The sequence below is a fragment of the Pseudoalteromonas sp. PAR1 genome (genome assembly GCF_947311895.1).
Lineage (GTDB): Bacteria > Pseudomonadota > Gammaproteobacteria > Enterobacterales > Alteromonadaceae > Pseudoalteromonas > Pseudoalteromonas lipolytica_C.
Genome location: NZ_CAMZMY010000005.1, coordinates 115,344 through 230,686, shown reverse-complemented (window position 1 = coordinate 230,686; position 115,343 = coordinate 115,344). Strand labels below are relative to the sequence as shown.

Sequence of the window (115,343 nt, the reverse complement as noted above, 5' to 3'; positions counted from 1 at the left end):
AGATTGCGGCTCAACGTAGTCAACCACTTCTAAGTGGAAACCTGATAGTGCATGGTATTTTTTCGGACGGCTCATTAAGCGCATTTTTTCAATACCTAAATCAGCCAAAATCTGCGAGCCCACACCGACAGTACGCGATGTCCCTTGGAATTTACGATGATTTACATTTTCACCCGCATCTTCGGCAGCAAATGCTTTTACCATTGCTTCAAGGTCTTCAGTTGATTCTTGCTTACCCAAAATAACCAGCACGCCATTGTGTTCTGCAATGTAAGCCATCGCATCCGATAAGCCCCAACTGCGATCAGCACTACGATCAGATAATAAAATATCATTGAAGGTACTTTGTAAGTGAACACGAACAAGCGTTGGCTCTTCTTTCGATACTTCACCTTTTTGTAAAACATAGTGAAGTTGACCATCAATGGTGTCTTTGTAGGTAACTAAATCAAACTCACCGTGATCAGTTGGCAGTTTACATTTAGCAACACGCTCAATGGTGGTTTCGTTTAGGTTTCTGTATTCGATTAAATCTGCAATAGTGCCAATCTTTAAGCCATGCTCTTTTGCAAAAACTTCAAGATCTGGACGACGTGCCATGGTGCCATCGGCATTTAAGATTTCAACGATCACAGATGAAGGCTCAAGACCCGCTAAACGAGCTAAATCACAACCGGCTTCGGTATGACCTGCACGTGTTAACACGCCACCTGGTTGCGCCATAATTGGGAAAATATGCCCAGGTTGTACGATATCGCTCGGCACGGCACCTTTGGCAATAGCTGCTTGAACTGTACGTGCTCGGTCAGCTGCTGAAATACCTGTCGTTACGCCTTTCGCTGCTTCAATCGACATAGTGAAGTTAGTTGAAAAAGCAGCACCGTTATTTTTAACCATTAACGGCAAATCTAACTGCTGGCAACGCTCTTGCGTCATCGTTAAACAAATTAAACCACGGCCGTGTGTTGCCATAAAATTGATAGCATCAGCACTTATATGCTCTGCTGCGATGATTAAATCGCCTTCATTTTCTCTGTCTTCATCGTCCATTAAAATAACCATTTTACCGGCTTTAATGTCATCGATAATTTCTTGCGCGCTGTGTAGATTCATAATGTGCCCATGAGAGTATGATTAATAGTGACGTATCTTTGCTTATTTAATAAAACCAGCTTGTGCTAGCAAGCTCATTGATATGTCTGAACGGGAAGGTTGTTCGGCCCCTTTTATTAGGCGCTCTAAATAGCGAGCAATCTGGTCAACTTCTAGGTTCACCTGAGTACCCACTTGAAATTCTGCAATCGTTGTTTGCTCTGCGGTATGCGGAACAATAGTCAACTTGAAGCGGTTTTGCTCGACCTCGTTGACCGTTAAACTAATACCATCAATACATACCGAACCTTTGTAAGGAATGTACTTCATTAAATCATTGTCAGTACTTAGCCAGTACTCTGTTGCACGGGCATTAGGACTGATACTTTCTACAGTCGCAATACCATCAACATGACCAGATACTAAATGCCCACCTAAGCGAGAAAGTGGTTGCATGGCTTTTTCAAGGTTAACTGTTTGACCTTTTTTATAGTGAGCAAAGCCCGTTAAGCTGATTGTTTCGTTTGATAAGTCAGCACTAAAACCATCGCTATGTTTAGCGACAACCGTCAAACACACACCATTGGTGGCAATACTGTCACCGAGCTTAACGTCTTTCATATCCAAATTAGTGCTTTGAATACGAATAGCTAGGTCACCTTGCTTTTGTGTTAGTTCAACAATTTTACCTGTTGCTTCAATAATTCCAGTAAACATAGTGCTACTCTTTATTTTCAATGTGTGTGGCTTGCTTTGCTTTTGTCGCTGTTAAGCGAATATCGTCGCCAATCATCACTGTATCAGTAAAGGTCAGTTCAGTGATATCACTCATCATGGTAACTTCTGCAAAGTTTAGTAAGCTTTTGCCCATATCACCTATTAACTTAGGGGCAATATAAACAATGTATTCATCAATTAAATCTTGCTCAGCAAATGCACCGGCAAGGGTCGCACCTGCTTCGAGCCAAATATGGTTAAATTGCAGCTCAGCAAGACGCTTTAAAACCGCTGATAAATCAACTTTATTATTAACTGCTGGTACAACTTCGTGTTTAACAAAGTGAGGCCATTGATGCTGTTTATCAAGCGATGTAGTGAAAATAATCACCGGACTTTCAATGCTAAATAATGCAAGTTCAGGCCTTAACCTATTTTGTGAATCAATAATCACACGAGCAGGTTGACGCAAAGGCAGTGACGTTGGCATATCAAATGGCAGCTCATCAATGCGTACATTAAGTTTGGCATTATCGGTCATAACCGTATCTGCACCAGTGAGTACCACGCAACTTTGGGCACGAAATGCTTGCACATCTTGGCGCGCTTTAGGCCCTGTGATCCATTTACTTTGGCCATTATTTAGCGCAGTTTTACCGTCTAAACTGCAAGCCATTTTACAAATCACATATGGCAACCCAGTTTCCATGCGCTTTAAAAAGCCTTTGTTTAAATCGCGAGCTTGTTGTTCAAGTAAACCTGATGCTACAGCGATACCTGCATCAGCTAAAATCTGTAGACCGCGACCACTCACCGCTGGGTTTGGGTCGACCATGGCAGCTATAACTTTGCTAACACCCGCTGCTTTTAAACCTTCGGCACAAGGCGGTGTGCGTCCATAATGACTACAAGGTTCTAAAGTCACATATGCGGTGGCACCTTTTGCATTGTCGCCAGCCACTGCCAGAGCATTAACTTCAGCATGGCCCTGCCCTGCTAGTTGATGAAATCCTTCACCGACTATTTCGCCATCTTTAACCAGTACACAGCCAACATTAGGGTTTGGTGTTGTAGTAAAACGACCTTGTTTAGCAAGCTCTATGGCGCGTGCCATATAAGCCGTATCAAGTTCTGTGAATGACATAGTTAATCACCTAAACGAGCGATTTCTTCACCAAACTCGCGAATATCTTCAAAAGAACGGTAAACTGATGCAAAGCGAACATAAGCCACTTTATCTAGTTTTTTTAGTGACTCCATAATGCACTCACCAATTAAATGGCTAGAAATTTCACGTTCACCCGTGGCACGAAGCTGAGATTTAATAATGTTGACCACTTCATCGACCTGCTCGGTGCTGACAGGGCGTTTTTCTAGCGCACGATGCAAGCCATTGAGTAATTTGTCTTCATTAAATGGTTCACGACTACCGTCTTGCTTTATGACTCTTGGCATCACAAGTTCTGCGCCTTCAAAGGTGGTAAAACGTTCGTGACATTCGTTACATTCACGTCGACGCCTAACCTGGTGGCCGCCGCCAACAAGTCGAGAATCAATTACTTTAGTATCTTTTGCGGTGCAAAAAGGACAATGCATAGAGTTCAGCTTCCGTTTATTAAAAACAAAAAAGGCCGCTTATTAAGCGGCCTTTATAATAGCAAAAAACAACGCTATTGTTATCTTAATTACGGTTCAACCAATAATTAAGCGTAAACTGGTAATTTTTTACAGATAGCTTTAACTTTCTCTTTTACTTCAGCTTGTACAGACTCATCATTGATGTTGTCTAATACGTCACAGATCCAGCCAGCAAGCTCTTTTGACTCAGCTTCTTTGAAACCACGGCGAGTAATAGCCGGAGAACCAATACGAAGACCAGACGTTACGAACGGTGAACGTGGGTCGTTAGGAACTGAGTTCTTGTTTACAGTGATGTTAGCGTTACCTAGTGCAGCGTCAGCATCTTTACCAGTGATATCTTTATCGATTAGGTCAAGAAGGAATAAGTGGTTGTCTGTTTTACCAGAAACAACTTTGTAGCCACGCTCTTGAAGAACTTCAACCATAGCTTGAGCGTTCTTTACCACTTGAGCTTGGTACGCTTTAAATTCTGGTTGTAATGCTTCTTTGAAAGCAACTGCTTTAGCAGCGATGATGTGGCATAAAGGACCACCTTGACCGCCAGGGAATACTGCGCTGTTTAGCTTTTTGTAGATTTCTTCATCACCACATGCAGAAACGATTAGACCGCCACGAGGGCCCGCTAATGTTTTGTGAGTTGTCGTAGTAACAACGTGTGCGTGAGGGATTGGGCTTGGGTATACACCCGCTGCGATAAGACCAGCAACGTGAGCCATATCTACGAATAAGTATGCACCAACTTTGTCAGCAATTTCACGGAATTTAGCCCAATCAACGATACCTGAGTATGCTGAGAAACCAGCGATGATCATTTTTGGTTTGTGCTCTAATGCTAGCGCTTCAACTTGAGCGTAATCAATTTCGCCTGTTTCGTCATTTAGGCCGTATTGAATTGCATTATACGTTTTACCAGAAAAGTTAACGTGTGAACCGTGAGTTAAGTGACCACCATGAGCTAAGCTCATACCTAGTACTGTATCATGTGGCTGAAGAAGAGCTTGGAAAACAGCTGCGTTTGCTTGTGAACCCGCATGCGGTTGAACGTTAGCGTAATCAGTACCGAATAATTCATTAGCACGGTCAATTGCTAGCTGCTCAACAACATCAACATGTTCACAACCGCCATAGTAACGTTTGCCTGGGTAACCTTCAGCATATTTGTTGGTAAGCTGAGAACCCTGCGCTTCAAGTACGCGTGGGCTACAGTAGTTTTCAGACGCGATCAGTTCGATGTGCTCTTCTTGACGAGCCGTCTCTTTAGTGATGGCTGCAAATAACTCTGGATCGAAATCCGAAATATTCATGCTACGTTCTAACATGGGGTCTCCTAAGGCAACGTGTATGGTATTTTTTGAAGGCTATATTGTACGCTTAAAACGCACTTTTGCCTATCTTGTAAAGATGAACATATTTAAACAGGGATTGAATTTATTTCACAGTGTTTTAATAATGATATTTTTTTATTGATACATAATAAAAATTTATAAATTTAAAACATTACATATATTTTTAAAATATGATTTAGCGTAAAAAGTTCATCATGCGTTTGCATATGGGCACAATGAAACTAAGCTTGTAATACAAACCCAGATCAAGGATGTTTTGAGTCAATGTTAGCCAAGCCCATTTATGAACTTGTTCCCTACTGCTATTTGTTTTTAGGTATTGCCTGTATCGTCATACCTCATGAGCTGCTCTACACACTCATTGGTATTGTGTCATTTTTGCTGGGTGCAAACATATGGCGAATGCGCTCAGAAGCGCGAAGACGAGATCAAAAAAGTCAGCGAATTAAACAAAGAAGAGCGCGCTATTACTATGAATTTAAACCCTTTATTTTATTCATTAGTGCTCTGACTTTAACACAGTGGACGCAAAACGAGATCATCTTATTAAGCTGCGCTTTGCTATGTTTTAGTGCGTTAGTGATAATTGCAATGAGATTATTGAACCGCCACAGCCATTCATTATCACATTAAAAAAGAGCGGCAATGCCGCTCTTTTAATTACTTTAAGCTAGTTTATTTAAAAGCTCTGTTCTCAATAGTTGATAATCATGCTTGATGTCTTCTGCTAAACAAGGCTTAGCAAGAGCATCTGCTAGAGGCTTAGGCATTGCTAACTCAATACCTAAAATATCTTCAACACTTTCTTTAAATTTAGCAGGATGTGCCGTTGCTAAAAATATACCGGCACTGCCATCTGCTAAATTTTCTTTTAAGCCTTGATAAGCAATCGCTGTATGAGGTTCTGCGATATAACCCGTTTGATGAATTTTTTTCATCACTTCTTTGGTTTCTTCTTCGCCAACACAACTTGAGTAAAAGTCATCATAGCTAAACCAATTATTATCCAACATAAATTGAACACGTGGCCAGTTATTCGGTTTACTCACATCCATTGCGTTTGATAATGACTCAAGCGTGTCATTCGGTGCCCACTCTTTGCTTTGTAAGAAACGTGGCACAGTATCGTTTTGGTTGGTTGTTGCACTCAATTTTGCGACAGGCATACCAAGTACAGCACCGATCATCGCAGCGCACACATTACCAAAGTTACCACTTGGTACTGAGATATGTGCCTTGCTACGCTTTTCTTTTGGCAACTGGGCTATTGCTTCAAAGTAATAACACACTTGAGCGACCAAGCGACTGATATTGATCGAGTTAGCTGAGTTAAGGCCAAGTTTTTGTTTTACTTCATCGTCTAAAAACGCATTTTTGACCATGCTTTGACAGTCATCAAAACTACCATCAACTGCATAGCAGTGAATGTTATTGCCAAGTGTGGTGAACAGTTTTTGCTGCGCTAATGAAATTTTACCTTTCGGATACAGAATAACTACATCAATATTTGGCTTGTTATAAAACGCATGAGCAACGGCGGCTCCTGTATCACCCGATGTTGCCGTTAAAATCGTTACTTTTTCGTCTTGGTTAAATTGTGCCAAACACTCAGCCATAAAACGACCACCAAAGTCCTTAAAGGCAAGCGTTGGACCATGAAAAAGCTCTAAGCAATACATGTCTTTTTCAACTTCAACCAATTTCACATCAAAGTTAAACGCATTTTGCACCATCTGTGCAACAGTATCGGCAGGCAGCTCATCACCAATCAGGTGCGATAAAATCTTACTGCTACGGCTAACAAAGTCCAAATCAAGTAGCGCATCAATGTCTTGAATTGGCGTTAAGCTATCAGGAAAAAAGACCCCCTGATTACGCCCTAAACCCGTTTTTACCGCTTCAACAAACGACACCTGTTGTGATTCATCTTTTAAATTATGTAATTGCATGTTGTTTCCTTAAATTCTTTAAAGCTCTCGTGTGCCAAGCTGATCGATTTGACAGATGTGGCTGAAACCCTGCTCATTAATGTAATTATCGTTCAGCCAAGCTGCGCATTTTTCTGCAGCATCTAAACTTTTACACACGGTAAATAATGTTGGGCCTGCACCCGAAATACTGACGATTTCGGCACCAAGCTCTGGTAATGCTTGTTTCGCTTCGGCAAAACCTTGGATAAGGGGTGCTCGATGCGGCTCGGCTATTTCATCAGTCATGATTGATAGCGCAGCATCAAAGCGTCCCGTTAGCAGTAAACTGCTAAAAGCCGAAAGACGTTGTGCAAATTCAACACTGTCATGCATTGACAATTGTTTTGGCAGTACTGAGCGTGCTTTTGCGGTATTTAGCGAAAAGCCAGGAAAAGCCGCCACGTAATACCATTGATTATCAACAGGTAACGAAATTGATTTATTGGGAATGAGTTCGCCAGTTAATTGCAAACCACCTAAATAGCATGGTGTGATGTTATCGTAATGACGGCCGCCACTAACCATAGCTTCAAAATCAGCCATCAATTCGATGAGTTGCTCTTGTGATAAATTGGTTTGTGCAAATTTATCAAGGGCTGCAAAGGCTGCCACCACAGAGCAAGCACTTGAACCTAGCCCAGAGCCAATAGGTAGATTCTTTTTAAGTTCAAGTTTTACCGCTGGCATAGCAGGCGCAACGTGTTCTTTAAAGTGAATTAAACATTGATATGCTAGGTTTTCTTCTGCATTGGCAGGCAGTTTATGGGCATAGTCGCCAGAGCATACAAAAGTGTCTTGCTCAGCTGGACTTACTTCAACTACATCACCCAATAAAGTGCCATCGATGGGCGCTAAAGCAGCGCCTAATGCGTCAAACCCAACTGCAAAATTGCCGATAGAAGCAGGTGCATATACACGGATCATAACCTGCTCCTATCGTGTTAATGTTTTGAGGATGTCAGCAAATACACCTGCTGCTGTTACTTCAGCACCAGCACCATAGCCACGAATCACGAACGGACGTGGTTGATAGTATTGACTTAAAATTGCTAATGCATTTTCACCATCGCGAATATCATAAAGTGCGTGACTGCTATCGACAGCCTCAATACCGACTTTACAATGACCATTTTCAATTGTGCCTACATAACGTAGAACTTTACCTTCACTGGCTGCACTTTGAATGCGGTCGTTAAATTCAGCATCTAGACTAGGTAGCTTCGCCATAAACTCGTCAACAGAGTCGCCTTCTGCAAACCCTTTTGGCAATACAGACTCTACTTCGATATCGCTAAGTTCTAACTCAAGACCCGACTCACGAGCAATGATCAGAAGCTTTCGGGCTACATCTGTGCCCGATAAGTCATCACGCGGATCTGGCTCAGTAAAACCACTTTCTTTCGCTTTTAATGTTGCTTCGCTAAGTGATAAACCATCCTGAAGCGCACCAAACATATACGATAATGAGCCCGATAAAATACCGCTGAACTTAATTAGTTCGTCACCTGCACCAAATAATGATTTGAGATTATCAAGTACCGGTAAGCCTGCACCTACGTTTGTTTCGTATAAAAACTTACGGTTATTCTTTTGTGTCGCTGCAACTAAATCTTGGTAGTACGCATACGAGCTAGTATTGGCTTTTTTGTTTGCCGCAACCACATGGAAACCTGCATTTAAGAAATCAACATATTGCGCAGCAAGTTTATCGGCTGAGCTACAATCAACAATTACAGGATTAATAAGGTGGTTTTGTTTTACAAATTGCTCAACTAAATTAAGGTCGAAGCCTTGTTCAGAGGCTGCGAGTTTATCCTGCCAACCATCAAAAGCGATACCTTCACTGTCTAGGTATAACTGTTTTGAATTCGCAACACCGTATAAATTAAGCTTGATATTACGCTTTTCGAGCCACGCTTGTTGACGCTCTAATTGCTGGATAAGCTCTTGCCCAACTAAACCACAACCGAGTAAAAACACGTCGATTGATGGGATGTGAGTAAAGAAGTTCTCGTGACACACTTTTACTGCGTCGTTGCATAGCTCACCGTCAATCACTGCTGAAATAGCACTTTCAGTTGAATCTTGTGCAATAGCTACAATATTCACTTGTGCTTGAGCTAATGAAGCAAAGAACTTGGCCGCTAAACCTTTGTGAGCACGCATGTTATCACCCACTAAAGTGACAATTGCAAGGTTACGTTGTACTTGTACAGGCTCGATTAAACCAGCTTGAGATTCTAATTCAAAGGCTGTTTGCAGTGCTTCTAAAGCAAGTGATAGGTCACTCTCATGCACACAAAAGCTGATACTAAATTCACACGAAGATTGAGTAATTAATACGATTGAGACATTGTCATGAGCCAAGGCATTAAATACTTTTGATGCCATCCCCACTTTACCCTTCATACCAGGCCCTGACACCGTCAACATAGCGAGGTTTTGTAAACTTGATAACGCTTTCACTGGCTCGTCCGACACACTGTCGTTACTGATCACAGAACCTTCGGCACGTGGGTTATGAGTATTTTTAATCTCGCACGGTACACCCGCTTTGGCACAAGGTAAAATCGTTTTCGGGTGCAACACTTTCGCACCAAAATAAGAAAGCTCCATCGCTTCTTTATACGATAGCGAATCAACTTTAGAGGCTTTTTTAATATAACGCGGATCTGCGTTGTAAACACCATCAACGTCAGTCCAGATTTGGCATACATCAGCGTCTAAACACGCCGCAGCTATTGCAGCAGAATAATCAGAGCCATTACGACCAAGAGTAGTCAATTCACCTTGCTCATTCGCAGCAGTAAAGCCCGGCATAATATAAATAGTGCTTGGGGCAGCTTTTAACGCTTCTTGAAAACGTAATTTGCTTACATTAAGGTCAGCCTCTGCATCAATGTAGCCACCCACTGAAGCAATACATTCTGTTGCTTCTAAATAACGTGCATTACTTTGTTTGAGCATACATTCCATTAGAGCAACACTAATACGCTCACCAAAGCTAATTACATAAGCGCGTACTTGATCTGGACAACATTTTAATAGCGCCACTCCATCAAGCTTATTTTTTAACTCACTTAAGTCTGGCCAGTTTGCTACTTGATCATAGTCTGCTTCTACCGCCGATTTTAGCTGCTCACAGCGATTGATTAAATTCTGCCACTGCTCACTAAAGTCTTGACCTTGTTCGGCTGTACTTGCCAATGCAACCAAAGAGTCTGTCATGCCACCCGGTGCAGATAGCACTAATAACATTTCATCTTTCAGTTCTTCTTTGACTAACTGAGCTACCTGTTGCAAACATGCGTAGTCGGCCAAGGACGACCCACCAAATTTTAATACTCGCATTATTTATGTTTCCTCATTCCATAAACGAAAAAGGCCTGTGTTCTAGTGAACACAGGCCTATAATTTTGTTGCACCGACCTATGCCACTATCCCGTAAGGATGATGGTTGTAATAATAATGGTCGTTGCGTGATTAAATGTTTTCATAGTCTGTAGACTGCCTTAAAAACAGCCAAGATGTCAACCCTTAAAAAAAGATAAATTATGCATTTAAATAATTTTAAAAGTTAACGAATACCAAATTTATGCAAAGTAGCTTTTAAGCGCACAATATCTATCGGTTTATCAATGAAGTCAATTGCACCCAACTTTACTACTCTTTGCTTCATTTCTGCTTGAATATCAGCCGAAATAACGATAACAAAGCATTCTATTTTTTCCGCCTTGATTGATTCGAGCACTTCGATCCCATCGATTTCTGGCATTGTCAAATCTAGGCACAGCAAGTCAAAACTTTGCTCTCTTAACAAGGCAAGCGCTTCTCGACCATTTGAGGCTTGTTGAATATCAGCACTGAGACAATCATCTAAACAGCGCACAACCTGTTTTCTGGCTATTGTAGAGTCATCACAGACCAGCACGGTAAAATTAAGATTATCCATGAAATAAAATCTTCGTTGTCACAATTACAACGTAAAAAAAGTCTAAAATTAAATACGGTACAAATTTATAACACACTTTTATTAGTGCAGTAAGGCTAAGTTTATTAAGAAATTAGTAACAATTAATAAACTTCCAGTAAAAAAGGATATATTTATTTATTTTTAAGCATTTATTAGCTAACTTTAGAACTAGCTGAATGTATTAATCATGTCACCAAGGAGCTATGGATATTCCATGCTACAAAAAAGCCTGTCAAAAGAGTTATTAACAAATGTACTATCGGTCTACTTTCTACTTACTTTTGTAGTGACATGTGGACAGGTTATTGCTGAATACGTTAACACCAAAGATTACATTCGCGATGAACTAACAACACTGCAAAAAACCTTTAGTCGCAGTTTAACCCGAGCTATTTGGGAACTTAATGATAAACAGACTATTACGACCGCTGAAGGTTTATTAGCAATCCCCATGATTGAAGGCATTATTGTTCGTGACGATAGTGGTGAAGTTCTTTCGCAACTTGGCCGTTCTTTAGATATACATGAACTTTACAGCCAACAGTTAGTGCAAGAAGAAGCCATTATTGAGGACACGCCTTCAGGTTTGTTCGGTTATACATTTCCACTGATTTTTGAGTTTTCAGGTAAAACGACTCAAGTTGGTGATGTCACATTGTTCTCAAGTCGAGAAGTCGTTTTTAGTCGAATCATGATTTCTATCTACTTCTTGATTGGTAATGCAATGATCAAAACCACCTTTTTGATCTTTTTATTCTTACTTGCCTTTAGAAAAAGACTCACAGAGCCTCTTTCACAATTTACAGAACAAATCGAAGATTTAGAGCTCAATGACTTAGAAGGTCGTCATATTGAAGTGAAAACCACCGAGCGTAATGAGCTCAAAGTAATGGAAGAGTCATTCAATCGCCTTATCGACAAAGTTGTACTTTATCGTGAAGAGCTCGAGCACACACAAAAAGAGTTGTTAATCAGTAATGAAAAACTCGATCAACACAATTTGCAGTTAGAACAAGAAGTAGCTCGTAAAACGTCTAATTTGAGTCAAGCGATGATGGACTTACAAGAACAAAAATACGAGCTTGAAAAGCAAAAGCTTACGCTGACCGAAGAAATCGATTTACGTAAACAGACCGAACAAGAGCTGATTGCTAAACAAAACGAGCTGCAGCGTTACCTTGATGAACTCAACATGGCACAAGAGCGTTTAGTCGGCTCTGAGAAAATGGCTGCACTGGGTGGTCTAGTTGCTGGTATCACTCATGATGTAAACACGCCAATTGGCATTGGCGTGACTGCGACTTCATTTTTACAAGAGCGCCTTGATCAAATAGAAGCTGCATATAAAGACAAAACACTCTCGCCAAAAGCGTTAGAAGAATTTATTAATGATGCTAAACAAAGCACCAGCCTATTGACGAGTAACTTAGATAGAGCCTCGGAACTGGTTGCGAGTTTTAAACAAATCGCAGTAGACCAAGCTAGTGAAGCTGTGCGCACTATCAACTTTAAAGAGTACTTAGGTGAAGTCATTCGCTCTCTTCACCCTAAACTTAAGAAAACATCTCATCATATCAATTTAGATTGCCCTAGCGATTTGACCTTAAATTTACCAGCCGGTGCGATTAGTCAGATCTTTACGAATTTGATTATGAACTCTCTGATCCATGGTTTTGAAGGCATCGAAAGTGGCGTGATTGACATAATCATCAAAGATGAAGACGACGAAGTAGTTATCGACTTTAAAGACAACGGTAATGGCGTTTCGAAAGATCAGCTCGAAAAACTGTTTGACCCGTTCTTTACCACTAAACGTGACCAAGGCGGTAGTGGCTTGGGCACGCATATTACCTTTAACCTCGTTAAGCAGACGCTCAGTGGCGATATTGAAGTATCAAGCGAAGTAGGCAAAGGCTTGCATTACCATATTAGTTTTCCGAAAAACATGCCAAAACCACTTTCAATGTTTAACTCATAAGCAATTAGAGCTAATGCCGAAATGATTCATTTCGGCATCAGTTTTTTATTGTTATGATTGGGCAAATTTATTGAAAGGATTAGCCTAATTATGTGGTTTAGTAACCTTATATGTTACCGTTTTAAACAAGACGTTTCATACTCTCAAGAAGACTTCGACAAAGCCCTAGAGCAAGACCTATTCCGCTCATGTACAGGTCAAGAGCTTTCAACTTTCGGTTGGACAAAAGCGTTCGGTAAGCATGGTCAAACTCTGTCTCATTTCTCTCAAGACAGCATTTTAGTATGCGCTAAGCGTGAAGAAAAAGTTCTGCCAGCCGCTGTTATCAATGAAATGGTGGCAGAAAAAGTTGAGCAAATCGAAGCCGAAGAAAACCGCCCAGTAAAGAAAAAAGAAAAAGACGAACTAAAAGAAAATATTCTGCATACTTTACTGCCTCAAGCGTTCAAAAAGTCGAGCCTACAGTTTGCATTTATTGACCAAAAGAATGGCTGGGTTGTGGTTAACAGCGCAAGCTTTAATAAAGCAGAAGAGCTTTTAGCCTTATTACGTAAATCACTTGGCACACTGCCTGTGGTACCCGCATTTGCCAACTACGATTTAGATGTATTTTTAACTGACTGGTTAACTAATTTCAGTACCCCTGAGGGCTTTTCTATCGGTAACGATGCAGAGCTTGAAGAAGCCGATGACAGTGGCGCTCAGGTAAAATTAAAAGGCCATGACCTATCTTGTGATGAAGTTAAATCTCACCTAGAAAATGGTAAGCGCGTAACTAAGCTTGCTCTTGATTGGCAAGAGCGCGTTAAGTTCATGCTGCAAAACGATGGCTCTATTAAGCGCTTAAGCTATTCAGAAACATTAAAAGAAGAAAACGCCGACATTCCAAAAGAAGATATGGCGGTAAAACTTGATGCAGACTTTATCTTAGCATCAGAAGAAATTAAGCAGTTGCTAGAAGATCTGACCCAAGGCTTAGGTGACGCAGAAGATTTATAAAATTAACTCAGATAATGGTTAATATTAAAAGCGCGACTTGGTCGCGCTTTTTTGTTGTAGTTATTCAGTAAAAATTGCTTTTACTTCATTAAGCATGTCGTGATACTCATCCTCGTTGAACATATCAAGAGATTCAATCACGCCTTTGTCCATGTAGGTTTGTAATGCTGCTGACTTATCAGAAACCTGTAAGATCCCTTCTAATATCGCGCCAATACGAATGAAGTCGACATAACATATATGCTCTGGACGATAGTTTGGATTTGCCCAACTTTCAGCAACTTCGACAAACTCATCAGTAAAGCCCCAAGCACGCATAATTGCACCACCTACTTTACCGCCCAACTTTTGGATAGCATGAGCAAGGAAACTTGGGTTTGCGAATACTTCAGGATGCTTTTCAGCTTCAGTTAAAATTGGCAATACACCAATGTTATAAACTAGTGCCGCCAAAGTAATTGTGTCGCGATTAAGCGAGGTTTGCTTATTTCTGCGTAAGAAGAAGTCCATTAAAGTAATTGAGTGACACGCGACTTTAAGGGTTTTTTGCCACGCCTTATCCATATAGCCTTTGATCAACTCATTGTGCGACACAAACAGCTGCTCCATCGCCATTGCTGTGGCGATGTTTTTTATTTGTCGTAAGCCTATTCGTGTTACCGCTTGATGCAAATTGGTCACTTTTACTGAGCGCCCCATAAATGCACTATTAGCTACCTTTATCATTCGCGCAGATAATGCAGGGTCGTGTGAAATAACATCAGCCATGTCCATTAGGTTTACGTTTGGATTATCTGCAGCCTGCCTCACCTTCACTGCAACTTCAGGCAATGTAGGTAGTACTAATGTATCGTTATTAATTCTATCGACCAATATGGTCAGTAATGCATTTTCTGTTGACATATGTGTGCCATCCTCTTGGGGTAGCTCACTTTACAGGTAAGCTACTGACTGACATTATTAAATTAATTATAGTTTTAGTATTGACTAACTTAGCGCTAAAGTTAAGAAAATCACAGCAATAATCTATTTTTTATTATTAACTAATAATTTTAGGCTAAATACACCCCTAAATAGAGTAAACTTGTCAGGTACGCATCAGTTTTGCTTTAATGCGTGCACGTTTTGTTTTCTAAACAATCACTCTCACCAAAAAATCGGGAACGGGCAAAAATGACATTAAATAAAATTAGCCAAGCACTTATCTTATCTGGCGCTGTTTTTCTTGGCGCATGTTCTGAACAACCAGCAACATCATCAGAAGCGAAACCTTCAACTGAGCAAAGTGCTAAAGAAAATAACCCGCAACTTATTAATATCGATCGCAATCGTTTAGATATTTACACTGACTTTACCCTTACATCAGATTTAAGCCATCTAAGCGACAACCAAAAACAAATGATCGGTAAGTTAATTGATGCATCAAAAATCATGGATGAGCTATTCTGGCGCCAAGCATTTGGCGAGAATAAAGATGCTTTCCTTGCGAAAATTAATGATCAGAAAATACAAAAATTTGCTGATATCAACTATGGCCCTTGGGATCGCTTAAATGGCGATGAAGTCTTTTTATCTGGCTATGAAGAAAAAGCAGCTGGCGCTGAGTTTTATCCTCGTGATATGAGCAAAGAAGAGCTAAACAAAGCAATTTTAGATGATAAAACAGGGCTTTACTCTGTCATTAAGCGTGACGAAAAAGGTTTACTTTATAGCGTTGCTTATTCTGTAGAATACGCACAAGAGCTTGAAAAAGCGGCCAACTTACTGCGCGAAGCAAGCCAGCTTGCTGATGATAAAGAATTTGCAAATTACTTAAGCATGCGCGCAGATGCGCTTGTGACTGATGACTTTAGAGCTTCTGATTTTGCATGGATGGATATGAAAAATAACCCAATCGATGTGGTTATTGGTCCGATTGAAACTTACGAAGATCAGCTATTCGGTTATCGTGCAGCCTATGAGTCGTATGTGCTTGTTAAAGATCTTGCCTGGAGTGAACGACTAGCTAAGTTTGCGGCGTTTCTACCTGAACTGCAAAAAGGCTTACCTGTTGACGACAAGTACAAACAAGAGGTCCCTGGCTCTGATGCAGATTTGAACGCGTATGATGTAGTTTACTATGCTGGTCACTCTAATGCAGGTAGTAAAACAATTGCTATCAACCTACCAAATGATGAGCAAGTTCAACTAGAAAAAGGCACCCGTCGTCTGCAACTTAAAAACGCTATGCGTGCTAAATTCGATAAAATCTTAGTGCCTATCTCTGAGCAGTTGATTGTCCCTGAACAACGTAAACACATTACCTTTGATGCGTTCTTTGCCAACACCATGTTCCATGAAGTAGCGCATGGTTTAGGTATCAAAAACACGATTACCGATAAAGGTACTGTTCGCCAATCATTGCAAGAGCATGCAAGCGCACTTGAAGAAGGTAAAGCCGATATCTTAGGTCTTTACATGGTTGAGCAATTACTTAAGAAAGGCGAAATCACTGACGGTACATTAGAAGATTACTACATCACCTTTATGGCAGGTATCTTCCGCTCTGTACGTTTTGGTGCATCAAGCGCACACGGTAAAGCGAACATGATCCGCTTTAACTTCTTTGCTGAAGAAGGTGCTTTCTCTAAAAATGCTGACGGCCTATACAGCGTTAACATGGAGAAAATGAGCCTTGCAATGGAAAAACTGTCTCGCTTAATTCTTACCATTCAAGGTGACGGCGATTATCAAAAAGTGGATCAATTAATCGCCACTCATGGTGAAATTAAAGCAGAACTTGCAAAAGACTTAGAAAAACTAAGTAAAGCAAATATTCCTGTTGATGTTACCTTTAAACAAGGTAAAGAAGTATTGGGTCTATAAGTTTATTGCAGGCGCTCGCTTGCAGTAATTAATAGCAAAACTCAAATAAAAAACGCTGCCATGATGCAGCGTTTTTTAATAATGAGCGACAAAGCTAAGTTCATACTTTTTGTTCAAACGAACAATATCCCCGTTGATCAACATTTTTTGAAACTCAGCATTAAAAGCATTAATAAATTCATCGAGTTCACGACGCTTACTAAAACCAAAATAGCCTTGATTGACTGTCACGATTGGCGATAGCATAACCACTTTATCTTTAATATTTAAACTATCTATAACAGGTTTCGCAGCACGAGGGTGAGTCAGGATAACATCGACCCTGTCATACATTAATTGCAAAAAGCTAGCCCTGACACTGGAGACCTCAGACAGCGACAAACTCGATGCATTGCGTTTAAACTCATCACCATAGTTCCAACCGCGAATAACCCCAATAGTATCTTTTCGTAAACTGGCAAAATTACCTACCCACGTAACCTCACTATCCGGTTTGGTGTAAAAAACTATCGGGTCTTCGTAAAATGGTAAAGCACTATAATGCATGTACTGTTCACGCAAATGGGATTTGTATGGGCCAATAATGGCATCAGCATGGCCTTGTTCAACCATCTTCAAGGCACGTTTCAACGGCATAATATCAATAACTAGCGTATGACCCAGCCGACGACATATTTCGTGAGCAATATCGGCACCAAGGCCAACCACCTGGCCTTGTTCATTATGTTCTAAAATCGATGGAAAATGGCTGCCAACAAAATAATAACTTTTCGCAACGCTAGGTGCTGAACTCAAAGCAAAGAGCACGACAAAAATATACATTTTCATTACGAGGTGCTCTTATATTCTTTCATTTATTTATCCTAGTTCATCCTAGCTATTTTACATCAATTAGAAGTGTGCTTTTAGCTGTTTAATTTGCTCATCAGTATAAGGGATGGCTGGGAGCTTGCCCCACACAGGCGCAGGCCATGCTGGGTCAGATTTAAAGCGCGCGATATGGTGAATGTGTAATTGTGGCACCATGTTGCCAAGTGCAGCCACATTCAATTTATCTGGTGTGAATACCTGTTGAATCAACTTACTAAGCTTAGCTGACTCTTGTAAAAAAACGATTTGCAGCTCTTCGGATAGATCAATGATTTCTCTTAACTCTGCCTGCCTAGGAACTAAAATGAACCACGGATACTGGCTGTCATTCATCAATAACACTTTGCATAACGGCCAATCAGCAAGTTCGATACAGTCTCGTGCTAGTTCTGGGGCCAAAGAAAACAGCATATCGGCATTTTTCATCAATAAATCCTTTGATAATGGGTAAACATCTCCTACTTTATAGCATTTTGTTGCAGTTGCCTAAGCTTACCATTACCATCGTGGCAGTTTTTATTCGAGCGAAGGTACCCTTGTGCTAAAAAAAATTAAATCTCTCTCACTCGCCTTGCCAGTCATTGCAACGGCACTCAATGTAAACGCTGAACCACTGTCTCTTGAGCGAATTTTTGACGACCCTAGCCTTGCAGGCAAAGCCCCAGTACAACTTAAATTCTCTCCTGACGGTAGCCGAGTTACTTACTTGCAGGGGAAAGCGGATGACTATAACCGCTACGACCTATGGGAATACAATTTAAAAGATAACAAAAATCGCTTATTAGTTGACTCTGCAGCACTATTTTCTGGCCCAGAAAACTTATCTGACGAAGAAAAAGCCCGCCGTGAACGCCAGCGTATTTTTGGTAAAGGGATTTTAGAATATAAATGGTCAAAAGATGGTAAAGCGCTTTTATTTCCACTAAATGGTGATCTTTACTACTATGATCTTGCCTCTGCAAAAAGTCGAAAACTTACTGACACAGAAGCATTCGAAACCGATGCACGTTTCTCACCTAAAGGCCACTATGTGTCGTTTATTCGTGAGCAAAACCTATATGCACTTAACTTAAAAACGGGTCAAGAAATCCAATTAAGTAAAGATGGCGGCGGCGTAATTAAAAACGGCATGGCCGAGTTTGTTGCGCAAGAAGAAATGGGCCGTATGACTGGTTACTGGTGGTCTGGTGATGAGTCTAAAATCGCTTATACCCGTGTTGATGAAAGCCCAGTAAAAGAAGCGATCCGTAATGAAATTTACGCGGATGAAGTAAAGCTTTTTAACCAACGCTACCCGTTTACAGGTACCGACAACGTTAAAATTCAGTTAGGTGTTGTGAGCATTAACAACCAAAAAACTGACTGGGTTGATTTAGGCGACGATCAAGACATCTATATCGCTCGTGCAAAATGGTTAAAAGATAACAAAACGCTCTCTTACCAGTGGCAAGATCGTTCGCAACATAACTTAGAGTTACGTTTTTATAATAGCGACACTAAAAAACAAACCGTTGCCCTAACAGAAACCAGTGATACTTGGATTAACCTGCACTTTGATTTGCAGTTCTTAAACGATAAGAAACATTTCGTTTGGGCATCTGAGCGCGACGGTTTTAAACACCTTTATTTATACCGCACAAACGGTGAAATGATCCGTCAAATCACCCAAGGTGAATGGGTTGTTGATAGCTTAAAAGGTATCGATGAGAAAAAAGGCATCGTTTATTTTGCAGGTCGCAAAGATACAGCACTTGAGAGCCACCTTTACAGCGTACCGCTATTCAAAAAAGGTGAAATTAAGCGCGTAACTGAGCTAGGTGCTTACCATAATGTGGTGATTGCTAAAGATAACAAAACCTTTATCGATAACAGCTCATCAGTGAATAAGCCTGGCTCAGCAGCATTACGTAAAATTAATGGCGAATTTATCACTTGGCTTGAAGAAAACAAGTTAGATAAGTCACACCCATTAACGCCTTACCTAGCTGATTTGATCACGCCTGAATACGGCACGTTAAAGGCTGAAGACGGACAAATCATGCATTACCGTTTATTCAAGCCAACTAATTACCAAGATGGTAAAAAGCACCCAGTTATTGTTAACGTGTATGGCGGCCCTCATGCTCAGCGCGTAACGAACAGCTGGCGTAGTAAAAACTTATACTTCCAGTACATGGCACAACAAGGCTATGTTATTTTCCAACTTGATAACCGTGGTTCATACAACCGTGGTAAAAAGTTTGAAGACGTGATTTATAAGCACTTAGGTGTTGCTGAAGTGGCAGACCAAATCAAGGGTGTTGAGTTCTTACGTACCCTTGATTACGTTGACCCTGAACGTATCGGTATTTATGGCCACAGCTACGGTGGTTATATGGCGCTTATGACTATGTTTAAAGCGGGCGACTACTTCAAAGCTGGTGTTTCTGGTGCGCCAGTCACTGATTGGGCACTTTACGACACTCACTACACTGAGCGTTATGTAGGCCACCCTGCAACTAACGCGAAAGGTTACGAAGCAAGTGCAGTTTTCCCATATGCCGAAGGCTTAAAAGGCCCACTGATGATTTACCACGGTATGGCAGATGATAACGTGTTATTCACTCACGCCACTAAGTTATTCAAACAACTGCAAGATCAAGAAAAGCAGTTCGAAATGATGACTTATCCGGGCTCAAAACACAGTTTACGTGGTAAGAGCGTACAAACGCACTTACACCAAACCATCACCAGTTTCTTCAACCGACACTTTAACGTTGAGTAATCACGTTTTATTTCGGTAACTTAGACTAAAGGCTGATTGTTAAATCAGCCTTTTTTTTGTCTCAATGTATTCTACTATTTAACTAGATTTTCGACCTATTTTGGCTACGCTTAATACATTGCTCCTATGAGCATGACGAAGGAACACACATGAATTTACGCCGTTTTACAATTTTTCAGCGCCTCGCCATGTTAGTGAGTGTGGTCGTGATAGGGCTGATATTTTTAAGCGTCTCGAGTTTAACGCAGCAATACAGCTCGCTAAAACATGAGCAATACATTAAAACCCAAAACCTTGTTGAATCTGCTTACTCTATCATTGAGCATAACTATGCGTTGTTTGAGCAAGGTAAGCTGAGTGAGCAACAAGCAAAACAAGCAGCCCTCGAAACAATTTCAGCACTTCGTTACGACAACAACAATTACTTTTGGATCAACGATTATCAACCCGTTATGGTCATGCACCCGTTTAAGCCCGAATTAAATTGTAAATCGCTAGCGGGCAGTAAAGATCCAGATGGCGTGTTGTTATTTGTCGATATGGTTAATATCGTCAAAAAACAAGGTGAAGGTTTTATTCCTTATAAGTGGCCAAAGCCAGGTAAAGACGAGCCGGTTGATAAAATTGCCTACGTAAAAGGCTTTGATAAATGGCAATGGATTGTAGGCTCTGGTGTCTATATTGATACTATTGAAGAAGCATTCTCTTCGCTACGTAACCATGTGATTATTATCGCGGTAGTGATCATTGCCCTACTGGTTGCGCTAAGCTACCTAATTGCCAATAGCATCTTGCGCCCGACACAACTTGCCGCCGACATGATGAAAGACATCTCGCAAGGTGAAGGCGACTTAACCCAAAAGCTTGATGAAAATGGCAATGATGAAGTGTCTCGTTTATCGCGCTACTTTAATTTGTACACCGCAAAAATGCGTGAGTCACTGAAACATGTTGCCCACAATGCCGAGCAAGTAAATCAGTTTGCCCATAGTGTTGATGATGCCAGTAAAACAAATCACTCTTTTATTGAGCTACAAAACGACAGCTCGACTCAGGTAGCAACCGCAATGGAACAAATGACTCATCAAATTCACGATGTCAGTCAAAATGCCGATCAAGCTGAGCATGCCGCTAATGAAGCCGCACAAAATGCCGAAGCGGGCAAGCAGGTTCTTAACAAGACCATTACCGCCATTGAGACACTGTCGCATAATATTGAACAAGTGAGTAAGGTAACGGCGGATCTTGCTGCAGAGAGTAACAACATTGGCTCAGTACTTGATGTTATCCGCAGCATTGCTGAGCAGACCAACTTACTGGCACTCAATGCTGCCATTGAAGCAGCTCGTGCTGGTGAACAAGGGCGAGGCTTTGCCGTAGTAGCTGACGAAGTACGTACATTAGCAAGTCGCACAGGTAAAAGTACCGACGAAATTCAAGCCATGATCAGTAAACTACAAACAGGCGCACAAGCTGCTGTTGATGCTGTATCGGCAAGCCAACAGTTATCAACCGAAACGGTTTCACAAGCAGGTGAAGCAAATAGTTCGCTGAGTGAGATTGAGCGACTTGTCACCATTATCAAAGATATGAACAGCCAAATCGCCCGCGCTACCGAGCAACAAACCAGCGCCGCAGATGAGGTTAATTTACGGATTAATGAGCTTTCGCAATCAACTGAGCAATCACTGTCGAATACCGAAGGACTTTCGAACGCCAGTGAAAACTTAAAACAAAGCTCGCAAGCGTTAAGTGATGTGGTTAACCGCTTCAAGCTCGACTAACGCCACAAAAAAAGCCCCGCACTACTGTGCGAGGCTTTTACAATGAATTAGCTTGCTGCTAATTGAATAAATAGTACTACCTTAATTAAAAGGCCCTTATAGGATTAGGCTTATATTTATCATGCTCATTTAGTATTTCGTAAGGCACATTCAACCGTTCAGAAATCATTTGCACATCACGTTTAATACTCGAATAGCTACTATGATCCATTAACACATACCCTTTATTTTCCTTGCAATAAAAGCCAAACTGAAAAGCTGTATAAGGCGAACCACTACTACTTGAACAATAGTGAGAAATAACTAAAAACTGGCTGATATCTTCAATACGCACAAGCTTTTTGCCACCCTCTTTGTAATAGCCAGACTCAAAGTCGAACTCTTTTTTTACTCGAGATTTTCTAAAAATAAAAATAAAAAAGCTAGCAAGAAAGGAGTAAAAAACAAAACATACAACAATAAGTTTATATTCCTCCATAATAAAAAATTCATATGATATTTTACAAAAAGTAAGGATAAGTGGAATATAAAAAAAATAAGGAAAAATACTACCTAGAAAAGTTTTTTTCACATATACCTTCTCATTACAAGCAAGCAAAAAAGCGGCTTTAAAATTAGCTCCCCCCCCATTCTAAAAGTTAAAACCTCTTCACCTTCTTTGAACATAAATCCCTCTAAAACTTTGTTATACCTAACTTGTTATAAAATTCGTGGCTAGTAAGTACAGAGCTAAATAAAGGCTCATCATATGAATGTTTTAATTTATGGCTTTGCTTGTCTATCGGAAAAATAAAAAACAACTAATTCAAGAGCTAAAATCATTTTAAAATTTTATCAATCTCTGATGAAAATATATCATTATAAAAAAACAAATAAGCATCCTCCCAATTACTTCCATAGTATAATTTGTCACTAACCTTATCTATAGAGACAACTTGAATAGGAAACTCCTTCCCATCTACATCGATAGGTCTAAAAAATACAAACTCAGTTAATTCGGAATCTAACACACCCAAAAAATCTATTTTACACCACGACTTAATAAAGCCAACAGCCGAGTAGCCAGAGTAAAAATGTGACTTAACACTTCCATCAAAATAATCATTTACAAAGAAACCACCATCACCTGTTTTATTTGTTATCAAGTCCAAAAACTCAAAATCAACTATTCCAATAGTATCTGCGTTTAAATTTTTAGCACTTATGTATAAACTACAAAACTTACTTTCAATTCTATGCTCTTTTTTACTGTTACACTCTGAAAAATCTAAATTACCATTAAAATCATCTAAAACTAAATTAAAAACCAAACTATTCTTAACATTCACCTTACTGAAAGGGTTAGGCATATAAATAGACAACGGTTTACTTTTAAACTTAAATGCAGCACTTCCATTTACTTTCTTACTCTCTAGCAGAGTCATAAAGCTCAGATCAACCAAATCATTGGTTTCGTTAACACCAAAATAATCATATATTATTTTACATTCTGAATAACATACAACTTCATGCCTTAAAGACGCCCACTTACCTGAAATAAAAACAGATATATCAACAACATAGTACCCTGCCCACTTTTTAATATAATCAATGGTCAAACTGTCTACCCCTGCCAAACGTTTAATCTTTAAGTTATTTCCAAAAAAGTCAGCCCTAAATCGTTCCCTCCCTCCATCTCGGTCATATATAATCGAGTAAGCACCTTCAAAATCTTCATTTTTTAATTTTTTATAATAGAGCCTAACCACATTTTCAGGTGAGGATAAATCTCCATTAGAGTCATTAATATCGAGACTTCTTTTATTTAGATCAAAAGCAGCATTAACAGAGAAAGTAACTCCTTCATCTGTAGAAAGAACGCTCCAAGATTGTCGTTCATTGGCAGAAACAAATAGTGAGCAATTAAGCAACATAAAAATTAAAAAAAATATTATAATAAACCATAAACCTCTCATTAAATCATTAAATCCAAACCACGAAAAAAACAACCAAAAAAAACATTATAAATCCCAATAAAAATAAATTAGTAACGTAGCTTTAATTTTGAATTTAAATAAAAATAAGCGAATGAATAGAAAAGAAAATCTTATTTAAGAGCAAGGCCACATCCATATATTAAAATTCCATTTGCAAATTTAGCGTACAAGATAAAACTAACTAAAACAAAAGATAAAAATTAAAAAACCATAAAAACAGATTAATTTATTGCGTTATATTTACCTGGCAATAAAAAACAACTAACTCACTAAAACTAAGCACCACAAAAAAGCCCCGCACTGCTGTGCGGGGCCTTTAAAACTAAAAACTTATAGCTTTTAGCTTATAAACAATAACGAGCGAATAAGCTGCTTACTGTTGCTGCGGTAGGCTTACCATGTTGCCAATCACCACCTTCTACCCCGCTACCTGCGATATCCATATGAACATACGGTAATGGTTGCGCTGATTCAGTGCCATGTTTATCTAAACCACCAACAATCGCTAAGAATGCCATTGGGAACTGGTGACCACGAGCTGTCACTGCAGAAGCTGCATTGTTACTTGATAATACATCGTCAGCTAACGTGCGAGGACGAATGAAGTCATAATCTTCACGGCGGCTACGAGATACTTCGGCGCCATCTGCCCATAAATCACCTAAATCAGCAATTTGGCGCGAAATTTTCTCTGCGCGAGCTGGACCATTTTCAACATACGCACTATAAGGACCCATCGCACGTGCTGCGTGGCCTGTTAATGTTGCAACAGTGAATAACTCTGGATTTACTTCGTTTAAAGCGCGATCTTTCATTTCGCTTAGTAAGTCACCCATTGCTAAACGGCCTTCTGCATCTGTGTTACCGATACGAACGCGAACGCCTTCACGGCTGGTAATGATTTCATCAGGAACAAAACAATCAGAACCAATTGAGTTACGAACTACGGCTAAATAAGCAATCACTTTTACGCCTTTTGGTGCAAAGTCAGCCACTGATTTCATAAAGCCAGCAACCGAAGCTGCACCGCCTTTATCGCGGCTCATACCTGCCATAAAGCCACCCACTTTAAGGTCAGCACCACCGGTATCGTAAACTAAACCTTTACCAACAAACATTAGGGTGCGCTCAACGTCGCCTTCAGGAACATACTCTAGTTTTACAACACGCGGATGATGACGCTCAACAGCGTAGGATGCGCGCGCTACTGTGCTCATCATTGGATAATCTTTATCGATAGTGTTGATATCTGAAATCACTTCTACAGACACTTTGCTACCGGCAAATAACTCAACGCAATAATCAGCAAAGCGAGGTGGTGCCATACGCTCAGGCTCGGTACCACATAAGTCACGTGCAGCATATTGACCCGCAGCAATGGCATTCACTGCTTTAACCATCGCTGCATCTGCGCCCACTAGGCTAATTTGGCTAATTGGTTCAATCGCCTGACCGTGGAACTCACGTGCTTCAAGTGGTTGCCACAGTGCTTGGCAAGCACCTAAATACGCCACTTCAAGGGCATGCTTGTAACGGCTGTCTTGATTTATATTAGCAAGTAAAATAGCAGGCTGAGTGCTACCCGATGCTTTGGCTTCTAGTACACCTTGCTTTGCCGCGTCAAAGTAACGGCGTACATCATCATAATCACGGTTTAGAGGGCCTGTAGGGGCTAAAATAACGCGTTTAGAGTCAATGACAAGTAATGTCACTTGTTTGCCAATACGTGCGTCTACAGCTTGTTGAGCGCTAATAGCTTGGCTTAAGCTTGCGTCTGCTAAAGAAGAAAAATCATCACCGATAATAATCAATGCATCGTGATTTGCATCCGCTAATTGCGGGGCTGCAACTGCATGAGGGTATGCCATAAAAAAGGTCCTGCTGTTAGAAACATAGGACCTTATTATCATTGATTTAGAGCGCTATTGCCAGCCAAGTAAGATAGCTAACTATAAGGCTGGCAAGCTAAGTTTACTGCTCTGTAATGTGTGCTGAGTCTTTACGATGCTTAACAATCACAGACCAAGCTTCAAGCATAACCAAAACACTCACAACCAGTACTAACAAATCAAGTGTCACCAGTAACCAGTTACCTTGTTGGTAGTATTCGCCAAGTTTGATAACCCCAGCAAAGAACGCCATAACTAATACGAAGCTCATTGGGATCAAGGTGTATTTTGCCGGGCGATTCGCTTTAATAAGCATTACCGATATAACCAGTAAGGTTAAGCTTGCAAGGATTTGGTTAGTCGAACCGAATAATGGCCAAATGATCATACCGCCGCTACCGTCAGCGCCACCAGCACCAAAGGCAAGCAATAAACAGCTAAGTACTGCAATGAGTGTAGCAACAATACCGTTACGAATAATGCTGATATTATAAATATCGCCCCACTCTTGGATGATATAACGCTGCAGGCGCACGCCAGAGTCCATCGTAGTGCCCGCAAACAATACCACCATTACGGCAAGTAATGTCGAGGCAACTTCTTGCGAAATACCCCAGCCGTTTTCAATTAGATTAGCGCCACCATTAATGAAGGCGCTCACACTACCGGCACCTAAGTGGCTATAAATTTCGTGCCATTCTTCTGGTGATACCGCAAGTGCAACACCACTTACTGCAACCAATGTAATAAGCGCAAGCATACCTTCGCCTACCGCACCTAAGTAACCAACAAAGCGACCATCGGTTTCTTTGTTAAGCTGCTTAGAACTGGTACCTGAAGACACAATACCGTGGAAACCAGATACCGCACCACAAGCTATAGTCACAAATAGCAATGGAATAATACTTGGTGTATCAACCGCCGTTTGAGTATTGAAAGCAGGCGCTGTGATATCAGGCATTGAAATAAATACCGCACCATAAAGCAGTACTAATCCCACTAATAGCTGCATACCGTTGATGAAGTCACGTGGCTGTAACAGCATCCATACAGGGAGTAATGAAGCAATTGCCGCATAAATAAATAAGATGATGATCCAGTTCGCATTAGCACTTAAGCCAAACATTTCATCAGGTAATGCAATTGGCATGCTACTACCAAGGTAAATAGTGTAATAAAGGATCCCCACACCAATTAAACAAAGTGGAATTAACGACACTTTACGGCGTAGCAACTGACCAATGACTAACGCCACGACAATCGCTGACCAAGCAGGAAATACCGCGTTAGGTTGAGATACAAATGATTTGGCAATTACCACACCAAATACCGCATTCACCATCAGCAGTACTAAGAACACAACAATCATAAATAACGCACGGGTGCGTTTACCAATTACGCTTTCAGATAAAGCGCCCATTGATTTGCCTTTGTTACGCGCACTGGCCCATAGAGCCCCCATGTCGTGAACACCAGCAAAAAAGATAGTACCAAATACCACCCAAAGTACCGCAGGCACCCAGCCCCAATATACGGCAATCGCAGGGCCAACAATTGGCGCTGCACCTGCAACAGAAGTGAAATGGTGACCCCATAACACAACTTTGTTGGTTGGCACATAATCCACACCATCCTCAAGTTCATGAGCAGGTGTGACAAAATTATCATCCATTTTAAATATTTTTTCGGCGATGAATTTCGAATAAAAGAACCATCCGAACAACATACCGACTATTCCGAGCAGCACGATTACGACCGATTGCATAGTCATCTCTCTTATTAAGTTATAATGTTGTCTAAGGTGTTGAACTAGATAGGCCTAGCACCCCAACTAGACACTAACAAACTTTCAAGCACCAAGGTGTTAACCTTTAGTCTAATATACTCAGCTGAAAATGCTCGTGAGCTTGACTCTTTATTCCGACACCTATCCCTAACAGGCGTACTGGCTGGTTGTTACCTCGCTCATAGGCTTTACTCATTAACTCAGAAAAAATGCGTTCGTCTAATTGGTGATGGCTTTGATCGGCACTGGTAACAACAAAGTTGGCAAACTTTACTTTTACCGATAATTTATTGATGCGGTTACTTAATTGCTGTTTATCAAGACGGCGAGTTAATTCCTCCATTAAACGGGGTAACTGGCTTAAACATTCGTCTAAATTATTTTTGTTGTATTCATAGGTATGCTCAACACTAAGTGACTTACGTACTCGCTCAGTTGACACTTTGCCAACGTATTCACCTGCACATTTTTGGTATAAAGACACGCCAAAATTACCAATGTGTTGCTGCATCCAATTAACCCCTTTCTCGCGCACATCAGCCCCAGTGTAAAGCCCTTTCAGTTGCAGCTTTTCTAATGTCACCTTACCTACACCAGGAATTTTACCAAGCGGTAAACTCGCCAAAAAGTCATCAACCTCCTCTGGCAATACAACAAACTGTCCATTTGGCTTGTTTTCATCACTGGCAATTTTGGCAATAAATTTAATCGGAGCAACACCTGCGGAGGCTGTCAGCCCGGTGGTGTTATAGATTTCTTGGCGAATTTGCTGCGCCATCAGTGTTGCGCTGCCTTTGCATGCGGTACTGTCGGTTACATCTAGGTAGGCTTCATCTAACGATAACGGCTCAATAAGATCAGTGTACTTTGCAAAAATAGCGCGAATTTGTGTAGAAATTTCTTTATAGACCTGCATTCGTCCGGGCACGATAACCAGATCGGGGCACAATTGTTTGGCGTGGTAGTTCGACATCGCCGAACGCACACCGTATTTACGGGCAATATAATTGGCTGTAGAAAGAACCCCGCGACGACTATTTCCGCCTATAGCCAGTGGCACATTGGCAAGGGCTGGGTTATCACGCATTTCAACGGCCGCATAAAAGCAATCCATATCAATATGAATGAATTTTTTCATCTAACATACAACAACTGTTTATTTATACAGTTATTATTATTTAAACGACCCGAATGTGCAAGCTAGGTAATTTAACTTGTTTGCTCGTTTGTTTGCTGTGATGATTTTTTCCGGCTAACAAGCCGTGCTCCAAACAGCCAGAATGCCGCCTCAAGTAGCAACCCTACACCAATTAAGACGATGAATCCTGACATTGTGCCCATGCTGTAACACAGCAGAGCGAGCGCAAGGAGGATGAAAAGAGCGATCCACTTAGCCGCTTTCAAAGTGAGTTGCTGCATAATTAAGATCCTTCAATGTGTGTTAAACCAGTGCACACTTTACGTAAGCGTGAACTTATAAATCTAGCACAATATACTGAGCTTTCTAATTACCTTGAGCTAAAAGCTGCATATTGCTAACCTAAGTTATCTCACAATCAATGAAGATTTAATATGCAATCGTTTATAGAACAACACCCTATCAGAACAAAAATCAATGTTGCATGGGGTGAAATGGATGCCCTGCAACACGTCAACAATGTAGTGTATTTTCGCTACTTCGAAACAGCCCGTATCGATTTTTTTACTCAATTAGGTTTTCTTAAAGATTTACAAGTAACAGGTGTTGGCCCGGTGATCAGCGAAAACAATGCTCGCTATAAACGCCCGGTAACATTTCCTGATACGGTGCATGTTGGTGTTAAGATTAGTGACATTGAACAAGATCGTTTTATGATGCATTACACTGTATTTAGTGAAAGCCAAGATGCTGTAACAACCATTGGTTCATCACAAGTGGTAATGTTTAATTTTAAAACGGGTAAAAAAGCGCAGTTAAATGATGAGTTATTAGCTGCACTTAAAGCCCATTCTAGCGATTAACAAGGATCTATTATGCTTTATAGCCCACTTGGTCGAAGTGGTATTGATGTATCTCGTGTTTGCTTAGGTAGCATGACATGGGGTATGCAAAACAACCAAGCCGATGCCGATGAACAAATCGCCTATGCATTAGATAAAGGCGTTAACTTTATCGATACTGCAGAAATGTATGCAGTGCCACCTTCTCCTGACACCTATGGTAAAACAGAACAGATCATCGGTAACTGGTTAGCTCGTAACAAAGACAAACGCGATAACCTTGTTATTGCCACTAAAATTGCAGGTAACGGTTTGCCTTGGGTACGCGATGCGGGCGACATTACTCGCCAGGCAGTAGTTGAAGCTGTTGATGCTTCACTCAAACGCTTACAAACTGATGTTATCGATTTATACCAGTTACATTGGCCTAATCGTACTTCGCCACACTTTGGTAAACAGTGGCCAGGTAAAGTGCGCTTCTCGGAGGCTGACACCGAGCAAAATATCGCTGGCATGTTAGATATCCTCGAAGGTCTGAATGATTGTGTAAAAGCAGGTAAAATTAAACACTGTGGTTTATCTGATGATACTCCGTGGGGCATTAGCCAGTACCTGCGTTTAAGCGAACAACATAACCTTCCGCGTATGGTATCAATTCAAAACGAGTTTAGTTTGTTGCATGCCAAAGATTGGCCGTATTTGATTGAGCAATGTATTCATGAAGATATTGCTTACCTACCATGGTCACCGCTGGGTGGTGGCATGTTAAGTGGTAAGTACTTAAATGGTGCGCGCCCAGAAGGTAGCCGCTGGACGCTAGTACAACGTAATGGCCTATTTAGAGACACAGCACAATCGCAAGCTGCAATTGCTGAATATGTTGAAATTGCTAACGCCTTTAATTTAACGCCTTCACAGCTCGCGCTTGCTTGGTGTAATCAAGTAGATGGTGTGAGTTCAACGATTATTGGTGCAACATCGATGGCGCAGTTAAAAGAAAATATCGATGCTTTCTCGGTGCCATTAAGCGATGAAGCTAACGATAAAATCGCTGACGTATTTAACCGCTATCCGATGCCATTCTAAGCTATCTTCTAAAATATTAGTGAGTCTACCTTCAGTAGACTCACTAGCACTTATTTATTGTTTTAAAGTTTTATCTACAAATTTATCCATACTTTAGTGTATAGTTATTAACAGTACTTTAGTATTTGGGTTATCGATGAGTAAATACGTAAAACAAGTATTATGCATTGTTACTGGTATATTGCTTACCCCAATCACTTGTGCCTCAGAACAACTTTCAATTACTTGGCTTGAAAATGATGGTAAACCATTCTATATAGAGAAAAGCCAAGCTAACCCGTATGGCGGCTTGTGCAACGAAATCACCGATATGTTGATTGAAGCCTTACCAGAGATTAAACACACCAAGGTGATGTTGCCGCAAAAAAGAGGCAGTAAATACCTCGATGAAGGCCATATGGCGTGTTATGCCTGTATGATCCACCGTGAGGAAAAGACCAATCGCGCAACCTACTCGATTCCAACGACGGTCTATCCTCCATTTAGTGTTTTAAGTACCCCTGACACCGCAGTAAAGATTACGCAAAAACACGGCAACCCAGTCTCATTAATTTCTTTACTGACCGATGCCAACTTCATTTATGGTCAAAATGATGCTCGTAAGTTCGGTAACCTGATAGACACTATTGCAATTAATACAAAGCTCTACGAGAGTGCTGCACTAAGTAGTACTGGTAGTAATGCTAATTACGCACTGCTTTCCCAGCTTGAGCATGGCTATATTGATTACACCATTGAATACCCTTTTGTTGCTGATTACTACAATCAGAAAAACCAAAAGAATATTCAAAAATTGGCCGTAAATATCCCTGAAAAAAATAAGATATTCGGTGCAATAGGTTGCTCATCTAGTGCACCAAACAATTACGCCGAAAAAGTTTTAGCAAAAATAAACACTGTACTAAAAAATAAGATTTTGGCTGATGAAAAATATCAACTTAGCCAACGCATTTGGCTAGAGCAAAGCTTTCCTGAGTTTTCGTCACATTATCAGCGTTATATTTTAGAGCCGCTTAACGTGATTGCCACTGATGGCTCAAAAGAGTCTGCTCAGCCGCCTGCAAAGTCACCTTAAATATAGCGCCTGAGGTTACCTTACCTACACCTTTAGGGGTGCCGGTCATGATGATGTCACCATCTTCTAAATCCATGAACTCACTAATTTCGGATAAAATTTGCTGTGCATCATGCAGCATTAGCTGAGTATCACCAAACTGCACTTCCTTACCATCTATTTGCAAATTAAATTGATACGCCAAAGCTTCATCACAACTAACAAACTCAGTAAATAGCGCTGCGCCATTAAAGGCTTTTGCACGCTCCCAAGGTAATCCCTTTTCTTTTAATGCGCTTTGTAACGAGCGCTTAGTTAAATCGAGACCTAATCCAACTCCAGCCAACTGTTTATTTTTTATCAGAAAGCAAAGCTCAGTTTCATAATGTAGAGCTTCACCATTATGCTCGGCATGGAGCTGTTGCGAAATTGCACTATTAGGTTTCACAAACAATACCATGCTGGTAGGAGTTTCATTATTTAGCTCGGCAATATGCTCGGCGTAATTGCGTCCAACGCAGACAATCTTACTCGGTGTAAATTCTTCAGAGGCTAATTTTACTGAATGCATAACCAGATCCTTTTTAGTAAAACTTAGGCAAACACGTATATCATTGAGTAATTCTAACTGAAGATGAAAGACAACAGTACTAAACTATCTAGCAGAGTAAAGCTCTTGATAAAGAGAAAGTGGTTAACAGGCAGTATGTTACCTGTTAACCAAAAGGACGTAAGGGAGGAGTTGTTACTTACAAGTATTCGTCAATTCTTGGTTATCGGTCACACCAACGCTTAAATGAGCAATCGACACCTGCCATGCTCCGTCGGTTGCCAACTGCCAAGGCGAAAATACCTGCGCTAGATTGACACCTTTATCTGCAAAACAAGCTAAATTTACAGAAATAGTTTGCCATTCGGCCGTGTCTGCTAGTCGCTCGCGAATATCAAACTGGCCTTCACAGTTTTCACCACATTGCATACCTAACATTAAAGGAGCATCAGCCGCTTTATCCACTTTAATTAACATCTCAAGTTGACCATTTTTCTCAACGTACGAGCGTAAATCTGACGGAAACGCAGCCACTAAACGCACTGATGCAGGCTCTTTACCGTTAAAACTAATGGCACGAGCATCTTCTTGTACGTCTTTATCAAAGGTTTTTACACTTACTGCATTTACAGCAGCTCGACTACTCGTCATTGCTTGCAATTCACTGCCACTTTGCAACTGAAGTGACCAAGGCGACTTAATTGCTCGCTCAAACATTACTAGATCTTCAAGTTCACTTGTCACCTGAGAAGTTTCATCAAGATTGTCAGCTAGGGTATTCTCATCTTCATATGTTAAACCAAAGCCGTATGGCAGAAGTGGTGCGTAATCTTTATCGCCACGGTTTTGATTGCCGATTGGATCATTTGGCCATGAGAATGACAGCTTACCTTTAAAGTCATGATTGATTGAACCATCTGCATTTTTAAAAAGCACATCGCTTATGGCGTCACCTTCACTACCTGGCAGCCAAGTTGCAACAAACGCATCACTGGCATTTAGCTCTGCATTCACCCACATTGGGCGACCACTAATAAATAGCGATACCACAGGAATACCCGCTTCTTTTAGCTTTTTAAGTAGGGCTAGATCTGTTTTATTACCACGCTGATATTCAAGGTTATCTAAATCACCATTACCTTCAGCATATGGCTGCTCACCAAACACGACAATCGCTACATCTGGCTTAGTTTCAAATTCGCCATTTAGATCATACTGAACTTGGCCACCGGCTTGCTCAACGGTCTTTTTAATACCATCAAAAATTGAAGTACCACCAGGGAAGTCACTATTGTCATTGCCTGTCCCCTGCCATGTGATAGTCCAACCACCTGACTGCATACCAATATTATCTGCACCTAAACCAGCAACTAGTACATTGGCTTTTGGTGATAATGGTAACAGCTGCTGTTTATTTTTCAGAAGAACCAGTGATTCACGTACCGCTTGTTTTGCAACTTCGCGATGCTCTGCACTGCCAATGATCTCTGTTTTACCAGAAAGCGGGCGCTTAGCAGGGCTTGGCTTATCAAATAAGCCTGCACGCATTTTTACACGAAGAATACGGGTAACCGCATCATCAATACGACTTTGCGCAATTTCGCCGTTCTTAACCTGCTTAATTAAGTTTTCATATAATGGTTTCCATGCATCTGTTGGAACCATATACACATCAAGGCCTGCATTTGCAGCTTGCGCACAATCTGCATTGTTACAACCAGGAATTTGACCGTGACCATTCCAATCGCCGACGACAAAGCCATCAAAGCCCATTTTACCTTTTAGCACATCAGTAAGTAGGTATTTACTACCGTGAATTTTCTCGCCATTCCAGCTGTTAAATGACGCCATCACGGTTTGTGCACCTGCACCTAAACCACCAACATAGCCTTGTGCATGAATTTCGAATAACTCTTGTTCAGACGCGGTGTTATTACCTTGGTCATCGCCCCCTTCTGTACCGCCATCACCTAAAAAGTGTTTAACAGTACTGATCACGCGTTTATCAGACAGAAAATCTTTATCAACAGCTCCTTGTAAGCCTTTTACGATGGCTGCTGAATAAGCTTTAACGATTTCAGGGTCTTCAGAGTAGCCTTCGTAAGTACGGCCCCAACGATCGTCACGAACAACGGCGACTGTTGGTGCAAACACCCAATCAATGCCCGTCACCATTACTTCTTGTGCTGTAGCGGCTGCAATTTTCTCAATTAGCTCAGGGTTATTTGTTGCCCCTAAACCAATGTTATGAGGGAATAATGTAGCGCCAATCACATTGTTGTGACCATGTACTGCATCGGTGCCCCACATAGTTGGAATTTTGCTGCCATCTAATGAGTCATCAATTGAGGCTTGATACATTTTTTCAGCCAAATCAATCCAATCAGAAGCCTTGGCATGTTTGTCGTTATTAGGGAATGCACCACCACCATTAAGGTAAGAACCAAACCCGTATTTACGCATATCTTCAACGGTAATATCGCGAATTTCAGGTTGGATCATTTGTGCAATTTTTTGCTCAAGCGTCATACCGGCTAACATCTTCGCAATCTTAGCTTCAAGCTCAGGGTCTTCAGCGATCCCGGTTTCAATATGTGGCCAGATTTCTTGCTTCACTTTTTCTTTAACTGTTACTTCTTGCTCAGCACAACCTAACAGCCCCATACTTGCAATCATTAAAGAGCCGAGGGTGAATGTATTTTTCAATTTCATATTTACACCTTTGAAGTCTGAGTTGATACTTTTGAGCCAACTAGCGCAAAATAAGTAATGTATAGGTAGCATGCGATAGGTAGAAAGAGCGCCAGTTGCACGCCAATAGCATCAGCCATAACACCTTGCAATAATGGAATAATTGCGCCACCAACAATCGCTAAGCACAAAATACCAGAACCTTTTGAGGTGTATTTACCTAGGCCATGAAGCGCAAGGCTAAAAATAGTTGGGAACATAATTGAGTTACAAAGCCCAACTAAAAGAATCGCCCACATAGCCAGGCTGCCTTCACCTGTCATTGCGATCACAATTAACACCACAGCAAGTAAGCCATGACACGCAAGCACTTTGCCCGCATCAAATTTTTGCATCACAGCAGCGCCAATAAAACGGCCAACCATCGCACCGGCAAAATAATAACTAATATAGTGAGCGGCTTCTTTTTCAGCTAAACCAGCAATATTATCTAAAGTTAAAAAACCAACTAAAAAACTACCAATAGCAACTTCAGCACCCACATAAACAAAAATACCTACTGCACCTAAAATTAAATGGCGGTATTTCCACACACTGCCTAAGTCAACAAAATCTTCTAAGTCTTGATGTGCAGCTTCATTATCACTTTCTCTACCTAGTTTAGGCAGCTTTAAAAAAGCAAAAATAACGGCAAGAACTAATAAGCTTAATGACAGTAACAAATAAGGTAACTTTACTTGCTCTGCGGTTGCATGACTGACTTCAGATAAAATTAGCCAACCACCAAAGATAGGAGCGACGGTAGTACCAAGTGAGTTGAAAGCTTGTGTCATCGTTAATCGAGATGACGCGGTTTTTTGTGGGCCAAGGACACTCACGTAAGGGTTTGCAGATACTTGTAAAATAGTAATACCCGATGCAAGCACGAATAATGCTAGTAAAAATAATTCGTAAACATGTGCTACTGCAGCAGGATAAAACAAGGCACAACCAATGGCGGCAACCACCAAGCCCACAACAATACCAAACTGGTAACCAATACGGCTGACCAATTTACCCGCGGGGATAGACATCACAAAATAAGCACCAAAAAAGCAAAACTGCACCAACATGGCTTGCGTGTAGTTAAGCGAAAACATACCTTTTAAGTAAGGGATTAAAATATCATTCAAACACGTTATGAACCCCCACATGAAAAATAACGTGGTCAATGATGCCAGTGCAAAGTGTTGCTTAGGCATATCAGCTTGGCTAGCTGAAGCCGCAACAGGCGTTGATACATGAGCCATAATTTTATCTCTAGTTAATTATATTTATCAGTTTGTTACAGCATATCCAGAACTAAACTACTAACAACAAATAGCGAAAAATGTTGCAACATCAAATGTAAGCGCTTACATTTATATCATATTAAATATAATTAGCAATTTATTTACAATAAAAATGTAAGCGCTTACAGATAGACTGTCTATGCCTTTGGCAGCCTTACATTATCAATGCGAAGGATGACTCTTCAGTGTATAAATCTATTTCTCTTTTGCCTGATTCGTTTTTGCTTAAACCTGAATTCACTTTTGGTGTAGCGACAGCGTCATTTCAAATCGAAGGCGCCCGCGACACTCGACTTGATTGTATTTGGGACACATTTTGTGAAAAACCAGGAGCTATTGCAGATCAAAGTAATGGCGACAACGCTTGTGAACACATAGCTCACTGGCAAAAAGACGTCGAAATGATTGCCGATTTAGCCGTCGATGCTTACCGTTTATCAATTTCTTGGCCAAGAGTCATGAATCAAGATGGGACTGCAAACAAACAAGGTATGGCATTTTATCTTGAGTTGCTAACGGCTTTAAAAGCGCGCAACATCAAAACCTACGTCACTTTATATCACTGGGATTTACCTCAGTATCTTGAAGATCAAGGTGGTTGGTTAAACCGTGATACAGCTTACAAATTTAGAGAATATACTGAGCTAGTTACTGAACATCTCGGTCATCTTGTAGACTCATTTGCAACTTTAAACGAGCCATTCTGTAGTGCTTATTTAGGTTACGAAGTAGGTGTGCATGCACCAGGTGTAAAATCACAACTGGCAGGCCGACAAGCAGCTCATCACCTATTACTTGCCCATGGCCTAGCTATGCAGGTTTTACGTGAAAACTGCCCAAATACAGAAGCCGGTATCGTGCTAAACTTCAGCCCTACTTATCCGCTAACTGCTGCCGATAGCAAAGCCGCAGAGCTTGCTGATCAGTATCATAATCAATGGTATATAAAAGCCGTACTAGACGGATGCTATCCTCCGCTATTTGATCAGTTAGCAGACGAAGTTAAACCTACAATACTTGCTGACGACATGGCGATTATTAGCCAAGCAGTCGACTTTATTGGTGTTAATTATTATACCCGCATACACTACAAAAACACCCCAGATGGCTGGTTTGAAGAAGCAAGTTTAGCCAATGTACGTGTAACCGATATGGGCTGGGAGGTTTATCCGCAAGGCTTAACTGAACTGCTTGTATCACTGCACCAGCAATACGATTTGCCTAAAATGTACATAACTGAGAATGGGGCAGCTATGGCTGATACACTCAACAATGGTGAAGTGTATGATGTTGAGCGAGTCGATTATTATCACACTCATTTAAATGCAGTTTGTGCAGCAATTCGTCAAGGCGTTAATATTCAAGGTTACTTTGCTTGGAGCTTAATGGACAACTTTGAGTGGGCGTATGGCTACGAGAAACGCTTTGGGTTAGTGTATATTGACTATGATAGCCAGCAGCGTATTTTGAAAGAAAGCGCAAAACAATATCGTGAATTATTAAGACAACGATAAAAATAACAACACACGAGAGCACACATGCTGACAAAAAAAGAAAAGATAGCCTACGGATTAGGCGATACAGCAAGTAACATTATCTTTCAAACAGTGATGTTATTCTTAACGTTTTTCTATACAGATATTTTTGGTATATCGCCTGCTGTTGTCGGCACCTTATTTTTGGTGGTGAGAGTTGTCGATGCTATTACCGATCCATTAATGGGGGCTCTAACCGATGCGACCCGCACTAAGTGGGGAAGCTACCGCCCTTACTTGCTTTGGCTTGCCTTACCATTTGGGGTGATCAGTATGATCACCTTTACCACCCCTGACCTACCTGAATCAGGCAAAGTAGTTTATGCGTTTGTTACTTACACTTTGTTGATGCTGGTCTACACCGCTATTAATATTCCCTATTCAGCGTTAGGTGGCGTGTTAAGTAGCGATCCGAAAGAGCGAGTATCAATTCAATCATACCGTTTTGTCTTTGGTATGCTGGGTGGGTTAATTGTGAGTGCATGTACTTTGCCCCTAGTTAACTGGCTAGGCAAAGGTGATAACGCGACGGGCTATCAGCTAACAATGGCACTGATGAGCGGCTTAGGTGTGGTGCTATTTTTAATTTGTTTTCGCTACACTACAGAACGAGTTTCAGCACACAACAATGCTTCGCTTAGTTGGAAAAATCGTTTCAATACATTATGGCAAAATAGTCCTTTTAAAGTACTGTGTTTTGCCGCAGTAATGCTACTAACCAGTATGGTTTTGCGTACTACCTTAGCAATTTACTATGTTAAGTATGTACTTGGCGAGGCTGATTTGGTGACCTACTTTGTAACCATTGGCATGATAGGCAATATCCTTGGATGTGCATGTGCTAACCCTCTAAGCAAGCGAGTAGACAAGAAAACAGCATACATACGCTTACAATATATTTCTGCTGTTATCAGCTGTATTGCATTTTGGTTGCCTAGCGAGCAGATTGTGTTGGCATTTGTTATCTATTTCTTTTGGTGCTTTTTCACCCAAATGGCAACCCCGCTACTTTGGGCTAAAATGGCTGATACCATCGATTACGGGCAATGGAAAACTGGCGAGCGCTTAACAGGATTAGTATATGCTAGTGTGGTGTTTTTCATTAAGTTAGGGTTGGCGCTAGGTGGAGCAATTGCGGGCTGGCTATTGGCTTTTTATGGCTATGAGGCTAACGCAGAGCTTAGCGAGACAACATTATCAGGTATTTTGATTTCATTTACCCTTTACCCAGCAATAGGTAGTATGCTTGTCGCATTTATCATGAAAATGTATATTCTTGATAATCAAACTGTTGAGCAGATTAGTGCAGACTTATCATCGCAACATAAACAATAACTTGGTTTTTTAAAAGGACAAACATGGCCACCATTTACGAGGTGTCGAAACTTGCAGGAGTCTCACTTGCTACAGTTTCAAGAGTAATGAATAACAATGCCAATGTCAGTGACGCTACTCGTAAAAAAGTGACAGCTGCAATGAGTGAGTTAGGCTATCGCCCCAACTCAATTGCACAGTCATTGGCATCAAATTGCTCAAACAGTGTTGGCTTACTGGTCTCTGAATTACAAGGTCCATTTTATGGCCCAATGATGAGTGGTATTGAAAACATTTTTCGAAATCAAGGCAAACACCTCATTATTGCAGCTGGCCATAGTGATGAAGAACGCGAAAAACAAGGTATTGAGTTTTTAATAAGCCGCAATTGTGATGGGCTTATTTTACACGTAGAAGCTGTTAGTGATGAGTACCTAATTAAACTTAGTAAAGGCCGTATTCCATTTGTTCTGATCAACCGCTACATTAGTCAGCTAAGTGATCGTTGTATACTACTTAACAATATAAAAGGCGGTTACCTTGCTGCCAAATATGTATTAGAAAAAGGCCACAAGCAGATAGCATATATTAGTGGCCCATTATGGAAGCAAGACGCCAAAGACCGTTTAGAAGGTCACAAGCAAGCGCTTGCTGAGTTTGGTGTTCCTTTTGATGAAGAGTTGCTATATCAAGGTGACTTCATGGAATCGAGTGGCTTTGAAGGGCTTGCGGCATTGCATCAACATGGCAAACCATTTAGTGCTTTAATTTGTGCCAACGATGAAATGGCTGTTGGCGCTATGGCAAGTGCAAGAAAATTAGGGCTTACACTCCCTAAACAGTTATCTATTATGGGATACGATAATGTGTTTTTTACTCGCCATGTTTACCCTCAACTGAGTACCATAAACTACCCGATTGAAGAAATGGGCAGAATGGCGGCTAACTGGATCCTGAATCAGGTTTATCAAAAGCAAACCCCGTCATTACAGACTTTATTTGAACCAGAGCTTATAGTTAGGCACTCTATCAGTGCGTTATAAGCTCGCTGAGTATCCCTAAATTAATAGGTTTTAATAGCACTTGTTCAATATCAAGCTGTTTCATTTTTTCAGGATCAGGCTCAGCACCACTCACTACCACTAAAGCTAACCCCGCATACTCTTGGTTAATTTTAGCTGCCAAATCAAGACCTTCACCGTCTGGCAAGTGCATGTCTAACAGCACTTTATCAAAGCGTTGATCATCGTGAAGAATATCCATACAAGCAGCACAACTATCGGCAATGACGGTTTCAACCCCCAAACTTTCAAGTAATAGCTGGGTTATTTGTGCGGCATCACCATCATCTTCAACCAATAAATAACGTGTACTTTGCTGAGTCAATGCGAGGGAATCCTCCCGAGCAACAACAGGTTCTATTTTACCTTGGCAAATATAATGATTGAGCACTTGATAAAGTAATCCAGTATCAACAGGTTTGGCTATCATGTCATTAAAACCAAGCGCACTAAGCTCACTTTTTACACCTTTCATTGTTGCGGCAGTAAGCGCGATGATAGGCCCCTGATAGTCCATTTTCCTAAGCTCAATGGTGGCTTCTTTGCCACCCATAACCGGCATATGTAAATCAATAAACACAATATCGAAAGGTTTGCCTGCTTGCTCTGCACTGGCCACTTTCTCGATAGCCTGCTTACCATTTTCAGCAAACTCTACATCTGCCCCAGTGCTAGTGATCATGTGTCCAACGAGAACTCGTAGGTCTTTTAAATCATCAACAACCAACACTCTCCCTGAAGTTGAAAGTGTACTTAACTTTTGCTGACAATCAGGGCTTGAATCGAAACTCAATACCTGTCGTTCAACCTCACGAATATTGCCAGGGTATATAGATAAGATAAATTCAGACCCTTCCCCTAAGGTTGATTCAAGCTCAATTGAGCCTTGCATACGAGCTAATAATTCGGCGCAAATCGCAAGACCAAGGCCTGCACCACCTACATCCCTCGACTCAACATCGGCAATCTGTTCAAAGGGTTTAAAAATCAGTGCCTGCTTTTCATGAGGAATACCAAGGCCTGTGTCCTTGATACTGAAAAATAGCATTTCTCGCTCATTGACCCAAGCAGTCCATGCGCGCACGACTATCTCGCCTTGATTGGTAAACTTAATCGCATTATTGATAATATTGATTAAAATTTGTCTTAGCCGTGTGGCATCTGTATTTATAATCAATGGCAAGGCTTGCTGTGACTCAAATTTGAGTTTTAAGCCTTTATCCAAGGCTGAGACGCGCATTAAGGTATACACATCAGCCATAAGGCTATCAAAATTAACATCACTGCAATTTAGTTCAAGTTTATCGGCGGCAATTTTCGATAAGTCGAGCACATCATTAAGTAAACTTAGCAAGTGTTTGCCATTTCTATAAATGACCCCAAGTTCATTATTTAAATGCCGATTCTTTTCGCTCTGCATTAGCAGCTCGGTGTAACCCAAAATGGATGAAAGCGGTGTACGTAACTCATGGCTCAAATGTGCCAAGAAGCGGTCTTTAGAACGATTTTCTGCTTCCGCTTTTAATCGTTCAACTCGCTCATCTTCAACATCTCGGCGAGCTAAGGCGTAACGAATAGCACGGGCAAAGCGGCTTGAATTCATCTCGCTTTTTACGAGGTAATCAACCGCACCAGCATCAAGTGCCGCAGAATCAAGGGCTTCATCTGATTGCCCCGTAAGCATGATAATCGGCCCACGAAAACCGTTTGCAACAGCCCGTTTGAGCACTTCTAAGCCATCAGAGGCACCTAAACGATAATCTAACAAACAAATATCATGTTTGTTTTCGCTCAGTACACTAATGGCTTGTTCGGGGCAGCTTAACCATTCTACATCAAAGGTATGGGAACCCAATTGCTCCAAGTAATCACAAGTGAGAATATAATCATCTTCATCGTCTTCAACCAAGAGTAAGCGGGTTACCTTATCTAACATGTATTATCCTTTAATCATTGAGTGGTGTTGGCAGCTCTACAAATTCAACCCAATACTTACCAAGCGTCTTCATCAGCTCAACTAATCCCTCAAAAGTGACCGGTTTTGTAATGTAAGAAGCCGCCCCTAAATCGTAACCTTTAACCATATCTTCTTCTTGCTTTGATGTAGTTAAAATCACAACCGGAATGCCTTTTAAATTAGGGTTTGTCTTGATTGCTTGTAACGCCTCACGGCCATCCATTCGTGGCATATTTAAATCTAGTAAGATCAAGCCAGGCCTTGGTGAACTTTCTTTTTCGCTAAACTTACCTTTGCGTTCAAGGTACTCAAGTAGTTCCACGCCATCTTCAACAAAATATAACTCGTTTAAAACACGGCTCTCAGCTAGAGCATCTTGTGTTAATAAACGATCATCTTCATCATCATCGGCCATTAAAATGGTAATTGGTTTAACTTTATTAAATGGCATTATGCCTCTCCTTGTAATGTGAAAAGGGATGTTTCCACAGGTAATTTAATAGTAAAGCTTGCACCTTCACCTACGCGACTACTCGCAAAAATTTCGCCACCGTGACGCTCTACAATTCGTCGACAAACCGATAGGCCAATACCTGTGCCTTTATATTGTGAACGCCCGTGTAAACGCTGAAACGGAACAAATATTTTTTCTAGGTACTCTTCAGAAAAACCAATACCGTTATCCGAAATAGTAATGATCTCCCACTCGACCTCGCTATTATGAGCTTGGCTAAACTCTTGAGTTCGCTGGTAATTAATGTTTATGACTGGCGGCACATTCTCGCGTCTAAATTTAATGGCATTCGAAAGAATATTTAAAAATAGCTGCAACATTTGGCTCGGATCAGCCTGAATATGAGGAAGTGGCTCTAAATTAACAGTTGATTCTGACTCTTTAATAGCGATCTCAAGGTCATCTAATACCTCATTTACAACGTTATTTAAATCGGTATCTACAAAGTCTTTGCCACGCGTAGTAACTCGAGAAAACTCAAGTAAGTCATTAATAAGGTTAGACATACGCTGCGCCGCATTTTTCATACGGTTAATATAATCAATGCCTTTTTCGCCGAGATCATCCTTAAACATTTTTTCTAGACGGTCGCTAAATGCTTGAATTTTTCTCAGCGGCTCTTGTAAGTCGTGGCTTGCTACAAAGGCAAACTCTTCCAACTCTCTGTTAGAACGACTTAATTCATCTGAATAGATGGTTAGCTCTTGAGTACGCTCTGCTACTTTTACAGCTAAATTTTCATTCTGTTCTTCTAGATCAGCTCTATATTTTGCTGCATTACGAGCGTTAATGCGTGTTAAAACAAACATACCGATCAGCAATAAGGTACTTGTAACAGCAGTAATTGCAAAAGTTAACTTTGCTTCGTTCTTAATTTCTAAAAGCTCAGAAAATAACTCTATTTTAAAATTAAGCTCCCGCATCTGGATTTCATCAACGGCTGTGCGTATCTCTTTGTATAAATCGCGTCCTTTATCTGTAAGTAACAATTGGCGGGCTTTTATATCTTTATTAGCCAATGCAAGATCTGTGGTTTTGGTCATCACAGCAACTTTATCATTGACTAAATAAATCATCCTTGCGATACGATCAGCTTGTCCCGGTATTTCCGAATGAAGACTTTTCACCAGCATTATTTGTGCTTGCATTGAGGCAATTGCATCATTGTATGGCATTAAGTAATCCTCACGATCAGTAAGCAAATAGCCACGCTGCCCTGACTCAGCTTGAACAACAGACAAGTGTAATCGTTCAATAGCTGTATTTAGAGAGTTGGTATTATCTAGACTGCTCTGGATCTCAGTTAATGAGCGAATACTATTAATAGCTAATATAGCGTTTGCAACCACAATGCACAGCACGACAGCGATAAAGCTCGCCCAGCTAATGGTGATTTTTCCCTTCTGTTTTTTTCTTTGCATTTGCTTTCCGTTACTCACTAGCGTGGGTATCACTAATTAATTGTAATTGCTCACTACACTGTTGGCAGTTAGCAATTATTTTATCAAGTGCATCAAGTGCTTTTTGCTTTGGCATATCATTTTCTAATACAAGCTTAACTAGCTCTGCATTCATTGAAATACGATTCAATGGTGCGCGTGCATCATGGACTAACTTACGTAAAGACTCGTCATTATTCATAGCTATCCTTTATTATTTGTATTCGCCAATGCCTCCGTAAGCATTTAAACGGTTGTAGAGTGTTTTTGTGCTGATCCCTAACATCTGGGCAGCAATTGTTTTATTTCCTTGTACTTTATCCAATGTCGCGTGGATCAGTTCTTTTTCCACCTCTTCAATGGTTTGTCCTGCCATTACTTGGTTGTTTTGTGTTTCTTTATTTACTTTCGAGAATGGAGACTCTAATGACTCAGGTAAAACAATTGCCGTACCTTTAGGATCGCTCATAATAAAAGCGCGATGTATTGCATGGCGAAGCTCACGCACGTTACCAGGCCAATCATGAGCCTCAAGCTCTTTTAACTGGCTTGCTTGCCACTTAAAGTCAGTGCCATTTTCTTCATTGAGTTGTTCTAAAAAGGCATTCGCAAGCAGTGGAATATCTTCTTTGCGCTCACGTAGCGGTGGAATATCAATAGGGAATACCGCTAAACGAAAGTAAATATCTTCACGAATAACATTGTTTTGCGCAAGATCTGTTAAAGTACGGTTGGTCGCAGAAATAACCCTACAATTCACCGCTTGCTCTTTTGTACCGCCCACTCGGGTTACTTTTTTGCTCTCAAGCACACGTAATAAGTTTGGCTGCATATCAATCGGCATTTCGGTGACTTCATCTAAAAACAACGTACCACCAGCAGCTTGTTCAAACACACCCTCTTTACGCGCTATCGCACCTGTAAACGCGCCTTTTTCATGACCGAAAAGTTCGCTACCAATCAGCTCTTTTGAAAATGCGCCGCAGTTGGTAGCCACGAGTGGACCATCGCACTCGGTTGCGTTATGAATAGCCTGCGCAACAACCTCTTTACCGGCACCACTTTCGCCCATTAACATCACATTGGCTGATGTTGCTGCCACACGCTCAATCATAGTATAGAGTTTTTTCATCACTTCTGACTCACCGATTAAGGTGCCAAAATGACGCTTAATTGAAGGTGCTGACTTTTTCTTATCAGACGCTTTTTTAGGGTTTAAAACACGCTCAATGTCTTCGCGTTGTAGCGGCTTTACCAAATGCCCCACATTAGCTTCACACATCTCGGCTAATTTACCTTTTACTGATGGGTGACCAGAAATAAGCGTAACTCGCGGAGATTGACCTATTTTTTTTAGGTGTTCGAGTAAGTGTAAACCACTGCCGTCTGGTAACATAAAATCTAAAAAGACGTGGTCAAACGTATTATTTTCAAACCATTGCTCAGCTTCGGCAAGATTGGCAGCAGTATTAATGTTATGCCCAAGGAATTCAACGATGTGACAAACAACATCACTAAATTCACTGTCATCATCAACCAAAAGTACATTCAACATATTAATTCCCTAAGCTTTTTTCATCATTCTACGCAAAGTTTTTCTGAAAAGAAAATACTACACATAGAGTGCATATGCAGTTATTTATTCCGGCATTTTACCCCAACAAGTTCCATTTTGGGGTAAAAAAATAAATCTAATATCATTTACACGCTATAGTAACAACTCAAATATTAAATTAAGCTGTATTTGATTAAATACAAGAAGTTTTATGGCACATGAAGTTATTAAAAAAAGTACTCCACCCAAGTTTAAGTGAACAGTATGGTAGTGTGTTTATTCGCAACACAGCACGAGCTATTGTATTGAAAGGTGAACAAGTACTACTTTTATATACCGCCCGTTATGATGACTACAGCTTACCTGGCGGTGGTATCGATGACGGTGAATCTATCGAGCAAGGGCTACTCAGAGAGCTTCATGAAGAAACTGGCGCGCAACAAATAAAGATTAAACATCCCCTTGGTTTATACGAAGAGATCAGGCCTTGGTACAAAGATGATTTTGATTGTGTGCATATAAAATCTTACTGTTATTTTTGTGAAATAAGTGATGAATTTGCAGATCCAAAAATGGAACACTACGAAGTTCAAAACGGTATGCAACCCAAATGGGTAAACATATTTGATGCCATAGCACACAATGAAACAACTATGGCAATGAGTGATAAACAGGGATTATCGATACAGCGCGAAACTTATTTACTCAAGCTGATTGCCAACACGCTTTAAGCTTATTTTGCTATAAAAGCACGGTATATTTTACTATACCGTGCTAACGCCTTTTAATACTTATACAGCCTTAGGCGAAGCGTAGTAGCGCCATATTCCTAATAAATTACTCAATAGAAATACCGTTTCCATTACCACTGCGACTGGGGAATACATGATCGCATTATGTGTTATCCAACACAGTGTACCAAGAACCATCATAAGCCTTAATGATAGGTCTTTGCCTTGGAACGACGCGTAGGTTTGAATTAAAGTTGCAACTAAGGCAATAAAACTTACCCAGTTATACCAAGTTAGGCTCACAGCGGTAATACTTACCAACATAAAAGTAACCATCACCCAGGTTTTACGAGCAAAAATACAATATGCATAGCGCACTGCCGCTATTAGCATTAAGCTTGCGGCACTTAAATTATCAAGTAGCAAAAAGTGAACTGATGTGAGTAATACCGAACTAAACAAACAGGCTAAAATAACGTGCCTTTGCCTAAATTGAAAAGATGCTAAATCGAGTAATGTAGCGATTGCAACTAAGCACTGGGATAAAATAAACATAACGACTCCTGAAAAACCAGCAGTGTAATGTTCACCGTTTTGCCACACCTTAACTTAAGTTAAGACGCCCTCTAATTCGTGATAAAGAAATAGCTGAGATCCCTAAATACATAGCAACCTCACTTAAACTCAATTGCGAAAGCCAATGCGGTTTATTATCCAGCAGATACTGATACCTTTGCTCTGGCGTATTAAGTAGTAAAAAGGCTTCTTTTGCCTCCTTAAATAATAACTGCTGAGTAATTAACCTATGTTTTAATTCTTGCCAATCAGGGCCATCAAGTAAAGCCAAAGGTACTTTAATAAGCTCAGCATCTCGTATCACTTTAAGCTGGTAAAACGCATTAGTTTTGGTCAACCAGTTGCCATAGAGCAGTGCAAACTCATCTTGAAAATAAAACTCTTTGCACTTTTCTGAGCCCAGCTCTGATGCATGTATTGCCGCAAGTACGCCAGAAACAATCAAATAACCCGCATCTTGTTGATTGCCTTGTTGCAATAGAACATCACCTTTAGCATAACGCTTAATTATGCATTGCCCAGCAAGCTTATGACGAAACTCACTGGCAAGCTGATGATAACTATCACCTAGCGGAAGTAATTGGGTATCACTCAAGATTGCCAACCTTGCATTAATAATTCAGTAATTTGCTTAGCGTTAATGCCTTCTCTGGCAATAAAGCGCTCACCACACCAAAGCGGCGTAAAGCCACTGTCGCCATTTGCTTCCGCTTTTGAGCGCAATGCCGTCATCGCAATTGACGCATAAGGAAAAGGTGGCGCTTGCTCTGGCATCGCTCCTAACTGTTGCATCACTCGATTACGTATTCCTCGCGCCGGACGACCAGAAAACAAAGTCGTCAATTCAGTTGAATCTGGCGAAACTGTTTTTAATGCTTCACGATGTAATGTGCTTGTCGTAGCTTCTTCACACAGTAAGTAAGCGCTCCCAACCTGCACCGCAGTAACACCTAATGCTTGGTACTGGGCTACATCTTCAGCTGTGCAAATTCCACCCGCAGCAATAACGGGTATATCAAGCTCTACACACTCTCGCACTAATTGTACTGTGGTTGGTTGCAGCGATAAGTCCATTGATAAAAAATGACCGCGGTGGCCGCCCGCCTCAATCCCTTGTGCAATAACTGCATCGGCACCGTTTGCTTGTAACCAATGTGCTTCATCAAGGGTTGTGGCGGATGAAAGAACGACCCCGCCCCACGCTTTAATTTGAGAAAGAATATCTTTACTTGGCAACCCAAAATGAAAGCTCACAACTGGCGGCTTATAAGGCGCAATTACATCAATAACCTGCTGATTAATAGGCTGGCGTGAAGCGTTACGGGTAAATTGTGAGGCATCAACAGTAAACTCCTCAAAATAAGGTGCAAGCACATTATGCCAAGCAGTCTGCTGCTCCAGTGTATAGTCAGGTGTATGATGACAAAAGAAATTAAGATTATAGGGTTTGTCTGTATGCTGACTAATATAATCAAGCTCTGACTTTAATTGCTCAGTCGAAAGCATAGCGCAAGGTAACGAACCAAGCCCCCCAGCTTCACATACAGCCACTGTCAATTTGGCATTTTGCACACCCGCCATCGGCGCTTGAATAATTGCCAGCTCGGTATTTAACACAGAATTTATCATTACGTATTCCTTGTAAGTTTTGCAGCCTATTGCAGTTTTTACATATCAAAGCAAATAAAACACTAAAGAAAAAAATAACTAAAACATTAAAAAACAATAAGATAAAAACAAATGCAAGTCGGTATTACCTTTGCAGGTTACACATTACATTTTAAAGGAGGTAATAATGACTGATACTGTAACTACAATCAATCCAACCAATGAACAACCCCTAGAAACCTATAGTTTAATGTCATTGCAAGAAGCCAATGCAGAAGTCGACAAGTGTCATCAGGCATTTTTATCATGGCGTGATACCACACTCGAACAACGTGCAACACTCCTCAATCAACTTGCTGAGGTTATTGAGTCTAATAAACAAGAATTAGCTCAATTGATGACCGATGAAATGGGCAAGTTATATCAACAAGGCCTTCAAGAAGTTGAGCTGTGTGCTGCAATTTGTCGCTACACTGCTGAACAAGGACCTACAGTTCTTGCTGATGAAAGCCGCGATATGCAAAATGGCCGCGCAATTATCAGCTATCAGCCAATTGGTGTTATTTTAGGTATTCAACCTTGGAATTTCCCACTTTACCAAGTCATTCGCTATGCTAGCGCTAACATTATGGCGGGCAATACCACGGTTCTTAAACACGCAGGTAATGTATTTGGCATGGCCGAAAAGATTGAGCAACTGTTTTCGCAAGCAGGTTTTCCAGACTATTGCTTTAAGAACCTACTTATCGGTGGCAGTACAGCAAGTGAATTGATTGAGCATAAAGCTATTCGCGGTGTCACATTTACTGGCAGTGACGAAACCGGTAAAAAGGTCGCTGAGCGTGCGGGTAAACAGGTCAAGAAAACCGTATTGGAACTTGGCAGTAATGATGCCTACGTCGTGCTTGATGATGCAGACTTAAACACAGCGATCACGGCATGTACTCAAGGACGTTTAATTAATAACGGCCAAACCTGTGTTGCCGCAAAACGCTTTATTGTGGTTGATGCCTTATACAATGATTTTAAAGCTTTAATTAAAGAGCAATTTGAGCAAGTCGTTCTTGGCGATCCGAATGATGAAAAAACCACGCTTGGTCCAATGGCTCGTAAAGATCTACGCGATAAACTACATCAACAAGTAACTGAATCGGTAGAAGCCGGCGCAAAAGTGCTTACTGGTGGCTATATTCCAGAACACTCGGGGTGCTATTACAGCCCAACGCTACTTGAGAATATCAAACCGGGCATGCCCGCCTATGATGATGAATTATTTGGCCCTGTAGCATCGCTTATCAGAGCAAAAGATAATGATGAGGCAATGCAAATTGCTAATGACTCGCGCTATGGTCTTGGCGGCGGTATTTTCTCAAAAGACGAGCAAGCTGCCATTGAGCTTGCAAAGCACCACTTTGATACCGGCATGGTGAATATCAACGGCTATGGGCTAGCCCAGCCAAACCTGCCATTTGGTGGTGTAAAAGACAGTGGCTATGGCCGTGAACATGGCGGCTTTGGGCTACGAGAATTTGTTAATATCAAAACCATTATGGTCAACGACTAAACACAAAAAAGGGCTCTACGGAGCCCTTTTAAATACCTAATCATTATCATTCTTCAAACATTGGCACCTGTTGCTTTGACACTGTTGGCATTTTTAACTCATCCACCGCTTTTTCTTTATCTATTTGCTCTTGCTGTTTTTGATTGTCAGAATCTGGGTTATAAACAAGCTCAGTAAGAAGCGCAAAATGATCAGAACCATATTTTGCCAACCGCTCAATGCGTTTCACACTAAACTCATTACTATGAAAAAGGTGATCTAGTGGCCAGCGCATAAAGAAATAACTGGCATGAAAGGTATTAAAAAAACCTCTCCCTTTACGTGGGTCTAACAAACCACTGATACGCATAAACAAGCGGGTACTACGCGACCATGCAACATCATTTAGATCACCGGCAACGATACAAGGTCGCAGCCTGTTTTTAAGTGCTTTCGCTAAAATAATCAGCTCAGTATCACGGGGTCGTGAACTGTCTTCTTCTGTGGGACTCGGAGGAGCAGGATGAATAAAGTGTCCTTGCATTTCAACACCATCAGCGTCTTCAAAGAAAATATGAATTGAGGGAATTTCGCTTTCGATAAGCTCACACACTTGTTGTTGTTTAATTTTAAACTTACTGTATAAGTGCATGCCATAGCGATTATCTTTAGGGCAGTACACTCGATATGGGTACTCTTGTTCTAAACTGCTCAGTTTATTTTGCCAAGTTTGATCAGACTCTAAGGTTATGAATAGGTCTGGTTGGTGCGTTTTAACTAAACCTATGAGTTTGTCATATTCAGTGTTCGACATCAGTACATTTGCCGACATAATACGAATACTGTGCTTATCATCTTTATTGCTCGAGGCAACTTCTTTATTAGCCAACCTTGTGTAAGGGTAAATCCAACCAACTTGCAGTAGTAGAACTAGGATACTAGCCAGAGCAAAACCAATAAAAAGCAATGACTCCGTTCGACTGATTAAATAACATGATGCAACTAAACACATTCCTGCAAGGTAAACCACTTGCAAACGTACAAAGTCACAACTACGAATTAAATAATGTTGGGAGTATGAAAATGGCAGGATTGAGACCACCAGCAGCAGAGCTAGCAGTATACTCAATCCATAAGTCATACAGCTTTGTAGCAAAACTAGCGACTCAATATTGATACAATTTCGCGAGTGTCTTCAACTAAACGAACAACAGTATTGTCTACCTCAATAGAAATTAATCCATCGCGATCACGCGAGTTAATTATTTTACCGCGGCGGTAAATATCACGATCGAGAATGTCGCCCTTACGAAGTTTTTTCTGCCAACCTGGAGGTAAATCACCACCGTTATCTAGCTTTTTCTCTAGACCCGGTGGAAGACTCTTTCCTTTGTCTTTGTCCTTATCTTTTGCCAATACACCTGTTGTGGCTAGACTTAATCCCAACACAGCAAACGTTAATAATGCTTTCATGCAAATACTCCTTTTTTATATACACTTTTAAGCGTAGCAAGTTTTCCTGAACAAGGTATGAAATAACCAAAAAAAGCCGCATTAGCGGCTTCTTACAGGATTAACGATGACGAGTAACGATTGATAATATCTCTCGCGTATCATGTACTAAATGAATCAGGCGGTCATCGATTTCGATGGCAATAATACCATTTCGATCACGGCGCTTAATTACACGCCCATGTCGATAAATATCACGGTCCAGGATGTCACCGTGGTGAAGACGTTTATACCAACCTGGTGGTAAACCACCACCATGTCCTACTTTTTTGTATAAACCGGGTGGTAAATCACGGTAGCTATAACGGTCATACCTATCGTGGCGATCATATCTGTCATGATGATGGTGATGCTTGTGATGCTTCTTATGTTTATGATGCTTTTTACGCTCATGTTTGCGCTCATATCTATCATGGTCACGGTCATGTTTTGCGTATGCTTCCATCGGAATAAAGCTTAGACCCAAAACAGCAACAGAGATAGTTAGTAATTTATTCATAATTGAGACCCTCAACTTTGCTCATATTGAAAGCCTAACGTTTGTGGCTGAATCATAGATGAAGGGTTACAATTTAAAAACATAATTGTTTACATATCAAAATATTAGAAAGCCAATCTTTACATTTCTTTAAACTTCTTTGGTCATCATAGCCAATTTTATGACTCGATTTTGACTTTTTACAACGCTAATTACCGAAAATAGGGCAGTACTTTTCATGCTGATTTAAAGTGCGAATTTTTAGCGTCATAAACACAACGTAAAAAGTTATTAATCGCGAAAGCTTTTACCCATCCTAAAAAGCAGTTACCCTTTGATTTTTGTTGTACCTAACCAAAGGCTTTTCATGAAGTTGTCGATACTCTCAGTGCTTGTGAGCACCTCATTAATTAATCAGCAAGCGATTGCTAATAATGAGCTAGAACATATTACAACAACCGCCTCGCGCAGCGAGGTATTGGCAGATCCACTGCCTGTTGTGGTTAGTAGTATTTCACAAAAGCAACTGACGCTTATCGCTCCAACCCATATTGAACAAGCCCTAAAGCAAGTTGCCGGTGCTAATCTTCAACATGGTAACGGCCAAGAGTATTTACCCGCCTTACGTTCGCCTGTGCTATCAGGTGCCGGTGCTTGCGGTGGTTTACTTACTGCTGAAGATGGTATTCCACTTCGCGCAGCTGGCTTTTGCAACATCAATGAATTATTCGAAGCCCACACTGAAATGGCTGAACGTATCGAAGTACTGAAAGGTCCGGGCTCTGCTCTTTATGGTTCAAACGCAGTGCATGGTGTGGTCAACGTGATCACCCCAGATACAACCTATGACCACAACCAACTTGGTTTTGATTACGGTTCGTTTGGCTATACCCGCTATAAACTAGGTACGGGTCGTGACTTTGGCAAGCAAGGTTTAGGCATTAATGCCACGATCACCCGAGATACGGGTTATCGCGATGACGAAAGTGTTGATCAAGAAAAGCTCTCGCTACGTCACCGTTTTGATGGCGAAAAACTAAGTGTAAGTACAGGCCTTACTTATACCCATTTAGATCAGCAAACGGCTGGCTACATCGAGGGCTTTGAAAGCTATAAGGATGAGCAAATAGCACAGTCTAACTTTGATCCTGATGCATTTCGTAAGGCCCGCTCTTTGCGTGTTTGGACAAAGCTAGATTGGACACAAGATGAGGCTAACAGCTTTACCCTAACGCCTTATATCCGCGACCAAAGCATGACCTTCTTTAAGCATTTTTTACCGGGTACTCCCCTTGAAGAAAATGCTCAGCAAGGTATTGGCCTACAATCAAGCTGGCAGCATAAGTTGACCGCTTCTAGCCTGTTAACTGTTGGTTTTGATGGTGAGCTTACTGATGCTGATTTTTTACAATATCAAGACGGCCCCACTCAAGGCTCAGCGTTTTTAGTCGCCACCGTGCCACAAGGCAAACATTATGACTATCAAGTAACAAGTACCCTATTGGCACCATTTGTTAACCTTGATTGGCAACTTGATGAGTTACTCATCAGTCTTGGTGGTCGATACGAGCGTATCCGTTATGACTACGACAACCAAATGTTGGCTGGTCGCACAAAAGACGATGGCACAGCATGCGCAATGGGTGGGTGTCGCTATTCTCGACCAGAAAGCGGCGTAAATAGCTTTACTAACTTCTCGCCTAAGCTTGGTTTAAGCTATCAATATGCTGATAATCAGTTTATCTATGCCAATGCTTCTGAAGGTTATCGAGCACCGCAAGCGGCAGAGCTTTATCAGTTACAGCGCGAACAGAATGTCGCAGATCTTAAATCCGAAATAGCTAAAAACCTAGAGCTTGGTTTAAAAGGTCAACAAGCACAGCTGCATTATGTAGTTAGCATTTATGCAATGAATAAAGAGAATACTATTTTCCGCGACAGTGACTTTTATTACGTCAATGATGGTCAAACCCAGCATCGCGGTGTTGAGCTTGAGTTGGCCTATGCCATTACACCAAGCTTATCGATGCAGTTAGCAGCGAGCCACGCCAAACACACTTACAGTTACGATCAATTACTTGGCGGGGTTAATATTAATGGCAATCTCATCGATACTGCACCACGTAACATCGCAAACTTACAGCTACTTTGGCAAGCAAACGACATAACGCGTGTTGGTCTTGAGCTACATACCACCAGCAGTTACTTTACTGATCCTGAAAACCTGCATAGTTACGAAGGCCACTCGTTAGTTAACTTAAGAGCGGCGTGGCAATTAACAGCTAACTTTACGGTCACTGCACGAGTGAACAATTTAACCGATGAGCATTATGCTGAGCGTGCTGACTACACCACATTTAGTGGCGACCGCTACTTTCCGGGTAGACCGCGCAATGCCATGTTATCAGTAAGTTATCAGTTTTAAGTAACCGCATTTTTTGGTGAGCTATCTCATAGTTCACCCACGCTGTTTAGTGTTTTGGTATGATAAATGTACCTCTTGCTATGATTTCTAAACAGCGTGACATCATCTCAAAACTTATTTCGTAACCTTGTTTTAGTGCTGGGCATTTTTCTTATTGCAGCCAGTTTAAGAGCACCGATCACTGGCATCGCACCAGTACTTGAACAGATCATTGAACAATTTAAGTTAAATGCATCGCAAGCCGGTATGTTGACGACTCTACCTTTAATCGCGTTTGCTATTGCCTCGCCTATGGCGGCAAGTCTTGCTAAAAAGTGCGGCCTTGAAGTATCGCTATTTATTGCTCTTGTACTAATAGGCATAGGGGTTGTATCTCGTGTTATTGATTCTGCCACTGTGCTATTTATTGGCACCGCAGTGATTGGCGTAGGTATCGCGATTGGTAATGTGCTATTGCCAAGCCTGATAAAAAGAGACTTTCCACATAAAGTGGCAGTGATGACATCTAGTTATGTTTTAGCAATGGGCATATTTGGTGGCAGCTATTCAGCACTCATCATTCCGCTGGCAGAATATAAAGAACTTGGCTGGCAATTGGCACTCGCAAGTTATGGCTTATTGGTTGTACTGGCAATAGTGGTGTGGTTACCGCAACTTAAGCAACATACCATGCCAAAACAGTCTCATGTACCTGGTAGCACACAAAGCAAAATTTGGCACTCAGCACTTGCTTGGCAAATCACTTTGCTGCTCGGTTTCAACTCATTTTTCACTTATATCATGCTAGGTTGGCTACCCAGTATACTTATAGAAGGTGGCCATAGCGCTCAGCATGCAGGTGCTTTGCAAGGCGCCTTTCAAGTTGCCTCGGCACTGCCGGGTATTGTGCTTATTCCACTACTTGCCAAATTAAAAGATCAACGCATCTTAACCCTAAGCCTGGCGTTACTTGGTGCGCTTTGTTCAGTCGGGTTATTAGTTGCACCTAGTTTTGCGACACTCTGGTCGATCACGCTAGGTTTTTGCTCAGGTGCGTGTTTTATCTTAGGCTTATCATTTGTAAGTTTGCGAACTCATGACTCAATGCAAGCCGCGGCATTATCAGGTATGGCACAATGCATCGGGTATTTACTAGCTGCAACGGGCCCTATTATTGCGGGGTCCTTACATAGCTATTTTAATAACTGGGCAGGAGCACTTTGGCTGTGTATTGCATCAAGCCTACTGTGTGCATTGTTTGGTTACTTAAGTGGCCGAAATATCACTATCGAGCAACAATAAAAATGAAACCGCACTTATTTAGGTGCGGTTTCAAAGGCACTCATATCACTTAGGTTATCGAGCCAAGGTTTATGTGAACGATACCAAATATGGGCTTTAGGGATAAGCTCATCAGCTTGCTCTACAGCGCCAATTCGTAAGCCATAAATACGCTCACCAGCCCCTACAGAAGTAGCATACAAGGCTGTACCACAGTTACCACAAAATCCTTGCGCACGTTGATTACCACTCTCAGCGATTTTTATATATTCTTTTGGTGGAGCACCTGTGAAGGTAACCCCATCTGGCACAGACACCACAACCGTGCGAAAAGGCGCACCCGAGATAATTTGGCAGTCAGTGCAGTGACAGTTAATCACTTTATTTTCATCAACTTCTGCATGGTAAGTTACCTCACCACAATGACAACGACCGGTAACCTTCATATTAAACTCCTTGTTGAGATGACTGCTCTTTTACTGGGTAGTGATTGGCATGTTTTAAGCTTTGTAAGTCATTAAAACGTACCCCATGCTGGGCCATAATAGGATGTATTTTTTTGCTGATCAATTGCCTAATGTAAAAGGGCTGATTCGGCACAAAATGATGGATTGTATGCGTGCGGCCAAAATCAAAACAAAATAACTGAAATGGTAAAAACCAGCGACTGGTGACCACATGCGTTTGCTCAAGCAAGTTATTTACACCGCCATAATAATGCATGGAAGATGTCACTAAGTTAAGAGAGCTCGAACGAATCATATTAGGCACAATAAGTACCACCATTAAAAACTCTGCCATCGCCAGTAATTCAGCTCCCCATGTTGGCAATGTAAATGGCTGTACAAACTGCACAGCGTAATAAGCAATTACCCCATAAAGAATCGCAAAGTACGCGGTTGTAATCGGAAAGCCCGCATTAAACACGCGTAAAAACTTAAAACCACTAATTTCTTTATTAAATCGCTTGGTATTGATTAATAAACCTAGCAGACCATCAGTAATGACCAAGGCTCTTAAAAATGGCGATTTAATGCCATTGCCCACTAAGCGCTCTTCTAAATCTTGTGAGGTGCCGGATACTTTATGGTGATGTAAATGAATTTTTCTGCGATACCAAGGGTTAACCGTATTGGGTCGCATAAGCCACACGGTTAACATCATTAGGTTATGAATATAAGGGCGATTACTAAAATACTGCTTGTGGATCAGGTCATGCTCTAGCTCATGGGATATCGAGGTAATAAAAGCAGCCAGAATGATACACAGCCATGCAGGTATAATAGCTAGGTAATAAAGTGTCGCAACGCCAATCAGTGCGCTTAACGACATTAGTAAAATAACCATCGCAATGGTGTTTTGCTGGTTAAGAATAGGGTAATGCGATCTAAGCGATTGCTCTTCGGCCTTAATGGCTGTAACAATCGCCTTTATGTTTTGCTTTGCGGTTAATTCTGACATCACAAGCTTTGCTAACTGTTTGATGTCAAAATCATACAGTAATTACCTATTGCTCTCGAGAAAATTGCGTTAAAAATGGAATTACATCATTTGCTGGCAATGGTTTAGAAAAGTAATAGCCTTGTATATAGTCACAACCGGCTTCGGTTAGCACAGCCAATTGCTCGCGCTCTTCAACTCCTTCTGCAACGACTTTAATACCTAATACACGACTCATTTGAATAATCGATTTAACCAGCGCTTCGTCACCTAAATCAACATGCACTTCATCAATAAATGACTTATCAAGCTTAAGTACATCAACCGGGAAGCGGCGCAAATAACTAAGAGACGAGTAACCGGTACCAAAATCATCTAATGAAATTAAACACCCTGCTTGCTTCAACTGCTTTAATACATCGAGATGGTTTGTATTTTCTGGCGCTAGCACACTTTCAGTTAACTCAAATGAAATTTTTGATGGTTTAACACCCTGTTTTTTAATGATTTCAAGCCATGTATTACGCTCAGGGTTAAACTCAGTAAACTCAAATAAAGAGCGATTCACGTTAAAAACAAAGTTTTCATAACCTTCTGCTTCTAACGCTTTTATTTGCTGACAGGTTTTAATCAACACAAGTTCACCGAGAGGTATAATCACTCGAGACTCTTCAGCTAACGGAATAAACTCAACAGGTGATACCCATTGCCCTTGATTATTCCAACGCACCAAACTTTCGAATTTAGCAACCGTGTTATTTTCAACATCAATAATCGGCTGAAAATACACCTCTAACTCGTTATTTTTAACCGCTTGCGTTAATTGCTCAACTAATAGGTTATGCTTTTTAACCTTAATATCCATATCTTTACAGAAAAATAAGTACTCTTCTGCAACTTGCTTTGCATTTAATGTAGCCAGCTCTGCTTGCCTTATTAAACGACGAGCAATTTTTTCTATTTTATGTTGCGATGTTGTATCACTGGTTTGTTCTAATCTGCTAATACCCAATGTAACTGATATTTGTTGATTGATACCACCAATTGAAAAAGGCTCAAGCAATAACGTAGTAACCTGTTTACATACATGTTCAAGTTCACTCGTGTGCTGATAGGTCTGCAAGATAGCAAAACTATCGCCATCTATTCGCGAAAAGGCACATTCTTTAAAATGGCGTTCAAGTCGCTCTGCTAACTTACATAAAACCCTATCACCAAATGTTAAGCCGTATACCGTGTTAATATCTTGGAACTTGTCGATATCAAAGTAAATTACAGCTAAATTGGTATCCGCATCGTCTTGATAGGACAGCGACGACACAAGCTGGCACAAGTACTCTTTAAAATAAAAGCGATTGGTTAAACCGGTAAGTTGGTCATGATTCGCATGAAAGTAGATTTTCTGTTCTGCTTCTTTCTTCTCAGTGATATCAAGAATAAACGCCACATAACAATCTTCACCATTATTTTGCATTTTGGTTATAGATAAAAATTGTGTATACAGCGTACCTTGTTTAGTCTTGTTAGTGATTTCACCGGACCACTTACCCTCAGTATTAATTTGGTGCCACATTGCTTTGTAAAAGTGAGGATCATATTTGTTTGAGCTTAAAATTTTTGGGTTTTGCCCTAAAACTTCATCCAACGAGTAGCCCGTCATTTTCGTAAATGCGGTATTCGCGTAGGTAATATGTACATTGTGGTCGCAAATAAAAATTGCTTCGTGGCTTTGTTCTATAAGTTGATTTGCAAAATCGAGTTTAGCAATAAAGCGGTCTTTCTCAATTTCACGTTGAATAAGGCCGGTAAATAATGAGAAAAACGATTCTATTTGCATCGCGTCGTTTATTTCATGCTGAAATAGCGCGACAAGAATAGTATTAGTTTTGCCAGACACGCTTTGTAGAGGTACCCCTACATAAGCTTCAACTCCCATGTCAACGAGCATCTGATCGTTTGGAAATAGCTGCTGAACACCAGCACTATAACTAGAAATACTGCCGCATTTTACATCGTTACAGGGGGTATAGCGGATATCGTAGCTGATGTTTTCAACAATTTCGTCATGCGCAGCCAAAGCAATGGTCGTCGCATGTAACGTTGACTCATCAACTTGAGCTAAAAAAACATAAGAGGCACCAAGTACTTCAGACAAGGAAAGGCATATTGCATTATAAAAGTTTTCACTTTTAAGATTAGATATACTTTCAACAATACGTTTTAAGTCGTATGTACCCACGCGATGCCACCCTACCGATTCAATGCACTAAGTGATTGACTTCACTTATACTTAGACCACAAATTGTATTATAAGATTGTTCTAAACACCATCGGACACTAGTCTAAAATGGTGACATTGCGAGCAAAAAAGCACACATTTTTCGGGGTTATTTAATAATTAAGCATAGTTCGAACTTGACCGCTTATAAATAGAACAAAAGTTGCTTTAATAGTGGCTGAATGGATACTTTATAACGAATTGCAAGCACTAGACAAAGTTCCCCGAAGGAATAGCTTTAGCCTTGATTGTTTTGTGTATGGTTAGGTATTGCTTGGTTAGGCACAAAAGTACCTTTTCGAACTGGATTGCTGAAGATAGCTTGCCCCACATGACGCTCAAGTCCGCTAACTACTTTTCAGGCATAAAAAAACCCCAGCAAAACTGCTGGGGTCATAAAAGTGGTACCAGTAGGCGGACTTTTACTTACTCCAGTGCCACGCCCCGCGTGGCGCTCAAGTCCGATAAAGACTTTTTCAGACATAAAAAAACCCTAACCAATTGGCTAGGGTTAAAAAGTGGTACCAGTAGGCGGACTTTTACTTACTTCAGTGCCACGCCCCGCGTGGCGCTCAAGTCCGCTAACTACTTTTCAGGCATAAAAAAACCCTAACCAATTGGCTAGGGTTCAAAAGTGGTACCAGTAGGCGGACTTGAACCGCCACGCCCGAAGGCAACGGATTTTGAATCCGTCATGTCTACCAATTCCATCATACTGGCTTCATTTTTCTTTAACCTTCTAAACACGAGAAGATAAAGAAAAACCACTTTAGAGCAAAAACTTTTTAAACTGCTTTTGTCTCTATGCCAAGCATTATACAAAGAATGGGTAAGGCAGCAAGCCTTTTGTGCGCAGCGGCTACTCAACCGAACAATTATTAAACAAGTTGTTAACTTTAGAGTTTTGGCATCATTCTCGAAACAATGGCCTGACAATCAATATCACAACTAAGGCAACCATATTGACTAAACCCCACACCGGTTAATCGGCTTTTCACAAACGCATCTGCTATAAACGGTTCGCCAAATTGCAATAGCGTTGCTGCTTGCCAAAGCTGTGCCAGCCTTTCAATTATGCGCCGAGCATGCATTTCGAAGTTTGCGGTATCTGTGAGTATTTCTTTAAGTTCATCGAGTTTTATCGCAATAATCAGGGTGCAAACTGCGCGCTTTTTCAAGCTCATTGATAAGCACCTCAAGTGATTCAGGTTCACGGCTAAACACGCGCAAAAGATCAAGGCACTGCACATTACCAGAGCCTTCCCAAATAGAGTTAACTGGTGCTTCTTTATAAAGTCGGCTGGTAATGTTGTCTTGAACATAACCCACACCACCAATACATTCCATAGCCTCATAAGTGTGCTGCACTGCCCGCTTACAAATCCAATATTTACCGATTGCCGTGGCACTGCGTATCAATGCCACTTCATTGCTATCATCTTGATTATCAAGGGCATGAGCAATACGCATTGAAATCGCAAGTGCAGCTTCTGCTTCAATAGCTAAATCAGCCAGCACATTGAGCATCAGTGGCTGTTGATGCAGATTTTTCCCAAATACACTGCGCCCAGATGTATGCCATATTGCTTCTTTTACTGCTTGTAACATCAACGAACTTGAGCCTAGTATGCAGTCGTAACGAGTTAGAGCAACCATTTGAATGATTGTAGCAATACCTCTTCCTGGCTCCCCGAGTAACCAGCCATGCGCACCTCTAAATTCAATTTCAGAACTCGCATTTGATTGATTACCTAACTTATTTTTTAAGCGCTGAATATACATGGCATTTTTCTCGCCAGTTTCGAGCCAGCGAGGCACTAAAAAGCAAGATAATTGCTTGTTATCGGTATTAGCGAGCACTAAGAATGCATCACTCATGGGCGCTGAGCAAAACCATTTATGCCCAGTTAAAGCATATAATTGCCCAGCACCACTCTCATTGATGGCGTCGGCTTTGGTGGTATTAGCTCTAACATCAGAGCCACCTTGTTTTTCGGTCATCGCCATACCTATGGTGACACCCTTTTTTTCGTACCAAGGTTTATTATCTGAATCGTAATGATTTGCCAGTATTTTAGGTAGCCACATAGCCGCTACATTTTTTTGACTGGCTATTGCAGGCACACTGGCAAAGGTCATGGTTAATGGGCAGCCGGAGCCCGGATCAGCATGATTGTGGAGCACCGCCATCGCTGCTCTTACAACATGACTACCAGCCTTTTTTTGTTGCCAAGGCAATGCGCAGTGCCCTTGCTCTATGGCATGCTGCATCAGCTGATGATAACTTGGATGATAATCAACTTGGTCTATGCGATCGCCAAAGCGGCTATGTGTATTTAGTTCTGGCAAGTGTTTATTTGCTAAGAACCCAGCACGCAATAATGTGCCGCCCACTTGCTCTCCAAACGCCGTTAAATGTGCAGCCCCCCATTGCCCTGCAAAACAGTTTTGCCAATACTGAAGCACGCTGTCAGCCTCATAGGCGTTGTAGTTTTCAAGCGGTTTAGGTTGATTAAATACCTGATGGGTTTCACTTTGAGAAACAGCCATAGTTGTGTACTCATTTTTATTATTTTCTTTACTTTAGCAGGTCAGACCTGTTTGTCGACGCGCTAAAGCTTCGCTAAGTATTTCTTGTTTGCTAAGTACTTTGCTAAACTACTGCGCAATTTAATTGGATGAGATAGTTTATGTCAGCTGAGTTTCCACGTGCCGGTTTCTGGCGCCGTTTTGCCTCTTTAATTTACGATACCTTAGTTGTAATTGCTTTTGCGATGCTGACAACTGTACTGTATTTATTAGCTGTTCAGGGGCTAATTTCATTAGACGTACTTAGCATTGGCAACGCCGAAGATGTATCGGCATTCATTCAAAATTCGCCATTACTGTATGGGATTCGTAGTGCGTTATTGGTAGTGGTGAGTATTAGTTTCTTTAGCTATTTTTGGGCTAAAAGTGGCCAAACTATTGGTATGCGTGCATGGCGTTTGAAGGTGCAAACCCTCGATGGTCGCTTAATTAGTTGGCATCAAGGTGCTATCAGAGCGATTACTGCGCTATTAGGTTTAGGGAATCTAGTGGTGTTGGTTGATTTTAAAAATAAGCGCGCTTTGCAAGATTACATCGCAAAAACAGAAGTTATCACCTTAACCAAAGAAGAAAATAAACGTATTTATCGCTCACTTGATTAAGCAACAAATCAAGCACAAAAAAAGCGTGGCTCAAAACCACGCTTTTTTTGTGTCTTAAAACGAGCATTACACCCGTTTATTCAATAAGTAAGTAGCAAAGCCAATAAATAAAACACTTGGCAATACAGCCCCTACCACGGCTGGAATTTGATACACCATAACCACAGGACCAAAAATCTCATTGGTTAGGTGAAAAGTGATACCTGTGATCACGCCCATAATAATACGTGCGCCCATTGTCACGGTACGAAGTGGTCCAAATATGAATGATAATGCCACTAATAACATCACGGCTATCGATATAGGCTGCATAATCTTACGCCACAATGCTAATTCATAGGTGCTCGTATCTTGCTCATTCTGTTTCAAATAGCTTAAATAAGACCATAATCCAGTGAACGATAAAGCCTCAGGTTTTACTGATACAACCCCTAGCTTTTCGGCGGTAAGTTGGGAGCTGTAAAACTCTTCACCTTGTTGCTCGGTAGTGATCTGTTCAGGTGTAATCATTACCTTATTAACATCGCGAAGTAACCAGCCATCCTTGCGGTTGAGTGCTTCTTCAGCTTTCGTAATTTGTGTTAATTGCAGTGACTTATCAAAATGATACATGTGTACACCGCGAAGTATGCCTTGTTGATCAACATCTTCGATATTTATGAAGTTGTTACCATCTTTTGCCCACACCCCTTGTTTGGCATTAAAAACATCCCCGCCATAAATCGCTTGGTTACGGATATCTTTTGCCTTGAGCTGTGCTTCTGGTGCACCCCACTCACCTAGTGCCATCATACAAATAGCCATAAACATAGCGGTTTTCATTACTGAAACAATAATTTGCAGCCTTGACATCCCCGCCGCTTGCATGACTACCAGCTCACTGTTTGAGGCCAGCGCACCAAGTCCCGTTAAGCCACCAATTAGCGCAGCCATAGGAAAGAAAATAACTAAATCGCCTGGCATACTATACAGTGTGTAAATGAGGGCTGTTGCAATATCATAGCTACCACGACCAACCGATTTTAACTGCTCAATAAACTTTATTAGGGTGCTAATACCCACCAATACCATTAAGGCAAAACCGGTTGTTTGAATTATGCTGCGACCTAAATACCAGTCGAGTGTTTTCATCATGCGCTTAACTCCCGCTTAGTCACTACTGCTTTTAACCACGCACCGAGCGGACGACCTTTAATAATCAAGAACCCACCAATAAACAAGGCTGATAAATGGATCCACCACAAGCCAATTGAAGGCGGAATTTTGCCATCTTCAACAGCAAACTTAGCGGCATTCAGTAATATGAAATACCCTAAATATAAGCTGATTGCAGGCACTAATTTAGCAAATTTACCTTGGCGCGGATTTACCACACTTAAAGGCACTGCTAATAAAGTTAATAATGGAATTGAAAGCGGAATAGCTAAACGCCATTGCAACTGCGCAATTGCTTCAGTGGTTTTCATTTTAAACAGATCAAATGTTGGTACAGCTTCTAATTTACGGCGCTGATGCTCAATTTCTTGATCTTGGATTTGCACACTATAGCCATCGAATTCGGTTAAGTTAAGGGCAGCTGTTTCGCCATCGGTTTCGTAACGTTTACCGTCGTTTAAAACAAGTTGTTGCTCACCATTTTCTTGTTCAATCACCACCCCACGCTCAGCATATACTAAACGGGCTAAGTCACCTTTCTCTTGGTCTAGCAACTGGGCAACAAATACTTTGTGAAGCTCTTTGCCGCCATTTTCAATATTATGAATAAACACAACCGCTTTTTCGTTCCCGGTTTGCTGAAAACGTCCGGCACGTAAAGCCGACAAGCCAGCGTCAGCTTTAGCTTGCTCTTTTAATTGATATTCTTGCTCACTGGCCCATGGCGCGATATAGAGTGTAAGCGCCCCTGCTAATACGGCCATCGCAGTGCTTGAAATAAGCGTCACTCGAACCACGTACCACTCACTCACACCACACGCTCTGAAAACTGTCATTTCGCTGTCAGCATAAATGCGACTGTACGCCAAGATAATACCCAAGAAGATACTTAAAGGCAGAATAAGTGAAGCAAGTTGAGGTAGTTTTAGTGCAATCATCGAAAGCACAAGCTTAGCAGGAAGCCCCCCTTCAGAGGCGTCTCCTAAAATAACAACAAACTTTTGAGACACGAAAATAGTCATCAAAGTTAAAAATACGGCGACCTGCGACTTTAAGACTTCAGTGGTCAAATAACGAAAAATTAGCAATGCTCGCCCCTGTTAAACATCGAGTTTCACTGGAATAGTAAGGAATTTTGAGTAAACTAGTTATTTTACTCACTTTATTATATGCCATCAAAGTTAAATATCATACCTAGCAAGAACATATAATCTTGCTTAAATGGTACAGATGGCCTCTATTATGTGATATTGATATTCACATTAAGATAAAGTTCAAAAACACATAAATAGAGTCACAGTTTATGTACTAACATTAGTGCTTATAAACTAAAAAATGTAAGAAACAGCTCAAAAAGAATTTCTTACCCTTATTTTACGAAGGTATTTAGACTCAACATCAGGAGTAACAATGGAATTTAGCGTAAAAAGTGGTAGTCCAGAAAAACAACGTAGCGCATGTATTGTAGTTGGCGTTTATGAGCCACGTCGTTTATCGCCCATTGGTGAACAGCTAGATAAAATAAGTGACGGTTATATCTCAAACTTACTTCGCCGCGGTGATCTTGAAGGAAAACCTGGTCAAGTATTGTTATTACACCACGTTCCCAATGTACTGAGCGAGCGCGTACTGTTAGTTGGTTGTGGTAAAGAGCGTGAGCTTGATGACAAACAATACAAACAAATCATCTCAAAAACGATTAACACGCTAAACGAAACTGGTTCAATGGAAGCTGTGTGCTTTTTAACTGAGCAACATGTTAAAAGTCGTGACACCTACTGGAAAGTCCGCCAAGCAGTCGAAACGACACAAGACTGTTTATACACATTTAATCAGCTTAAAAGCAAAAAGAGCGATCCACGTCGCCCGCTTCGTAAAATTGTTTTCAACGTACCAACACGTCGCGAGCTAACGATTGGCGAAAGTGCAATTGAGCATGGTTTAGCCATCGCTGCGGGTAGCAAGTTATGTAAAGATGTTGCCAATATGCCACCAAACATCTGTAACCCTGCTTACTTAGGTGAGCAAGCAAAGGAGCTTGCAGAAAACTTTGACAACGTAACTGTTGAAATTATTGGCGAAGAAAAAATGGCTGAGCTGGGCATGAATTCATACCTAGCGGTTGGCCGAGGTAGTGCTAATGAGTCAGTAATGTCTGTGATCAACTATCAAGGTGGCGACAAAGATCAAGCGCCAATCGTCTTGGTTGGTAAAGGTTTGACCTTTGACTCAGGCGGTATTTCAATCAAGCCAGGCGAAGCCATGGATGAAATGAAGTACGACATGGGTGGTGCTGCAGGTGTTATCGGTGCTATGCGCGCCTTGGTACAAATGCAGTTACCTATTAATGTGGTTGGTGTACTTGCCGGATGTGAAAATATGCCTGGCTCAAACGCTTATCGCCCGGGTGATATTTTAACAACCATGTCAGGTCAAACTGTTGAAGTGTTAAATACCGATGCAGAAGGCCGGTTAGTATTGTGTGATGCATTAACGTATGTTGAGCGTTTTGAACCAGATACTGTTGTCGACGTAGCGACACTAACTGGTGCGTGTATTATTGCGCTGGGCTCTCATGCTACGGGTTTACTATCAAACCATAACCCACTTGCTCATGATTTACTTAAAGCGTCTGAGCAAAGTGGTGACCGCGCATGGCAATTGCCACTGTGGGATGACTACCAAGAGCAACTTGAAAGCCCATTTGCTGATTTCACCAACTTAGGTGGCCGTGCAGCAGGTACGATTACTGCAGCGTGCTTCTTGTCTAAATTTACCAAAAAATATAATTGGGCTCATTTAGATATTGCAGGCACAGCGTGGCGTAGTGGCGGTAAAAATAAAGGCGCTACAGGCCGTCCGGTCCCAATGCTGACACAATATTTACTTAACCGTGCAGGCGTAAACGAAGCCAATCACGACTAACAAGCTAAACATAGCTAAATAAGGCGCCAAATGGCGCCTTATTAATTGAAGCAATACGCGTTCTATGTCAAAATCCCTGCTTTGATCTGTGTATCTGTGGGGACGCCCGTCACAATGAGTATGAACGCACAATTTTACGTTCTAAAACAAGATGATAATGCCCAGCAATTAACTGACGCACGTTTCGATCTCGCGGCAAAAATTGCTGCTGAACAGTATCGTCTTGGTCATCGCGTATTTATTTACGCCGATAACACTGACATGGCCCACACAATCGACGACATCATTTGGTCATTTGAACCAGATAGTTTTGTACCACACAACCTACAAGGTGAAGGCCCTAAAGGTGGCGCACCGGTTGAAATTGGTATGACTCCGCCCGTCGGCAACAGAAAAATATTAATCAACTTAGCTGAACACCTGCCGGATTTTATTCGCCGTTTTCAGCAAGTTTTTGACTTTGTACCCATTGAGCCAAACGCTAAGCAAGCCGCCCGTGAGCGGTTTAAAAAGCTTCGCCAACTGGGCGCTCATATTGCAACGCAAGAAATTGACATTTAAGCATTTATTTAAGGTTCTGTGTAATGGATAAAACCTATAATCCGCAAGATATTGAACAGTCTTTATACCAAGACTGGGAAGAAAATGGCTACTTTAAACCGTCTGGCCAAGGTGACGCATACTCAATTATGATCCCGCCACCAAACGTCACGGGTAGCTTACACATGGGCCACGCGTTCCAAGACACCATCATGGATACGCTAACGCGTTTAAAGCGTATGCAAGGCAATAATACATTATGGCAAGTAGGTACTGACCACGCGGGTATCGCAACACAAATGCTTGTTGAGCGTAAGCTTGCTGCTGAAGAAGGTAAAACACGCCACGATCTAGGCCGTGATGCATTTATCGAAAAAATCTGGGAGTGGAAAAATCACTCTGGCGGCACTATCACTAAACAATTACGTCGTTTAGGTGCTTCTGTAGATTGGGACCGTGAACGTTTCACTATGGACGAAGGTCTTTCTGAGGCGGTTAAAGAAGTATTCGTACGTCTTCACAAAGAAGATCTAATCTACCGTGGTAAGCGCCTAGTAAACTGGGACCCTAAACTACACACCGCTATTTCTGATCTTGAAGTTGAAAACAAAGACAAACAAGGTCACATGTGGAACTTACGTTACCCACTTGCTGATGGCGTAACAACACAAGATGGTAAAGACTATATCGTTGTTGCCACAACGCGTCCTGAAACAATGCTAGGTGATTCAGGTGTTGCGGTTAACCCTGACGATGAGCGTTACCAAGATCTGATCGGTAAAGAAATTTTACTACCTATCGTAAACCGTCGTATTCCAATTGTTGCCGATGAGCATGCAGACATGGAAAAAGGCACTGGTTGTGTAAAAATTACTCCTGCTCACGACTTTAACGATAACGAAGTAGGTAAACGTCACCAACTACCAATGATCAACATCTTCAACAAAGATGCTGCGGTATTAAGCGAAGGCGAGAGCTACACATTCGACGGTAAAGAGCTTGAATTAGATGCGCCAATTCCTGAGCGCCTACACGGCCTTGACCGCTTTGATGCACGTAAAGCGATTGTGAGCGAATTTGAAGAACTTGGCCTATTAGAAAAAATTGAAGATCACAGCTTAACAGTCCCTTACGGTGACCGTTCTGGCGTAGTGATTGAGCCACTTCTTACTGACCAGTGGTACGTGCGCGTAGCACCTCTTGCTGAACCAGCAAAAGAAGCGGTTAAAAATGGCGACATTAAATTTGTACCTCAGCAATACGAGAACATGTACTTCTCGTGGATGAACGACGTACAAGATTGGTGTATTTCACGTCAGCTTTGGTGGGGTCACCGCATCCCTGCTTGGTACGACAACGAAGGTAACGTATATGTTGGTTGTGACGAAGCTGAAGTACGCCGCGATAACAACCTTGCTGATGATGTTGCACTTAAGCAAGACGAAGACGTTTTAGATACCTGGTTCTCATCTGCGCTTTGGACTTTCTCAACGCAAGGCTGGCCTGCAAACACTGATGATTTAAAAACTTTCCACCCGTCTGACGTGCTGGTAACAGGTTTCGACATCATCTTCTTCTGGGTTGCTCGTATGATCATGATGACCATGCACTTCATCAAAGATGAAGACGGCAAGCCACAAGTACCATTTAAAACCGTTTACGTAACAGGCCTTATCCGTGATGAAAACGGCGATAAGATGTCTAAATCGAAAGGTAACGTTCTTGATCCTATCGACATGATTGACGGTATCGACCTTGAAAGCCTAGTTGAAAAGCGCACTGGCAACATGATGCAACCACAACTAGCGAAGAAGATTGAGAAAAATACTCGCAAAACATTCGAAAACGGTATCGAAGCACACGGTACAGACGCGCTACGTTTCACCCTTGCAGCAATGGCTTCAACGGGCCGTGATATCAACTGGGATATGAACCGCCTAGAAGGTTACCGTAACTTCTGTAACAAACTATGGAACGCGAGCCGTTACGTATTAATGAATACAGAAGAGCAAGATTGTGGCTTCGCTACAGATGCTGAAAAACAGTACTCACTTGCTGATCGTTGGATTTTAGGCCAATTTGAAGCAACCGTTAAAACCTATACTGAGCATCTAGAAAACTACCGTTTTGACTTAGCAGCAAACACCATTTATGAGTTCACTTGGAACCAATTCTGTGACTGGTACCTAGAACTGACTAAACCAGTATTGTTTAAAGGTAACGAAGCACAGCAACGTGGTACTCGTCATACTTTGATCACGGTATTAGAAAGCCTACTACGCTTAATGCACCCGTTAATGCCTTACATCACAGAAACGATTTGGCAACGTGTAGCACCACTTGCAGGCATTGAAACTGCGGGCACTAGCATCATGGTTCAAGGTTTCCCTGTTTACAATGAAGCAAATGTTGATAGCCAAGCAATGGCTGACCTTGAGTGGGTTAAGCAATTCATTCTTGCTATTCGTAACATCCGTGGTGAAATGGATATCAGCCCAAGCAAGCCATTATCGGTATTGCTTGCTAATGCGTCTGACGAAGACAAGCGCCGCTTAACGGATAACGAAGCATTCTTAGCGTCTCTTGCTAAGCTTGAAGAGTTCACGCTTCTTGATAACAAAGACGAAGCACCTGCATGTGCAACATCATATGTTGGCAACCTTGAGATCATGATCCCAATGGCTGGCCTAATCGATGTTGAAGCTGAATTAGCCCGTATCGCGAAGCAGCTTGAAAAAGCAGAAAAAGGCTTAGCACAGGTTCAAAACAAGTTAGCTAACGAGAAGTTCGTAAATAATGCACCAGAAGCTGTGCTTGCTAAAGAGCATGCTAAACTGGCTGAATTTACAGATGCGAAAGACAAACTATTAGCGCAAAAAGCGAAAATCGAAAGTCTATAACAGCATATATCAAGCGCGATTTATTCGCGCTTACAAAAAAGCCGCGCTATAACATTGTTATAGCGCGGCTTTTTAATGCTCTGTAGCGCAACTTTACGTCGCGCCAGTATTAAAACGTGTAGTTATACTGAGCACCAACTAGTACTGCGTGACCTTTTGATTCATATTCCCATGAAACATTTTGACCTAAAGAAGCTGCTAGGCTGTCTTTTTCAGAGAAGTTTTGTGTTTTACCACGAAGGATACTTACACCTAAGTCAACATTTGAGTTTTCGCTGAATGCGTAGTTACCACCAAACGAGAACCAGAAACGATCTGTATCAGGGATAGAGATTGATAAGTGTGATTTATCAGCTGGTGATTCGTCGTATGCAATACCTGCACGAAGTAATAATGCATCGCTGTATTGGTAGTCAGTACCGATAGAGTAACGCATTGAATCAGAGAAGTTCTCTTCTTTAGAGAATACAGGCGTTTCAAGGCTTGGTGTATATGCTTCTAATTTTTGGAAGCTGTCCCAACCTGTCCATAAAATGCTGTAGTGTACGCCTAGCTTCTTATCAACTTGATGTGAACCAGAAAACTCAGCAATTGCTGGTAGTGTTAGTTTTAACTCACCAGGTACTACAGTGCCCGCTAAACCGCCAACAGCAGCTGGAAGTTGGTTTGAGTACTCACCTTCAAAATCGATATCTGTTTCGCTGCGGTAGTTAAAACCAAAACGGCTATTCTCATCTAGTTGATACATTACACCAACGTTCCAACCAAAGCCGTAGTCGTCACCTTCAAGGTGAGCGATTTGCGTGCTAGCTGGTAAACCAAACGGGTTAGTACCTGCATTACGAACAACTTTAGCATCAGCATAAACATAGTTTAAACCAAGACCTAGGCTGAACTGTTCGTTGATTTTATATGAAGCGCTTGCATTCATATTTACAGTAACGATTTCAGTTTCACCTGCAATAGAGCCCGCAGCGTAGTCATCATTAAATTCAGTAGAAAGACCAAAGTTTGAGAAAGCACCAAAGCCTAGTGATACTTTGTCGTTTAATGGCATTGTGAAGTAGCCAGCAGGAATAAATGCAGATGGTGCGATGCTGTCATCATCAATAACATTCTCATCTAAACCATATGCCGCACCTTCTCCATTTAGACTTACGTCTGGAATTACAGCAATGCCTGCAACTGAAATTTGCTTGTCTTTGAATAAAGACATAAGTGCAGGGTTGCGAGCAACAACAGAGGCATCATCAGCTACGGCTGCTTCACCAGCGTATGCACGACCTAAACCTGATACGTTTTGCTCTGCTAATTGAAAGGCTGCAGCAAAGCTGTCAGCAGAAACAACAGCAAGTGATGCTGCAATTAGTGTTTTAGTGAACTTCATAAATCTGTGTCCTCTTGCAAACTTGTGCGTTAGCTAATCCAACATCGAGGGCAACCCATTAGTTAAGCATAAAAGATTAGCACTGTATGTTGGTATTAGATGTTTTATTCTAATGATTACAAACTTTCGAACATTACCTTAATTAAGATCAAAAAACTGTAATTTTTCGTTAGAAATAGGTAAAAAACCCGCATTTTAACAACAAGATAACAACTTATTAAAACTCATCAGATCTCTGGTTACAAACCTTACAAACAACAATAGTTATCATTTGCATTGACATGTATTTGTTGTCCCTTTAGACTTAAATAAAGGTTTTTCAGTTAGGATCGGGCCATGGAAATCGCACTTATTGTTGTTGCGCTGATGTTATGCGGTGTGAGTGTTCATTATTTTTGTAAAGCTAACTACTGTGCGTGTACTAAAGCAGGTGATTGCGATAACCCTGTGAATCACTTTTGGTTAAAAGCGATGTTTAGTGCGGTATTGTCACTCATGTTATGCTGCATAGCCTTGCATGTCGAAAAAGGGACGTTGTTGTGGTTGGTTTTAATGACGAGTTGTTTTAGTGGTGCATTTATATCAGCAAAACGCAGCGCTAGAAAACGCTGCGTTAAGTCTAAACAAGCAGATGCTCTTTTAACAAACGAGCCAAATTAAGCTGATAATCTAGCGGTTTTATACTTGCAACAATCTTAAGATCTTGCTCTTCATTCAAATTAACATCTTTCGCAGTAATGTGGTGCTTGTGTTTCGCGTTATAAAATATTTTAACTTTAGGCTTAATTGGATTTTGATGATTTCCTTCCATTACCAGCGCCAAACGCTCATTGTTTAACTTCACAATCGTGCCAACAGGATGTACACCTAAGCATTTAATAAAGCGTTGCACCAACTCTGAATCAAACATCTGTTTGTTAGCAAGTAAATAGCGAAGTGCCGAAATGGGTTCTTCACCCATTTGGTGAGGTCTGTCCGCCGTCATTGCATCATACACATCAACAATAGCCATAATGCGCGCTGGTCGGCTTAACTTTTCTCCGGTGATGCCCCGAGGATAACCGCTGCCATCTAAACGTTCATGATGATTAACTATCATCTCTAACATTAAGGGCGTAATGCCTTTTTCACCTTTCACTAAACCTAAACTTTGTGCCACATGTTTTTTTACTACCTGCATTTCATTATTATTTAATGCGCTTGGCTTAGAAAGAACCCCCTGTGGCATCTTGGCTTGCCCAATATCATGCAGCAATGCACCCATTGCTAATTCTTTAATGGTTTTTTCTTTATAGCCTAAGTACTTGGCAAACACACTAACCAAAATGGCGGTGTTGATCATATGTCGCCAATTATAAATATGTTTATCTCTGAGCCGAGTTAAGATAGTCAACGCATTGTGATTACGAAATACCGAGCTGACTATATCAACGGCGATATCATCGAGTACCGACACATTCATTTTTAAACCCGAGGTAATATCAGAGTAGAAGCCTTGCAGTTTTCGACTATGTTGTTCGTAATGCACACTGGCTTTTAGAAACTCTTGCTGAACAGTGATCCCTTGCGGTACTTCGTTAGCCGCAGGCTTTTGTTCTACTTTGGCTTGAGTAGTCTCAGGTTTTGGTTGATATTTTTTAGGAAGTGCAACATCACTTTGGGTGAAGTCGATAAGAAGCTCTTCAACACCTTCAGATATTAAGCGCTGAATAATGGTTTTATCGCGGACCAGGCCACGCGTCTTAATTTTTATGCTATTTACGTGCTCTTGCTGCTTACTGACACTGTCAACAAACATCCCTGGTACTAGTTCGGCAATGGGTAAAGTTATAAGCATAAACGCGCTTGGTGTATAAAAAGATTGAGTTTTTAATTATCACCAATTAATCAAAAATGTCTATATATTATTCTTAGAATACGAAATAGGTATGGGTTAGAAAGTTGAAAAGAGGAAAGTTAAAAAAGGGAAAGTTAGAAAGTAGCAACTCGCTAACTTTACTCTTTCCCCTAGAAGCTCACAAACTATTAAGTTTCAATCTGAGAGCTGACAGCTGTTTACTCCTGAAAGTAAGTGCCCCAGCCGTCGTATTCAACATCAGTTTGCTGAGCAAGCGCTTCTAGCTTGTCTACGTCTTCCATAATCGCTTCTACGTCAAGTTCACACTCAACAACCACATCAAAGCTCCACACTTTCTCGCCGTCTTCTAGCTCAAGTTCAGCAGGCTCTTCAACATCATAACCTAGTTTAAAAGCGGCTAAAGCTGCTTGCTCTAATTTTTCAAAATTTTCGCTAACAAAGTGGTGTTCCACTTCATAAAGTACTTCAGGATCTGAGCCATCTTCAAGTAATGAAGTTACGATGTCTTCAGTAATTTCGCGCCAATTTTCCATTATTTATTTCTCACTTGAGCATCTAATTCAGTTATTTTAGCAGCCATAACCTGATGAACATGGGATGCATGATCACGAGCAGATACGTCTTTATCAAGATAGATTGGCGCTAACATTTCGAGATAAATTGTACCATTATCCCAGCGATTTAGCTTAATAGTTTTATGTGTTGTACTCATACAAACAGGCACTACTGGCACATCGGCACTCATAGCAGTATGAAAAGCACCAGTTTTAAAAGGCAATAAACCTCGGCCATAGCTACGCGTCCCCTCAGGGAACATCCATACCGATAACCCTTTACGCTTAATTTTTTCGGCTGATTTAGAAATTGTACCAGCTGCTTTTGAGCGATTAGCTCGGTCAATTAATATATTGCCTGATAGCCAATAAAGCTGGCCAAAAAATGGGATCCACTTAAGGCTTTTTTTACCAAGGCTTACACAGTTCTCAGGCACCATCGCTGGCAAAGTAAATAAATCATAATTATTTTGATGGTTGGCTACATACACTGCAGGACCAATATTTTTAGGATCTTCGTGGTACTTAAGCTCAAGCTTTACACCCAATACTTTAGCAACTTTGCAAAACCACCCAGAGATAATGTGAACGTTATTGGCATGAAACGGCTTCACAATACATAAAAGCAAACCAACAAGGCAGCTTAAAACTATAAATAAAGCCATGAAAATAATGCGAAAAACAGCTAACAAACGAATTCTCCTCGTACTAATCAGCGCGCATTATACCGTGATTAATTGCATTTCCATAGTATTAAGCGAACACATGTAAGCTAAAGATTATTACAAAATAGCTTACCGGCATTACCATTACGGCTATCTGAAATAGCCAATTGGTAACCGTGTTCAGAGTTTTCTCTTGTTCATTTATGAAGCATCTTAAAAGGTGCTAGGCCTATGAATGATAGTATTTTCGATAGCTTTATTCCTACTTATGACGCAATTGGTTGAACGTTTATGAAAAACACATCTTTATCTCTAGCTGTACTGTGCGCATTAACGCTAAGTAACTACAGTGTGGCAAATAACACAGATACTCACTACTTTAACCAAAATGCCCTTAATAGTGATACCGAAGGAAACTTTCCTGCAACCGTACTTTTTGCTCAAAATTCAATAACGCCTTCTCTAAATAAGATCGAAGAGGATATTCAACCTCATTTAGTAGCGCAAAGAAAAACCATGCTGATGTTCAAGCCACATCAAGAATTAGCAAATGACTCTCAAATTATCTTAAGTGTGCTTGATAGCAACGATACCCTCGTGTATCAAACGTTTATGCGCTCGCCTGATGCCTTTACTAAACCCTTTGGTTATGATGATAATTCTGTTAACTATTCTGATAACACTTTTTCGAGCATTCTGCCGGCATCAGTTATTCAGCCGAACATTCACTTTGCGTTTGAGCTAGGCGATAAGTCAAGTAAACTAAATAACGTCAAAGTTGGTGCAAGCACAAGTCTTATAATTAATACTATTGATGTAGGCTTGCTTACTCCTTATCGAGACAAGTTCACTTTTCAACACGATGCTGATTTACATCGCCAGTACTTTCAGCAAGTCCCTATTACTAAGCTATCTGTAAATAATTTTGAACCGCTGCATTTAACCGAAGTGATGATGCCTGACGGCCGCCTGTTGACTGACTCAGATCCAAGTAAAGGGGGGATATACTCTGGCGATATGCGCCATTTAATTGCTAAAAACCTGCTGTCGCATGGTATCAATAATGCTAACTATGGTATCAATGCGTCTGGTATCGGAGGCCCAACAGCACACCCGTATAGTGCAGCACAAGTAACCGCCCATAATGCTATTGGTAAGTACGATAATGGTATCTTTGTTCACGGTTTATCAGGTGGTGCGGGCATGGTGACACTGTATAAATCTGTTGGTAATGAATTTAGTCACGAGTTAGGACATAACTTCGGTTTAGGCCATTACCCTGGCGGCGAAAATGGAGTATTAAATCGCCCCGCCGATGAACGTAATTCAACTTGGGGTTGGGATGGCGACTTAGATAAATTTATACCAAACTTTTCACCTAAGTTATCGTATAAAGACCGCTGTTATAAACAGACCTGTATTGCTGCATTTAATGGTCATCAATATGGCACAGGCTCTATGTCTGGTGGTGGGCCAATGTACAGCGAGTACAACAAATACACGCTACATACTCCATACGAGTTGCAACATATACAACGCTTTTTAGAAAGCAAAGCACATTTTGATAGCAGCAGCAAAACTGGGTTTAGTAAATGGGATCCGCTGACTCAATCAATGCAACCTTGGAACAATACAGTCTTAGATACCAATACACTGCGCTTGGTTAATCGCACTCCTTATAAGCAAGATGTTCCAATCACAACAATCATCGGTTTTTACGATCCTGAACAACAGCTACAAAGCTTTATTTACCCTGCACTTCACGGTGCTTCGGGCGCCGTCTATAAAGACAGCTTTTCTTCATCAAGCTGTAAGTTAATTGTCAAAACCCAAAAAGCAGGGAATAAAACCTTCAACCTACCTGCAACACGATTAACAACAGGTAAAATGAATAAGATCCACATCAATCTAGAGGCAGCTTCAGTACCAACTAGCGCTTCTGTGTACTGCGACTCAAACCTACTGGTATGGCAAGAGCTAGAACCTGCAAAACAAAACTTACCAGCCTCAGTTATCACTACTCAAGAGAAGCCAAAAGCCTGTATTGTAAACATAGAAACAAACGAAGAGTTTTGTCTACAGGATGGACAAAAAGCAAGCTCTCTTCCCGCTTTTGTAAGTCGAAAGCCTGTTTATGTGAGAGCACCACAAGGTTTACAGGTCATGTTATCTGACTATGGAAACTTATCTTATAACCGCATTGCGACTTTTAATGGCACCGTTGAAAATAATAAACTGAAAAATGTTTTAGCAAAAAATGGACAATATTTAGATTTCTCTAAGCCGCGCTCTATGCGCGTATTTAGCTCTGAGGAGCCTTTAGGTTGCATTGTAAGCTTGCTAGATCAAAGTGAATACTGCTTAAAAGCAAATGAACGCTCAAACTACAGGCTACCTGCTTATATCAATAAACATCCTGTATACGTTAAAGCAGCGCCAGGAGTAGCAGTGACTCTTTCTGATTAGCCGAATCTATCTTATCGCCATACAGCTACGTTCACTGAAAATACCAGCCATCAAGATTTGCAAAATGTAAAAGCCGATAACGGTCAATACCTTAACTTTTCTAGGCCGGCTTCAATGAGAGTCGTTGCAAACTAAAGCAACAAAAAGGCCTGCAATTGCAGGCCTTGTATTTTACTCTATTACTTCAGTTGGCGACTCATCACTATCATCAGTCTGAGTCATCTCAACCACAGCTTCATCAACCCGCTGTAGACCGCGTGGTAATTTGTTACCTCGTCTACCCCGTTCACCATGATAATGCTCAAGATCAGACGGTTTAAGTGTCAGTTTTCGTTTACCTGCATGCAGGGTTACGCTACTGCCCTCTGGCACCACAGCAAGTACTTTTACAAACTCTTCACGAGCTTGTACTTTCGCACTTGGGATAGAAATAATCTTATTCCCTTTACCTTTACTTAACTTAGGTAAGTCACGCAGTGGGAATAACAACATTCGGCCTTCGTTAGAAATTGCCATACAGTAGTCTGTCGCTACATCAGTCACTCTAATTGGCGCGAGTAATTCACCGCCTTTAGGAACACTAACAAGCGCTTTACCGTTTTTGTTCTTACTCACTAAATCTTTAAAGTCGCTAATAAAGCCATAACCTGCATCTGAAGCCATTAACAACACTTGGTTGTCTTCTGCCATCACCACATGCTCAAAGTTGGCACCAGAACTTAGGTTAAAGCGCCCTGTCATTGGTTCACCTTGACTACGAGCTGAAGGTAAACTGTGTGCATCGGTAGCAAAAGCGCGACCACTTGAGTCTAAAAACACTGCTGGCTGATTACTCTTACCTCGCGCCGAGGCTTTATAGCTGTCGCCAGACTTATAACTTAGCCCTTCAACATCTAAATCATGGCCTTTACCAACACGTGCCCAGCCTTTTTCAGATAACACAACTGTAACTGACTCAGAAGGAATAAGATCTTTTTCGCTTAGTGCTTTTGCTTCTACACGTTCAACGACTGGTGAGCGGCGATCATCACCGTACATTTCAGCGGCTTCTTGGATTTCTTTTTTCATCAACGTCGACATACGACGCTCAGAACCCAGAATTTGCTCTAACTTGTCACGTTCAAGCGCAAGCTCATCTTGCTCACCTTTAATCTTAAATTCTTCAAGTTTTGCTAAATGACGTAGCTTTAATTCTAAAATTGCTTCGGCTTGAATATCGGTAATACCAAAGCGCTCCATTAATACGGGCTTTGGTTTATCTTCAGTGCGAATAATTTCGATGACTTCGTCGATATTTAAAAAGGCAGTTAATAAACCTTCTAAAATATGCAAGCGTGCTAACACTTTATCTAAGCGGTATTGTAAACGGCGACGAACAGTTTCACGACGGAACGTTAACCACTCAGTTAAGATACTACGTAAGTCTTTAACTTGCGGACGACCATCAAGGCCAAGCATGTTTAAGTTTACGCGGTAGTTCTTTTCTAAATCGGTGGTTGCAAACAGGTGTGCCATTAATGGCTCAGCCTTGATGCGGTTCGAACGCGGTACAATCACGATACGAGTTGGATTTTCGTGATCTGATTCGTCACGTAAATCGGCAACCATCGGTAACTTTTTAGCGTTCATTTGTGCAGCTATTTGCTCAAGTACTTTTGCACCTGAACACTGATGAGGTAGCGCTGTAATTACAATATCACCGTGCTCTTCAGTGTAAATTGCACGCATCTTGATAGAGCCACGTCCGGTTTGATAAATCTTACGAATATCATCCTTCGGAGTGATTATCTCAGCTTCTGTTGGATAGTCAGGGGCATGCACTAACTCAAGCAGCTCTTCGATTTCAGCTTTTGGTTTATCAAGCAGTAAACAACAGGCACTGGCAACTTCTCGCACGTTGTGTGGTGGAATATCCGTTGCCATACCAACCGCGATACCAGTCACACCATTGAGCAAAATGTGCGGTAAGCGCGCTGGCAATACCATTGGCTCATCCAGTGTGCCATCAAAATTTGCGGTCCAATCAACAGTACCTTGGCCGAGCTCTTTTAATAAAACTTCAGAGAACTTAGATAAACGCGCTTCGGTATAACGCATCGCCGCAAATGACTTAGGATCGTCCGCGGCACCCCAGTTACCTTGGCCGTCCACCAGCGGGTAACGATAAGAAAACGGCTGAGCCATCAACACCATGGCTTCATAACAAGCACTATCACCATGGGGATGGTATTTACCAAGTACATCACCAACAGTACGCGCAGATTTTTTATACTTAGCTTGCGCCGATAACCCAAGCTCGCTCATTGCATAAATGATACGACGCTGTACAGGCTTTAGACCATCACCCACATGCGGTAAGGCGCGGTCCATAATGACGTACATTGAGTAGTTTAAGTAGGCGTCTTCAGTAAAACGCCCCATTGTTTGTTGTTCTATGCCCTGCATCAGCAAGGTATCAGTATCACTCATTAACGCTTACCTATTTTTTCTTTGCGCTAACACGATAAATCACGTTAGCAAAGTCGTCTGAGATCAATAAGCTGCCATCTGCAAGTTCTGCAAAGGCAACTGGGCGACCAAATGTTTCTTCATTTTGCATAAACCCTGTAACGAACGGAGTGTATTGGGTAATACGACCTTGTTCAACGTTCGCTAACATCACTCTGTAACCCGATTTTTTACTGCGGTTCCAAGAGCCATGCTCAGCAACAAATAGTTGCTCTTTGTATTTCGCAGGGAACTGTTTGCCGTTATAAAAATGAATACCAAGAGGTGCCACGTGCGCACCAAGTGCAAGCGCAGGTGACTTGTAATCAGCAATGCTCTTACCTTGACCAAACTCAGGGTCTAAAATGGCACCTGCATGTACATAAGGGAAACCATAATGTGCCCCTTCTTCACCTTCACCTACACGGTTGATTTCGCAAGGAGGCATATCATCGCCCATCATGTCACGGCCATTATCACTAAACCAAAATGCATTGGTAGTTGGGTGATAATCAAAACCAACTGAGTTACGAACGCCTTTGGCGATTGTTTTAATTTCTTTTGTATCAACATCTAACGAAAAGATACGACCATATTTGTCGTCTTCCGCACAAATGTTACATGGCACACCCACAGGCACAATTAGCTCACCGGTTGGCGCAAAGCTAATGAACTTCCAGCCATGATGACGATCGGTTGGGAATTTATCGTAAACGACTTCAAATTTAGGGTCTTTTAGGTTTTTATCGATATCTTTAAAACGGATGATACGCGACACTTCTGCCACATATAAATCACCATCTTTAACAGCTAATCCCGAAGGCATTTCAAGGCCTGTGGCGATAACCATTTTTCTATCGGCAACGCCATCACTATTATGATCTATTAATGCATATACATTGCCCGCTTTTCGTGAACCAGCATACACGATGCCTCTTTTTGACACGGCAATCTGGCGCGCATTTTCAACGTCATCAGCAAACAAGCTGATAGTAAATCCATCAGCTACAGTGAGTTTATCAAGAATATCTTTGGCCATTACCGGCGCTGACAACAAGCTCAGCGATAATAATGAGGTCAGTATTTTTTTCATTTTTCTTGCCCTTTCATTCGTTCAACTACCTTAACTAAACTTGTGCGCGGTTACCGTGATCTTCCAACCACTGGCGACGGTCTGATGAACGTTTCTTTGCAAGTAACATATCCATCATCTCCATCGTTTGCTCCTCTTCGTCCAGCGTTAATTGCACTAGACGACGCGTATTTGGATCCATAGTGGTTTCACGTAATTGTAGTGGGTTCATTTCACCCAACCCTTTAAAGCGTTGAACATTGACCTTACCACGTTTCTTCTCGGCCTCAATGCGCGCTAAAATGCCGTTCTTTTCATCTTCATCAAGGGCATAGTACACCTCTTTACCAATGTCGATACGGAATAATGGCGGCATTGCTACATACACGTGACCTTCTTTAATAAGTGCAGGGAAATGACGCACGAACAAAGCACACAATAGAGTCGCAATGTGTAATCCATCCGAGTCAGCATCGGCCAAGATACAAATTTTGTTATAACGCAAACCAGATAAATCACTCGAATCTGGGTCTATACCTAGTGCCACAGAGATATCATGCACCTCTTGCGACGCTAAAATCTGACCCGACTCCACTTCCCAGGTATTTAAGATTTTACCGCGCAGCGGCATGATTGCTTGGAATTCACGGTCACGCGCTTGTTTTGCTGAACCACCCGCAGAGTCACCCTCTACTAAAAACAGTTCAGTGCGGTCATTATCTTGCGCGCTACAATCGGTTAATTTACCTGGTAATGCGGGGCCAGAAGTAATGCGCTTACGCACAACTTTTTTGGCGGCACGTAAACGGCGCTGTGCATTTGAGATACATAGCTCAGCTAATAATTCTGCCGTTTCTGTGTGCTCGTTTAGCCATAAGCTAAATGAATCTTTTACTACACCAGAAACAAATGCTGCACATGAACGTGAAGATAGCTTTTCTTTGGTTTGACCAGCGAACTGTGGGTCTTGCATTTTTACCGACAACACATAGCTACAGCGCTCCCAGATATCATCTGGCGTTAGCTTTACGCCACGCGGTAATAGGTTTCTGAATTCACAGAATTCACGCATTGCTTCAAGTAAGCCTTGGCGTAAGCCATTGACGTGTGTACCGCCTTGGGCAGTAGGGATTAAGTTTACATAACTTTCAGCGATTGACTCACCGCCTTCAGGTAACCATACCACAGCCCAATCAGCGCCTTCTGTAGAGCTAGAAAATTCACCTATAAATGGGTCTTTTGGCAGTACTTCAAAACCTTTAACAGCTTCATTTAAGTAATCTTTTAAACCTGTTTCGTAATACCACTCTTGGCTTTCTTTGGTTTGCTTATTGGTAAACTTAATACGCAGGCCTGGGCATAATACTGCTTTGGCTTTTAGCAAATGATTAAGCTTAGTAATAGAGAAGTTAGCTGAGTCAAAATAGCTGGCATCAGGCCAAAAACGCACAGTTGTACCTGTATTACGCTTACCCACAGTACCAATGACGTTAAGGTCTTCAACCTTGTCACCGTTCTCAAAAGCCATACGAAATTGCTGTGCATCACGGCGCACGGTTACTTCAACACGAGTCGATAGCGCATTTACAACCGAAATACCTACCCCGTGTAGACCACCCGAAAACTGATAGTTTTTATTTGAGAACTTACCACCGGCATGTAGCTTGGTAAAAATAAGTTCCACACCCGGAATACCTTCTTCTGGGTGAATATCAATTGGCATACCACGGCCATCATCAATAACTTCAAGTGAGTTATCTTCATGAAGAATAACATCAATTTTTGTTGCATGACCTGCCATTGCTTCGTCGACACTGTTATCGATAACCTCTTGACCTAAGTGGTTAGGACGAACCGTGTCGGTATACATACCTGGGCGGCGTTTTACGGGCTCTAACCCGTTTAAGACTTCAATTGCTTCGGCGTTATAATTTTGCTGACTCATAGTTTTTATATCTTTTATGCGCTTAGCTATGTTTTACGTGATTTTAAGAAAATCTACAATACTTGCAAAGGTTTGTTCGAAGCCGATAAAACTATGATCGCCTCCAAATTCAACGTGTTGCTTACACTGAGAATAATAGTTAACCGCCTGCTGAAAAGGCAGTACTTCATCGCCCGTTTGCTGTAGCAAATAAAGCAATGAAGGAGTGTCTAATTGCGGCAAATATAAACTGCGCAATGCATCCATGTGACGAGTACCAAGTTCGTAATGACTATCTTGATACGGGTTATAATTTTGCCCTAAATAGTTATTGAGTAACTCAAATGGGCGAACCGCAGGGTTAATCACCACCGCAGGTATCGAATAACGTTGCGACAGATAGGTCGCATAAAAACCGCCTAATGAACTACCTAGTAATACAGTATCATCATTTAGCAATTGTTCTAATTGTATAATTGCATGTAATGGCTCATGGGTTAATCGCGGCACCTGATAATCAACATCGAATTGCGCCATATGTTCACCAAAGCGCACGGCTTTGTAAGACTGTTCAGAACTATTAAAGCCATGAATATAAATTACCCGTTTAGCCATACTACATCCGTGCTTAACTGCAATTTTTGCTGTGCATCAACATTTAAGTTGATGACACGAAATGCGGGGCCTAAATCGTCTTGCTGCCATGCCATCGTGTGCTTGGTAAATTGTATCGAGCTGGCTGGTGTAGCAAACACGCTAAGATCTCGGTAGGTTTGCGTGTATTCATGATGCACATGACCATGAAACACACCAATACACTGCTCACTATTAACACACATGTTTAAAAACTGTGGGCCATTTTCTAGCATATGTTTATCTAAATAAGCTTGAATTGGCAACGGATTATGATGACAAAACACCACGCTTGGAACTTGCCCTATTGCTTGGCTTAATTCATTCAAATGCGTGTGAGTTACCCAACCTGCTGGCGTCGGACCTTTTGAGTTTGCTAAAAGCAGTTGCCCACCTAAAAACGTAATGCGTTTAATGTTTAAAATTTGCGGGCTTGTAAGCTTTTCATATTCAGCGAGTTCATCATGATTGCCAGGCAACCAAAATACCGGGCAGCTGAGCGCTGAATCTGTAATTAATTTAGCAAAAAGTTGATAAGACTCGCTGCTGTGATCTTGTGTTAAGTCGCCACCAAACACCACACAATCAGCATCTAGCTCAGCAATGGCATGTAAACAGCGCGCAAAATACGCAGCCGTATTCACGTTAAAGTATTCACCCGTTGTGTCTTTTGATAAGTGGCAATCAGTGATATGGGCAACTTTCAGTGCTTTTTTATCAAAATGATAGCGGTCACTAAACCAAGCCATTATTTACATCCCAATTTAAAACTGCTCGGCCATTTTCAACACAGGCAACCAACCAGTCATACAAAAAGGCATTAAGCTGATACTTTTCATCTTTTTGGTGCATACTCGGATTCGGGTACGCGTATGAGGGCTTGATACGTTGATGAAAATCATGATGGATGATTTCAGCCACTTTCGCATCATGATACATACGGACCGTTAGATATAGAGGCTGTAATGAACTCAATTGTCCAGTTTCTTGATTAATAGAGATATCGGTGGTGTATTTAGCCGTATCGTCCACTTTTATCACAAAAGTGCTCTGACCTAACTGAACTTTTCGCTCCTGCCCTACCAAACGCTCACGTGGCAATAATTTTAGTGCACGCGCATAGTTGTGTTCACACAATGTTAAGTACTTGGGTAAACTTTGAATATAGCGCTGTTCGGCAGTGACGTAGGCCAAAATAATCCCCTATTTATTGTTCCAATCAGACAGTATACGTTGCTTATTAAGTGCTAACCACTGTAATGAGATCACAGTTGCAGCGTTATCAATTTCGCCTTGCTCTAAACGTAGCATGGCCTCTTGATATGACATTACATGGGTTTTGATATCTTCATCTTCATTATCTAGACCAAAAAGGCCACCTTGATACCCAGATAAGTCAGTGCGCGCAAAATATAAGTACAAACGCTCAGTCGTACCACCAGGGCTTGAAAGATACGACATCATAAATTCGAGCTCATTAAGTTCAATGCCCGCTTCTTCAAACGCTTCTCGCTTGGCAACCTCTTCGTAGTCAGTACTACCATCAGCCATGCCAGCGATACACTCAAGTAACCAAGGAGACTGCTTTGATGCCATTGCACCAATCCTGATTTGCTCAATAAGCAACACTTGATCAGTAACAGGGTCATAAGGAAGTACAGCTACAGCATGGCCTCGCTCTAAAATTTCACGCTTAATCTCCACCGATTTACCACCAGCAAACAGCGCATGATGAAAGCGATACACATTAATTTTAAAAAAACCATCATAAACTCGCTCAATTGGCTTTAACTCTATGTCGTCATGGCTAAATTGTGAGATTGCTGATATTTTCATTCACTATTTCCTGTAAGTATTACGTAAAATTTATCGTCAATTATATTCTGTTACACTTGGACATGTAGATTTACGTAATTTTTTTTTGGTTATTCATTAAAAAAGAGTACCATGTTGGCAGTACGAAATTGTCTAAGGACTGAACAAAAAATGAAAAAAACATTACTCGCTGCGCTGATTGGTTTTTCTAGCGCATTGACTGCAACAGCAAGTAACGCTGAAGACCTACTTCAAGTTTACGAGATCGCAACCGCGAACGATCCTACCGTACTTAAAGCAAAAGCCCAAGCAGATGCGCAAGCCTATGAGAGCGATCGCGCGTTAAGTGCACTATTACCACAAATTGGCTTAAGCCTTGGCTATGAAAAAACCAAGTCGGACCTATACGATGGTAATGATGCTACAGGCTATGCTGGTTATGATTATGACCCTGACGTTTTCAGTCGTGGCCTTAGCTTAAGTCAAACATTGTTCGATTTAGGTGCATGGAACTCACTTGGTATTGCAGAAAAACAAGCATTACAAGCAACTGCACAGTATGACTTTGCACGCCAAGACCTAATCGTTCGTGTTGCTGAAGGTTATTTCAATGTATTAAGCGCCATTGATAACCTTGAGTTCGTGCAAGCAGAAAAACGTGCTATCGAACGTCAGTTACAACAAACTAAAGAGCGTTATGCGGTAGGTTTAACTGCGATCACTGACGTTCATGAAGCACAAGCTCAGTTCGATAACTCAGTAGCACAAGAAATTGTGGCTAAAAATAGTGTTGAAACAGCACGTGAGCAACTTCGTGAAATCACGGGTAAATACCACGCTAAGTTAGATGTATTAAATACAGACACCTTTTCGACGGTTGCACCTAATAAACAATCAACTGACTTTATAAAAATTGCCGAAGACAACAACTTAAATCTGCAAGTATCTAAAGTAACGGTTGATATTGCAAAAGACCAAATCGATTTAGCAAAAGCAGGTCACTATCCTAAGCTAACTTTGAACGCGTCTTATGGTGATAGCCTGACAGATTTAAACAGTAATTCACATCAACCACGTGAAGACAGTGCAAAAGTGGGTGTTAACTTCAGCTTACCTATTTATTCAGGTGGAGCAACGACAGCAGCAACAGATCAAGCTCGCGCTTACTATGTTGCAGCAAGCGAAGACTTAGAAGCAAGCCTACGTGCAGTGACACGCTCAGTGATCACGTCATATAATCAAGTGGTCTCTGACATCGCAACTTACAAAGCACTTCAACAAGCTGTTGTTTCTGCAGAAAGTGCGCTTAAAGCAACTGAAGCAGGCTTTGAAGTTGGAACACGTACTATCGTTGACGTATTGATCAGCACACAAAACCTGTATAACGCAAAAAGTAACTTAGCGAATGTTCGTTACCGTTATGTTGTTTCTACACTACGCTTGAAACAAGCTGCCGGTACCCTAACTAGCGAAGACCTTATTGCAATTAATCAGGGTTTAAAAGAAATCTAATTATTTCTTCTAATTGAGTCCTTAAATAAAAGCCAGCCTAGCGCTGGCTTTTTGTATTTTTAAAGACATACAGTTAAACTAGCTTTTTTATTTTTAGAGATTTTTTTGTGGTTAGTTCATCTCCGTTTAAAGCGTCTTTTTTAGGCCCACGTTACTGGTTAACTTGGATTGGCGTGTTCTTTTTATATCTTATCTCTTGGTTACCACACAAATTACAACTTGCACTAGGTAAACTACTTGGCCGTTTAGTGCACCGCTTTATGAAACGCCGTCGCCATATCGCTGAGGTCAACATTCGTTTATGTTTTCCTGATATGCCAGAACATCAACAGCGCGAATTAGTTCGTAAAAATATGGAAAACACCGGTATTGCCATGATGGAAACTGGCATGGCTTGGTGGTGGCCCGAGTGGCGTGTAAAAAAAGTATATGGCTCCATTAAGGGCCTAGAATACTTTGAGCAAATCCAGCAATCAGGAAAAGGGGTATTGTTACTTGTACCGCATATTCTTCATTTAGAAATGGCAAGCCGTGTCATGGGTTTAAAACACCAAGGCATTGGTTTTTATCGCCCTCATAATAATCCTTTGATGGAATACTTTACGACGAATGGGCGCTTACGCTCAAACGAGTACTTAATTGGCAAGCGAGATGTAAAGGGTTTACTAAAAGCACTTAAAAATAAAAAAGTGTGCTATTACCTTCCTGATCAAGATTATGGCCGTAATCGCTGTGAGTTTGCGCCTTTTTATGCAGTAAAAGAGACAGCAACAACAACAGGGACTTTGCTTTTCGCTAATAGCAAAAACTGCGAAACTGTCAGCCTAACCAGCCGACGTGATGAACAAGGTCGCTACCATTTAGAAGTACTGCCTATTTTGCACGATTTCCCAAGTGGCGATGATCTAAAAGATGTAACACGTGTCAATCAACGAATGGAACAAGCCATAGATAATGCCCCAGAGCAATACATGTGGTTACATCGACGTTTTAAAACGCGCCCTGATAAGAACGCACCTTCTTATTACAAGTAGAGTGACAATTTTTAATTAGTATGTTTTTATTAAGGTAATAAACAACAAGAGTATTAGAAATGTGGTTCTGGGTTAAGCATTTATCATTAGCTTTTATTTTAATTGCTGCTGCAATCTACTTTTTATTCGGTAGCGGTCCGGTATTTGATATGAAAGAAACAAAAAATGCCGCTGCTCAGGGGTTGTCTCGCTTTTATTCTGCGTTACGTAACCAAGTAAACAGCAAAGATAACGAACGTGATAAATACGTTCTCAAGTTACCAACACCTGAAACAAGTTTAGATGTTGCACTATTTGAGCGCGAAAAAGTGGTTGAACCATCGTCACCAAACTGGACCGGCGATATTCAACCGCGCCGCTTTGAAAATGGTAATACGTTAAAAGACGTGCTCTCTGATTATGCCCGTAATGAAGACATTGTACTTTATTGGTATTTAAGTAAAGACTATGTCGTTAAAGATCATTTTCGTGTTGATAGTAATTTTGTTTCAACACTGTATCAGGTTGGCCGTGCCATCAATGACGACTTCGAAAATGAGGTTTATACCTTCTTTTGTTTTAAGCAAAGAGCAGCTGTTATCACTGAGCTCCCCTCTGCTTATGTGCGCGAGAACTGCCGCCGCTTAAAAAGCTAACAGCACTTCTAATACCATTTCGTTAAGTATTATTGCTGTTTGCTATAAATACTTGCTGCCACGCGTTACTAACCAATGCTACGTGCTGAGTTAGCTCAGCACGTGGCGCACAACGACCTTGCTGATCTAAACTCATTACATGATAGCGTGAGCGATAGGTAATATATGCCTCGACTAATTCCTGCTGTATTTGCTCTGTGATACAACCTAAACGTGCAGCATCAGCTAAAATGCGCACGTTATCAGACCAAGTGGTTAGCTCTGGATGCTGCATCGCATTATTCAGCACCAAATATTGAGTGATAAACTCAATATCTGTGATACCACCTCTATCTTGTTTTAAATCAAACAGTTCATCATTCCCTTTCGCTAGGTGAGTGCGCATTTTTTCACGCATCTCGATGACCTCTTTTTTCAGCTTTTCTGTATCACGTGCTTGGCACAACACATCTTTACGGATCGCAGTAAAGCGCTCGTGTAATGAAACTTGCCCATAAATCATGCGTGAACGGACTAAAGCTTGGTGTTCCCACGTCCATGCTTGAGTTTGCTGATAGTGATAATAACTTTCTAAATTAATAGCCAGTAAGCCCGATGCCCCTTCGGGACGTAAGCGGGTATCAAGTTCATACAAAATGCCAGACGCAGTTCGCGTGTTGAATAAGTGCATTAGTCGCTGCGCGAGCTTTAAATAAAACTGACGTGAATCAATTGATTTATCACCGTCGGTATAACTACTGCCATCGTGATTATGCACAAATACCAGATCAAGATCTGAGTCGTAGCCAACTTCAAAGCCGCCCGTTTTACCATATGCAATAACTGCAAAGCCCTTTTCTTGATCAGAAGTATTGGCTGGCCGACCAAAGCGCTCAACACAAGCATGCCAGGCAATATTGACCGCTTGCTCTACAATAGCCTCAGCAAGCGCAGTAAGGTGATCGCTAACCTTCATCACACTAAGCACACCAGTTGCATCGGCGGCAGCAATGCGTAACTGATGCGTTTGTTTAAACTGACGAAGTGCTTCCATTTGCAGCTCTAAATCGCCATGTTCTATACGCAAGAAATACTGCCTAATTTCATCTTTGTAAGCAGATAAAGGCGTCGGTTTATAGAGCACCTGAGGATCAATCAGCTCATCAAGTAAGATTGGGTAACGCGAAATATGTTCACCAATCCATTTACTATGACAGCAAAGTGCAACCAGTTGATTTAATGCACCTGGATTTTCATATAACAGCTCAAGGTAAGCGGTTCTAGAAATAATTTTATTCAGCACTTGGCTTATCATGTTAAATGCTTCGCCACTTGCCTTGGCAACAGTAAGCTGTTTAAGCAACAGTGGCATTAATTTGTCGAGAATATCTCTGCCGCGCGTGCCTATTTTCGCCTTCGTTAAACGCGCTTTAAAGTCTTCAAGCGCCGCTTGCCAGTCATGGTTAGGCTCGCACATCAAACTAACATCTGTCATCTCCCACGCGCTAATATACTCACTTTCACAGAGATCTGCGCTCTCACTTTCAAAGCCAATGACTTGCTCAAACTCATTATGTACTTCAGCCATCACCTGCTCGATTGCAGCTAGGCAATGGCTAAAATCAGCCTTATTAAGTAAATAACAAAGGCGCTGCTGATTAAGCTCATCATCAGGTAGTGTCTGAGTTTGTTTATCAGCAAAAATTTGTAAATACTGCTCTACACGGCGTAATTCTAGGTAATTCTGTTTTAACAATTGCGCTTCCGTGGATGTCATAACTTGATTATTAACCAGCTCTTTTAGAGCCAACAGTAATGACTGCGTTTGCAAGTTTGCTTCTCGACCACCACGCACCATTTGCAGAGCTTGCACTACAAACTCCACTTCACGAATACCACCTGCACCGAGTTTTATGTTATTGGTTAAACGTTTACGACGTAGTTCTTGAGCAATCATATGCTTCATTTTTCTAAGTGACTCAATCACTGAAAAATCAATATAACGCCTGTAAACAAAAGGCCTTAACAGTTCGTAAAACTCGCTCCAATAGCGATTCTCAGTACCAATTAAACGCCCTTTGAGCATGGCATAGCGTTCCCACTCTCGACCTTGTTCTTGATAATAATCTTCCATAGCATGAAAGCTCATCACCAATGGACCACTTTCGCCAAAAGGCCGCAAACGCATATCTACTCGAAAAACTTGGCCGTTCACTGTTGTCTGGTTAAGCGCCATAATTAACTTTTGCGCTACCTTGGTATAAAAAACTTGAGCTTCAACTGAACGACGACCACCTTGTGTTGCAACATCTCGAGGATAAGAAAAAATGAGATCGATATCCGATGAATAGTTAAGCTCTCTTCCTCCTAACTTTCCCATACCAAGAACCAACATAGGGATGGCATTTCCGTCAGCATCAACTGGAGTGCCGCTTACTTTAGCAACTTGCGCAAAAGCCCATTGATTTGCGCTGTCAATAAGCTGGTTTGCCAGCTCAGAGATATAAGCAATGCTGTCAGCAATTGGGTTTGCACAACACAAATCTAGATACGCAACTTTCAACCAATATTTTTCACGATATAAACGCAATTTTGCCATTGCTGCTGAATCGTCAAGTTCACTTAGGTCACTGTTACTTAATGGCGACTCTACCACGCGGTTAGCACATTCTGTTTCATCAAGTAACCATGTTCTCAAAGCCGGCTGTGATTGTAAGCAGTGCCAAGCAAAATCACTTAATGATAATAACTTAGCGATATTTTCGTCGACATCTTGATCAGGGTATAAGCTAGTAAAGCGGGTTTGGCCTAACTGTTGAACTGACGTTGGAAGCGGATACGAATTACTCATTAAATACTCTCTTTTAACTTGCCAATAACCGTACTAGAATGATTATCAAAGATTTATTTAGCAGGGATCTGCATGTCATATTTATCATTATCTAACACTAGTTTAGTCGCGATTGCTATTAGTTTTGCGGTTATTTGTATCACCATAGTACTGCTGCGTATCCTAACGCAAATAAAGGCAAAACAAGCCCTTAAAGAAGAACTGGCGCAACATGATAATTTTGCTATGGGAATAAGCTTTGCCAGTGAGATCTTAGTTGTCATTGCTACCATTGCTTACATCTTTGATGAAATAAGTCTAAGCGCGGCTCAATCAAACCCTTTAAAAGTATTGATACTCATTTTTTTATTGTTCTCTTTCATAAAAATTGGTCATTTAATACACCGAAAATGGATTTTATATCGCTTTAACGAAGAAGCGGCTATTTTAAAACAGAATGTCTGCGCTGCGCTGGTTGATTCAGGTATGCTGATAGCTAACTGTATCATTTGTCTTGGTTTATACAATTGGTCGCACACACAAGGCTTTAGTAGTTTACTTATTGCTACCGTTAGCTTTTTTGTTATACAAGGCATGTTTGCTCTTGATACTAAGATCCGCGAGTACCGCTTTGCAAAAGCCAACCAAGGGGCATCGCTGCAAAGTAATTTCAATTTAGAAAACACATCTATCGGCATACGTTATGCCGGGAAATCGATCGGTCTAGCACTTTCTGGTTACGCTGGTCTTTCCAGTGCATCCTTTATTAGTGGTAAGATGGTAGAAAATTTATTCACTTTAGTATCACATTGTGGTGCTATGTGGGTGTTATTGTATGTTTTGAGCTACATTATTAAATATATTTCCTTACCCAATATTGATACATCTCTGGAAGTTGATCACCAAGATAATATTGGAATTGCGTGTATCGAATTTGCCGTTTTTGGTGCTATAGGCTATTTACTAATTAGTATGTTTTCAATTTGATCAGAAGTGTTTGAATCGTGGGGCTTTATGCCAAATAAAATTAATAATTTTTTATTAGTCGATATCGACAATGAGTTTAGTCGAGCATTCGCTGAGCATTATTTTGCTAAAGCTGAAAGCTCTACACTTGTTGTGGCTGGTGCTAATAGCCGACAAATGGTCAAGCTGATGTTCGATGAACTAATTAAAGATTATTGCTACTGCGATTTTAGCAATGAAATAAGCGTTTCTGAGCTAGCCAGCTATTTGCACGAGCATCACACAATACAGGGAGTACTCATTAATCTTACTGATTACCAACTGGCTGATGATGCACAAAAGTTTATTTATAATTCATTACACAAGATAAGGTACTTAGTTCAACAAGACGAGCAAGGTTTTAGCTTTACCCCCTGCCCTGATGCTGCTCATATTAACCACCTTTCTTGCCAATCTGAGATTGCCGAAACTACCGCTCACGTCTTAAGTGCAAAAGACGACCTTAAATAACAAATAAATAATTGCACCTAAACCGCTGTATACTTACCATATTGCTAAAATTATTGATAAGTGACAGCCATGCGAGTACCTCATATTTACCAACCTTCAGCGATTTCTTTAAACACTCCTGTAGCACTTGATGATGATGCAGCAGGTCATGTTGGCCGAGTGTTACGTATGCAAGTCGGAGATAAAGTATCTATTTTTAATGGCGAAGGTGGTGAATACCTCAGCGAAATCATCGAGGTCAGTAAAAAAACAGTCGTTGTTGAGCCGCAAGAGTTTATCGAGCACGACGTTGAATCACCACTTAAAATTCACTTGGGCCAAGGCATCTCTCGTGGCGATAAAATGGATTTCACCATTCAAAAATCGGTGGAATTAGGTATCACTGAGATCACCCCTATTTTTAGTCAACGCTGTGGTGTAAAACTAAGTGGCGACAGACTGCAGAAAAAACACCAACAATGGCAAAAAATTGCAATTGCTGCAGCTGAGCAATCTGGCCGTAACTTCGTGCCTGTTGTGCATCCACCTATCGATATAAAAGAGTGGTTAGAACAAGCTAGCGACGCAATTAAACTTACCCTTCATCCACGCGCTGAGCATAGTATTAAAACCATTGAAGTGCCCAGCGAAGGTGTGCGCTTTTTAGTTGGCCCTGAAGGCGGTTTTACTGATGAAGAAATTAACATTGCAAAGCAACAAGCCTTCGTTGATATTCGCTTAGGCCCACGCGTACTTCGAACAGAAACAGCCGCACTGACTGTTTTAAGCGCATTGCAATTACAGTTTGGCGACTTAGCCAATTGAAAATGGTAAAAATACCCATATATCAAAGTTACTAAATACAGTATGGCACTTCGATTCTAAGGCAAAAATATGGCAATTAAGTTAGGCATAATCTCTGATCCAATTAGTGGCTTTAACATTAAAAAAGACACTGGCTTCGCAATGATGATGGAAGCACAAAAACGTGGCTACGAACTTTATTACATGGAAATGGACGACCTGTCACTGCGTCAAGGTCAAGGCTATGCAACAGCTGCCAAAGCCCGTGTATTTGACGATGTAAATCATTGGTACGAATTAGAAGAAAAAGCCACCGTTGCCCTTGCTGATTTAGACGTGATCTTAATGCGTAAAGATCCACCTTTTGATACAGAATATATTTACGCAACCTATATTTTAGAGCGCGCAGAACAAGCTGGCACATTAGTTATTAACAAACCGCAAAGTTTGCGTGATGCAAATGAAAAACTGTTCACCGCTTGGTTCAGTGAACATACGCCAGATACATTAGTAACGCGAAGCCAAGCAGATATTCGCGCATTTTTAGCTGAGCATAAAGACATCATACTAAAACCACTTGATGGTATGGGTGGTGCCTCTATCTTCCGTGTTAAAGAAGATGATGCCAATATTGGTGTAATTTGCGAAACATTAACCGAGCACGGTAGCCGTTTTGCAATGGCACAAAACTATATTCCTGAAATCAAACAAGGCGATAAACGTGTCCTTGTCGTTGATGGTGAAGTTATGCCTTACTGCCTAGCTCGAATTCCACAAAATGGCGAAACGCGCGGTAATCTAGCAGCAGGTGGCCGTGGTGAAGCTCGCCCTATTAGCGAATCAGATCGCAAAATCGCCGAAGCAGTCGCACCAACGTTAAAAGAAAAAGGCCTTATTTTTGTGGGCTTAGACATCATTGGTGACCGCTTAACTGAAATCAACGTCACTGCGCCGACTTGTGTAAAAGAAATTGAAGCCGCGTACGACATTTCTATCACTGGTAAGTTATTTGATGCCATTGAGAGCAAACTGAGCCATACTTAATCTAAACAACAAAAGGGGCGACCTATGCAGTCATTAGAGAATCATTTCTTAATCGCGATGCCAAGCATGCAAGACCCTTTTTTTAAACGTGCTGTCACTTATATTTGTGAGCACAATCAAGAGGGTGCTATGGGGCTGGTTATTAATCAGCCTATTAATATTACTGTGGGTGAATTACTCGATAAAATCGAGATTGATAACGACAAAAATAAGCAAGCCGCAGGGCTTGCTGTTTATGCAGGCGGCCCCGTAAAAACAGACCGCGGCTTTGTGTTACATTCTCCTAAGCATGGCTATTCATCAAGCCAAAAGCTTAGCAGTGATATTATGATCACCACTTCAAAAGATGTGCTGGCCAGCTTAACCACTAATGAAGCACCTGAACAATTTATTATTACTTTAGGTTATGCAGGTTGGGAGCAGGGTCAACTTGAGCAAGAGCTGCTAGAAAATTCATGGCTTATCATAAAAGCAGATCCAGATATCATCTTCAACACCCCTGTTGAAAAGCGCTGGGAAAAAGCGGTATCCATGTTGGGGTTTGATGTAAGTCAGCTAAGCTCTGAAGCCGGCCATGCCTAACATAAATGAATTATTGAAACTATGACAAAAAGAACATTTAAGCCCGTAGGTGAGCGCACCGTTATGGGCTTTGATTTTGGCACCAAAAGTATTGGTATCGCCATAGGCCAAGAGCTAACCGGCACAGCCTCAAGCCTTCAAGCGGTGAAAGCCAAAGACGGTATTCCTGATTGGCAGCAAATAAAAAAGCAAGTAGATGACTGGCAACCAGATCTAATGGTAGTTGGTTTACCGCTTAATATGGATGGCAGCAATCAAGAAGTCACTTTTAAAGCCAAGAAGTTTGCAAACCGTTTGCATAATCACTTTGCTATCCCGGTTGAAACTCAAGACGAACGACTAACAACCGCAGATGCCAAAGCGCGTTTATTCGAACAAGGTGGTTACCGTAACCTTGGTAAAGGTAACGTCGATAATATGTCTGCGGTGATCATCTTAGAAAGTTTTTTTGAGCAATCTTATGGCGACTAACGCGCTTTGTTAATCACGGTATAGTCGTTTAAATCTGGAATAAAGCCTGCCTCTCGGTAGGCTTTTTCAATAGCGCTGCTATTACGAAGCTGCTGTAAGCCTTTTTGAATTGCTGCAAAGGCGGCTTTTCCGTCTGGATGCTTTTTCGAAATAATAAAGTGGCGGCTATCATTTAATTGCAATACCACGTTAGGCACTGCAACCAGTTCAATATTTTCCAAACTGTAACGATTATTGAGACTTGGCATTAAAGGCATCATCATAAAATCAACCCACTGCATCGATACCGTGCGGACTTGCCCAAGCCACTCATCTTCTCTGAGCAGCTCTTTGAGCGGTAGAGCCGATAACGTTTGCCAGTCAGTTTGCCAACGAGGTGTTGAAACCGCAGTTAATTGCTTAAAGTCAGCAAACTGCTTTAATTGCAGTGCTTTTTTATTGTTTGGGGACGTGAATATACCAGCAAAATATTCACCATTACGGATCACGGGATCTGAAATATACACAGACTCTGCAAGCTGCTTTGCATCTACTGACCACACACTATCAAAGCTAAGTAATAACTGGCCATCTTCTAACAGCTTGGTGTTACGGTAATTAGCATTACCTTTGTGATAGCGAAATGATTTATTGAAACCACCTAAGCTCAACGCTTGTTGAGCAATGATCATATCAACTACATCACGGCGGATGTAAGCTCCACTAAAGTCTTTTACTTCAATAGGTTTACGACCATTTAAGAAGCGACTGTAATCGTCATAAACATCATCGCGGATAAAAATAACAACATCTTCAACAACATTACTAGACGCCTCAAAGGCAGTTACCAGCAGTATAAAGGCAGCTATAATTATCCGCGAAAACATTATATATCGCTCTTCTCGTCAAGGCCGTCGATGGTAACACCTTGTAAGAAACCAGCACCTTTTTGCTCATTATTTTGCAACTTGATCATCAAGCGCAAGTCGTTTGGTGAGTCGGCATGATGAAGCGCATCAGCGTAATTAATTCTACGCTGTTTATAAAGCTCAAATAACGCTTGATCAAAGGTTTGCATGCCCATTTCTTTCGATTTCGCCATGGTTTCTTTGATAGAGCCAATATCACCACGTTTGATAAGCTCAGCCACCATCGGTGAGTTAAGCAGAATTTCAATAGCAGCAACACGGCCCTCACCATCGGCTGTAGGTATCAACTGCTGGGCAACAATGGCACGTAAGTTTAGTGCTAAGTCGTACTTTAATTTATCGTGCTTCTCTTTTGGTACTAAGTGCATGATACGGTCAATAGCTTGGTTGGCGTTGTTGGCGTGCAGTGTTGCTACACACAAATGACCGGTTTCGGCAAAGCTTAGAGCATATTCCATGGTTTCTTGGGAGCGTATCTCACCAATCAAGATAACATCGGGTGCTTGACGCAGTGAACTTTTCAGAGCGGATTCAAAGCTTTCTGTATCTAAACCAACTTCACGTTGGGTGATAATACTTTTACGATGTTCATGAACAAATTCGATCGGGTCTTCAATCGTTAAAATATGACCTCGCTGATTGCGGTTACGATAACCCAGAAGCGCTGCTAATGACGTTGATTTACCGGTACCTGTACCACCCACAAACAATACTAAACCACGCTTTGCCATGATCACATCGGTCAGTGTTGACGGCAGACCAAGCTCATTAACGTCCGGTATTTTCGTCACGATACGACGAATAACCATACCGGCACGATCTCGCTGCCAAAAAGCAGAAACACGGAAACGCCCTTCATCTGTCGCTATAGCAAAATTACACTCTTTAGTGTCATGAAATTCTTGGCGCTGCTTATCGCTCATCGCAGACTCAACTAAAGCCAGAGAGCTTTCATCAGAGAGCTTCTCATCAGTAAGATGCACAAGCTCACCATTGATTTTTGCACTCACTGGTAATTGGCTCGAAACAAATAAGTCAGACGCTTTTTTATCGATCATAACTTGTAAAAAGTGATTTAAAGGTAAAGACATCTTAAGTAACTCCGTTAGCCACCAAATTGAGTTTTATCTTGCGCTTTCGCACGTGCATCATTGGTTGTAATGATACCGAAGTTAACTAAGCTTGCTAAACATTGATCCATCGTTTGCATACCATGCGAAGCACCTGTCTGAATCGATGAGTACATTTGCGCAATCTTGTCTTCACGGATCAAGTTACGAATTGCAGGAATACCGATCATAATTTCATGAGCAGCAACTCGACCACCACCGACTTTTTTAAGTAATGTTTGCGAGATTACGGCACGTAATGATTCCGATAGCATTGACCGCACCATGTCTTTTTCTTCACCTGGGAATACGTCGATGATACGGTCGATAGTTTTTGGCGCAGAGGTAGTATGCAAAGTACCAAACACTAAGTGACCGGTTTCTGCTGCAGTCATCGCGAGGCGAATTGTTTCAAGGTCACGCAGCTCACCAACTAAGATAACATCAGGGTCTTCACGCAACGCACTTCTAAGCGCATTCGAAAAGCTATGCGTATCACGATGAACTTCACGCTGGTTAATCAAGCTCAATTTATTCTCATGTACGAATTCGATTGGATCTTCAATCGTCAAAATATGATGGTGCTTGTTCTGATTGATGTAATCGACCATTGCTGCCAGTGTCGTTGATTTACCGGAGCCGGTAGGCCCTGTCACCAACACGAGACCACGAGGGTTATCTGCAATGGTTTTAAAAATATCCGGTGCACCTAAATCATCTAGAGTCAGTACATCACTAGGGATAGTACGAAACACCGCAGCCGGGCCACGGTTTGAGTTGAATGCATTAACACGAAAACGCGCAAGATTAGGTACTTCGAAAGAAAAATCCACTTCGAGATTTTGTTCGTAGTCCTTACGCTGATTATCGTTCATAATATCGTATACCAGACTATTTACATCTTTTTGTTCTAATGCTGGAATATTAATACGACGTACATCGCCATCAACGCGTATCATAGGTGATACGCCTGATGATAAGTGTAAATCCGAGGCTTTGTGTTGCACACTAAAGGCCAATAATTCGGTAATATCCATTTATGACTCCACAACCAACTGATAATTATATGGTTACAATAGCAGAACGACTTACATCCGCCTATGCCAGAATTGCGCAAGCTGCAAAAAATAATCAACGTAATGAGCAATCAATAAACCTATTGGCTGTCTCAAAAACCAAACCAACCGACGATATCATTGCTGCTTATGAACAAGGCCAACGATTGTTTGGCGAATCTTACGTGCAAGAAGCAGTAACAAAAGTGGCTGCCCTTGCTGAATACAAAGATATTGTTTGGCATTTTATTGGCCCTATTCAATCGAATAAAAGTGCACTTGTTGCCAGCCATTTCGACTGGGTGCAAAGTGTTGACCGTATAAAAATAGCCAAACGTCTGAACGAACAACGTCCCTCGGATAAATCACCGCTGAATGTATTAATTCAAGTAAATATTAGTTTAGAAGAGGCTAAGTCAGGCTGCCACCCCGACGAGGTAATGACATTGGCAGAATTTATCAGTCAATGTGATAATTTATGTCTCAGAGGTGTAATGGCTATTCCCGCCAAAACGGACGATACGGCGCAACAATTACAATATTTTGAGCAATTAAGCGCTTGCTTTGATAAACTAAAGGCCCAATATCCCCAAGTAGACACCTTGTCGATGGGTATGAGTAATGATGTTGAAGCGGCAATTGCAGCGGGTTCAACCATGGTACGCATTGGCACGGATATATTTGGCCAACGAAATTAAAAGGTGATAACAGACATATGTCAGACAAAAAAATCGCATTTATAGGCACGGGTAACATGAGCTACGCCATTATCGGTGGCATGGTAAAGAACGGTTTTGCAGCTAAAAATATTATTGCAACCAATCGCAACCAAGAAAAATTAGCTAAGGTTGCTGCTGATTTCGGGGTGCAAACTACCGCGGATAACAACGCGGCACTTCGCGATGCAGATGTAATTGTCTTGTCTGTTAAACCACAAATGATGGGTGATCTTTGCCAATCATTCCAAGATTCTGGTGTTGATTTTAGCGACAAGCTATTTATTTCAGTGGCAGCAGGTCTTACCGTAAAACGTTTACGTGAAATGCTAGGCCAAGATGTGAAAATGGTGCGTTGTATGCCAAATACACCATCATTACTTGGTCGTGGCGTATCTGGATTATTCGGCGCAGATGAAACCGCTGAAGAACATGAGTTTGTTCAACAGGTATTCGAGTGTACAGGTATTGTTAAATGGGTAGAACACGAGTCTCAAATTAACGATATTATCGCTGTGACAGGCTCATCACCTGCTTACTTTTTCTTATTTATGGAAGCCATTGAAGAAAAAGCAAAAGCCCTTGGTTTTAGTGATGAAGATGCGCGCCGCTTAGTACAGCAAACGGCGCTTGGCGCAGCTGAAATGGCACTTTCACAACCAGATATCAGCATAACTCAGTTACGAGCAAATGTTACATCGAAAGGCGGTACAACTCATGAAGCGGTAGAGCACCTTAAATCACAAGGTTTAGTCGCTACAGTTGCTGATGCAATGGACGCCTGTATCGCTCGCGCTCAGGCAATGGAAAAAGAACTTTAAGCTTACTTTTTGAAGGTAAAACTATGCAAGCCATGCAATTTTTAGTTGGGATTGTTTTCGATCTCTTTTTAATGGTGGTCCTTTTACGCTTTTGGTTACAAACGGCAAAAGCGGACTTTTATAATCCAATTAGCCAATTTGTAGTAAAGGCAACATCATTTGCAGTAAATCCTCTTCGTAAAATTATTCCGGGATTGGGTGGCTTTGATATGGCATCGTTAGTCCTTGCATATCTTGTAGCCGTAGCCAAAATTAGTGTGATTTTACTGATGTTTTACGGTACCTGGTCTCCAGCACCTGTATTTGTATCTGCTTTAATGACTGTAATAAAAGAAGGCTTGAATCTGTTATTTTGGGTCTTAATAATTCGTGCATTATTGAGCTGGGTAAGCCAAGGTTACAACCCTATTGAGGCCGTTTTTCATCAGCTGACTGAACCTATGCTTCGCCCTATTCGTAAAATCATTCCACCACTTGGCGGTCTTGATTTATCGATTTTAGTACTGATCATTGGTCTACAGTTTTTACAAATCTTATTGATGGATTTTATAGGCTAAGTAATAACAACTACATCAAGAGGCCGAAAAGGCCTCTTTTGTTAAGTGAGATATAGCATGAAGCAAGTTATTTATTTTTCTTTGATTTTATTGAGTTTATTTACAACTCTTGCCCAGGCAGATGAACAAGCAGGCGCTCAGTATAAGGTACTTGGCCCTTGGGAAGTTCACTACATTGCATTTCCATCGACCTTTATTCAGCCTAGCATCGCCAAAAACTACGATTTAGACCGCAGCCCTAACAAAGGGATAATCAATATTTCGGTATTAAAAAACAGCGATAAAACAGCGCAGACGGCAACTTTAACAGGCACAGCGCGCAACTTGCTTGGCAATAAAAAGCAGCTTGAATTTAAAGAGGTTGTTGAAGGCGATGCAATTTATTACCTCGCGCAAATCGATTACAGCAACGAAGAAATTTACCGTTTTGATATCGAAATTAATCAAAATGGCAAAGTACAAACGCTGAAGTTTCAGCAAAAATTTTACGTAGATTAATAGACCCTATGAACAACACCTTGGTTTTAGCCACGGGTAATCCTGGCAAAGTAAAAGAGCTGGCAAGTATGCTCAGCCCACTTAATATTAACGTGGTTCCACAAAGTGATTTTCAAGTACCTGACGTACCAGAGACAGGCACCACATTTGTTGAAAACGCCATTATTAAAGCGCGTCATGCGGCAAAGATCACGGGCATGCCTGCGATTGCCGATGACTCAGGTCTGGAAGTAGACGGCCTAAATGGTGCGCCGGGTGTGTACTCTGCACGCTTTGCTGGAGCGGGTGCGAGTGATCAAGATAATATCGACAAGCTATTAAAAGAGCTTGCTGATAACCCTGTTCGTAGTGCGCGTTTTTGGTGTGTTTTAGTATTAATGCGCCACGCCGACGACCCGACACCACTTATTTGTAGTGCCAGTTGGGAAGGCGAAATCACCCATAGCCAAGATGGTCAGGGTGGGTTTGGTTATGATCCTGTTTTTTACGTACCGTCTGAGCAATGCACGAGCGCCCAGTTAACTAAAGAGCAAAAAAATGCTCTTAGTCATCGCGGCCAAGCTTTAAAACAACTACTTGCGCAATTGCAGCAAAAAGGCGGCCTGTGAGTTTACCGCCTTTAAGTTTATATGTGCACGTGCCTTGGTGCGTGCAAAAGTGCCCATACTGTGACTTTAATAGCCATGGCCAAAAAGGCACAATCCCCGAAAAAGAATACGTTCAGCATCTTATTGATGATCTCAAGGCCGATTTGCACTTAGTGCAAGGGCGTAAAATCCACAGTATCTTTATTGGTGGCGGGACTCCAAGCTTATTAACCGGTGACGCTTATACTCGCCTGCTTGGTGAAGTTGACAGGTTAATTGGCCTAAGCGATGACTGTGAAATTACCCTAGAGGCTAACCCAGGTACTGTCGAAACCGGTCGCTTTAAAGAGTATGTTGCCGCTGGCATTAATCGTATTTCGATTGGTGTGCAAAGCATGCAAAACGACAAGCTAAAAGCCCTTGGCCGCATCCATGGTGCAGATGAAGCAAGCTATGCGGCTAAACAGGCGCACCAAGCGGGGCTAAACAGCTTTAACCTCGATTTAATGCATGGCTTACCCGGACAATCTGTTGAAGATGCCTTGGGCGACCTTGAAAAAATCATCGCCCTTAATCCTCCCCATATTTCTTGGTATCAGCTAACAATTGAGCCAAACACTCAGTTCGCGTCAAAGCCACCGACCTTGCCTCATGATGACATCCTTTGGGATATTCAAGAGCAAGGACAAGCCTTACTAGCAGCAGCAGGTTATGAGCAATATGAGATCTCAGGTTACGCAAAGCCCGGTTACCAATGCCGTCATAACCTGAATTATTGGCGATTTGGCGATTATCTCGGTATCGGCTGTGGCGCTCATGGTAAAATTACTGATGAAAATAAAGTCATCACCCGTACGGTAAAAGTTAAACACCCGCGCGGTTATATGGATCTAGCTAAACCGTATTTATATGAGCAATGGCAAGTAACCAAAGACGACTTAGCCTTTGAATTCTTTATGAATCGTTTTCGCTTAGTCGAACCGTGTCCGAAAGCTGATTTACCTTTGCTTACAAGTTTGTCACTGCAAAGTCAGGAACAAGCCTTGACTGAAGCGATTGCAAAAGGCCTACTAATTGATGATAAAGATAACTGGCAGGTAAGCCCTAAAGGCCAACGTTTTTTGAATGACCTGCTAGAATTATTCGTTTAAGAATTATAATTAAATTTCTAACAACTACAAAGGAACGATAATGCGTAAACTGACCTTCATCGCTGCGGCGGTAAGTGTTGCATTACTTGGCGGCTGCCAACAAATTCAAGAGCAACCAACGCCTGCACCAAGTGTACAAAGCCAACCTGTACAAAGTGAAATCGATAAAGCAAATGCCTTCTTCGAAGATACTTTTAACCGTGACGTAATGAAAAGCCCTATTTATCAAACATACATGGGCATCAAAAAAGATTACGACAAATGGGACGATGGCAGTGAAGAGCGCGTTTTAGAAGACTTTGAACAAACTAAAGCTGACCTAGTTGCGCTTAACGCAATTAACCGCGACCTATTAGATGACGCAACAAAAGTAAGTTACGACCTTAAAAAGCAAGACCTTGAAAACGAAATTGCTGATTTCAAATGGCGTCATTACAACTACCCTGTGAACCAAATGTTTGGTGTTCACTCAATGATCCCTGCGTTTTTAATCAACCAACATCAAATTGCCGATGTCTCTGATGCAAAAGCGTATATCTCGCGTTTAAATGGTGTTACAACGGTTATTGATCAACTAATCAAAGATCTTGAAGTACGTGCAGATAAAGGCATTATCGCGCCTAAGTTTGTTTTCCCACACGTGATTGATTCAAGCCAAAATATCTTACGCGGCGCACCATTCCACGACGGTGAAGACTCAACATTACTTGCTGACTTTAAACGTAAAGTTAACGCATTAGAGATTGCCGATAGCGAAAAATCAGCACTTATCAGCGATGCTGAAAAAGCCTTAAAAGCAGCAGTAAAACCTTCTTATACTAAGTTAATTAATTTCTTAGCTCAGCTAGAAAAACGCGCTGATGACCGTGATGGTGCTTGGAAATTCCCTGACGGCGAAGCGTTCTACAATAATGCCTTAGCACGTACAACAACCACTGATTTAACTGCGAAAGAAATTCACACAATCGGTCTAGCTGAAGTCGCGCGTATTCACGACGAAATGCGTGCAATCAAAGACAAAGTAGGCTTTGAAGGTGACCTTAAAGCATTCATGCAATTCATGAAAACTGATAAGCAGTTCTACTACCCTAACACAGCAGAAGGTAAACAACGTTACCTTGATGAAGCAACGGCGCTTATCGATAACATGAAATCTCGTTTAGACGAGCTATTCATTGTTAAGCCAAAAGCTGACCTTAAAGTTAAAGCTGTAGAAGCATTCCGTGAAAAAGCAGCAGGTAAAGCGTTCTACCAACAACCTGCGCCAGATGGTTCACGCCCGGGTATTTATTACGCAAACCTTTACGACATGGAAGCAATGCCAACATACCAAATGGAAGCACTTGCATACCACGAAGGTATTCCAGGCCACCACATGCAAATTGCTATCGCGCAAGAGCTTGAAGGTGTACCTAAGTTCCGTAAGTTTGGCGGCTACACAGCGTATGTTGAAGGTTGGGGTTTATACTCTGAACTAGTACCAAAAGAAATGGGCTTATATGAAGACCCATATTCAGATTTTGGTCGTCTTGCTATGGAACTATGGCGTGCGTGTCGACTAGTAGTAGATACAGGTATCCATGCTATGAAGTGGACACGTCAAGAAGGTATCAACTACTACGTAAATAACACACCAAATGCGACGTCTGATGGCGTTAAAATGGTTGAACGTCACATTGTAATGCCGTCACAAGCAACGGCATACAAAGTGGGCATGCTGAAAATTTTAGAGCTTCGTGAAGGGGCTAAAGAAAAACTTGGCGATAAATTCGATATTCGTGAATTCCACGATGTAGTACTTAAAAATGGTGCAGTACCATTAAATGTACTAGAGAAGTTTGTTGACCAATGGGTTGCTAAGAAACAAGCAGCTTAATCAATAAAAACTTGAAAAAGGCCGCTCAGCGGCCTTTTTTATTTATTTAAACAAGTAGTTGAGCTATAAATGTATAAATAATAAAAAACGGGTAATTCCATGCAAAGCGCGATAGAGCAACTGAACAGCCGACTTCAACATCATCAGTTAAAAGAACTTATTGCCGATTATCAAAGCTTGTCGGGGGTTTTACAAGCGGCACAGTTACAGCATATCTATCAATTAGCGTGCAGTAGTGAAGTTAAATACCTGTTTTTACAAAATGTTGCTGCGCATTTACTTGAAGCAAGCCCACTGCCAAGCGAAGCTGTTGCCTTGATTGATGATATTGATAAGCTGAGCTTTTTCACGCCTGGCCTTAAGTTTCAAAATGCCTTTTGTGTTACAGACAACCAAGGTAACACCCTACTACATCATTTATTTACGCTGTGTCAGGCAGATAAACTCCCCTTTAACTATTTGCGTTCGTTAATGTTATTTGAAAGCAACGAAAGCTTAGGCGTTGCTTTAAAAGCATTGAATAAACAGCAGCTCACTCCTATTGGTTGCTTTATAGCGCAAAACAGTACGACTCAAATGCTAGCAAAGCATGAGTTCTCCGCATTATTAGCCATGATGGAAGTCGACCAAAGCCACAGCCCTAGCGCAGTCAGTGCCTTAATAAATACCCTTAAACAATTTTATGGTGCCAATCAACCAACGAGTGCCGACAGTAAAGTTTTACTGTGTGCGGCCTATTTGCAGGTGCCAACGGCGCAGTTATTAAACGCCCTTAATCAATAACTTCATGAATAAGGATGTTGTTAAAGCGTTTTTATCGCTCAGCAGTTTTACCGCCCTTAACCATGGTAGTCGTATTGTTCTTACCTTGTGCCTTGCAAGGTTATTAAGTAATGATGAGTTTGGCACTTTCGCCGCGTTACTCGCACTTTGTGAAATTCTTTTGTTACCAGCGAGCATGGGCTTTGCATCGTCGTTAATGCGTATTAGCTATCCGCTCTACAAAGCTCAACAACATGATTTACTGCGTGGCTTAAAGCATGTTTATTTAGCTGCATCTTGTTTATTCGGTGTGATTTTTGTTGCAGCTGTGGTGATCAGCTTTCAGGCCATTTCGCCGCATCAAAGCGCCAAAGAACATGTAATTTATTTACTGTTACTGGTGCCGATTGGCGCCATTATGCAAAGCCAATCTGCTTTTTTAGTGGCTTTAAACAAACCCAAAATAGGCCTGATAACGCAGCAATGTATCTTTGAATTATTAACCGCGGTTTTTTGTTTCTTAGTTTATTTGATACGTGGCGACTTATCTTTAGTCGAGATTTGTATCTTGTTGTTTTCTAGCATGTTGTGCGTAGTCAGTTATCAATATTGGTTAATCAAGAAAATGATCGTCGCAAGTACTGCCCGCTACCAAACCAAGCAATGGTGTAAAGACTCATTGATCATGCTCGCCAGTGGTGCAGGCACTGTATTAGTCGCAAAACTCGATGTATTACTGGTGCATCACTGGTTTGGTGCACAAGGCGTAAGTATCTTCTTTCCTGCGGTGGTGATTGCCGGCTTACTGACTATTTTAGGCAATGCCGCCAACCAATATTTAAAACCCATTTTAATGGCCGATGAGACAACCGTTCAGCAACTTAGTGAGTTAATGAAAGTGCTGTGGCGTTTTAACTTTGCCGCTATTTTGCTACTTGCCCTGCTCGCAAAGCCACTACTCACTCTCTATGGCGAAAGCCAATTGCAGGAAGGGTTTTGGATTTTAATTCTGCTGTTACTTGGGCAGCTGTTATTACCAGCAAGAATCTTAGCCAGTAGCATGATCAAGTTAAAAGGGAACCCGCTTATTAACTTGTACGTATTACTTGGCGCAACCAGTGTCACGGTTTTAATGGCAGTACTGTTAAAAGATCAGTTTGGCTTATTGGGGGTGGCTGTGGCATTTAGTGGTGGCTTTATGCTCGGAGCGCTTTGCCGCATGGTGATTGTATGTACACGCATGCGGCTGCCTTTATCTGTGGTATTGGGTTTAGTCAGATAGATAATATTCAACACTGGTAACAACACGCACTTTTTTCAGCTGAGGCGTGTTTGAATCTCTATCAGAAATTGAAAACTGGCCTTGGTGGGCGGTTTTAATTTTACCCAACTTAGACTGAGAATCTTTGGCAAATTTCATTGCCACTTCACGGGCTTTTTCGGTTGCCTCTTGAATCATATTAGGCTTGATTTCATTTAAGCCATTAAATAAATATTGAATACGCGTTTCGTAATTGTCTTGTACTATCGCAATGCCTTGCTTAGCTAATTGGCTTACTTCGCCTAGCGCATGCTGTACTTTTTCAATGTCATTTGAATAAACAATAACATTATTACGGGCAATATAACGAAACTGCTGATTTTCGCCGCCATATTCACGAGCTTGTTTATCAATAATTGATTGGCTGCCGAGGCTTATTTCTTCATCGCTAAAACCATGTAGCTTTAAAAAAGCCACAACCGCATCGCTTTTCTCTTCAACCCGGCCAACTAGTTTTTCGAGGTTATTATCTGCATCAGAAAACTGCAATGGCCAAATAACGGTGTCGGCTGGCACTTCCATTTCCGCTAAACCTTTAACGTGAACGGTGCGCTCCATGCCTTTTACATCAAGGGCTGCACTTTTCAAAATAAAACCTAATCCAAGCAAACCAACCGCCAATGCGCACGCTGCAATAACGATATTAAATGGTTGCGTCTTATTCATGCTTTTCTCCTTGATGTAGGTCACTGTTTTTGACTCGAAAAGTAGTTATAAACAGGTTATCTTATGAGTATAACTATTAATACTTTAGAAGCGTGTCGGTTCTAGTTTGGGTGTATTAAACTTAACAGACCCTGAAGTTTTAACAAACAGCGCAAGCAAAGGAAACAGCATGAGCGTTAAACGTATTAGCCAATTTTTTAACCCTAAATCGGTCGCTGTAATTGGCGCCTCTAACTCTCCAAATCGTGCTGGCTTTGTGGTGATGCGCAATCTGCTGCAAGGGGGTTTTAAAGGCCCTATCATGCCTGTTAGTTTAAATCACAGTGCTGTACATGGTGTATTAGCTTATCCAAGTATAGCAGCGTTACCAAAAGTACCCGACCTTGCGGTTATTTGTACTAACAAGAAAACCTTAATTAACATCATTAATGAGCTTGGTGAGCTTGGCTGCAAACATGCAGTGGTAATTGCTGCGGGATTAAACGTAGAACAAAAACAAGCACTGAAAGAAGCTGCCCTTGCAGCTAATGTATCTTTGCTTGGGCCAAATTGCTTGGGCTTACTCATTCCTCATATTGGCTTAAATGCCAGTTTTTCACATACAGTTGCAAGCCCTGGAAAGCTCGCCTTTGTATCGCAATCAGCTGCTGTTTGCTCAACCATTCTTGATTGGGCGAAAAACAAAGAGATAGGCTTTTCATATTTTGTGTCTGTGGGTGATTGCCTAGATATCGACTTTGATGAGTTACTCGACTTTTTAGGCCGAGATGCTAAAACCAAGGCCATCTTGTTGTATATCGATAATATTGAAGATATTCGCAGCTTTATTTCTGCAGCGCGAGCCGCTGCGTTTAGTAAACCCGTAATTGCTATTAAAACCGGTAAAACCAGTGCTGGAGCGCTTGCCGCAGAGATCCATACCGGTGGCAAACAAAGCTCAGATGCGGTCTATGATGCGCTATTCCAACGAGCGGGTATGTTAAGAGTAAACGACCTACGAGAGCTTTTTGCTGCTACACAAACGCTAGCAATGCACCCCAAATTACTTAAAGTCGAACAACTGACTATTTTAACCAATGGCGGCGGCCCAGGTGTCATGGCCGTTGATACGCTATTACAAAGCTCAGGTAAGCTGGCTGAGCTCAGCGACGAGACCAGAGCTGCTCTTAATAAGGTTATCCCGCAATCGGAGATGACCTCAAATCCGGTGGATATTTTTGGCGACTCAGCGCCAAGACGCTATCAACAAGCGTTAGAAATCTTATTGCAAGCTAAAGAAGTTAAAAACCTGCTGATCATTCATACCCCATCAGCGCTTGCACCGAGTGAAGATTATGCTGAGATCATTGTCGAAACCTTAGAGAAAATCCCGAAGATGGCTCGCCCTTATGTTATGACTAATTTTATGGGTGAAGATGCCGCGTATGCTGCGCGAAAGGTCTGCGCTAATAATGCCATTCCGACCTACCGTACACCTGAAGGTGCAGTTGGTGCCTTTATGCACTTAGTAAGTTATCGTCGTAACCAAAAGCATTTAACGCAAACGCCAGAGTCAAACACCGATGATGCAAAAATAAATAAAGACGCAGCTCGGGCTGTAGTGAATGAGTTTTTAGCCGAAGAGCAAAGCTATTTATCAACCCATGAAGCAAGCCAAATTCTCACTCATTATGGTATTGATTGTATTCAAACTGAGGTTGCTTACACGCCAACTGAAGCCAAAGAACAAGCCATAGAGCTAGGTTTTCCGGTAGCGTTGAAACTTATTAGCCCAAGTATTCCTTCTAAATCAGAAGTCGGAGGTGTGGTACTTAATTTAAATGATGCGCAAGAAGTTGAGCAAACAGCCTTTGCCATGCTGCTACGAATCAAAAACACCTACCCTGATGCACATATTGAAGGCTTTTCATTGCAAAAGATGGCGCCGCGAGCAGGTGCTAATGAACTGCGCATCGCTATTAAAACAGAGCCGAACTTTGGCCCGGTGATCTTACTGGGTGAAGCAGGCACCGGACTTGAGTTCGCTCAAGCCGCAGTGGCATTACCACCACTAAATATGAACTTGGCAAAATACCTGATTGCTGCGGCGCACGATAAAGGCGTACTTAAAGACCGCGTACTACCAGAAAAAGTCGATAAATACCGTTTATGCGCCCTACTTACTCGTATCTCACAGCTTGTTATCGACCAACCTGATATTACCAGTGTTGAGCTAAATCCTATTTTAGCCAGCAACGGGCAGTTTTTGGTACTTGATGCGACCATTGGCCTTAGCCGTTATAAAGCAAAAGCGAACCGTAAACGTTTGTGCATTCGCCCCTACCCGATTGAATTAGTTAAAGAAGTAACCCTTAAAAACAATACCCAAGCACAGCTAAGGCCCATTAAACCGGAAGATGAGCAAGCACACTTAGAGTTTGATCAATCATTAAGTAAAGAAGACAGATATAAGCGTTTCTTCGGTGAATTACCGCAATTTAATCATGATCAACTCGCAAAAATGACACAAATCGATTACGACCGAGAAATGGCGTTTATTGTTAGCCAAGAACAAAATGGCTCAGCCTGCACATTAGGTGTATCTCGTGTATTGATGGATCCTGACAAGCTCGATGCTGAGTTTGCAATTGTGGTGCGCTCTGATTGCCAAGGTTTAGGGCTTGGTACAATATTAATGAATGCGGCGATTGAGCATTGTAAAAACCAAGGCGTTAAACAAATTGCAGGCATTACTTTGCCGGAAAACACCGGCATGATTGAACTGGCACGAAAGCTCGGGTTTAAGATCACCCGCGACTTTGAAGAAGGCAGCATTAATATGGTGCTAAAACTAAACTAAAACTGGATCATTATTTTGCATCGTTTAAGAAATTACACTGCACGAGTTTTTGAAGGTAATGGCAAATACCGGCGTATAGGACGCGCACTTGACGTGTTTTTGATGTCGTTGATTATGGTCAATGTAATTGCGATTGTGTTGGAGTCGGTTGCTCCTTTAGCAAAGCAATATCATCATGAATTTTTAATGATTGAGCTGGTTTCTGTCGGTATCTTCACCTTAGAATATGTGCTCAGGCTTTGGTCTTGTGTAGATAAAAGCGTGCATAAAGAAAGCCCGTTAACAAATTCAAAAATTCGCATTAAATATTTCTTTTCGCCGTTGGCGCTGATTGACCTTATCGCAATTTTACCTACCATTCTGATGGTCTTTGTGAGTGTTGATTTACGCTTCTTACGGGTGCTTAGGTTAATGCGTATCTTTAAGCTCACACGCTATTCAAGGGCGATGCAACTACTCTTAAACTCATTCAAAGAGGAAAGCAGCTCACTACTTGCGGCGTTTTTTATTATGGCCGTGGTGCTAATAATTGCCTCATGCGGTATTTATTTAATTGAACACGATGTACAGCCCGATAAATTTGGCTCTATCCCTGCTGCAATGTGGTGGGCAATGGTAACACTAACAACCGTTGGTTATGGCGATGTCGTGCCTGTGACTCCCCTAGGTCGCTTATTTGGTGGTGTCATTACACTAGTGAGTATGGGCATGGTGGCTATTCCAACCGGTTTGCTAGCTTCAAGCTTTTCTGAGCAGTTACGTAAACGTAGACAAGTATTTACCGATGCAGTACACGAAGCAGTTGAAGATGGGCACTTATCGCCTGTTGAAGAAGAACACTTAGAAAACCTACGTTATAAGCTGGGTTTAAGTCAGCAAGAGGCAAATAAAGCGATTCATAACGAACTTAAAAACCGCAATCGCAACCTGTATTGCCGTCACTGCGGTAAACGCCAAGATTAATAATTAAAGGGATAAAGTCAGTAACTTTATCCCTGAAACTCTTGACGCCAACTCTTATCTAAAAGCGGCCCTATTGCATCACCAGGTACCGGTTTACTAAATAAATAACCTTGAAAATACTCACAGTCTTTTGCCTGTAAAAAACGTAGCTGTTGGATTGTTTCTACGCCCTCTGCGACGCACTCTTTTCCTAAACTTTTTGCCAAGGTTAGAGTTGAGTTGATAATTGCCTCATCACCTTTATCAACACCAATATCATTAACGAAACTTTTATCAATTTTCAGCACATCAACCGGGAAACGCTTCAAATAGGTTAACGAGGCATAACCTGTACCAAAGTCATCCATATAAATACGACAGCCTAGCTGCTTTAATTTCTCCATGCTTTGTTGAGCTTTTTCTGAATCTCGCATCATCACCGACTCGGTAATTTCAAACACGACAGCACTGGCCGGTACTTTTATGGCATTGAGAGTGTGTTCAATATTGGCAACTAAGTTCACACTTTCAAAATCAAGGGCCGATAAATTAATTGAGATATACAGTTCAGGATGAGTTATGTGCCACTGACGCAACTCAATAAGAGCTCGCGATAACGTTTGCAACATTATTTTGGTGATCAGTCCTGAACTTTCTGCCGCATTAGCAAAATCTTCAGGGCTATATACATCATTACTAGGCCAGCGAAGTAACACTTCTAAACCAGCGACTTGATGAGTTTTTGCACTGACTATTGGTTGGTAATAATTGCAAAACTCATGCTCTAGGTAAGCTTTACTCAATTGCGATTCAAGATGCAATGTACGCTGAACCTGTAAATTCATCTCTTGTTTATAAAATTGATAACACCCCTCTACATGACGCTTAGCATGATATAAAGCAACGTTTGCCGCTTTTAACAACGCTTTAGTCCCGCTTGCATCATCTGGGTATACGGCCACCCCAACGCTCAGATTAACCTTAACGGCTTGCTGACTTAGCTCTATGTGTTTTTCTACTGAGTCCATCACTTTGGCACACAGTAACAATAACTCATCTATTTGTTTGTAATCTTCAGCTAGAATCACAAACTCATCGCCATCAAATCGCGCAATACTATCTTGAGGTCGAAGCACATTTTTTAACCGCTGAGCTACTCGTTTAATTAATTCATCAGATTCTTCGCGCCCAAGTGAGTCATTAAAGTATTTAAAGCGCTTGATATTAACATTTAATAAGGCAACTTTGGTTTTATGATAATCAGCTTGCTCAATCGCATGATTCACACGGTCATTAAATAATGTTTTATTTGGTAAACCAGTAAGCGCATCATAGTTTGCTAAAATATGTAGTTCACTTTCTGCTAGTTTTTGTGCACTGATGTCAGTAACAATGATCACATAACTATCGAGCTGACGATTGCTACCTGCTACAGCACTAATTTTAATCAATACTTGTCGTTTCTCACCGTTTGCCACAACCACGACATCTTCGGCGGAATAATGCTCACCCGATTGTAGGTTTTGCATAACTCGTAAGTAATTGATCCGAGCCGATACAGGTAATCCCAGCGTTAAAGAGCGGCTTGAGCGCGGCTCTGCGGGAAAATCAAAGGCATCTTGAAGTGATTTATTTGTGGCGCGGATACGCAGGTTTTTATCTATGATAAATACCCAGTCTCTCGTTTGTTCAAAGGCAGCACCAAAGAGACGAGCATTCTCTTCAAACACTAACTCACGCGTCATATTCGTGTACGTGCCCGCTACTTTTTCAGGGGCTGTGCCTTGCCATTCGACCACTTTGCCAAAATCTTTGTACCATCGCCATTGACCATCGGCATGACGTAATCGGTAAGTACAATTAAAGTAACCTTTTTGAGTGGATAAAAACTCCAGCCATTCCAATCGGAAAGTTTGCTTATCATGCGGATGAATTTTTGCTAAATAGTCATCTAAATTAACACTGTCGGTATCATAGCCCAGCTCGTTCCTAAGACGAGGTTGATAAATAATAGGGCTTTGTGACGACCAATCCCACACCCCTGAATGACTTCCCTCTAAAGCAAGCTTTAACCGCGCTTCACTTTCTTGGCTTTCTTTATGAGCGGCCAGCAAAATTTTCTGCATGCGATTACGTCTAAATACCCATGCAGCAATAATTAAAACTATCAAAATTAAGTACAATACAATGACATGTGGGGCTCGCCAAGGTGGGTACTTTACTTCGATATTTAAAATAGCAGGCGGAGTCAGGTCCCCCGTAACTGGGTCTTTTGCCCATACCTTAAGATGGTACTTTCCTGCACTTAGTTTTGGAAAAAGAACACGATTGTTATTGCGCGTATATGTTTTTTGTCCATCACCTAGTTGGTACTCATAAATGATACGTTCTTGATAATTAAATGCCATCGCCGAAAAAGCCACCTCAAGACCAATATCATCATGCTCAAGGACAACACTGTCGATAGGCTGTTTTAACTCAGCAGGCAAATCGCGAGACATTAGATCAAGGTTAGTAATATTGACATGATCAATCAGCGCTTGCTGGTAGTGGTTATCCATCGGATAAAAATAGGTAAACCCTTTTAAAGTACCATAAACTATCTGCCCAGATTTTAGCTTGGTAAATGCGCCACTATTAAACTCTGTTGAGAACAACCCTTCTGCACCGGTAAACTGCTGAAAATGCAAGTTTTCTGGATTTAATCGCCACAACCCTTTGTGACTACTCATCCAGATCATACCGGCCTCATCAAGCACCATGTCGTAGAGCAATGTACCCAGTTTGTTTTTTTCTAGGTCAATCGTGAAAATATGCTCATAAGTATCAGCATCTAAGCCAATCAAACCGAAATTAGATAACGACAACCACAGTACATTGTTGTTATCTATGATGTACGACATCACATTAACAGCAACATTCTCATGTTGTTCTGGAACTGTATAAATAGTGGTTAGCTCGTATGTATCAGGATCAACTTGATACAGAATGCCGGCATTATAGAATAGTGGCGAATCAGGCTTAGTTGTTAAAGCAGGTAAGAATCCATAGGCTAGGAAAGGCTCAAATTCATCAAACTGCCCTGCCAAACGGGTAATTACTTGAGTTTCAATATTATAAACAAACATGCCGTAGTCAGGGTGAACGTAAAATAGCTCCCCAGATGGCATCAATAATACACCGTGGACCCAATCGTTTATTAATTTTTGTTGCTCTGGATCTGCGGTTTTCACCGGGGTCGCTTGGCCTGTTTTTGGATCAAAACTCATGATCCCACGATTACTGTGTAACCACAGCTTATCTTTGTAAGGCATCACCTGATAGATGGTAAACTCTGTGGTGATAAGATCCACTTGGTAATCTTTTAAAAACACCTCGCTTTCGTAGGTATCCAAATTAATGGCTGTTAAACCATTATGGGTAGCAAGCCAAACTCTGTCCTGAAACTCAGTAATTCCCCATATAGAATGATGAGATAACCCATCTCCCTTTATTGAGTTTGCTACTACATTGCTAAAATTATAATTATCATAAGGTAAGTAAAAGGCTCCATCATTTTTAGTCGCCAACCACATACCGCCTGATTTGTCCTCAACTAAATCAATAATACTCGTATCAGCGAGTGTGTATCCGCTATCTTTTAAACGCGTACTTTTTACAAGCTCATTATTCGATGGAGTAAATTCGAATAACCCTTTATCAGTGCCTAAAGTTATTGATGTTTCCTTCGGAGTTATCGTCCAAATATTTAAATCATCAATTAAGGTTTTACTGCTAAAAGCAAGCTCGGGAGAGGCAAACATTTCATCTAAATGACTTATATCAATCTGATACAAGCCCCTAACAGCACCAACCAATAATGTTTGCTCGTCAACAACTGCGAATGACTTTACATAGTTTTGATAAATATGAGTTGGTTCTTGTTGGAGATGGTCAAGTTTTCGATATTTACCTGACGCAATTTCATACACAAACGCCCCATTGCTGGTACCTATAAAAATGAAGCCTTTGTACGGGTACAAATCGCGAATGACACTACTTCTAACTCG

The 115,343-nt window shown here is 41.3% G+C and carries 97 protein-coding genes, 1 tRNA gene and 1 pseudogene (2 of these 99 cut by a window edge); 42 read left to right on the top strand and 57 right to left on the bottom strand.

Annotated elements, in window-relative coordinates; translation table 11 throughout:
- The 5 genes from ribBA to glyA all read right to left on the bottom strand — a co-directional run.
- A protein-coding gene (gene ribBA, locus QL229_RS06205; RefSeq protein WP_138558307.1) for a bifunctional 3,4-dihydroxy-2-butanone-4-phosphate synthase/GTP cyclohydrolase II crosses the window boundary here: on the bottom strand, nt 1-1,113 show its 5' portion. The gene continues 3 nt to the left of window position 1, outside the view; 1,113 of the gene's 1,116 nt are visible here — the first part of the coding sequence; its start codon is at nt 1,111-1,113; its stop codon lies beyond the left edge, outside the window.
- Between the two features lie 42 nt (nt 1,114-1,155).
- Nucleotides 1,156-1,809, bottom strand: a complete 654-nt coding sequence (locus QL229_RS06200; protein ID WP_135923688.1) for a riboflavin synthase — start codon at nt 1,807-1,809, stop codon at nt 1,156-1,158.
- Between the two features lie 4 nt (nt 1,810-1,813).
- A complete protein-coding gene (gene ribD, locus QL229_RS06195) occupies nt 1,814-2,953 on the bottom strand; it encodes a bifunctional diaminohydroxyphosphoribosylaminopyrimidine deaminase/5-amino-6-(5-phosphoribosylamino)uracil reductase RibD (RefSeq protein ID WP_281546589.1) in 1,140 nt (379 codons plus the stop codon).
- Nucleotides 2,954-2,955: 2 nt separating this feature from the next.
- Nucleotides 2,956-3,405, bottom strand: a complete 450-nt coding sequence (nrdR, locus tag QL229_RS06190; RefSeq protein WP_054552576.1) for a transcriptional regulator NrdR — start codon at nt 3,403-3,405, stop codon at nt 2,956-2,958.
- A gap of 107 nt (nt 3,406-3,512) precedes the next feature.
- Complete coding sequence (gene glyA / locus QL229_RS06185; RefSeq protein ID WP_135923686.1) at nt 3,513-4,769, bottom strand: serine hydroxymethyltransferase; 1,257 nt, start codon at nt 4,767-4,769, stop codon at nt 3,513-3,515.
- A gap of 291 nt (nt 4,770-5,060) precedes the next feature.
- Between glyA and QL229_RS06180 the strand changes: the two genes are divergently transcribed.
- On the top strand, nt 5,061-5,429 hold the full coding sequence (locus QL229_RS06180; RefSeq protein ID WP_281546588.1) for a hypothetical protein: 369 nt from the start codon (nt 5,061-5,063) through the stop codon (nt 5,427-5,429).
- Nucleotides 5,430-5,461: 32 nt separating this feature from the next.
- Here QL229_RS06180 and thrC read toward each other — a convergent pair whose 3' ends face one another.
- From thrC to QL229_RS06160, 4 genes are all read right to left on the bottom strand, one after another.
- A complete protein-coding gene (gene thrC, locus QL229_RS06175; RefSeq protein WP_281546587.1) occupies nt 5,462-6,745 on the bottom strand; it encodes a threonine synthase in 1,284 nt (427 codons plus the stop codon).
- A gap of 18 nt (nt 6,746-6,763) precedes the next feature.
- Nucleotides 6,764-7,690 carry a homoserine kinase gene (thrB, locus tag QL229_RS06170; RefSeq protein ID WP_281546586.1) on the bottom strand — a complete coding sequence of 309 codons (927 nt, stop codon included), beginning with the start codon at nt 7,688-7,690 and terminating at the stop codon, nt 6,764-6,766.
- A 9-nt stretch (nt 7,691-7,699) separates the two neighbouring features.
- The gene (gene thrA / locus QL229_RS06165; protein WP_281546585.1) at nt 7,700-10,117 is read right to left on the bottom strand and encodes a bifunctional aspartate kinase/homoserine dehydrogenase I; all 2,418 of its coding nucleotides are present in this window, start codon (nt 10,115-10,117) and stop codon (nt 7,700-7,702) included.
- Between the two features lie 226 nt (nt 10,118-10,343).
- Nucleotides 10,344-10,718 carry a response regulator gene (locus QL229_RS06160; protein WP_199526873.1) on the bottom strand — a complete coding sequence of 125 codons (375 nt, stop codon included), beginning with the start codon at nt 10,716-10,718 and terminating at the stop codon, nt 10,344-10,346.
- A 235-nt stretch (nt 10,719-10,953) separates the two neighbouring features.
- Between QL229_RS06160 and QL229_RS06155 the strand changes: the two genes are divergently transcribed.
- Together QL229_RS06155 and rdgC are read left to right on the top strand one after the other, a co-directional pair.
- A complete protein-coding gene (locus QL229_RS06155) occupies nt 10,954-12,717 on the top strand; it encodes a HAMP domain-containing sensor histidine kinase (protein ID WP_135923680.1) in 1,764 nt (587 codons plus the stop codon).
- 90 nt (nt 12,718-12,807) lie between these two features.
- Entirely contained in the window at nt 12,808-13,716 is a 909-nt protein-coding gene (gene rdgC, locus QL229_RS06150) for a recombination-associated protein RdgC (protein ID WP_135923679.1), read from the top strand.
- Nucleotides 13,717-13,776: 60 nt separating this feature from the next.
- Here the strand turns inward: rdgC and QL229_RS06145 are convergent, their stop codons facing one another.
- Nucleotides 13,777-14,619, bottom strand: coding sequence for an HDOD domain-containing protein (locus QL229_RS06145; protein ID WP_135923678.1), 843 nt, complete (start codon nt 14,617-14,619; stop codon nt 13,777-13,779).
- Nucleotides 14,620-14,889: 270 nt separating this feature from the next.
- Here QL229_RS06145 and QL229_RS06140 point away from each other — a divergent pair, with 270 nt between their 5' ends.
- Complete coding sequence (locus tag QL229_RS06140) at nt 14,890-16,581, top strand: Zn-dependent hydrolase (RefSeq protein ID WP_281546584.1); 1,692 nt, start codon at nt 14,890-14,892, stop codon at nt 16,579-16,581.
- Nucleotides 16,582-16,656: 75 nt separating this feature from the next.
- Here QL229_RS06140 and QL229_RS06135 read toward each other — a convergent pair whose 3' ends face one another.
- Complete coding sequence (locus tag QL229_RS06135; protein ID WP_281546583.1) at nt 16,657-17,409, bottom strand: transporter substrate-binding domain-containing protein; 753 nt, start codon at nt 17,407-17,409, stop codon at nt 16,657-16,659.
- Between the two features lie 63 nt (nt 17,410-17,472).
- A complete protein-coding gene (locus QL229_RS06130; RefSeq protein WP_281546582.1) occupies nt 17,473-17,877 on the bottom strand; it encodes an HIT domain-containing protein in 405 nt (134 codons plus the stop codon).
- 112 nt (nt 17,878-17,989) lie between these two features.
- Between QL229_RS06130 and QL229_RS06125 the strand changes: the two genes are divergently transcribed.
- Nucleotides 17,990-20,215 carry a S9 family peptidase gene (locus tag QL229_RS06125; protein WP_281546581.1) on the top strand — a complete coding sequence of 742 codons (2,226 nt, stop codon included), beginning with the start codon at nt 17,990-17,992 and terminating at the stop codon, nt 20,213-20,215.
- A gap of 149 nt (nt 20,216-20,364) precedes the next feature.
- A complete protein-coding gene (locus QL229_RS06120; RefSeq protein ID WP_281546580.1) occupies nt 20,365-21,999 on the top strand; it encodes a methyl-accepting chemotaxis protein in 1,635 nt (544 codons plus the stop codon).
- An 85-nt stretch (nt 22,000-22,084) separates the two neighbouring features.
- Here QL229_RS06120 and QL229_RS06115 read toward each other — a convergent pair whose 3' ends face one another.
- From QL229_RS06115 to QL229_RS06090, 6 genes are all read right to left on the bottom strand, one after another.
- Nucleotides 22,085-22,570, bottom strand: coding sequence for a hypothetical protein (locus QL229_RS06115; protein WP_281546579.1), 486 nt, complete (start codon nt 22,568-22,570; stop codon nt 22,085-22,087).
- Nucleotides 22,571-22,817: 247 nt separating this feature from the next.
- Nucleotides 22,818-23,954, bottom strand: a complete 1,137-nt coding sequence (locus QL229_RS06110) for a hypothetical protein (RefSeq protein ID WP_281546578.1) — start codon at nt 23,952-23,954, stop codon at nt 22,818-22,820.
- A 365-nt stretch (nt 23,955-24,319) separates the two neighbouring features.
- The gene (locus tag QL229_RS06105) at nt 24,320-25,843 is read right to left on the bottom strand and encodes a leucyl aminopeptidase family protein (protein WP_281546577.1); all 1,524 of its coding nucleotides are present in this window, start codon (nt 25,841-25,843) and stop codon (nt 24,320-24,322) included.
- Between the two features lie 103 nt (nt 25,844-25,946).
- On the bottom strand, nt 25,947-27,629 hold the full coding sequence (locus QL229_RS06100) for a carbon starvation protein A (RefSeq protein ID WP_135923668.1): 1,683 nt from the start codon (nt 27,627-27,629) through the stop codon (nt 25,947-25,949).
- A 106-nt stretch (nt 27,630-27,735) separates the two neighbouring features.
- Complete coding sequence (gene dinB, locus QL229_RS06095) at nt 27,736-28,788, bottom strand: DNA polymerase IV (protein ID WP_281546576.1); 1,053 nt, start codon at nt 28,786-28,788, stop codon at nt 27,736-27,738.
- 71 nt (nt 28,789-28,859) lie between these two features.
- Nucleotides 28,860-29,069 (bottom strand): hypothetical protein, encoded by a 210-nt coding sequence (locus tag QL229_RS06090; RefSeq protein ID WP_135923666.1) that lies wholly within the window; start codon nt 29,067-29,069, stop codon nt 28,860-28,862.
- Between the two features lie 153 nt (nt 29,070-29,222).
- Between QL229_RS06090 and QL229_RS06085 the strand changes: the two genes are divergently transcribed.
- The 3 genes from QL229_RS06085 (at nt 29,223) to QL229_RS06075 (ending at nt 31,791) form a co-directional block, all read left to right on the top strand.
- On the top strand, nt 29,223-29,651 hold the full coding sequence (locus QL229_RS06085) for a thioesterase family protein (RefSeq protein WP_135923665.1): 429 nt from the start codon (nt 29,223-29,225) through the stop codon (nt 29,649-29,651).
- A 12-nt stretch (nt 29,652-29,663) separates the two neighbouring features.
- Nucleotides 29,664-30,716: an aldo/keto reductase gene (locus tag QL229_RS06080; RefSeq protein ID WP_281546575.1), complete on the top strand. Its 1,053-nt coding sequence runs from the start codon at nt 29,664-29,666 to the stop codon at nt 30,714-30,716.
- Between the two features lie 136 nt (nt 30,717-30,852).
- Nucleotides 30,853-31,791 carry an ABC transporter substrate-binding protein gene (locus QL229_RS06075; protein WP_135923663.1) on the top strand — a complete coding sequence of 313 codons (939 nt, stop codon included), beginning with the start codon at nt 30,853-30,855 and terminating at the stop codon, nt 31,789-31,791.
- Here the strand turns inward: QL229_RS06075 and QL229_RS06070 are convergent.
- From QL229_RS06070 to QL229_RS06060, 3 genes are all read right to left on the bottom strand, one after another.
- On the bottom strand, nt 31,730-32,341 hold the full coding sequence (locus tag QL229_RS06070) for a fumarylacetoacetate hydrolase family protein (RefSeq protein WP_135923662.1): 612 nt from the start codon (nt 32,339-32,341) through the stop codon (nt 31,730-31,732). The two genes, QL229_RS06075 and QL229_RS06070, sit on opposite strands and share 62 nt — an antisense overlap.
- 174 nt (nt 32,342-32,515) lie before the next feature.
- On the bottom strand, nt 32,516-35,032 hold the full coding sequence (locus QL229_RS06065; RefSeq protein ID WP_281546574.1) for an exo 1,3/1,4-beta-D-glucan glucohydrolase: 2,517 nt from the start codon (nt 35,030-35,032) through the stop codon (nt 32,516-32,518).
- Between the two features lie 2 nt (nt 35,033-35,034).
- Nucleotides 35,035-36,252, bottom strand: coding sequence for a sugar MFS transporter (locus QL229_RS06060; RefSeq protein WP_235381846.1), 1,218 nt, complete (start codon nt 36,250-36,252; stop codon nt 35,035-35,037).
- 275 nt (nt 36,253-36,527) lie between these two features.
- Here QL229_RS06060 and QL229_RS06055 point away from each other — a divergent pair, with 275 nt between their 5' ends.
- The 3 genes from QL229_RS06055 to QL229_RS06045 are packed head-to-tail and all read left to right on the top strand — an operon-like array spanning nt 36,528 to nt 40,234.
- Nucleotides 36,528-37,856, top strand: a complete 1,329-nt coding sequence (locus QL229_RS06055; RefSeq protein WP_281546573.1) for a GH1 family beta-glucosidase — start codon at nt 36,528-36,530, stop codon at nt 37,854-37,856.
- Between the two features lie 24 nt (nt 37,857-37,880).
- On the top strand, nt 37,881-39,212 hold the full coding sequence (locus QL229_RS06050) for a glycoside-pentoside-hexuronide (GPH):cation symporter (RefSeq protein ID WP_281546572.1): 1,332 nt from the start codon (nt 37,881-37,883) through the stop codon (nt 39,210-39,212).
- Between the two features lie 23 nt (nt 39,213-39,235).
- Nucleotides 39,236-40,234: a LacI family DNA-binding transcriptional regulator gene (locus QL229_RS06045; protein WP_135923657.1), complete on the top strand. Its 999-nt coding sequence runs from the start codon at nt 39,236-39,238 to the stop codon at nt 40,232-40,234.
- Here the strand turns inward: QL229_RS06045 and QL229_RS06040 are convergent.
- Genes QL229_RS06040 through QL229_RS06020 form a run of 5 tightly spaced genes read right to left on the bottom strand, consistent with a single transcriptional unit; the run spans nt 40,221 to nt 45,717 of the window.
- The gene (locus QL229_RS06040; RefSeq protein ID WP_281546571.1) at nt 40,221-42,188 is read right to left on the bottom strand and encodes a response regulator; all 1,968 of its coding nucleotides are present in this window, start codon (nt 42,186-42,188) and stop codon (nt 40,221-40,223) included. The two genes, QL229_RS06045 and QL229_RS06040, sit on opposite strands and share 14 nt — an antisense overlap.
- Before the next feature lie 10 nt (nt 42,189-42,198).
- Nucleotides 42,199-42,660 (bottom strand): response regulator, encoded by a 462-nt coding sequence (locus QL229_RS06035; protein ID WP_135923655.1) that lies wholly within the window; start codon nt 42,658-42,660, stop codon nt 42,199-42,201.
- Nucleotides 42,660-44,144: a sensor histidine kinase gene (locus QL229_RS06030; protein WP_281546570.1), complete on the bottom strand. Its 1,485-nt coding sequence runs from the start codon at nt 44,142-44,144 to the stop codon at nt 42,660-42,662. Before QL229_RS06030 ends, QL229_RS06035 begins: the two co-directional genes overlap by 1 nt.
- 10 nt (nt 44,145-44,154) lie before the next feature.
- Nucleotides 44,155-44,364: a histidine kinase gene (locus tag QL229_RS06025; protein WP_135923653.1), complete on the bottom strand. Its 210-nt coding sequence runs from the start codon at nt 44,362-44,364 to the stop codon at nt 44,155-44,157.
- A gap of 12 nt (nt 44,365-44,376) precedes the next feature.
- The gene (locus QL229_RS06020; protein ID WP_135923652.1) at nt 44,377-45,717 is read right to left on the bottom strand and encodes a sigma-54 dependent transcriptional regulator; all 1,341 of its coding nucleotides are present in this window, start codon (nt 45,715-45,717) and stop codon (nt 44,377-44,379) included.
- Nucleotides 45,718-45,935: 218 nt separating this feature from the next.
- Between QL229_RS06020 and QL229_RS06015 the strand changes: the two genes are divergently transcribed.
- On the top strand, nt 45,936-46,448 hold the full coding sequence (locus QL229_RS06015) for an NUDIX domain-containing protein (RefSeq protein ID WP_135923651.1): 513 nt from the start codon (nt 45,936-45,938) through the stop codon (nt 46,446-46,448).
- A 60-nt stretch (nt 46,449-46,508) separates the two neighbouring features.
- On the opposite strand, the gene QL229_RS06010 is transcribed toward QL229_RS06015, so the two are convergent.
- The 3 genes from QL229_RS06010 to QL229_RS06000 are packed head-to-tail and all read right to left on the bottom strand — an operon-like array spanning nt 46,509 to nt 48,653.
- On the bottom strand, nt 46,509-47,003 hold the full coding sequence (locus tag QL229_RS06010; RefSeq protein ID WP_281546569.1) for a YgjV family protein: 495 nt from the start codon (nt 47,001-47,003) through the stop codon (nt 46,509-46,511).
- Between the two features lie 49 nt (nt 47,004-47,052).
- A complete protein-coding gene (locus QL229_RS06005; RefSeq protein WP_281546568.1) occupies nt 47,053-47,619 on the bottom strand; it encodes a Crp/Fnr family transcriptional regulator in 567 nt (188 codons plus the stop codon).
- The gene (locus tag QL229_RS06000) at nt 47,616-48,653 is read right to left on the bottom strand and encodes a nitronate monooxygenase (RefSeq protein WP_281546567.1); all 1,038 of its coding nucleotides are present in this window, start codon (nt 48,651-48,653) and stop codon (nt 47,616-47,618) included. Before QL229_RS06000 ends, QL229_RS06005 begins: the two co-directional genes overlap by 4 nt.
- Before the next feature lie 166 nt (nt 48,654-48,819).
- Here QL229_RS06000 and QL229_RS05995 point away from each other — a divergent pair, with 166 nt between their 5' ends.
- Nucleotides 48,820-50,196: an NAD-dependent succinate-semialdehyde dehydrogenase gene (locus QL229_RS05995; RefSeq protein ID WP_281546566.1), complete on the top strand. Its 1,377-nt coding sequence runs from the start codon at nt 48,820-48,822 to the stop codon at nt 50,194-50,196.
- A 46-nt stretch (nt 50,197-50,242) separates the two neighbouring features.
- Here the strand turns inward: QL229_RS05995 and QL229_RS05990 are convergent, their stop codons facing one another.
- The 3 genes from QL229_RS05990 to QL229_RS05980 form a co-directional block, all read right to left on the bottom strand.
- The gene (locus tag QL229_RS05990; protein ID WP_281546565.1) at nt 50,243-51,316 is read right to left on the bottom strand and encodes an endonuclease/exonuclease/phosphatase family protein; all 1,074 of its coding nucleotides are present in this window, start codon (nt 51,314-51,316) and stop codon (nt 50,243-50,245) included.
- 17 nt (nt 51,317-51,333) lie between these two features.
- On the bottom strand, nt 51,334-51,648 hold the full coding sequence (locus tag QL229_RS05985) for a hypothetical protein (RefSeq protein WP_281546564.1): 315 nt from the start codon (nt 51,646-51,648) through the stop codon (nt 51,334-51,336).
- Between the two features lie 100 nt (nt 51,649-51,748).
- Nucleotides 51,749-52,186 carry a hypothetical protein gene (locus tag QL229_RS05980; RefSeq protein WP_135923644.1) on the bottom strand — a complete coding sequence of 146 codons (438 nt, stop codon included), beginning with the start codon at nt 52,184-52,186 and terminating at the stop codon, nt 51,749-51,751.
- A gap of 346 nt (nt 52,187-52,532) precedes the next feature.
- Here QL229_RS05980 and QL229_RS05975 point away from each other — a divergent pair, with 346 nt between their 5' ends.
- Together QL229_RS05975 and QL229_RS05970 are read left to right on the top strand one after the other, a co-directional pair.
- Entirely contained in the window at nt 52,533-54,590 is a 2,058-nt protein-coding gene (locus QL229_RS05975) for a TonB-dependent receptor (RefSeq protein WP_281546563.1), read from the top strand.
- 96 nt (nt 54,591-54,686) lie between these two features.
- Nucleotides 54,687-55,871, top strand: coding sequence for an MFS transporter (locus tag QL229_RS05970; protein ID WP_281546562.1), 1,185 nt, complete (start codon nt 54,687-54,689; stop codon nt 55,869-55,871).
- Between the two features lie 14 nt (nt 55,872-55,885).
- Here the strand turns inward: QL229_RS05970 and QL229_RS05965 are convergent, their stop codons facing one another.
- The 6 genes from QL229_RS05965 to QL229_RS05940 all read right to left on the bottom strand — a co-directional run bounded on the left by QL229_RS05965 (nt 55,886) and on the right by QL229_RS05940 (nt 62,118).
- Nucleotides 55,886-56,296, bottom strand: a complete 411-nt coding sequence (locus QL229_RS05965; RefSeq protein WP_281546561.1) for a GFA family protein — start codon at nt 56,294-56,296, stop codon at nt 55,886-55,888.
- 1 nt (nt 56,297) lies between these two features.
- A complete protein-coding gene (locus tag QL229_RS05960; protein WP_281546560.1) occupies nt 56,298-57,311 on the bottom strand; it encodes a fatty acid desaturase in 1,014 nt (337 codons plus the stop codon).
- A gap of 46 nt (nt 57,312-57,357) precedes the next feature.
- A complete protein-coding gene (locus tag QL229_RS05955) occupies nt 57,358-59,529 on the bottom strand; it encodes a GGDEF domain-containing phosphodiesterase (protein WP_281546559.1) in 2,172 nt (723 codons plus the stop codon).
- A gap of 674 nt (nt 59,530-60,203) precedes the next feature.
- Nucleotides 60,204-60,288: transfer RNA gene (locus tag QL229_RS05950), tRNA-Leu, on the bottom strand.
- 176 nt (nt 60,289-60,464) lie between these two features.
- Nucleotides 60,465-60,752, bottom strand: a complete 288-nt coding sequence (locus QL229_RS05945; RefSeq protein WP_281546558.1) for a hypothetical protein — start codon at nt 60,750-60,752, stop codon at nt 60,465-60,467.
- Entirely contained in the window at nt 60,697-62,118 is a 1,422-nt protein-coding gene (locus QL229_RS05940) for an acyl-CoA dehydrogenase family protein (RefSeq protein ID WP_281546557.1), read from the bottom strand. Before QL229_RS05940 ends, QL229_RS05945 begins: the two co-directional genes overlap by 56 nt.
- A gap of 140 nt (nt 62,119-62,258) precedes the next feature.
- Between QL229_RS05940 and QL229_RS05935 the strand changes: the two genes are divergently transcribed.
- Entirely contained in the window at nt 62,259-62,759 is a 501-nt protein-coding gene (locus tag QL229_RS05935) for an RDD family protein (protein ID WP_199526116.1), read from the top strand.
- 66 nt (nt 62,760-62,825) lie between these two features.
- Here the strand turns inward: QL229_RS05935 and lptG are convergent, their stop codons facing one another.
- Complete coding sequence (gene lptG, locus QL229_RS05930) at nt 62,826-63,893, bottom strand: LPS export ABC transporter permease LptG (RefSeq protein ID WP_135923636.1); 1,068 nt, start codon at nt 63,891-63,893, stop codon at nt 62,826-62,828.
- The gene (gene lptF / locus QL229_RS05925; RefSeq protein ID WP_281546556.1) at nt 63,890-65,002 is read right to left on the bottom strand and encodes an LPS export ABC transporter permease LptF; all 1,113 of its coding nucleotides are present in this window, start codon (nt 65,000-65,002) and stop codon (nt 63,890-63,892) included. Before lptF ends, lptG begins: the two co-directional genes overlap by 4 nt.
- 322 nt (nt 65,003-65,324) lie before the next feature.
- Here lptF and pepA point away from each other — a divergent pair, with 322 nt between their 5' ends.
- The 3 genes from pepA to QL229_RS05910 all read left to right on the top strand — a co-directional run bounded on the left by pepA (nt 65,325) and on the right by QL229_RS05910 (nt 70,279).
- Nucleotides 65,325-66,839, top strand: a complete 1,515-nt coding sequence (gene pepA / locus QL229_RS05920) for a leucyl aminopeptidase (protein WP_135923634.1) — start codon at nt 65,325-65,327, stop codon at nt 66,837-66,839.
- Nucleotides 66,840-66,953: 114 nt separating this feature from the next.
- Nucleotides 66,954-67,400, top strand: a complete 447-nt coding sequence (locus QL229_RS05915) for a DNA polymerase III subunit chi (protein WP_281546555.1) — start codon at nt 66,954-66,956, stop codon at nt 67,398-67,400.
- 23 nt (nt 67,401-67,423) lie between these two features.
- Nucleotides 67,424-70,279, top strand: coding sequence for a valine--tRNA ligase (locus QL229_RS05910; RefSeq protein WP_281546554.1), 2,856 nt, complete (start codon nt 67,424-67,426; stop codon nt 70,277-70,279).
- Nucleotides 70,280-70,388: 109 nt separating this feature from the next.
- Here QL229_RS05910 and QL229_RS05905 read toward each other — a convergent pair whose 3' ends face one another.
- Nucleotides 70,389-71,666, bottom strand: a complete 1,278-nt coding sequence (locus QL229_RS05905; RefSeq protein WP_135923631.1) for an outer membrane protein transport protein — start codon at nt 71,664-71,666, stop codon at nt 70,389-70,391.
- A 336-nt stretch (nt 71,667-72,002) separates the two neighbouring features.
- On the opposite strand from QL229_RS05905, the gene QL229_RS05900 reads away from it, so the two are divergent.
- Nucleotides 72,003-72,326, top strand: a complete 324-nt coding sequence (locus tag QL229_RS05900) for a hypothetical protein (protein WP_135923630.1) — start codon at nt 72,003-72,005, stop codon at nt 72,324-72,326.
- On the opposite strand, the gene QL229_RS05895 is transcribed toward QL229_RS05900, so the two are convergent.
- From QL229_RS05895 to QL229_RS05885, 3 genes are all read right to left on the bottom strand, one after another.
- A complete protein-coding gene (locus QL229_RS05895; protein ID WP_199526105.1) occupies nt 72,286-73,503 on the bottom strand; it encodes an HD-GYP domain-containing protein in 1,218 nt (405 codons plus the stop codon). The two genes, QL229_RS05900 and QL229_RS05895, sit on opposite strands and share 41 nt — an antisense overlap.
- A 218-nt stretch (nt 73,504-73,721) precedes the next feature.
- A complete protein-coding gene (gene rraB, locus QL229_RS05890) occupies nt 73,722-74,057 on the bottom strand; it encodes a ribonuclease E inhibitor RraB (RefSeq protein ID WP_054552644.1) in 336 nt (111 codons plus the stop codon).
- A complete protein-coding gene (locus tag QL229_RS05885; RefSeq protein ID WP_281546553.1) occupies nt 74,057-74,770 on the bottom strand; it encodes a 1-acylglycerol-3-phosphate O-acyltransferase in 714 nt (237 codons plus the stop codon). Before QL229_RS05885 ends, rraB begins: the two co-directional genes overlap by 1 nt.
- 264 nt (nt 74,771-75,034) lie before the next feature.
- Between QL229_RS05885 and QL229_RS05880 the strand changes: the two are divergent.
- A pseudogene (locus tag QL229_RS05880) lies at nt 75,035-77,344 on the top strand (M66 family metalloprotease).
- Between the two features lie 36 nt (nt 77,345-77,380).
- Here the strand turns inward: QL229_RS05880 and parC are convergent.
- Genes parC through QL229_RS05845 form a run of 7 tightly spaced genes read right to left on the bottom strand, consistent with a single transcriptional unit; the run spans nt 77,381 to nt 85,161 of the window.
- Nucleotides 77,381-79,678: a DNA topoisomerase IV subunit A gene (parC, locus tag QL229_RS05875; RefSeq protein ID WP_138557188.1), complete on the bottom strand. Its 2,298-nt coding sequence runs from the start codon at nt 79,676-79,678 to the stop codon at nt 77,381-77,383.
- A 10-nt stretch (nt 79,679-79,688) separates the two neighbouring features.
- Complete coding sequence (locus QL229_RS05870) at nt 79,689-80,789, bottom strand: PQQ-dependent sugar dehydrogenase (protein WP_199526099.1); 1,101 nt, start codon at nt 80,787-80,789, stop codon at nt 79,689-79,691.
- Between the two features lie 34 nt (nt 80,790-80,823).
- Entirely contained in the window at nt 80,824-82,713 is a 1,890-nt protein-coding gene (gene parE, locus QL229_RS05865) for a DNA topoisomerase IV subunit B (RefSeq protein ID WP_135923625.1), read from the bottom strand.
- A gap of 33 nt (nt 82,714-82,746) precedes the next feature.
- A complete protein-coding gene (locus QL229_RS05860; RefSeq protein ID WP_281546552.1) occupies nt 82,747-83,307 on the bottom strand; it encodes a YqiA/YcfP family alpha/beta fold hydrolase in 561 nt (186 codons plus the stop codon).
- The gene (locus tag QL229_RS05855; protein WP_281546551.1) at nt 83,292-84,074 is read right to left on the bottom strand and encodes a metallophosphoesterase; all 783 of its coding nucleotides are present in this window, start codon (nt 84,072-84,074) and stop codon (nt 83,292-83,294) included. Before QL229_RS05855 ends, QL229_RS05860 begins: the two co-directional genes overlap by 16 nt.
- Nucleotides 84,061-84,519 carry a DUF1249 domain-containing protein gene (locus tag QL229_RS05850; RefSeq protein WP_135923622.1) on the bottom strand — a complete coding sequence of 153 codons (459 nt, stop codon included), beginning with the start codon at nt 84,517-84,519 and terminating at the stop codon, nt 84,061-84,063. The genes QL229_RS05855 and QL229_RS05850 overlap by 14 nt, the downstream gene beginning before the upstream one ends.
- Before the next feature lie 9 nt (nt 84,520-84,528).
- Entirely contained in the window at nt 84,529-85,161 is a 633-nt protein-coding gene (locus QL229_RS05845) for an NUDIX domain-containing protein (RefSeq protein WP_281546550.1), read from the bottom strand.
- Nucleotides 85,162-85,311: 150 nt separating this feature from the next.
- Between QL229_RS05845 and tolC the strand changes: the two genes are divergently transcribed.
- The 3 genes from tolC (at nt 85,312) to QL229_RS05830 (ending at nt 88,321) form a co-directional block, all read left to right on the top strand.
- The gene (gene tolC / locus QL229_RS05840) at nt 85,312-86,652 is read left to right on the top strand and encodes an outer membrane channel protein TolC (protein ID WP_281546549.1); all 1,341 of its coding nucleotides are present in this window, start codon (nt 85,312-85,314) and stop codon (nt 86,650-86,652) included.
- 107 nt (nt 86,653-86,759) lie between these two features.
- Nucleotides 86,760-87,686, top strand: a complete 927-nt coding sequence (gene lpxL, locus QL229_RS05835; RefSeq protein WP_281546548.1) for an LpxL/LpxP family Kdo(2)-lipid IV(A) lauroyl/palmitoleoyl acyltransferase — start codon at nt 86,760-86,762, stop codon at nt 87,684-87,686.
- 59 nt (nt 87,687-87,745) lie between these two features.
- Entirely contained in the window at nt 87,746-88,321 is a 576-nt protein-coding gene (locus QL229_RS05830) for a TcpQ domain-containing protein (RefSeq protein WP_199526094.1), read from the top strand.
- 22 nt (nt 88,322-88,343) lie between these two features.
- Here the strand turns inward: QL229_RS05830 and glnE are convergent, their stop codons facing one another.
- Nucleotides 88,344-91,151, bottom strand: coding sequence for a bifunctional [glutamate--ammonia ligase]-adenylyl-L-tyrosine phosphorylase/[glutamate--ammonia-ligase] adenylyltransferase (glnE, locus tag QL229_RS05825; RefSeq protein WP_281546547.1), 2,808 nt, complete (start codon nt 91,149-91,151; stop codon nt 88,344-88,346).
- Between the two features lie 72 nt (nt 91,152-91,223).
- Here glnE and QL229_RS05820 point away from each other — a divergent pair, with 72 nt between their 5' ends.
- The 6 genes from QL229_RS05820 to ruvX all read left to right on the top strand — a co-directional run bounded on the left by QL229_RS05820 (nt 91,224) and on the right by ruvX (nt 95,486).
- Entirely contained in the window at nt 91,224-92,117 is an 894-nt protein-coding gene (locus QL229_RS05820) for a hypothetical protein (protein WP_135923616.1), read from the top strand.
- Nucleotides 92,118-92,144: 27 nt separating this feature from the next.
- A complete protein-coding gene (locus tag QL229_RS05815; protein WP_135923615.1) occupies nt 92,145-92,606 on the top strand; it encodes a hypothetical protein in 462 nt (153 codons plus the stop codon).
- Nucleotides 92,607-92,675: 69 nt separating this feature from the next.
- Nucleotides 92,676-93,410, top strand: a complete 735-nt coding sequence (gene rsmE / locus QL229_RS05810; RefSeq protein ID WP_281546546.1) for a 16S rRNA (uracil(1498)-N(3))-methyltransferase — start codon at nt 92,676-92,678, stop codon at nt 93,408-93,410.
- A 69-nt stretch (nt 93,411-93,479) separates the two neighbouring features.
- Entirely contained in the window at nt 93,480-94,433 is a 954-nt protein-coding gene (gshB, locus tag QL229_RS05805) for a glutathione synthase (protein ID WP_135923613.1), read from the top strand.
- Nucleotides 94,434-94,457: 24 nt separating this feature from the next.
- The gene (locus QL229_RS05800) at nt 94,458-95,015 is read left to right on the top strand and encodes a YqgE/AlgH family protein (protein ID WP_135923612.1); all 558 of its coding nucleotides are present in this window, start codon (nt 94,458-94,460) and stop codon (nt 95,013-95,015) included.
- 21 nt (nt 95,016-95,036) lie between these two features.
- Entirely contained in the window at nt 95,037-95,486 is a 450-nt protein-coding gene (ruvX, locus tag QL229_RS05795) for a Holliday junction resolvase RuvX (RefSeq protein ID WP_135923611.1), read from the top strand.
- On the opposite strand, the gene QL229_RS05790 is transcribed toward ruvX, so the two are convergent.
- From QL229_RS05790 to QL229_RS05780, 3 genes are read right to left on the bottom strand one after another with little or no spacing between them, the layout of a single operon-like run.
- Complete coding sequence (locus QL229_RS05790; protein ID WP_235381787.1) at nt 95,483-96,352, bottom strand: hypothetical protein; 870 nt, start codon at nt 96,350-96,352, stop codon at nt 95,483-95,485. The two genes, ruvX and QL229_RS05790, sit on opposite strands and share 4 nt — an antisense overlap.
- On the bottom strand, nt 96,352-97,485 hold the full coding sequence (locus QL229_RS05785; protein ID WP_135923610.1) for a PilT/PilU family type 4a pilus ATPase: 1,134 nt from the start codon (nt 97,483-97,485) through the stop codon (nt 96,352-96,354). The genes QL229_RS05790 and QL229_RS05785 overlap by 1 nt, the downstream gene beginning before the upstream one ends.
- Nucleotides 97,486-97,499: 14 nt before the next feature.
- Complete coding sequence (locus tag QL229_RS05780) at nt 97,500-98,540, bottom strand: type IV pilus twitching motility protein PilT (RefSeq protein WP_135923609.1); 1,041 nt, start codon at nt 98,538-98,540, stop codon at nt 97,500-97,502.
- Nucleotides 98,541-98,542: 2 nt separating this feature from the next.
- On the opposite strand from QL229_RS05780, the gene QL229_RS05775 reads away from it, so the two are divergent.
- The 9 genes from QL229_RS05775 (at nt 98,543) to QL229_RS05735 (ending at nt 106,808) form a co-directional block, all read left to right on the top strand.
- Nucleotides 98,543-99,256 carry a YggS family pyridoxal phosphate-dependent enzyme gene (locus tag QL229_RS05775; protein ID WP_135923608.1) on the top strand — a complete coding sequence of 238 codons (714 nt, stop codon included), beginning with the start codon at nt 98,543-98,545 and terminating at the stop codon, nt 99,254-99,256.
- A gap of 17 nt (nt 99,257-99,273) precedes the next feature.
- The gene (proC, locus tag QL229_RS05770; protein ID WP_138557180.1) at nt 99,274-100,095 is read left to right on the top strand and encodes a pyrroline-5-carboxylate reductase; all 822 of its coding nucleotides are present in this window, start codon (nt 99,274-99,276) and stop codon (nt 100,093-100,095) included.
- Nucleotides 100,096-100,118: 23 nt separating this feature from the next.
- Nucleotides 100,119-100,652: a YggT family protein gene (locus QL229_RS05765; protein WP_135923606.1), complete on the top strand. Its 534-nt coding sequence runs from the start codon at nt 100,119-100,121 to the stop codon at nt 100,650-100,652.
- 57 nt (nt 100,653-100,709) lie between these two features.
- A complete protein-coding gene (locus tag QL229_RS05760; RefSeq protein WP_135923605.1) occupies nt 100,710-101,150 on the top strand; it encodes a DUF4426 domain-containing protein in 441 nt (146 codons plus the stop codon).
- An 8-nt stretch (nt 101,151-101,158) separates the two neighbouring features.
- Nucleotides 101,159-101,758, top strand: coding sequence for an XTP/dITP diphosphatase (locus QL229_RS05755; RefSeq protein ID WP_058586594.1), 600 nt, complete (start codon nt 101,159-101,161; stop codon nt 101,756-101,758).
- Nucleotides 101,755-102,888, top strand: coding sequence for a radical SAM family heme chaperone HemW (gene hemW / locus QL229_RS05750; RefSeq protein WP_235381779.1), 1,134 nt, complete (start codon nt 101,755-101,757; stop codon nt 102,886-102,888). Before QL229_RS05755 ends, hemW begins: the two co-directional genes overlap by 4 nt.
- Nucleotides 102,889-102,928: 40 nt before the next feature.
- Complete coding sequence (locus tag QL229_RS05745; RefSeq protein WP_281546545.1) at nt 102,929-104,764, top strand: DUF885 family protein; 1,836 nt, start codon at nt 102,929-102,931, stop codon at nt 104,762-104,764.
- A 99-nt stretch (nt 104,765-104,863) separates the two neighbouring features.
- Nucleotides 104,864-105,547, top strand: coding sequence for a hypothetical protein (locus QL229_RS05740; RefSeq protein ID WP_281546544.1), 684 nt, complete (start codon nt 104,864-104,866; stop codon nt 105,545-105,547).
- A gap of 4 nt (nt 105,548-105,551) precedes the next feature.
- Nucleotides 105,552-106,808, top strand: coding sequence for an oligosaccharide flippase family protein (locus tag QL229_RS05735; protein WP_281546543.1), 1,257 nt, complete (start codon nt 105,552-105,554; stop codon nt 106,806-106,808).
- Here the strand turns inward: QL229_RS05735 and QL229_RS05730 are convergent.
- Complete coding sequence (locus tag QL229_RS05730; RefSeq protein ID WP_135923600.1) at nt 106,797-107,513, bottom strand: SIMPL domain-containing protein; 717 nt, start codon at nt 107,511-107,513, stop codon at nt 106,797-106,799. The genes QL229_RS05735 and QL229_RS05730 overlap by 12 nt on opposite strands.
- A 169-nt stretch (nt 107,514-107,682) precedes the next feature.
- On the opposite strand from QL229_RS05730, the gene QL229_RS05725 reads away from it, so the two are divergent.
- Entirely contained in the window at nt 107,683-110,352 is a 2,670-nt protein-coding gene (locus tag QL229_RS05725; RefSeq protein WP_281546542.1) for a bifunctional acetate--CoA ligase family protein/GNAT family N-acetyltransferase, read from the top strand.
- Nucleotides 110,353-110,361: 9 nt separating this feature from the next.
- On the top strand, nt 110,362-111,315 hold the full coding sequence (locus QL229_RS05720; RefSeq protein ID WP_281546596.1) for an ion transporter: 954 nt from the start codon (nt 110,362-110,364) through the stop codon (nt 111,313-111,315).
- Nucleotides 111,316-111,341: 26 nt separating this feature from the next.
- On the opposite strand, the gene QL229_RS05715 is transcribed toward QL229_RS05720, so the two are convergent.
- On the bottom strand, nt 111,342-115,343 hold the 3' portion of the coding sequence (locus QL229_RS05715) for an EAL domain-containing protein (protein WP_281546541.1). The gene runs 504 nt beyond the window's last position; only the last 4,002 of its 4,506 coding nucleotides appear in the window; the start codon falls outside the window, past its right edge; its stop codon occupies nt 111,342-111,344.

Excerpts from the sequence above, each read along its gene's own strand:
- QL229_RS06200 (WP_135923688.1), bottom strand. The coding sequence starts at position 1,809 with ATGTTTACTGGAATTATTGAAGCAACAGGTAAAATTGTTGAACTAACA.
- ribD (WP_281546589.1), bottom strand. The coding sequence starts at position 2,953 with ATGTCATTCACAGAACTTGATACGGCTTATATGGCACGCGCCATAGAG.
- nrdR (WP_054552576.1), bottom strand. The coding sequence starts at position 3,405 with ATGCATTGTCCTTTTTGCACCGCAAAAGATACTAAAGTAATTGATTCT.
- glyA (WP_135923686.1), bottom strand. The coding sequence starts at position 4,769 with ATGTTAGAACGTAGCATGAATATTTCGGATTTCGATCCAGAGTTATTT.
- QL229_RS06180 (WP_281546588.1), top strand. The coding sequence starts at position 5,061 with ATGTTAGCCAAGCCCATTTATGAACTTGTTCCCTACTGCTATTTGTTT.
- thrC (WP_281546587.1), bottom strand. The coding sequence starts at position 6,745 with ATGCAATTACATAATTTAAAAGATGAATCACAACAGGTGTCGTTTGTT.
- thrB (WP_281546586.1), bottom strand. The coding sequence starts at position 7,690 with ATGATCCGTGTATATGCACCTGCTTCTATCGGCAATTTTGCAGTTGGG.
- thrA (WP_281546585.1), bottom strand. The coding sequence starts at position 10,117 with ATGCGAGTATTAAAATTTGGTGGGTCGTCCTTGGCCGACTACGCATGT.
- QL229_RS06160 (WP_199526873.1), bottom strand. The coding sequence starts at position 10,718 with ATGGATAATCTTAATTTTACCGTGCTGGTCTGTGATGACTCTACAATA.
- QL229_RS06155 (WP_135923680.1), top strand. The coding sequence starts at position 10,954 with ATGCTACAAAAAAGCCTGTCAAAAGAGTTATTAACAAATGTACTATCG.
- rdgC (WP_135923679.1), top strand. The coding sequence starts at position 12,808 with ATGTGGTTTAGTAACCTTATATGTTACCGTTTTAAACAAGACGTTTCA.
- QL229_RS06145 (WP_135923678.1), bottom strand. The coding sequence starts at position 14,619 with ATGTCAACAGAAAATGCATTACTGACCATATTGGTCGATAGAATTAAT.
- QL229_RS06140 (WP_281546584.1), top strand. The coding sequence starts at position 14,890 with ATGACATTAAATAAAATTAGCCAAGCACTTATCTTATCTGGCGCTGTT.
- QL229_RS06135 (WP_281546583.1), bottom strand. The coding sequence starts at position 17,409 with ATGAAAATGTATATTTTTGTCGTGCTCTTTGCTTTGAGTTCAGCACCT.
- QL229_RS06130 (WP_281546582.1), bottom strand. The coding sequence starts at position 17,877 with ATGAAAAATGCCGATATGCTGTTTTCTTTGGCCCCAGAACTAGCACGA.
- QL229_RS06120 (WP_281546580.1), top strand. The coding sequence starts at position 20,365 with ATGAATTTACGCCGTTTTACAATTTTTCAGCGCCTCGCCATGTTAGTG.
- QL229_RS06110 (WP_281546578.1), bottom strand. The coding sequence starts at position 23,954 with ATGAGAGGTTTATGGTTTATTATAATATTTTTTTTAATTTTTATGTTG.
- QL229_RS06105 (WP_281546577.1), bottom strand. The coding sequence starts at position 25,843 with ATGGCATACCCTCATGCAGTTGCAGCCCCGCAATTAGCGGATGCAAAT.
- QL229_RS06100 (WP_135923668.1), bottom strand. The coding sequence starts at position 27,629 with ATGCAATCGGTCGTAATCGTGCTGCTCGGAATAGTCGGTATGTTGTTC.
- dinB (WP_281546576.1), bottom strand. The coding sequence starts at position 28,788 with ATGAAAAAATTCATTCATATTGATATGGATTGCTTTTATGCGGCCGTT.
- QL229_RS06090 (WP_135923666.1), bottom strand. The coding sequence starts at position 29,069 with ATGCAGCAACTCACTTTGAAAGCGGCTAAGTGGATCGCTCTTTTCATC.
- QL229_RS06085 (WP_135923665.1), top strand. The coding sequence starts at position 29,223 with ATGCAATCGTTTATAGAACAACACCCTATCAGAACAAAAATCAATGTT.
- QL229_RS06080 (WP_281546575.1), top strand. The coding sequence starts at position 29,664 with ATGCTTTATAGCCCACTTGGTCGAAGTGGTATTGATGTATCTCGTGTT.
- QL229_RS06075 (WP_135923663.1), top strand. The coding sequence starts at position 30,853 with ATGAGTAAATACGTAAAACAAGTATTATGCATTGTTACTGGTATATTG.
- QL229_RS06070 (WP_135923662.1), bottom strand. The coding sequence starts at position 32,341 with ATGCATTCAGTAAAATTAGCCTCTGAAGAATTTACACCGAGTAAGATT.
- QL229_RS06065 (WP_281546574.1), bottom strand. The coding sequence starts at position 35,032 with ATGAAATTGAAAAATACATTCACCCTCGGCTCTTTAATGATTGCAAGT.
- QL229_RS06060 (WP_235381846.1), bottom strand. The coding sequence starts at position 36,252 with ATGCCTAAGCAACACTTTGCACTGGCATCATTGACCACGTTATTTTTC.
- QL229_RS06050 (WP_281546572.1), top strand. The coding sequence starts at position 37,881 with ATGCTGACAAAAAAAGAAAAGATAGCCTACGGATTAGGCGATACAGCA.
- QL229_RS06045 (WP_135923657.1), top strand. The coding sequence starts at position 39,236 with ATGGCCACCATTTACGAGGTGTCGAAACTTGCAGGAGTCTCACTTGCT.
- QL229_RS06040 (WP_281546571.1), bottom strand. The coding sequence starts at position 42,188 with ATGTTAGATAAGGTAACCCGCTTACTCTTGGTTGAAGACGATGAAGAT.
- QL229_RS06035 (WP_135923655.1), bottom strand. The coding sequence starts at position 42,660 with ATGCCATTTAATAAAGTTAAACCAATTACCATTTTAATGGCCGATGAT.
- QL229_RS06030 (WP_281546570.1), bottom strand. The coding sequence starts at position 44,144 with ATGCAAAGAAAAAAACAGAAGGGAAAAATCACCATTAGCTGGGCGAGC.
- QL229_RS06025 (WP_135923653.1), bottom strand. The coding sequence starts at position 44,364 with ATGAATAATGACGAGTCTTTACGTAAGTTAGTCCATGATGCACGCGCA.
- QL229_RS06020 (WP_135923652.1), bottom strand. The coding sequence starts at position 45,717 with ATGTTGAATGTACTTTTGGTTGATGATGACAGTGAATTTAGTGATGTT.
- QL229_RS06015 (WP_135923651.1), top strand. The coding sequence starts at position 45,936 with ATGAAGTTATTAAAAAAAGTACTCCACCCAAGTTTAAGTGAACAGTAT.
- QL229_RS06010 (WP_281546569.1), bottom strand. The coding sequence starts at position 47,003 with ATGTTTATTTTATCCCAGTGCTTAGTTGCAATCGCTACATTACTCGAT.
- QL229_RS06000 (WP_281546567.1), bottom strand. The coding sequence starts at position 48,653 with ATGATAAATTCTGTGTTAAATACCGAGCTGGCAATTATTCAAGCGCCG.
- QL229_RS05995 (WP_281546566.1), top strand. The coding sequence starts at position 48,820 with ATGACTGATACTGTAACTACAATCAATCCAACCAATGAACAACCCCTA.
- QL229_RS05990 (WP_281546565.1), bottom strand. The coding sequence starts at position 51,316 with ATGACTTATGGATTGAGTATACTGCTAGCTCTGCTGCTGGTGGTCTCA.
- QL229_RS05985 (WP_281546564.1), bottom strand. The coding sequence starts at position 51,648 with ATGAAAGCATTATTAACGTTTGCTGTGTTGGGATTAAGTCTAGCCACA.
- QL229_RS05980 (WP_135923644.1), bottom strand. The coding sequence starts at position 52,186 with ATGAATAAATTACTAACTATCTCTGTTGCTGTTTTGGGTCTAAGCTTT.
- QL229_RS05975 (WP_281546563.1), top strand. The coding sequence starts at position 52,533 with ATGAAGTTGTCGATACTCTCAGTGCTTGTGAGCACCTCATTAATTAAT.
- QL229_RS05965 (WP_281546561.1), bottom strand. The coding sequence starts at position 56,296 with ATGAAGGTTACCGGTCGTTGTCATTGTGGTGAGGTAACTTACCATGCA.
- QL229_RS05960 (WP_281546560.1), bottom strand. The coding sequence starts at position 57,311 with ATGTCAGAATTAACCGCAAAGCAAAACATAAAGGCGATTGTTACAGCC.
- QL229_RS05945 (WP_281546558.1), bottom strand. The coding sequence starts at position 60,752 with ATGAGCTTGAAAAAGCGCGCAGTTTGCACCCTGATTATTGCGATAAAA.
- QL229_RS05940 (WP_281546557.1), bottom strand. The coding sequence starts at position 62,118 with ATGGCTGTTTCTCAAAGTGAAACCCATCAGGTATTTAATCAACCTAAA.
- QL229_RS05935 (WP_199526116.1), top strand. The coding sequence starts at position 62,259 with ATGTCAGCTGAGTTTCCACGTGCCGGTTTCTGGCGCCGTTTTGCCTCT.
- lptG (WP_135923636.1), bottom strand. The coding sequence starts at position 63,893 with ATGATGAAAACACTCGACTGGTATTTAGGTCGCAGCATAATTCAAACA.
- pepA (WP_135923634.1), top strand. The coding sequence starts at position 65,325 with ATGGAATTTAGCGTAAAAAGTGGTAGTCCAGAAAAACAACGTAGCGCA.
- QL229_RS05915 (WP_281546555.1), top strand. The coding sequence starts at position 66,954 with ATGAGTATGAACGCACAATTTTACGTTCTAAAACAAGATGATAATGCC.
- QL229_RS05910 (WP_281546554.1), top strand. The coding sequence starts at position 67,424 with ATGGATAAAACCTATAATCCGCAAGATATTGAACAGTCTTTATACCAA.
- QL229_RS05905 (WP_135923631.1), bottom strand. The coding sequence starts at position 71,666 with ATGAAGTTCACTAAAACACTAATTGCAGCATCACTTGCTGTTGTTTCT.
- QL229_RS05900 (WP_135923630.1), top strand. The coding sequence starts at position 72,003 with ATGGAAATCGCACTTATTGTTGTTGCGCTGATGTTATGCGGTGTGAGT.
- QL229_RS05895 (WP_199526105.1), bottom strand. The coding sequence starts at position 73,503 with ATGCTTATAACTTTACCCATTGCCGAACTAGTACCAGGGATGTTTGTT.
- rraB (WP_054552644.1), bottom strand. The coding sequence starts at position 74,057 with ATGGAAAATTGGCGCGAAATTACTGAAGACATCGTAACTTCATTACTT.
- parC (WP_138557188.1), bottom strand. The coding sequence starts at position 79,678 with ATGAGTGATACTGATACCTTGCTGATGCAGGGCATAGAACAACAAACA.
- QL229_RS05870 (WP_199526099.1), bottom strand. The coding sequence starts at position 80,789 with ATGAAAAAAATACTGACCTCATTATTATCGCTGAGCTTGTTGTCAGCG.
- parE (WP_135923625.1), bottom strand. The coding sequence starts at position 82,713 with ATGAGTCAGCAAAATTATAACGCCGAAGCAATTGAAGTCTTAAACGGG.
- QL229_RS05860 (WP_281546552.1), bottom strand. The coding sequence starts at position 83,307 with ATGGCTAAACGGGTAATTTATATTCATGGCTTTAATAGTTCTGAACAG.
- QL229_RS05855 (WP_281546551.1), bottom strand. The coding sequence starts at position 84,074 with ATGGCTTGGTTTAGTGACCGCTATCATTTTGATAAAAAAGCACTGAAA.
- QL229_RS05845 (WP_281546550.1), bottom strand. The coding sequence starts at position 85,161 with ATGAAAATATCAGCAATCTCACAATTTAGCCATGACGACATAGAGTTA.
- tolC (WP_281546549.1), top strand. The coding sequence starts at position 85,312 with ATGAAAAAAACATTACTCGCTGCGCTGATTGGTTTTTCTAGCGCATTG.
- QL229_RS05830 (WP_199526094.1), top strand. The coding sequence starts at position 87,746 with ATGTGGTTCTGGGTTAAGCATTTATCATTAGCTTTTATTTTAATTGCT.
- glnE (WP_281546547.1), bottom strand. The coding sequence starts at position 91,151 with ATGAGTAATTCGTATCCGCTTCCAACGTCAGTTCAACAGTTAGGCCAA.
- QL229_RS05820 (WP_135923616.1), top strand. The coding sequence starts at position 91,224 with ATGTCATATTTATCATTATCTAACACTAGTTTAGTCGCGATTGCTATT.
- QL229_RS05815 (WP_135923615.1), top strand. The coding sequence starts at position 92,145 with ATGCCAAATAAAATTAATAATTTTTTATTAGTCGATATCGACAATGAG.
- rsmE (WP_281546546.1), top strand. The coding sequence starts at position 92,676 with ATGCGAGTACCTCATATTTACCAACCTTCAGCGATTTCTTTAAACACT.
- gshB (WP_135923613.1), top strand. The coding sequence starts at position 93,480 with ATGGCAATTAAGTTAGGCATAATCTCTGATCCAATTAGTGGCTTTAAC.
- QL229_RS05800 (WP_135923612.1), top strand. The coding sequence starts at position 94,458 with ATGCAGTCATTAGAGAATCATTTCTTAATCGCGATGCCAAGCATGCAA.
- ruvX (WP_135923611.1), top strand. The coding sequence starts at position 95,037 with ATGACAAAAAGAACATTTAAGCCCGTAGGTGAGCGCACCGTTATGGGC.
- QL229_RS05790 (WP_235381787.1), bottom strand. The coding sequence starts at position 96,352 with ATGTTTTCGCGGATAATTATAGCTGCCTTTATACTGCTGGTAACTGCC.
- QL229_RS05785 (WP_135923610.1), bottom strand. The coding sequence starts at position 97,485 with ATGTCTTTACCTTTAAATCACTTTTTACAAGTTATGATCGATAAAAAA.
- QL229_RS05780 (WP_135923609.1), bottom strand. The coding sequence starts at position 98,540 with ATGGATATTACCGAATTATTGGCCTTTAGTGTGCAACACAAAGCCTCG.
- QL229_RS05775 (WP_135923608.1), top strand. The coding sequence starts at position 98,543 with ATGACTCCACAACCAACTGATAATTATATGGTTACAATAGCAGAACGA.
- proC (WP_138557180.1), top strand. The coding sequence starts at position 99,274 with ATGTCAGACAAAAAAATCGCATTTATAGGCACGGGTAACATGAGCTAC.
- QL229_RS05765 (WP_135923606.1), top strand. The coding sequence starts at position 100,119 with ATGCAAGCCATGCAATTTTTAGTTGGGATTGTTTTCGATCTCTTTTTA.
- QL229_RS05760 (WP_135923605.1), top strand. The coding sequence starts at position 100,710 with ATGAAGCAAGTTATTTATTTTTCTTTGATTTTATTGAGTTTATTTACA.
- QL229_RS05755 (WP_058586594.1), top strand. The coding sequence starts at position 101,159 with ATGAACAACACCTTGGTTTTAGCCACGGGTAATCCTGGCAAAGTAAAA.
- QL229_RS05745 (WP_281546545.1), top strand. The coding sequence starts at position 102,929 with ATGCGTAAACTGACCTTCATCGCTGCGGCGGTAAGTGTTGCATTACTT.
- QL229_RS05740 (WP_281546544.1), top strand. The coding sequence starts at position 104,864 with ATGCAAAGCGCGATAGAGCAACTGAACAGCCGACTTCAACATCATCAG.
- QL229_RS05735 (WP_281546543.1), top strand. The coding sequence starts at position 105,552 with ATGAATAAGGATGTTGTTAAAGCGTTTTTATCGCTCAGCAGTTTTACC.
- QL229_RS05730 (WP_135923600.1), bottom strand. The coding sequence starts at position 107,513 with ATGAATAAGACGCAACCATTTAATATCGTTATTGCAGCGTGCGCATTG.
- QL229_RS05725 (WP_281546542.1), top strand. The coding sequence starts at position 107,683 with ATGAGCGTTAAACGTATTAGCCAATTTTTTAACCCTAAATCGGTCGCT.